This is a genomic window from Streptomyces lichenis (assembly GCF_023218175.1).
GTDB classification, from domain to species: Bacteria; Actinomycetota; Actinomycetes; order Streptomycetales; family Streptomycetaceae; genus Streptomyces; species Streptomyces lichenis.
Map to the genome: position 1 here is coordinate 1 of NZ_JALPTH010000014.1, position 115,343 is coordinate 115,343.

Genomic DNA, 115,343 nt, shown 5'->3' on the forward strand with positions numbered 1-115,343 from the left:
CGGTGTAGTCGAGTTCGGGAGTGGAGGGGCGGGGCGGGGCCGGAGTCGGGGGTGAGGGGGCCGGTGCGGGTGAGGGCGCGCCGGGGGGCATGGCCATGGCCGGGGCGGCGCTTCGAGCGCGGGCGGCGCCGGTGCGGGTGGGGGCGGCGCCCGCGAAGGGGGGTGGCGGGGGGCCGCCGTAGGCCACCGGGGCGGGCGGGGGCGCGGCGCCGCCCACCGCTTCGGCGGCCGGGGTGGGGCGGGGGCCGGCGGTCTCGTAGCCGGTGAAGAGGTCGGTGAGGCCGGCCGGGGGTTCGCGCCAGCCGGAGGGGGCGGGCGGGGGCTGGCGGCGGCCGATGCGCAGGGAGCGGAGGGTGGGCAGGTCGGTGCGGCGCCGGAGGTCGGCGGTGGCCAGGGAGAGGCGTACGCCGGTCCAGTCCTCGCCGGTCCGCTGGGCGACGGAGGCGCGCATGAGGAGTCGGCCGCCGCCGTCGCCCTGGCGGTAGGAGAGGCGGTAGGCGGGGACCCAGACGGCGCCCGGGACGCCGTACTCCAGCTCCAGTTCCGCCTCGGTGGCCTGGGTGTCGAGGGTGAGCAGGGCGGAGACCTCGGTGCGGACGCGGGTGGAGGGGGTGGCGGTGGAGGCCCGTTCCAGCCGGTCGACGGCTGTCTCGTAGCGGTGCTCGGCCTCGCGCAGTTCCCGCTCCAGGGCGGTGAGGCGGGTGTGCAGGGCGGTCAGCCGCTCCTCGGTGAAGTCGGCGAGGGCCAGCCAGGCGTCGACCGGGGTGCGGCGGTGGGGCTCGTCGCGCTTCCTGGCGGGCGGGGTAGGGCGGAGGGCGGAGACCTCGTCGATCAGGCCGCGCTGCCGGTCGCGGCGTTCCTCGGCGGCCCGGTAGGCGTCGCACAGGCGCTCGGCCTCGTGGCGGAGGTCGTCTGACGGCTCGGCGGTCTCCGCGGGCTCGGCCTGGACCTCGATGCGGGCCTCGGTGACGCGGGTGCCGTCGGGGGTGAGGGCGCGGACCCGCAGGGAGCCGGGGTCCAGGGCGCGGGGCAGCCCGGTCACCCGGACCCGGCCGTCGGGTGGGACGGCGCCCCGGGCCAGTCGGCGGCAGAGGGCGCCCCGCGCGTACACGGTGACCGCGTCGAGGGTCGAATCCCAGCTGCCGGCCTGTGTGGTGGTCATGTCGACGCCCCCCGTGGTGTCCATGGTGGGCGCAGCCTACGCGGCCCGGCGGCGCGGTCCGCACGCTGGGTCACCACACCAACGGCGTACACCACCGCGCCGCCCGTCCCCGTTCGGACCAGCCTGGGGGCAGACCGCAGGGGCACTGGTCCGTCGTCGGGATCGCCGGCTCGGCGCTCCGCGTCGGCGCCCGGCCCCGCGTACGTCAGGAGATCCGCATGGACACCGCTTCAGCCTCCCGGGCGGAACACCGCTGGGAACACGTCGTCGTGACCGGTGGCGCCGGTTTCGTCGGCTCGCACCTGTGCGCCACGCTGCTGGCCTCGGGGGCCGCCGTCACCTGTGTGGACGACTTCAGCACCGGTCGGCGGGAGAACATATCCGCGCTGCTGGGGCGGCCCGGGTTCGCGCTGGTGGAGGCGAACGTCTCGGAGCCGTTCTCGGTGGGGCGCCGGCCGGATCTGGTACTGCACTTCGCCTCGCCCGCCTCGCCGGCGGACTATCTGCGGCTTCCGCTGCACACCTTGGAGGTGGGCAGTTCGGGCACCCGGCACGCGCTGGAGCTGGCGCATGAGAGCGGGGCCCGGTTCCTGCTGGCGTCGACCTCGGAGGTGTACGGGGATCCGCAGCAGCATCCGCAGAACGAGCGGTACTGGGGCAACGTCAACCCGGTGGGGCCGCGCAGTGTGTACGACGAGGCCAAGCGGTTCGGGGAGGCGCTGACCACGGCGGAGGCGGAGGTGCACGGCACCGACGCGGGGATCGTGCGGCTGTTCAACACCTACGGTCCGGGGATGCGCGGCCATGACGGGCGGGCGGTGCCGACCTTCGTCCGGCAGGCGCTGGCCGGAGAGCCGCTGACGGTGACCGGGGACGGCACCCAGACCCGGTCGCTCTGCTACATCGACGACACCGTGGAGGGGGTGCTGAGGGCGGCCGCGGCGCGGCTGCGGGGGCCGGTGAACATCGGCAACCCGGACGAGCTGACCATGCTGGAGCTGGCGTGGCTGGTGATCGAGCTGACCGGTTCGGCGTCGGACATCCGCTTCATCGACCGGCCGGTGGACGACCCGGCGGTGCGCTGCCCGGACATCACCCTGGCGCGGGACAAGCTCCAGTGGGAGCCGCGGGTGAGCGCCGAGGAGGGGCTGCGGCGCACCATCGCCTGGTTCCGCGAGCACCCCGAGGGCCGCTGAGCCCGATCCCGTACTCCCCCATCCGCCGTCAGGCATCCGCCAGAAGGCATTCGCCGAAAGGCCAGGGACTTCATGCGCATCCTCGGAATCAACGCCCTCTTCCACGACCCCGCCGCCGCGCTGGTGATCGACGGGCACACGGTGGCCGCCGCCGAGGAGGAACGTTTCTCTCGGCGGAAGCACGGCAAGCGGCCGGTGCCGTTCTCGGCCTGGGAGCTGCCCGAGCAGGCGGCGGCCTGGTGCCTGCGGCGGGCCGGGCTGCGGCCCCAGGACCTGGACGCGGTCGCCTACTCCTTCGATCCGGCGCTGGCGCGTCCGGCCGGGGAGCTGGGGCTGGACGACCCCTGGGACCATCTGCGGCAGGAGTACGCGCGCCAGGCACCGGACTTCCTGCGCACCGCGCTGCCGGGGCTGGACCCGGCGATCGTGCGGTTCGTGCCGCACCACATGGCGCACGCCGCCTCGGGCGCGTTCGCCGCCGAGGGCGCGGACACCTCCTCCGTCCTGGTGCTGGACGGACGCGGTGAGTGCGCCTCGCATCTGGCGGCGCGCCGGGTGCACAGCCGGCTGGAGCCGCTGTACGCGCAGGAGCTGCCGCACTCCCTGGGCCTGGTCTACGAGGAGCTGACCGAGCACCTGGGGTTCCTGCGCTCCTCGGACGAGTTCAAGGTGATGGCGCTGGCCTCGCACGGGCGGCCCCGGATGCTGGCCGAGCTGCGCAGGTATGTGCATCCGACCGGGGACGGCGGCTTCCGGGCGGCCGGGGTGCCGTGGGCGGAGTTCTGCGCGCGGCGGGGGCCGGAGGAGGCCTGGACGCAGGACCACGCGGATGTGGCGGCCAGCGCCCAGGCGGTGCTGGAGGAGACCCTGCTCGACCTGGTGCGCTGGCTGCACGGCCAGACCCACGACCGGCTGCTGACCATGGCCGGCGGGGTGGCGCTGAACTGCGTGGCCAACGCCCGGATCGCCGCCGAGGGGCCGTTTCACCGGGTGTGGGTGCAGCCCGCGGCCGGGGACGCCGGGACGGCGCTGGGCGGGGCGCTGCTGCTGGCCGCGCGGGAGGGCGACGAGCCGGAGCCGATGCCGGGCGCGGACCTGGGGCGGGACTGGACCGACGCGGAGCTGGGGGCCTGGCTGAAGACGGCGGCGGTGCCGTTCGACCGGCCGCCGGACATCGCCGCCACGGTCGCCGAGACCCTGGCGGACAACGGCGTCGTCGCCTGGTTCCAGGGGCGTTCGGAGTTCGGGCCGAGGGCGCTGGGGCACCGCTCGCTGCTGGCGCACCCGGGCCACGCGGGCAACCTGGAGCGGCTGAACGACGTCAAGGGGCGCGAGCAGTTCCGGCCGGTGGCGCCCATGGTGCTGGCCGAGCGGGCGGGTGAGCTGTTCACCGGGCAGATCCCCTCGCCGTACATGCTCTTCGTGCACGGGGTGGCCCCCGAGTGGCGGGAGCGGATCCCGGCGGTGGTCCATGTCGACGGCACCGCCCGGATCCAGACCGTGGACGCGCGCACCGAGCCGCTGGTGGCGCGGATGCTCACCGAGTTCGAGCGGCGCACCGGGCTGCCGGTGGTGGTGAACACCAGCCTCAACACGGCCGGCCGGCCGATGGTGGACGACCCCCGGGACGCGCTGGAGTGCTTCGGCTCCTCGCCGGTGGACCTGCTGGCCATCGGCCCGTACGCGGTGCGGCGCGGGGACTTCTTCCGCTCCGACGACACCGATGACGCCTCGCGGCGCCGGGGGGTGTGAGCGGTGGACATCCTGCTGTGGCATGTGCACGGGTCGTGGACCACGGCGTTCGTCCAGGGGCCGCACCGCTATCTGGTGCCGGTGACCCCGGAGCGCTGCCCGGACGGGCTGGGGCGGGCCCGGACCTTCTCCTGGCCGGACTCGGTACGGGAGGTCACCCCCGAGGAGCTGCGGGACGCGCCGGTGGACCTGGTGGTCCTCCAGCGGCCGCACGAACTGGAGCTGGCCCAGCGGTGGCTGGGCGGGCGGCGGCCCGGCCGGGACGTGCCGGCGGTGTATCTGGAGCACAACGCGCCCGACGGGGACGTGCCGGAGACCCGGCATCCCTGCGTGGACCGCTCCGATCTGACGCTGGTGCACGTCACCCACTTCAACCGGTTGTTCTGGGACTGCGGGACCACCCGCACCGAGGTGGTCGAGCACGGGATCGTGGACCCCGGGCACCGCTACACCGGGACGGTGGAGCGGGCCGCGGTGGTGGTCAACGAGCCGGTGCGGCGCGGCCGTTACACCGGGACGGATCTGCTGCCCGCGCTGAGCGAGGCGGCGCCGCTGGATGTGTTCGGGATGCGCACCGAGGGGCTGGCCGCCCACCTGGGGCTGGGCGAGGACCGGGTGCGGACCGCCGACCTGCCGCAGCGGGAGCTGCACGGGGCGATGGCCGAGCGGCGGCTGTATCTGCACCCGGTGCGCTGGACCTCGCTGGGCCTGTCGCTGCTGGAGGCGATGCACCTGGGCATGCCGGTGGTGGCGCTGGCCACCACGGAGGCGGTGGAGGCGGTGCCGGCCGGTGCCGGGACGCTCTCCACCCGGCCCGAGGTGCTGGCCCGGGCCGCGCGCCGGTACCTCCACGAGCCGGAGGCGGCCGCCGAGGACGGCGCCCGGGCCCGGCAGGCGGCACTGGAACGGTACGGACTCAAGCGCTTCCTGGCCGACTGGGAGCGTGTGATGACGGAGGTGTGCTCATGACCTCGCTCGAACCGGCCTCCGCGGCCCGCCCGTTCGGGGCGGCCACGCTGGGGCTGCCCCCGGTCGGCGGCCCGGGCGGGCGGCGGCTGCGGCTGGCCCTGGTCTCCGAGCACGCCAGCCCGCTCGCGGCGCTCGGCGGGGTGGACGCGGGCGGCCAGAACGTGCATGTGGCCCGGCTGGCGAGCGCGCTCGCCGACCGCGGCCACCAGGTGGCCGTCTACACCCGCCGGGACTCCCCCGACCTGCCGGAGCGGGTGGCGCTGCGCCCCGGAGTGGAGGTCCGCCATGTGCCGGCCGGGCCCGCCGAGGCGGTGCCCAAGGACGAACTGCTGCCCCATATGGCGGAGTTCGGCGACTGGCTGGCCCGGCAGTGGCGGGAGCGCCCGCCGGACCTGGTCCACTCGCACTACTGGATGTCCGGGGTGGCCTGCCTGCGCGCGGTGCGCGCCACCGGGCTGCCGCTGGTGCACACGTACCACGCGCTCGGCACCGTGAAGCGGCGCCACCAGGGCGAGGCGGACACCAGCCCGCCGGAGCGGGTGGAGCGCGAGCGGGAGGTGGGGCTCGGCTGCGACCGGATCGTGGCCACCTGCCATGACGAGGTGTTCGAACTGACCATGATGCGGCTGCCGGTGGAGAAGACCGGGGTCGTGCCGTGCGGGGTGGACACCGAGCAGTTCCGACCGGACGGCCCCTCCGCGCCGCGCACCGGGGGCCTGCCGCACCGGCTGGTGCAGCTCGGCCGGCTGGTGCCCCGCAAGGGCGCCGGGGTCTCGCTGGCCGCCCTGGGCCGGCTGCCGGACACCGAGCTGCTGATCGTCGGCGGCCCGCCCGCCGACCGGGTGGACGCCGATCCGGAGGTCCGCCGGCTGCGGGAGGCGGCCCGGCTCGCCGGAGTGGCGGACCGGGTCCGCTTCACCGGGGGCGTGGCCCCCGACGCGGTGGCGCCGCTGCTGCGCAGCGCGGACGTGGTGCTCTGCCCGGCGGACTACGAGCCGTTCGGCATCGTCCCGCTGGAGGCGATGGCCTGCGGGCGGCCGGTGGTGGCCAGCGCGGTCGGCGGCCAGCTGGACACGGTGGCCGATCCGGCGACCGGCCGGCTGGTGCCGCCGCGCGATCCGGAGGCGCTGGCCGCGGCGGTCGCCGCGCTGCTGGCCGACCCGGCGCTGCGGGCCGCGTGCGGGGCGGCCGGCCGGCGGCGGGTGCTCAGCCGCTACGGCTGGGCGCGGGTCGCGGCGGCCACCGAGCGGGAGTACGCCGTGGTCCTGGCGGCCCGTCCCGCGGTCACCGGGGCCACCGGGGCGGCCTGAGCCCCGGGTCCCGATCCCGTCCGGCGGCCGCTGCCCGCGCGCCGCCGGCTCCCCTCCCCCGAGCCCTCTCCCCTCCCTCGACATCCCTCTGCTGGTCCCGCCCGGTTGTGCTCCGTCGACGTCCGAAGGAGGTGCGGGCCGCCTCGCCCCCAAGGCAGGCCGCGCCCGAACGCCATGACAGATCCCCACGCACCGACCGGCCCTGCCGCCGGTCCCCCGCTCGCCGCGGCGCAGGCGCACTGCCGGGCGCTGATCGACGCGCTCACCGTCTTCCGGGAGCGGCACCTCGGCACCCTCGACCGGTGGGGCGCCCATCTGGCGGCCGTCCTGCCGGTCGGCGGGCGGCTGCTGGCCGCCGGCAACGGCGGCAGCGCGGCACAGGCCCAGCATCTGACGGCCGAGCTGGTAGGCCGCTACCAGCGGGAGCGGCCGGCGTTCTCGGCCATCTCGCTGCACGCCGAGACCTCCAGTGTGACCGCGATCGGCAACGACTACGGCTTCGACCAGGTGTACGCACGGCAGGTCGCCGCGCACGGCCGCCCCGGTGACGTCCTGGTGCTGCTGTCCACCTCGGGCCGCAGCGCCAACCTCGTCCTGGCGGCGGCGACCGCCCGCCGGGCCGGGCTGCTGGTGTGGGCGGTGACCGGCCCCGGGCCCAACCCGCTGGCGGAGGCGGCCGACGAGGCGCTGTGCGTGGAGGCCGCGACGACGGCGACCGTGCAGGAGGCCCATCTGGTCGCCGTCCATCTGCTGTGCGAGAGCTTCGACGCCGCGGTGGCGGCCGGTCCGCCGGCCCGCGCGGCGGGTGCCGCCTCGCCCGTCCTGGCCCACCGGAGGATGTCATGAGCGCACGCAAGCCGCTGGTCGTCGTCGGCGACGTCCTGCTGGACGAGGACATCGAGGGTGTCTCCACCCGGCTGGCGCCGGACGCGCCCGCGCCGGTGGTGGACGTCACCGGTGACCAGAGCCGCCCCGGCGGGGCCGGGCTCGCCGCGGCGCTCGCCTCCCGCGGCGGGCGGGACGTGGTGCTGGTGACGGCGCTGGGCGACGACCCGGCGAGCGACGCGGTGCGCCGCTCGCTGCGCGGCAGGGTCCGGGTGGTGGAGCTGCCGCTGCACGGCACCCTGCCGGTGAAGACCCGGGTGCTGGCGGGCGGCCGTCCGCTGGTGCGGATCGACCGGGGCGGCGGCGACCCGGGCGAGCCGGACCAGGCGGTCCGCGACACGCTGGCCGATGCCCAGGCGATCCTGGTGGCCGACTACGGGCGGCACACCGCGCGCGCGGTACGCGGGCCGCTGGCGGAGGTGGCGCCGAGGGTGCCGGTGGTGTGGGACCCGCACCTCAAGGGCGACGCGCCGGTGGCCGGGGCCCGGCTGGTGACCCCGAACGCGGCGGAGGCCCGGGCGCTGTGCCGGGGCGGCGGCGAGTCGCTGCGGGACTACGCGGGGCGCGGCGCCCAGCTCGCCGAGCGGTGGAAGGCCGCGGCGGTGGCGGTGACGCTCGGCGAGCGCGGGGTGCTGCTGACCCGGCCGGGCACCTCCACGCCGATGCTGGTGCCCGCGCCCTACCGGGCGGACGGCGACCCGTGCGGCGCGGGGGACGCCTTCGCGGCCGCCACGGCGGCGGCGCTGGCCGACGGCGCCCTGCCGGAGGAGGCGGTGCAGCGGGCGGTGGAGGAGGCCGCGGCCTTCGTGGCGGCCGGCGGGGCGGGCAACCCGTCGCTCTGGCGGGCGACGGCCCCGTCCCGTACCGAGGCGCCGGTGTCCGATCCGTTCGTGCTGGCCGAGCGGGTCCGCGCGCGCGGCGGCACGGTGGTGGCCACCGGCGGCTGCTTCGACCTGCTGCACGCCGGCCATGTGGGGCTGCTGGAGAGCGCCCGCCGGATCGGTGACTGCCTGATCGTGTGTGTGAACTCGGACGAGTCGGTGGAGCGGCTGAAGGGCCCGGGCCGCCCGCTCAACCCGCTGAGCGACCGGGTGCGGGTGCTGGCCGGGATGGGCAGTGTGGACGCGGTCGCCGTCTTCGACGGGGACACCCCGGCGGAGCTGCTGTCCCGGCTGCGGCCGGACGTCTGGGTGAAGGGCGGCGACTACTCGGCGGAGGACCTTCCGGAGGCGGAGGTGCTGCACGGCTGGGGCGGCCAGGCGGTGGTGCTGCCGTATCTGGACGGCCGCTCGACCACCGTGCTGGCCCGCCGGGCCGCCGAGGCCGCGGCGCCGGTCCGGCCCCCGGGACGCTGAGCGGCCCCGCCGCGGGCGAGGACCACCCCGGTGCGCGCCGGGTGCGGCCGGACCTGGCCGCACCCGGCGTAGGGCTGTGCCGGGGCCTTGGCTTGGTCGGTCCCGGTCAGGCGGCCGCGCCGACATGAGCGCTCCCGCCTGATGGGGGCCGGGCTGAGGCCCGGCTTGATCCGTCCCGGTCAGGCGGCCGCGCCGACGGGCTGCCGGGTCTCGGCGGCCGGGGCGGGGCGCGGTGCGGGGACGGTCGCGGTGAGTGGTGCGGCCGGGATCGCGGGGGCTTCCGGCAGGAGTACGGGGAGGGCGGGCGCGGGGTGCGCGCGGCGGCGGTGCAGCAGGTGGCCGGCCAGGACGGAGCCGGCGATGAGCAGTCCGCCGGCCACCAGGGCGCCCCGGGCCCCGGCGTACTCCATCAGCAGGCCCAGGGCGGGCGGCCCGGCCAGGCCCCATCCGGTGCGGACGCTGCCCCACACCCCGAGGACCCGGCCGCGCAGCCGGGCCGGCGGATCGGTCTGCAGCACGGTGGTGCCCGCGGTGTCGGAGATCGACTCGACCACGGCCATCGGCAGCACCAGGACCAGCAGCATGGCCAGCGACGGGGAGACCCCGGCCACCACCTGGAGCAGGCCGCCGGCCGCGGCGAGGGTGCCCACCAGCCGTACCGAGGGCCTGCGCAGCCGGGCGCCGAGGACGGCGCCGAGGATCCCGCCGACCGCGAGCACCGTGGAGACGGTGCCGAAGGCGCCGGCGCCGCCGGCGAGCGGACCGGTGACCAGGACGGCGAGGGTGAGCCCGTAGTTGCGGCCGAAGACGGCGCTGATACCGGTGACCCCGGCGAGGGCGAGCAGCCGGGGGCTGCGGGCGAAGTAGCGCAGCCCCTCGCGCATGCCCAGGTCGTCCTCGTGCGGCGCCGAACCCTGGGCAGGGGCGGGCGCGCGGGCGGGGAGGGCGCCGGGGGCGGGGCGGAGGAACGGGATGACGGCGGTGACGAAGAGGAACGACAGCCCGTTGGCGGCGTACGCGGCGGCGGTGCCGAGCGCACCGACGGTGATCCCGGCGAGGGCGGCGCCGATCAGCCGGCCGGCGCTGTGCACCAGGGAGCCGACGCCGATGGCGGACGGCACGTCCTCGGGCGGCACCAGGTCGTTGCCGAGCAGCGAGCAGGCGGGGCCGTCCACGGTGGCGATCAGCCCGGTGACGGCGGCCAGCGCCATCAGCACGCCCACGTTCAGCTGGTCGAGGGCGACCAGCACCGCGGTGGTGAAGGCGACCGCGCCCAGCAGTGCCTGGCTGACCGCGGCGGTCAGCCTGCGGGGCCAGCGGTCCACGGCGGCGCCGCCCGCCAGGCTCATCAGCAGGCCCGGCGCGGCCTGCACGGAGAGCGAGAGCCCGGTGGCGGCGGCCGAGCCGGTGATCTGGAGGACCAGCAGGTTCTGCACGGTGAGCTGCATCCACGTCCCCGCGTTGGAGACGAGGTTCGCGGCGGACCACCACCGCATGCCCGGGTGGCGCAGGGAGCGCCAGGGCGAGTGCCCTCCGCTGGGCCGTCGGCGGGCGAAGCGCCGAGGGCGGTGGTCGGTGGCGGGCGCGGGAGGCGGAAGGGAAGAAGGCACGGTGCGAAGGTGGGTCGGACGGGCGCGGCGGTGGCCGGGGCACCCGGTTGGCGGCATCCGGGGCGCACGGCCGCGGACGCCGGCGGCGCCGCGCGGCGGGGGCCACCGGATCGGACGGACGCCGGGCCCCTTCCCGAGGGAGGGCGGCCCGGCGGCGCGGACCATCGTGGCAGAAGTGCCCCCGGGGTCCGTGCCGTCGGTCGGCCCCGCACCCGGCCGGAGGGGCCCGCGGCCCTTGCGCCGCCTGGCCTCCGCGGTCCCCGGTGGGGTTGCTCACAGGAGCCGTCCGGGGTGCCGGACGGGGTGGCCCGGGCCACAGTTGGGGGGAGGTCCGGCGGTGGGCCAGGAGCGGAGGCGCGGCGGGTATGGACAGCGGTGGGCGGGTGGATCTGCGGGGCCGGCAGGCGCTGGTGACCGGCGCGGCCCGGGGGCTGGGCGCGGCGATCGCCCGTCGGCTGGCCGGGGCGGGGGCGTCGGTGCTGGTCGCCGACGTCCGCAAGGAGCCGGCCCGGGAGCTGTGCGAGGAGCTGGCCCGGGGCGGGGCCGAGGCGCGGTTCGTGGAGCTGGACGTCACCGACGCGGCGGCGGTCGCGGGGGTGTTCCGGGAGCTGGAGGAGGCCGGGCGGGCGGTAGACGTGCTGGTCAACAACGCCGCGGTGGACGTCTCCAAGCCCATCGAGCATCTGGCGGCGGCGGAGGTGGAGCGGGTGGTAGCCACCAATCTGCTGGGGCCGGTCTATCTGTGCCTGGAGGTCTACCGGCGGATGATCGCCCGGGGCGGCGGGCACATCGTGAACATCCTCTCCACGGCGGCCCATCGGACGTGGACGGAGGCGGGGCCGTACTCGGCCGCCAAGTCGGGTCTGCGGGCGTTCACCCACACGCTGTTCAAGGAGGCCCAGCGGGACTGCCCGGGCATCGGGGTGACCGGGATCATCGCGGGCGGGATGGAGACCCCGTTCATCCTGGAGCGGTTCCCGGACGCGGACACCTCGATGCTGCAGAGTCCGGAGATCGTGGCGGACACGGTGCTCTACGCGCTGTCGGTCCCGGCGGGCAGTGCGGTGGGCGAGCTGGTGGTGGTGCCGCGCCGGGAGCCGTCCTGGCCGTGAGGCGGCCCGGGGTCACCGGATGAGGACGAAGAACATCCAGACGACGGCGATGACGAAGACCACGCCGACCGCCCGGTTCATCGCGTAGCCGCGGGCGTTGGGCTCGGTGGCGTCGTAGTCCTTCACAAAGGGCTTCTGGAGCGGGCGGTTGAGCCGCCAGAGCAGCTGCGGGCGCACCACCTGCACGATGCCCATCACCAGGAACAGGGCGAGCAGGACGTAGAGGAAGGGGTTGGTACCGCCGTTCCCGCCGGCATCGGCGAGTAGCTGTGATCTCATACCGGCCCCTCTACCCCCGAACTGCGAGGCGACGCGGGCCTGTTCAGCCCGCCGGCCGGCCGGTGCGCAGCATCCGCAGCACGGCCCGTTCGGCGGCGCCCTGGGTGGCCGGGACGCCGGGGGTGCCCTCGCCGCCGAGGCGGGGCAGCGCGGCGGCGACGGTGACGCCCTCCTCGTACAGCTCGATGACGCGCGGGTTGATGTAGGAGGCGCGGCAGACGGCAGGGGTGTTGCCGAGGTAGTGCGAGACCTCGCGGGCGGCGCGGGCGATGGCACGCTTGCGGGCGCTCTCGCTGTGCGCGGCGCCCTGGGAGACGGCCAGCGCCACAGCAGCCATCACGGTGGCGTGCCAGGTGCGGAAGTCCTTGGCGGTGATGTCCAGGCCGGCGACCTCCTTGAGGTAGGCGTTCACGTCCTCGCCGTTGACGTCGTGCCAGTCGGGCCGGTCCCAGTAGGCGAGCAGCCGGTCGCCGCCGCCGCGGCGGCGGTTGAGGGCGGTGAGGGTGCGGCAGGCCGGCGGGTCGACCACGGCGTGCACCTGCTCCTTGCCGTGCTTGCCGGTGTAGGTGAGGGTGACCTCGGCGGCGGTGCACTGGGTGTGGGCGCGGGTGAGGGTGGTCAGTCCGTAGCTGTTGTTGAGTTCGGTGTAGCGCTCGCTGCCGATCCGGAAGAAGCCGAGGTCGAGCAGGCGTACGGCGGTGGCGAGGACCCGCTGCCGGGTCAGTCCGCGGTCGGAGAGGTGCCCTTCGACGGTCTCCCGTACGGCGGGCAGGACCTCCGCCACGTCGAGGACGTGCTCGTGTTTGGCGGCTTCCTGCTCGGCGCGGAACTGCGGGTGGTAGAGGTACTGCCGTCGTCCGGCGGCGTCGGTGCCGACGGCCTGGAGGTGGCCGTTGGCCCGGGTGCAGATCCACACCTCCCGCCAGGCGGGCGGGATGACCAAAGCTTTGATCCGAGCCAGCTGTGCCTTGTCGCGCAGGGGCGTGCCGCCGGGAGTGAGGTAGCGGAAGCCCCGGCCGTGGTGCCTGCGCCCGTACCCGGGGTCGGTGGGGCGGCTGTGGTGGAGGCGCAACGCCTGCTCCTGAGGTGAGGCCACGGGCCGCCGGGGTTCCGCGTGGACGTCGCGCCGGGTGGGCACGGCGTCCGGTCCGGACGCTCTGCGGTGGTGGAAGGGGATCGGGGGTGGTGGAAGGGGATCGGGGGTGGTGGAAGGGGATCGGGGGTGGTGGGAGGGGGCGGGGAGGGTCAGGCCGGTTTCAGCGGGTCGTGGCCGATGTCCATCAGCCCGTGCCGCCAGTCGGTGCCGCCGGCCTTCGGGTCGAGGGAGGGGCCGCGCTGGGAGCGGACGATCTCCACCACCCGTTCCATGGTCTCGACGTCGCCGGAGGTGAGGTCGGTGCGGCGCTTGCCGAGGATGTCGAGGACGTGCCGTCCGGTGGGCTTGCCGGCCCGGTCGGGCACCTCTTCGCTCGTCTCGCCCGCGGACTCGGTGGCCAGCCACTCCTGGAGTTCGCGGGAGGTCATGTTGACCACGGTGTGGAACTCGTCCCAGAGCGCGTCGCTGATCTCGGACACCGCCATGACGGCCTCCTTGTCCTTGTCGCCTCGTGCGTGGGGCCGGTGGTCACGGCCCGTACGGCGGGTTGCCGCCGGTCGGTCGCGTGCCGGGTTTCCTGCCGGAGCCGGGGCAAACACGGGCCGTGGCCCGGGGCGCGGTCAGCCGCCGTCCGGGGCGGTTGCGGCCGCGGCGCCGTGGCCCGGGGCGTCCTCGTCCGGCAGTGGCTGCTCGGCCCAGATGGTCTTGCCGGTGGGGGTGTAGCGGGTGCCCCACTGCTGGGTCATCCGGGCCACCAGGAACAGTCCCCGGCCGCCCTCGTCCTCGCTGCCGGCCCGCCGCAGGTGCGGGGAGGTGTGCCCGGTGTCGGAGACCTCGCAGATCAGGGTGCGGTCGCGGATCAGCCGGAGCTCGATGGGGCCGGAGGCGTAGCGGATGGCGTTGGTGACCAGTTCGCTGACGACCAGCTCGGTGGTGAAGGCGAGCTCGCCGTCCAGGCCCCAGGCGCCGACCTGCCCGGTGGCCAGGGTGCGGGCGCGGCCGACCGCCTCCGGGTCGTCGGCCAGCTCCCAGACGGCCACCTCGTCGCGGTCCAGCACCCGGGTGCGGACCAGCAGCAGGGCGGCGTCGTCCTCGACCGGGCCGGGCAGCAGGGTGGCGACGACCCGGTCGCCGAGGGTCTCCAGCGGGCGGCGGTGGTCGGCGAGCACGGCGTGCAGCGCGGCCACCTCGGCGTCCCGGTCGCGGCCCCGGCCCTGTACCAGGCCGTCGGTGTACAGGGCGAGGACGCTGCCCTGGGGCAGGGCGAACTCGGCGCTCTGGAAGGGAAGTCCGCCCAGGCCGAGCGGAGGCCCGGCCGGGATCTCGGGGTGGAGTACGGCGCCGGTGGCCGGGTCGACCAGGGCGGGCGGCGGGTGCCCGGCGCGGGCCATGCTGCACCGTCCGGTGACCGGGTCGTAGACCGCGTAGAGGCAGGTGACGCCGAGCGCGTCGTCCTCGCCGCCGTCCGGGACGGCGGTCCGTTCGTGGGCGTCCTGGGTGACCAGCTCGTCCAGCCGGGTGAGCAACTCGTCGGGCGGCAGGTCGAGCCGGGCGAGCGCGCGGACGCTGGTGCGCAGCCGGCCCATGGTGGCGGCGGCCCGTACGCCGTGGCCGACGACGTCGCCGACGACCAGGCCGACCCGGGTGCCGGAGAGCGCGATGACGTCGTACCAGTCGCCGCCGACTCCGGCGCCGGAGTCGGCGGGCAGATAGCGGTGGGCGACCTCGGCGCCGGTGACCCGGGGCAGATGGCGTGGGAGCAGGCTGCGCTGGAGGGTGAGCGCGGCGGTGTGCTCGCGGGTGAACCGGCGGGCGTTGTCGATGCAGACGGCGGCGCGGGCGACCAGTTCGTCGGCGACCGGCAGGTCCCCGGAGCCGAAGGGGTCGGGGTGGCTCTCCCGGCAGAAGGTGACGACGCCGAGCGCGGCGCCCTCGGTGCGCAGCGGGACGGCGAGCCGGGAGCGGACGGTGTCGCCGGGGCCCGGTTCCTGGAGCAGCGGGTGGCCGGCGGCGAGGCAGCGGGCCTGGAGGCTTTCGGGTGAGAGGTCGACGGGGTCGCGGCGGCGGGCGGGCCGGGTGGTGGCCGGGCCGGGTCCGTCCCAGACCCGCACCAGCCGGCGGGCGGGCGCGGTGCCGGGGGCGGGCTGGTCGCCGGCGAGGACGGCGTCGAGCAGGTCCACGGCGACGGAGTCGGCGAACTGCGGCACGATGACGGCGGCGAGTTCCTGGGCGGTGCGGTCCATGTCGAGCGTCTTGCCGACCATGCCGCCGGCCCGCACCAGCAGGTCCAGGCGCTGCTGGGCGAGGTAGCGCTCGGTGATGTCGACGCTCTCCTCGCAGACGCCGAGGGTGGTGCCGGCCGGGTCGGCGAGGCGGTAGTAGGAGCAGGACCAGACGTGGTCGTGGGCGAGGTCGGAGGGCGGGCGTCCGCTGTAGTGCAGGTCGGTGACGGGCTCGCCGGTGGCGAGGACCCCCCGCATGGTCTCCTCCAGGGTGGGCGGGTGGCCGGGGGTGAGCACCCGGCCGTCGGCGACTTGCTCGTCGGGGCCCATCCCGGTGTACTGGCCGTCGCCGCCCTCCTCGAACAGGGCGCGGTTGGTCCATACCACCCTCAGCGCGGTGTCGTAGATGGCGAGGCCGACCGGTGACTGGGTGGCGAGGCCGCGCAGCATGGACTGCAGGGCCTCCCAGCGGTCGTTCTCGTCGGCGTCGGCGACCACCAGCAGCCGGCCGGGGCCGCCGCCTCGGGTGGAGACCAGCGGCAGGGAGGCGGTGGCCACCCGGACGATCCGCCCGTCCCGGTGGCGCATGTGGACGACCTGGCGGCGGGCCTGCGCGGCGCCGGGCAGCTCGGTCGGCATCCGGTAGTGGCCGGGGCGCTCCACCACGAAGGAGCCGACGGTGCGGCCGGCGGCCTCGTGCGAGCGGTAGCCGAGCAGCGCCTCGGCGGCCGGGCTCCAGCCGACGATGGTGCCGTCGTCGTCCAGCACGGCCGTGGCCGCGCGGGTGAGGTCGAGGGGGCCGCGGAAGTCGGCACCCTCGTCCGCGTACACCGCGCCCATGGCACCTCCCTTCCCGTGTCCCCTCCCGTGTCCCCTCATCGTCGGACCGCTGTCCGGCGGGCACAACCGCGGTCCGCGGTGGGTGAGCGGGGTCATCGCGGGTCACTCCCCCGGGGTGCGGCGGGTCGGTGCGGGGTCATCGCGGGTCACTTCCAGGGCGCCCTGTCCCGCCGGTGCGGGCGGCGAGCAGCAGGGCGATGTCGTCGGGTCGGGCGGTGGCGGTCCTGGCCTGCCGGATCAGCCGGTCGGCGGTGCCGGCGAGGGTGGTGCCGCGGATGGCGGACAGGGTGTCGCGCAGCCGTTCGATGCCCTGGTCGATGTCGGTGCCGGGCTGTTCGACCAGTCCGTCGGTGAACAGCGCGAGGACGGCGCCGGGCGCCATGGCCAGCTCGGTGACGGGGTACGGGGCGGTGGCGTCGATGCCCAGGACCATGCCGCCGGGCAGGTCGAGCACCTCGGTTCGGCCGTCCGGGTGGCGCAGCAGCGGCTGGAGGTGCCCGGCCCGTACCGCCCGGGTGGTGCCGGTGGCCGGGTCGAGGTCGATGTAGCAGCAGCTGGCGAACTGGCCGGGGTCGAGGTCGATCAGCAGCCGGTTGGTGCCGCTGATCACGGCGGCCGGGTCGTGGCCGCTGAGCGCGAAGGCCCGGACGGCGCTGCGGAGCTGGCCCATGGTGGCGGCGGCGGACACCCCGTGGCCCTGGACGTCGCCGATGACCAGGGCGATGCTGCGGCCGGTCTCGATCACGTCGTACCAGTCGCCGCCGACGTCCATGCCCTCGGTGCCGGGCAGATAGCGGCCGGTGGTGTCCACGCCGGGGAGCCTGGGCAGCCGGTGCGGCAGCAGCGCGGACTGCAGGCCCCGGGCGAGGGCGGCTTCGGAGTCGTAGCGGCGGGCGCGTTCCAGGGCCTGGCCGATGAGCCCGGCGAGCGCGGTGAGGACGGTGCGCTCCTCGGGGCTGAAGCCGCGGGGCCGGTCGAAGCCGAGGATGCAGGAGCCGACGGGCCGCCCGGAGGCGATCAGCGGCAGGAACGCCCGGGCGCCGACATGGGCGTCCATGGGGATGCCGGGATAGGCGGCGGCGAGGTGCTGCATGGACTCGAAGAAGATCGGGCGGCCGGTGGTGAGGGTCTCCACGCCGGGCAGCCGGGAGTCCAGTCCGACGCCCTCGAAGCGGTCCAGGAAGCCCTGCGGGAAGCCGGTCTCCCAGGCGAGGTGGAGCTGGCGTTCGTTGTTGAGGACGTAGATGGCGAGCTGGCGGCCGCCGAAGGCGGGCAGCAGCTCGTCGGTGACGACGGCGGAGACCTGGCGGGCGGTGACCGCCTCGGTGAGGGCGATGGCGAGGGCGACCGGCCGGTAGAGCACGGACGCCCGGTCGGCCGGGGAGCCGAGCCCGCTGCCGGGCGAGACGGCCGAGCCGGGCGCGTAGGCGGGCTTCTCGGCGGTGTCGAGGGTGACGGTGAGCCCGTCGTGGCCCGGGTAGAGCGACACCGAGAGCCAGGTGCCGGAGTCGCGGTGGGCGAGGAAGTGGACGGGCTCCCCGGAGAGCAGGGCGGCCCGGAAGCTGTCCTCGTAGGCGGGGTGCCCGAACCAGGGGAGCACGTCGAACATCCGCCGCCCGATCAGCTCCGGCCGCCCGCGGCCGAGCAGGGTCTCGGCGCTGCGGCTGACGAAGGTGACGCGGCCGAGCCGGTCGATGGAGAAGATCCCGCGCGGCAGCCGGTCGGCGACGGCCGCGACCACCGGGCCGGTCCCGGGGTCCACCAGCGCCCCCCGCACATGCCCGTCGGCGGGCGGCTCCTCCCCGGGCGCCGCGGGCCGGGTGGACAGCTCGACCAGAAACGGCCGCCCCTCCCTCCCCCGCACCCAGATCCGCCGGGACGCCGGCCGCTCGGCGTCCGTCAACTGCCGGGCCACCGTCCACAGCCCGTAGCAGTCCTCCGGCTCCAGCAACCCGGCCAACGCGGCGGCGTCGAGGGGGCCGGACGCGCCTTCTCCGCCGGACGCGCCTTCTCCGCCGGACGCGCCTTCTCCGCCGGGCGCGCCTTCTCCGCCGGGCGCGCCTTCTCCGCCGGGGATGCCTTCTCCGCCGGCGATGCCTTCTCCGCCGGCGATGTCCCGGCCATCGGGGATGCCAGGACCGTCGGGGATGCCACGGCCGTCGGGGGCGCCATCCGTCGGCAGGGCGCCGCCCTCGGCCGGGGCGCCCGCAGGGGTGGAGGCGGGGGGCCCGGGCGGGGGGCCGCCTCCGGCCAGGGTGCCGTCGTGCCCGGGAGTGAGGGGCCCAGGCCGGGTGCCGTGATGGCTGAGGGTGCCGTCCTCAGGCGGGATGGAGCTACGGGGCGAGGTGCCGTCTTCGGGCAGGGCGCCGCTCCCGGCCGGGGGGCCGTCCTCGGCCTGGCTGCCGCCACCACCGAGGGTTCCGTCCCCGGGCAGGGCGCCGCTCCCGGCCGGGGGACCGTCCTCGGCCTGGCTGCCACCACCACCGAAGGCGCCGTCCCCCGGCGGGGTGCCGCCTCCGTAGGCAGCACGGCCGTTACGCGATGGGGTGCCCTCGGGTCCCGGGGCGCCGTGGACGGGCGGTGGCTCCAGCGGCGAGGGGTTGTCCTCGGGCGCGGTGCCTCCCAGGCCAGGGGTGCGATCCTCGGGCGGGGTGCCGCCTCCACCAGGGGTGCGGCGGTCTCCGTACAGGGGGCCGTCTCCGCCGGGGATGCGGCCCTCGGGCAGGGTGCCGTCGTCGTCATGGATGCGGTCCATGGGCAGGGTGTCGTCAGGGCCCGAGCGGCCGGTACGGCCTGAGGCGTCGGGGGCGGGTCGGGTGCCCCCTTGGTGCGCGGGACCGTCCTCGGGTGGGGCGCCCGGACCGGGCGTGAAGGGGGTGCCTCCCCCGTCGCCGCTGGTGCCGTCCTCGGAGGTGATGCCCTCATGCCGTGGGGCGCCACCCCTGGGGCGTGCGCCCTCACGGCCTGGGATTCCGCCTTCGGGGCCGTTGCGGCCAAGGGCGCCGACCCCCGACGGGGTGCCGTCATCGGGTGGGTTGGTATCAGGGCCCGGGCCCTGCTCGGAGGCGTGGTCGACGGCACCTGGCTCACCCTCCTCGACGAGTGGCATGGCGGGCTCCAGGGGGTCGGTCAGCTCGACCGGATCCGTCAGTTCCACCGGTCCGGGACGCCGGAAGGGTCCGGATCCTGGCCGGGGTTCGGCTTCGCCCGGTACGCCAGGCCGGGTCGGGTCCTCCGGTGCGGACGACTCTGCCGACTCCTGGTGAGGGGGCGCCCCGGTCGACTGCGCACCGGCAACGGCCCGCTCCCCCGGTCGGGGCGACTCCCCCGGTTCGGTGCGCTCGACCCGCCCGGCCGGGCCATCGGGAGCCTCCGGGTCGGTCAGTTCGACGGGGTCGGCGAGGTCGGAGGGCTCGGCCGGGCCGACGGGTGCGGGGGAGGTGGGGTGTACGGGGGCGGGGGCCCGGTCCGCCGGGTGGGGGTGTGCCGGGAGGGGGCCGTCCCCCGCCTGCTCCCCGTCCGGGTCGGGGCCGAGCAGAGGGCGGCCCTCCGGGGCGGTGCCTTCGGTGGCCACCACCTCGGGGGCGGGCGGGGCGGGCGCGTCGGGAGGGGTGGCGCGGCCGGTGAGCATGGCGCGCAGGGCGGCGTCCGCGGTCAGGGTGCCGGTCGCCGGGGTCCAGTCCATCCGGCCGACGCGGAACGGTGGGGTGTTGCCCGCCGGGAGCTGGACGCCGAAGGGCTCGCCCTCCCAGGTCACCGCCGTGCCGTGCAGGACCAGGTCGGCGAGGGCCGCGCCGAGCCGCGCGGCGGTGCGGTGGGCCCGGCGGCGGTCGGCGGCGGCCACCGGGCGCCCCGGCGTGGGGGCGCGCAGGATCGCGAGCACGCCGTAGACGGACTGGCCGTGCACCACCGGCACGTACATCGAACCGAAGGGGTAGGGCATGCCGGCCATCAGCTGGGGGAAGCGCCGCATGGCGTCCTCGGCGTCGGCGAGGTGGACGCCCTCCCGCCCCCGGTAGGCCACGGCGACCGGGAAGGGCCGGTTGGCGTGCATCCGCCACCAGGGGCGGAACAACCGGGCCGGCAGCCCCGCGAGGACGGCCAGCCTCAGCAGCCCCGGGGTGCCGCTGCGCAGGTAGACGCCGCCCGCGAAGCCTCCGGTCGCTTCCACGGCCTCCACGGTGGCCCGTGCCAGCACCAGCGGCAGTCCGTCCGGTACCGGGCCGTCGGTGTGCGGTTTCCCTGGCATCGTCCCCCAGCCTTGCTCGGCGGCGGGTCGCGGCGCCGCGCGGTGCGGCGCCGGAGCTCATAGCCAGGATGCTCCCGGGCCGCGGGGTCACGCATTCCGGGGCCGGGGGGCGCCGGACCAGGTGGACTATGTTGAGCACGAGCGGGACGAGAAGGAGGCACACCGGTGCCATCAGGTCAGCAGGCACGCGCCCAGTCGGCGGCGATCAGACCGGGCCGGGCCGGCCCCGCGGCGAAGGCCCCGCCCCCCGCTCCGCCGGCCGACCCGCCGGCCCGGGTGCGGGCGCTGTTCGGGGAGCACCGGCTGTCCCCCGCCCGGCGCCGTATCGCGCAGTATCTGATCGACCACCTCACCGAGGCCGCGTTCCTCTCCATCACCGACCTCGCCGAGCGGGTGGGGGTGAGCCAGCCCTCGGTGACCCGGTTCGCCACGTCGCTGGGGTACAGCGGCTATCCGGCACTGCGCGAGGCGCTCCAGCCGATCGCGCTGAGCGCGGTGGCCGCCGCGCCCGACGCGGCCCGTGAGGAGCCGCGCCGCAACGAGCTGCAGGCCGCGGTGGACGCCGAGATCGAGAACCTGGAGCAGCTGCGGCGGCTGGTGGCCGACCCCGGGCCGATCGTCACGGTGGGGCGGGAGCTGGCCGCCTCGGTGCCGCTGACGGTGGTGGGGCTGCGGATCTCCGCCTCGCTCGCCGAGTACTTCGCGTACGCGGCCCGGCGCATCCACCCCGATGTGCGGCTGGTGACCCGGGGCGGGAGCGTGGCGTATGACGCCCTGCTCCAGTCGGGTGAGGCGGGGGGCGGCTGGGTGCTGGCGTTCGCGATGCCGCGGCACGCCAAGGAGACCCTGGCGGCGCTGCGGGCGGCCCGGCGCAGCGGGCAGCGAGTGGCCCTGATCACGGACCTGGCGCTGGGGCCGCTGGTGGACGAGGCCGATGTGACGCTCACCGCCGGGACCGGGTCGCGGCTGGTATTCGACTCGTACGCGGCACCGGGCCTGCTGGCGGCCTCGCTGCTCCAGGCGATGGCGGACGCCAGCCCGGAACGCACCCAGCGGCGGCTGGAGAAGTACGAGCAGGCCGCGGAGCAGCACGACTTCTTCCTGGAGGAGTAGGCCCCAGGGGGTGCTCCGGCTCCCCTGCGTCCCACGGCCCCCGTGAGGCGGAGGCGGCGCGAGGGGAAATCCATCCGGGAGGCCGTCCTCAAGAGGATTTTCGGCCATTTTCGCGCGCTTCGTCGGCATGAATTTTTTCATGCCCTTGCTTACTCGACGGTAAATATATTTACTGCTCACACACCCCGGCGCAACGCGCCGGGAACAAACCGTGCCTCTCCCCCGAGGGGCAAGGTACAGAGCACCGTGTACGGCACTCCCTCCTCGTGCCGTCCGGTGTCTGGCCGGGAGCCCGCCTTCGCGCGGGCCCCCGTGGCGGCCCCGGTCAACCCCTGGGCCGGGGCCGCCTAAAACATCCCCGTGCCGGCGGCGGCGTCAGCCCGTGGGGGCGACCACCGCGGGGGCGAGCGGAGTGGCGCTCACACAGACGTCCGGCGCGGCCACCGTGGTGGTGGCCGTGGCGGCGAGGCGGGCGCGGGCGGAGGCCAGCGCATGGTCGAGGTCCCGCGTTCCGGTGGTCACACAGAGCGTGTACGTCACATCGTCCAGCCGGCGCTGCGTGTCCGGCGCCAGGACCAGCCCCTGGGCGGCGGTGCAGAGGGATTCGTAACGGGCGACGAGCTCGCGAAGCACAGCGGGATGCGCCAACAGCATGAACGTACCTGCCTTTCCCACGCCACGGGGCTACGGATGGGGAAGCCGGGCGCCGTGGCGGGGCCGCGCGACACCGCGGGCGGCTGCCGCCACCGGACCGTCCTCCTGGAGCCGGGCGATGGGCCGGGCCCCGGACCGGGGACCGCCCTCCCGCACATGGGTGTGCCCGCGCCTTCCGGCCCTCATACGACATTGTGATGCAACCGTGACGGATCCGCTCTGCGTGGACACGCTGCGTACGGGCAGAAGCAGCCCCCCGCGCGGAGGCCTTGCTCCGTTGTCGTGACGCTGCCCGCCACCGGTATCGCGCCCGGGGGCCGGTGGTACGCATCGCACCATGGCTGTGAACCCGATCGAAATGCAGAAGGCCCTCGGAGGCGTCAACTACCCGGCATCGAAGGAGGACATCGTCGAGCAGGCGTCGAAGCACAAGGCCGGCCAGGAGGTCATGGACGCCCTGGACTCGCTGCCCGACAAGGAGTACGACTCCCCCGCCGCCGTCAACAAGGAGGTCGGCAAGGGCTGAGCCGCCGGCCGGGGCTGAGCCCCGCCGAGCGCTCCGCCCGCCGGGCGGCCACCGCCACCCGGTCCGACCCGGTGCACCCGCCCGTCCGGGCAGCCCACCGCCGTACCGACTCCCCCGCCCCGCCGCACCGGTCCTCCCGGGCGGTGGGGCGGTCCGCGTCCGGCCGCGGCGCGCTCCGCCGTGCCTCACCCGGACGGACGGCGCCGGGCGGTGGAGCGGGCCGATCAGGGCTGGACTGGAGGGGCCGCCGGGGGCACCCGGCAGGGTCGGGATGGGCCGATCCGCTCGGGAAAGTCGGGAAAGTCCGACGCCGCGGCAGGCAACCCGGCCCGGCGCGCGGCCATCCTCTTCCAGTGGCAGGCCCGGAAAGTCCTGGCCGTGGCCCCGATCCCACTCCTGGAGTGAGCCAGCCCATGGTCCAACTGTCGGTCGTCGTCCCGTGCTTCGACGAGAGCGAGGTGATAGACGCCTTCCACACCGCGCTGCTCGACGCGCTGGCACCCACCGGGGTGTCCTTCGAGGTCTGCTACGTGGACGACGGCAGCAGGGACGGCACGGTCCAGCGGTTGCGGGCGCTCGCCTCCGCGGACCCGCGGGTGCGCTTCACCTCCTTCAGCCGCAACTTCGGCAAGGAGGCGGGGCTGCTGGCCGGGATGCGGATGGCCCGGGGGGCCGCGGTGGTCCTGATGGACGCCGACCTCCAGCACCCGCCGGAGCTGGTGCCGCGCATGCTGGAGCTGCACCGGCAGGGCTACGACCAGGTGGTCGCCGTACGCGACCGGACCGGTGAGGGGGCCGTGCGCAAGGCGTTCAGCCGGGCCTACTATCGGCTGGTACGGCGCTTCATGGACGTGGAGATCGCGGACGGGGCCGGGGACTTCCGGCTGCTGTCGCGGCGCGCGGTGGACTGCCTGCTGGCGCTGCCGGAGAGCAACCGCTTCTCCAAGGGGCTGTTCTCCTGGATCGGCTTCGACACGGTGGACTTCGCCTACCGGAACGTGGAGCGGGCCGCGGGCACCTCCAAGTGGCGCGGCCGCCATCTGCTCAACTACGGCATCGACGGGCTGCTGTCCTTCAACAGCCGCCCGCTGCGCCTGGCCATCCACGCCGGGTTGTGGCTGTTCCTGTCCGCGGTGCTCTACGCGCTGTGGATCGTGGCGAATGTGCTGCTGGACGGGGTGGAGACGCCCGGCTACGCGACCCTGATCACCGCCATCGTGGCTCTCGGCGGCATCCAGATCGCGATCCTGGGGGTGATCGGCGAGTACGTGGGCCGGATCTACCACGAGGCCAAGCGCCGGCCGCACTATGTGGTCCGGGAGACCGAGGGGTCCACCGGGACGGCGCGGCGGGAGGAGCGGCGCCCGGCCCGTGCCGGCGCGGGGCGCCCCGAGGCGCGGCTGGAGGCCGCGGGACGGGCGCGGCCCAAGCCGTGAGGACCGTTCCCGCCGCCACCGTCCGCCAGTTCGCCGTCTTCGCGCTGATCGGACTGGTCAACACCGCCGTCTACTACGCGGTGTACGCCACGCTGAACATCTGGCTGCCCTACCTTGCCGCGCACGCCGTGGGCTACACGGTCAGTGTGCTCGGCTCGTTCCTGCTCAACTCGTATCTGATGGTCCGCACCCGCCCCACCTGGCGCGGGCTGGCCCGCTATCCGCTGTCCGGCGCGGTCAACCTGGTCGGCAGCGGGGTGCTGCTGCACCTGGGCGTGAGCCGGCTGGGGATGGACGAGAACATCGCCGCGCTGGCCGCCGGTGTCGCGGTCACGCCGCTGTCCTTTCTGCTGGCCCGGTGGGCCATCATCAGTGGCGCGGGCGGTGGGCGGCGCGGGGCCGGCCGTGTGCGGCCGGCCCCCTCCCCCGCCGAGCCGGTCAGGGAAGCCGCGTCCCGCGAGTGACCTTGTCCAGGTGGTAGTAGTCGGCGACGCACTGCGCCGGCCAGATCCGCTTGCCGCCCGCGGCGAAGGGCTCCAGCATCGAGCCCACCTTGGTCGGGGTGTACGGCATGACCCGCTCCCCCGCCGCCGCGCCCGCGCGCAGCACCGCGTCCTGGCGGTCCCAGCGCTCGGCGCGGACCTGCATCTTCCCGCCCAGCTCGTACAGCGGCAGGGCGAGCCCCACCACGGTCACCGCGCACAGCGCGGCGGCGAGCGCGGCGGGCAGCGCGCCGGCCGCCCCGTGCCGGCGCAGGGCCCGGCCCAGCAGGGCGCCGGCGGCGACCAGCAGCACCACCCACACGATCAGGTAGTCGTTCCAGGTCCGCTCGGTGGTGATGACCCGGGCGCCGAACACCGGGTAGGTGATCACGGTGCACAGATAGCCGCTGACCAGGAAGACCAGGGCTCCGGCGCCCAGCAGCAGCCCGGGGCGGGCGGGCTCCAGGACCCGGCGGGCGTCCGGCCGGGGGCGGGCCAGCAGGCCGACCAGCACACCGGCGGCGACGGCGCCGAGGTAGGTCCAGGTGGTCAGCACCGTACCGAGGATGTGGACGAAGGCCTTGGCCGCGTCGATCAGGGTGTCCGGGGCCAGCATCGAGGCGGAGTCGGCGCCGAAGCGGGAGCGCCGGTGCCGTGACCCGGGCGAGGTGACCAGGATGAGGGTGCCGACCGCGACTCCGGCCATCCCGGCGGCGGCCCAGAGCCGGGCGTGGCGCCGGACCGGGGCGACCAGCAGCCGGTGGGCCAGCAGGACGAGGGCGGCGAGCACCACCAGGGCGACGACCGAGGCCTCCTCGGACAGCGTGCCCATGAAGACGCCGACCGCGAAGACCACCGCGAGGGCGACCGTACGGCCGCGCCGGCCGGAGGCCCGCAGCAGCGGGATGGCCGCTGCGGCGGCGAGCACCGGGGCGAGCGTGTGCGAGACGGAGGCGGCCGGCCAGTAGAAGGTCTTGTACGTGTTGGGGGTGGCGAACAGGATGGCCGCGGTGGCCATGGCGGCGGCCAGCAGGGGGACGCCGCGCGGCACCGACTGGCCGGCCCGGCGCAGCGCCAGCGCGGTCAGCGCCCACAGCAGCCCGAGCACCAGGACGCCGCTGACCAGCCCGTACCACTGGTGGCCGGCGACCGGGAACTCGGCGTAGGCGCCGACCAGCAGCCCGTTGCCGACCCGTCCGTTGTCGGTGAAGTAGAACTTGTGGACCAGGCCGAGCATGCCCTCGTCGCGGACGACGGGCAGGAAGCACCACTCGTCGGCGCTGGGGCGGACGTACCGGCCGAGGTAGGCGGCGGCGGCGAGCAGGGCGAGCGGCAGGGCGGCCAGGGCGTACGGCCAGAGGCGGCCGGGCAGGGCGCGCGTGCCGCCGTCCTGGCCGGGCCCGGCCCCGGGGCCCTCGCCCGGGTCCTTCGGGACGGTGACACCTGATGCGCCGACGGCCATGTCTTCTCCACTGCCTTTCGCCGAAACCTCCGTTTGCGGTACCCAAGAGGGGTTTTCGGCCCTTCGCGTTGTGTGCCCGGGCTGTGATTTCGGCTCACGCCGCGTGCTCGCCCGCCGCGTCGTCCACCGGTCTCCCACTGGACCGGCCCGGGTACGGGTGCGCAACCGGTCGCCGCCCAGGCGGTGCACCGGCGGCCCCGTGGACCGGTGGCGGGGGCGGGTCAGCGGCGGTGGGCGGTGACCAGCCGGCAGCGGGGTGAGCCGTCGGGGCGGCGGCCGAGCGGCTCCAGGGCCTGGAGCTCCACGGTGAACCCGGCGGCCTGAAGATCCCGGGCCACGTCGGGGAGGCGGAAGGTGCGGTAGTACATGGTGAACGGGGGCCGCCACACCAGGTTGCGCAGCCGCATCGCGGTGTCGAAGCCCCACAGCTGCCAGTAGGGGGCGGAGCCGACCGGCGGGGGCGCGGCGACCGGGAAGGAGAACCGGCCGCCGGGCCGGAGCACCCGGTGGACCTCGGCGAACAGCCCGGGCCGCTCGGCGGGCAGGAAGTGGCCGAAGGCGCCGAAGCTGACCACCAGGTCGGCGGAGGGGCTCAGCGGCAGGGCGCGGGCGTCGCCGCGTACCCAGTGCAGCCGGGGGCCGGAGCGGGTGGGCGGGTGGTTGGCGCGGGCGCGCCGCAGCATCCCGTCGCTGAAGTCGAGCCCGGTGACCCGGTCGGTGCACAGCCCGCGCAGCACGCCGATGCCCGCGCCGGTGCCGCAGCACAGGTCCAGTCCGGTGCGGAAGGGCCCGTGCGGGCGCAGTGCCTCGGCGACGGCGTCCAGGACGGGGCCGGGGATGCGGTAGGCGGTGCGGTCGAACGTGGGGGCGAGCAGGTCGTAGCCGCGGCGGGTGGAGGACAGCGCCTGGCGGGCGCGCTGGAGGAGGAGGGTGCCGGGGAGGGTGCGGCCGGATCCGTTCGAGCGGGGCATGGCGGTCAGCCTACGGTCCGGGCCGGGTCGGCCGCGGGGGTCTTCGTCCTGCTCCTCCGGAGCCGGCCGGTCGTCAGATCATGCCGGCGTTCATGATGTCGAAGGGCAGGGTGCCGGCCGGGTCGGCGGATCCGCCGGTGCCGGGGGCGGCGAGTTCGGCCCAGATGACCTTGCCCTGGGGGGTGTAGCGGGTGCCCCAGCGGTCGGCGAGCTGGGCGACGAGGAACAGGCCGCGGCCGCCCTCGTCGGTGCTGGCGGCGTAGCGCAGGTGCGGGGAGGTGCTGGAGCGGTCGGCGACCTCCACGGTGAGGCCGCGGTCGTGCAGCAGCCGGACGCGGATGGGCGCGGCCCCGTAGCGGATGGCGTTGGTGAGCAGCTCGCTGAGGACCAGTTCGGCGGCGAAGCCGAGATCGTCCAGGCCCCATTCGGCCAACCGGGCCATGGCGGCGGCGCGGATGCGTCCGACGGCCTCCGGTTCGGCGGGCACGTCCCAGTCGGCGACCCGGTCCGGGCCGAGGACCCGGGTGCGGGCGACGAGCAGCGCCACGTCGTCCTTGGGGTGGGCGGGCAGCAGTGCGTCCAGGACGATGCGGCAGGTCTCCTCGGGGGTGGCGGCGGGGCGGCCGAGGGCCTTGGCGAGCAGGTCCAGGCCGACGTCGATGTCCCGGGTGCGGTCCTCGACCAGGCCGTCGGTGTAGAAGGCGATCCGGCTGCCCTCGGCGAGCTCCAGTTCGGTGGTCTCGAACGGTATGCCGCCCAGGCCCAGCGGCGGACCGGCGGGCAGGTCGGGGAACTCGACCTGGCCGTCCGGGTGGACCAGGGCGGGCAGCGGGTGGCCGGCCCGGGCGAGCTGGCAGCGCCGGGAGACCGGGTCGTAGACGGCGTAGAGGCAGGTGGCGCCGACCATGCCGGTGCCGCCGTCGGCGGCGTCCAGGCCGGTCGTCTCGGCGCCGTCCTGGTAGGGCTGCTCCTCGTCCTGGTCGATGCGCCCGACCAGGTCGTCCAGCCGGCCCAGCAGCTCGTCGGGCGGCAGGTCGAGGGTGGAGAAGTTGTGCACCGCGGTGCGCAGCCGGCCCATGGTGGCGGCGGCGTGCAGGCCGTGTCCGACGACGTCGCCGACGACCAGGGCGACCCGGCTGCCGGGCAGCGGGATGACGTCGAACCAGTCGCCGCCGACGCCGGACTGGGCGGGCAGATAGCGGTGGGCGACCTCCAGGGCGCTCTGCTCGGGCAGCGCGCGGGGCAGCAGGCTGCGCTGGAGGGTGACGGCCATGGCGTGCTCGCGGGTGTAGCGGCGGGCGTTGTCGATGCTGACCGCGGCGCGGGCGACCAGTTCCTCGGCGAGGACGAGGTCCTCGGCCTCGAAGGGTTCGGGGCGCTCCATGCGCCAGAAGTTGGCGACGCCGAGCACCACCCCGCGGGCCTTCAGCGGGCAGGCGATCAGCGAGTGGATGCCGAAGTCGACGATCTGGCCGGCCCGCTCGGGGTCCTGGGCGTGCCAGCCGAGGGCCTCGGAGAGGTACGGGACGAGTTCGGCGCGGCCGGTGCCGAAGCCGCGGGCCTGCGGGGTGGAGGGGACGAAGCCGATCATCTTGCCGCGCGGGTAGAGCGGGTGGTCGTCGCGGACCCCGGCGACGGCGGTGCGGCGCATGTCGGCGGCGGTGCCGGTGGGCTCCTCGCCGCGCAGCACGGGGTCGGCGAGGTCGACGGTGACGAAGTCGGCGAACCGGCCGACGGTGACATCGGCCAGTTCCTCGGCGGTGCGGACCACGTCCAGGGTGGTGCCGATGCCGACCCCGGCGTCGTACAGCAGGTTGAGCCGGCGGCGGGCGCCCTCGGCGCGGCCGGTGAGCGCGTTCAGCTCGGTGGTGTCGCGGATGGTGGCGACGGTGCCGGCGGGCCCGCCGTGCCGGTCGGTGTGGCGCTGGTTGACCGCGAGCAGCCGGTCGGCGGCGGGCACCACCTCGTCGGTGGCGACCCGGCCGGAGCCGAGCAGTTCGGCCATGCCTGGGTCGAGTCCGGGCAGTTCGCGGATGGCGCGGCCCTCGGCGTCGGCGGGCAGCCCGAGGAGGCGTTCGGCCTCGTCGTTGGCGAGCAGCAGCCGGCCGTCGCCGCCGACGATGACCACGCCCTCGCGGACGGCGTGCAGAACGGCGTCGTGGTGTTCGTACATCCGGGTCATCTCGGCGGTGCCGAGGCCGTGGGTCTGGCGGCGCAGCCGGCGGGCGACCAGGGCGCTGCCGGCGGTGGCGATGGCCATTCCGGCGGCGGCGGTGCCGAGGATGACGGGCAGCTGGCGGTTGACCACCCCGGTGACGTTGCGGACCTCCAGGCCGGCGGAGACCAGTCCGACGACGGCTCCCTTGTCCCCGCGGACCGGGACGATGGCCTGGACCTCCTCGCCGAGCGGGCCGTCGACGCTCTCCACGTGGACCTGGCCGCGGAGGGAGGGTTCGATGGTGCCGACGAACCGGCCGCCGATGCGTTCGGGCTGGGGGTGGGTGTAGCGGATCCCGCGGGTGTTCATGACGACGATGAAGTCCACCCCGGCCGCCTGGCGGGCGCTTTCGGTGAGCGGCTGGAGGATGGCGCTGGGGTCGTCGTCCTGGAGCGCTTCGCGGATGCCGGGGGCGTGCGCGAACGATTCCGCGACCGCGACGGAGCGGTTGCGTGCCTCCCGGTCGCTGTCGCTCCGGGACTGCAGGACCAGTGCCAGGACGGCACCCAGTACCAGCAGGACCACGAGGGTGACCTGCAGGAGGAAGACCTGTCCCGCGACGCTCCGCGGGCGGCGTCCGCGCCGGTCGGCCGGTGACCGAACCGAGCTGCCGCGGAGTCGGTCGAAGAAGGGGGCCACGATCCCCTTTCTAACACCGCTCGGCCCACCGCGACCATGAGTCGCCCTCGGTGCTCGGACGGGTACGGCCCGCTGTCGGCGGACGGGGCGCGGGAAACGCCCGGGGAAACGCGGGGGAATCGCCTCGGGAAACCCTGGGGCGCTCCGGGCAACGCCGTGGGAAACCGGCCGGGATCAGCGGACGCCGTGCGGGCGGAACTGGACGCTGACGCGGGGGCCCGCGCCGCGCCGGGTCTTGGGGATGGCGTGCTCGAAGGTGCGCTGGCAGGAGCCGCCCATCACGATCAGGTCGCCGTGGCCGAGCGGGACCCGGCGGGCGGGGCCGCCGCCGGCGGGGCGCAGGGCCAGGTCGCGGGGTTCGCCCACGGAGAGGATGGCGACCATGGTGTCCTCCCGGCCGCCGCGGCCGACGCGGTCGCCGTGCCAGGCCACGCTGTCCCGGCCGTCGCGGTAGTGGCAGAGCCCGGCGGTGGTGAACGGTTCGCCCAGTTCGGCGGCGTAGTGCGCGCTGAGCGCGGAGCGGGCCTCGTCGAGGACGGGGTGCGGCAGCGGGTCGGCCGCCCGGTAGAAGGCCAGCAGCCGGGGTACGGCCACCTCGGCGTCGTACATCCGGCGCCGCTCCGCCCGCCAGGGGACCTCGGCGGCGAGCCGTTCGTAGAGGGCGTCGGCGCCGCTCAGCCAGCCGGGCAGCAGATCGATCCAGGCCCCGCGGCCGAGATCGGTGCGGCGGATTTCGGCGAGGGGGCCGAGGCGGATCTCGTCGGTCTGGTCGAACAGGGAGCCCTGGAAGTGCGCCGGCATGCTCCCAGCGTACCCCCACATTCGAACGCATGAGCTAATCGATGCGTTCGCCCGGCCGGGGCCATTCGGGTGGGAGGGGGGTCTGGTGGTCCCTCAGGCGGCCCACCTCCAGGCCCCGGGCGCGGCAGTCGGCGATCAGTCCGGGCAGGGCGCCCAGCGCGGCCCGCCAGGAGCCGGGGGCGCTGGTGGCGTCCGTGTCGTGCAGCAGTACGGTGCCGCCGCCGCGCAGGGAGCGGGCCACCTCGGCGCGGACCCCGTGCGCGGTGGCCTCGGCCGTCCAGTCCCGCCCCCAGGCGGACCAGAGCACCGTGCGCAGCCCGGCGGCCCGGGCGGCGGCCCAGCGGCCGCCGGTGAGGATGCCGTAGGGCGGGCGGTACCAGAGCGGCCACCGCCCGGCCGCCTCGGCGACCAGCGCCGCGGTACGGGCCACCTCCCGCCGGTCGGCGGCCGGGCGGGGTCGCCAGGGCCGCTCGTGCCGCCAGCCGTGCACCGCGAGTTCATGGCCCTCGGCGGCGATCCGCCGGCCCAGCTCCGGGTGGCGGGCCAGCCGCTCGCCCAGCAGGAAGAAGGTGGCCCGGGCCCCGAGGCCGTCCAGGACGCGTAGGAAGTGCGCAGTGCTGTCCGGGTCCGGGCCGTCGTCGAAGGTGAGCGCCACCCGCCCGGGGTCGCCCCGGCCGTCCAGCGCGGGCCAGAGCAGTGCCCGCGGCCCCGGCAGCCAGCCCGCCGCCGGCCCGATGTGCGCGGCGGCCGCGACCAGCAGGGCCGCGCCCCCGAGGGCGATCGGGCGCCCCGGGGAGCGGCCGCCCACGGGCAGCACGTGGGGGCCCAGCACCGCCGCGGCCCGGTACGGGCGGCGGGCGGCGCTCACCAGTGGTCCTGACGGCCGGCCGGGTCGGCTCCCTTGCCGGGGTCGCCGGAGTCGCCGGAGTCCTCGGTGACCAGGGGTGAGCGGGCCAGTTGGACGCAGCCGGCCACCAGCAGGGCGAGAGCCAGCGCCTCGGGGGCCACCCGCCAGCCCAGATGGACGTCCTCGGCGAACAGGCAGACCCCGAGCACCACGCTGAGCAACGCGTCGCCCAGGGTGAGCGCCGGCTGCGAGGCGACCAGGCTGCCCGCCCGCAGGGTGACCTGGAGGAGCAGGAAACTGCCGAGGCCCACCACGATCGCCGCGTACGGCATCCAGCTGGTGAGCACGGCGTCCACCCCGTCCGGCAGACGGCCCAGCGCGTCCTTGAGCAGGGCGGCGGTGACGGCGAAGCCGGTGGCGGTGGCGGTGCCCAGCACGGCGGCCCGCGCAGAGGGCGGCAGCCGCGTCGAGACGGCCCCCAGCACGGCCGTGAGGAGGCCGGCGCCCAGGGCCGTCCACAGCCAGGCGGCCACGGGCACGGTGGCACGCCCGTCGGTGGGGTCGGCCAGCGCGAGGAAGGCGCCGAGGCCCACCGCCATCGCGGCGAACGCCCAGCGGGTGCGGGCGTCGGGCCGGCGGTGGAACACGAAGCCGCCGACGACCAGGGTGAACATCAGCTCCGTACTCATCACCGGCTGCACCACCGACAGCGGCCCGGTGGCCAGCGCCAGCGCCTGGAGCACTCCGGAGACGGCGAGCAGCGCCGCGCCCCACACCCACACCCGGCGGTGCACCAGGCCGGTCAGCCAGGAGCCGTGGGGGGCGTCGGCCGGGTCGGGGCCGAGCTCGGCGGCGGCGCGCCGCTGGAGGACGGAGGCTCCGGCGTTGCCGAGGGCGGCCAGCAGCGCCAGGCCGATGGAGAGGGCGAGCACGGTGTCAGCCGAACCGTTTGGCCATGGCCCGGAAGAAGCCCGGGACCGCCCCGTGCAACCGGGCGGGCAGACCCAGCCAGGCGGGGACGAACACATCGGCGCGGCCCCGTACGGCGGCCCGCCACACGGTGTCGGCGACCTGGGCGGCGGACACCGGGCGGGGGTGCTCGCGGTGGTAGGGGGCGCCGCGCCGGCCGAAGAACGGGGTGTCCACCGCGCCGGGCAGCACCACGGTCACCCCGACCCGGGTGCCGGCCAGTTCGCAGCGCAGGCTGTCGGCGAAGGCCAGCAGTCCGCCCTTGGTGGCGGCGTACACCGCCTCGCCCGCCACGCCGACCCGCCCGGCCATGGAGCCGATCAGCACGATCTGCCCGGTGCCGCGTTCGGCCATCGGGGGGAGCAGCAGCCGGACCAGGTGGAGTACGCCGGTGAGGTTGACGGCGACCAGCCGGTCCACCGCCTCCTCGGGCATCGCGCCGACCGGCCCGGCCCAGCCCTCCCCGGCGGCGGCCACCAGGGCGTCGACCCGGCCGGCCCGGTCGAGCGCGTCGGCGGCCAGCTTCGCCACGCCCGCGGTCTCCCCCAGGTCGCCGGGGAGCGCGGTGCCGCCGGTGCGCGCGGCCACCGCGTCGAGCCGCGCCTCGTCGCGTCCGGCGAGCAGCAGCCGGCAGCGGCCGTCGGCGGCGAACCGGTCGGCGACGGCCGCGCCGATCCCGGAGGACGCTCCCGTGACGAGCGCCACCGGCCGGATGGCGGACGGTGGGGCCGTACGGGGGTGCGTGGGCGGCATGGCGGACCTCCGGGCTGTCGACGGCCGTGCCCTTCCAGCGTCCCGGTTTCCGGCGGCTTCGCCTCCCGGCGGGGTCCGCCCGGTGCCACCGTGCCCCTCGACTGTCTCGTGGGCACGGCGGCGGAAGGCGAAAGAAGCTGCTGGCCCGAACGGATGACGTGCCCACCCGAACGGCCCGCGGCCGGCCCCTCCGGGCGGCGCCGGGCGCCGTCGGTCCCCACGCTGGCGGGTCATGCCGCGCGAAGGGCGCGCCGGCCGAGCGAAGGGGCGTTCGATGGGGCGGCGATACCTGGTCCTGACCGCCGGTATGGGCGCCGGGCACGACGCGGTGGCCGGGGAGCTGGCCCGCCGGCTGCGCGCGGCCGGGCACCAGGTGCTGGTGCGGGATGTGCTGACGCTGCTGCCGCCGGGCACAGGGCCCGCGCTGCGCGGCTTCTACCGGTGCGCGGTGCGGCGGGTGCCGTGGGTGTACGCGCTGATCCACCGCATCTTCCTGGCTCCGGCCCGGACGCCCGGTCCGCGGCGCCGGCCCGGTACCGGCCCGCTGGCGGCGCTCGCCGAGCGTCCGCTGCGCGCGTTGGTGGAGCGGTGGCGGCCGGATGTGGTGGTCTCCACCTTCCATCTGGCCGGGCAGATCACCGGGCGGCTGCGTGAGCGCGGGGCGCTGGAGGTGCCGTGCGCGGTGTATGTCACGGACTTCGCGGTGCACCGGGCCTGGCTGGCCCCGGGCAACGACCTCTTCCTCTGTGTGAGCGAGCCGGTGGCCCGGCGGGTGCGGGCGGGCACCGGGCGGCCGGCGCTGGCCACCGGTCCGGTGGTGCCGCCCTCGTTCGGCCGGTCCGGGCCGCCCGGCCCGGCGGCCCGGCTGGCCACCGCCCGGGCCGCCGGGCGCCCGGTGGTCCTGCTCTCGGCCGGTGCGTGGGGCGTAGGCCCCGGGCTGCTCCCGGCGGCGCGGGCCCTGGCGGGTGCCGGCTGCCTGCCGGTGCTGCTGTGCGGACGCGACGAGGGCCTGCGGCGGCGTGCCGGCCGACTGCCCGGGGTGCTGGCCCTGGGCTGGGCGCACGACCTGCCGGGCCTGATGGGCGCGGCGCATGTGCTGGTGGACAACGCGGCCGGGCAGACCGCGGTGCAGGCCCTCGCCGCCCGGCTCCCGGTGGTGGGCTTCCGCCCCATCGCCGGGCACGGCGCGGCCGGGGTCCGGGAGATGGCCGCGGAGGGCCTGACGGTGTACGCCCCCGACCTGCCCGCCCTGCTCACCGCCGTCGCCACCCTGTCCCCACCCGGCCCACCCTGCGACCGCCTGGTACGCGCCGGGGCGGCCCTGTTCCGGGAAGATGCGGCGGCCGCAGTGGCCCGGCTGGCGGGGGCGTCTGCTGCGGCCTGAGGGGCCGCCTCGGGCGGGCCGGGGGCCCACCGCCGGGGTCACGGGGGCCCGCTCCGGGAGCACGCGGCGTTCGTGGCGGTTCCAGCTGGCGGGGGCGGTGGGCCCGAACCCCTCGGCCCTGGCCCGCGAGCGCCTGGTGCGGGCCCGGGCGGGCCGGTTCCGGGAGCATGTGGCGGCCGTCGTGGCACGGCTGGCGGAGCGACCGTGCTCTCACCACGGCCTCAGGCCAGGGTGGGCGGCGGGCCCGGGCCCTCGGCCTGGCCTGCGACCGGCCGGCACACCCCTGGGGCGGCTCGGTCCGGGGGTGCGCGGCGGGCGTTGCGGTGCCGGACGGCACCCACCCGGGGCGGCCTTGCTCCGGGGCGCGCGGCGGGCCGCCGTGGTGCCGGGTGGCGGTGGCCACGGCGGCCTGAGGGACGGGCGCCTTGGGCGGGGCTAGGAGCCCCGGCGCGGTCGCGACGGCAGGGGGACGGGGAGGGCCGGCCCCGTACCCGTACGGCAGTCGTGCGGTCAGTCGACGGTCAGGACGATCTTGCCGGTGGTGCGGCCCTGCTCGCCCAGTTGGTGGGCCTTGGCGGCCTCGGACAGGGGGAGCACGGTGTCGACCAGCGGGCGCAGGCGGCCGTCCGCCACCAGGGCGGCGATCTCCAGCAGGCCCTGGCGGTCCGGCTCCACCAGCATCCAGCCGGTGCAGACGCCCTCGGCCTCGCCGGGTACGTCGTCCGGGCTGGGCAGGGTCACCAGGCGGCCGCCGGGGCGCAGCACCTTCAGGGAGCGGGGCCCGGTGTCGCCGCCGACGTTGTCCAGCACCACGTCCACCTCGCCGACCGCGTCCTCGAAGGCGCCGGCCCGGTAGTCGATCAGCTCGTCGGCGCCGAGGGAGCGCAGCAGCTCGTGCTTGGCGGCGCTCGCCGTGCCGATCACATACGCGCCGCGCGCCTTGGCGATCTGCACCGCCAGGTGTCCGACGCCGCCGGCCGCCGCGTGCACCAGCACCCGCTGCCCCGGGGTGACCTGGGCGGTGTCCACCAGCGCCTGCCAGGCGGTGAGCGCGGCCAGCGGCAGCGCGGCGGCCTCCTCGTGGCTCAGGGTGGCCGGCTTGGGGGCGAAGTGGCGCGCGGGGGCGGTCACGTACTCGGCGTAGGCCCCGGCCTGCTTCGGGAAGCTCGGCATGCCGAAGACCTCGTCGCCGGGGCTCAGGACCGTCACGCCGGGGCCGACCGCCTCCACGGTGCCGGAGACGTCCCAGCCCACGATCGGGGTCTCGGCCCAGTCGATCAGCGCGCCGCTCGCCCGGGTCTTCCAGTCCGCCGGGTTGACCCCGGCCGCGCGCACCCGTACCAGCACCTCGCCCAAGCCCGGTTCGGGTCGCTCGATCTCGCGCTCGACGAGCACCTCGGGGCCGCCCCACTCGCTGACGACGACGGCACGCATGGCAGGCATGGCTGCTTCCTCCTGGTATCGGGTCGCCACCGGTCCGTTCCGGCGGCGTGCCTCCAGCATCGGTGGAGCGGGGCCGGCGCGGTGCTGGCCGAACGGCCACTATGTGACAGAATTCGGCCATGCACCGTGTCGCCGTCCTCGCCCTCGAAGGCGTCCCTCCGTTCGAGCTGGGCATCCCCTCGCGCGTCCTCGGCAACGCCTGGGACGAGACGGGCCGCCGGCTGTACGAGGTGACCGTCTGCACCGCCGACGGCGCCCCCGTCACCAGCGATGCCGGCTTCACGGTGGCGGTGACGGCGGGGCCCGAGGCCCTGGAGCGGGCGGACACCGTGGTGGTGCCGCCCACCCACGCCATGGACGAGCTGACGAAGGGGGCCCCGCTGCCGGCGGCACTCACCGAGGCGCTGGCCCGCATCCGGCCCGGCACCCGGCTGGTCTCCATCTGCACCGGCTCGTACGTCCTGGCCGCGGCCGGGCTGCTGGACGGGCGGCGCGCCACCACCCACTGGTACTCGGCGCCCGAGTTCCGCCGGGCCTTCCCCCGGGTGGTCCTGGACGAGGACGTGCTGTTCGTGGAGGACGGCCAGGTGCTGACCTCCGCCGGGGTGGCCGCGGGGGTGGACCTCTGCCTGTATCTGATCCGGCGCGACCATGGCACCGCGGTCGCCAACCGGGCCGCCCGGATGTGTGTCGTACCGCCGTGGCGGGACGGCGGCCAGGCCCAGTACATCGACCGGCCGGTGCCCGAGCCCACCGTCGCCACCACCACGGCCACCCGGGCCTGGGCGATGGAGCGGCTGGACACGCCGCTGTCGGTGGACCGGCTCGCCCGGCACGCGCGGATGAGCGTGCGCACCTTCAGCCGGCGGTTCCGCGACGAGGTGGGAATGACGCCCGTGCAGTGGCTGACCGCGCAACGGCTGGACCTCGCCCGCCAGTTGCTGGAGACCAGCGACCTGGCGGTCGATCTGGTCGCCCTCCGGGCCGGGTTCGGCTCGGCGAACTCCCTGCGCCAGCACATGCGCAGCACCCTCGGCGTCTCACCGATCGCCTACCGGCGGACCTTCCGCGCCGACGGGCTGGTCCTGGCCGGGGACTGAACGCCCCCAGGGCGGCGGTGCTCAGCGGGGTGTACGGGGAGGAGAGGGCCGCGGAGCACGGCCCCGAGACGCTGTCCGCCGCCGCCCTCCTCGCCGGGGCTCAGGTCATCGACGGGTCGCCCTTGAGCAGGGCGAAGACGGCGCCGGCCGGGTCCTTGACCATGGCCAGGCGCCCGACGCCGGGCACGTCCATGGGCGGGATGAGGGTGCCGGCGCCGTGCCCGGTGGCGGCGGCGAAGGCGGCGTCGCAGTCGCGGACCCCGAAGTACGGGTGCCACTCGGAGCGTGACCCGGCGGCCAGGTGCTCCGGGCCGAGCTGGAGCATCCCGCCGTGGCTGCTGTCCTCGCCGTCGCCTCCGCCGGGCGCGGAGAGCAGGGTGTACGTCGAGCCGTCGCCGGCGTCCATCTCCTGGTACGTCCAGGAGAACACCGAGCGGTAGAACTCCCGGGCGGCGGCCAGGTCGGTGGTGTACAGCTCCGTCCAGATCAGGGCGCAGGGCTCCATGACGGTGTCCAGGCCGGTGATCCCGCCCGGCTCCCAGACGGCGAAGTCGGCGCCGGTGGGATCGGTGAAGGCGGCCAGTCGGCCGGCGCCCGGTACCTCGTCCGGCTCCGTGCGGACGGTGCCGCCGGCCTGCTCGACGGCCCGGCGGGTGGCGTCGGCGTCGGAGGTGTGGAAGTAGACCGTCCAGGAGGGGGTGGCCCCGTGCTCGCTGAGCGGACCGACGGCCGCCACGATGCCGCCGTCCCGCTGGAAGAAGCCGTAGCCACCGCCGTCGCCGCCGGGCGCGGCGGGCTGGTAGGTCCATCCGAAGACGCCCGCGTAGAAGGCGACGCTGGCGTCGATGTCGGGTGAGCCGAGGTCGATCCAGTTGGGGGTGCCGGGGACAGGGCGGGTCGTCAGCATGGCGTGAACCTCCGATGCGGATCAGCAGGGCGGTGTTCCGGGGTGGACTTCCGGTGTGGCGGGCGGGGGCCCGGCTCCGTGGGCGGGCGGAGCCGGGGCGGGGTCCGGCGGGCGCGCCCCTTCCAGTAGACCGCGCACGGTGCGGCCCCGCGAAACGGAGCGCGCCGCGGCGGTGGACGGGGTTCCCCCATCCGCGCTTCCCGGATGGCGCAATCTTCGCGGATGTCCATTAGATGGTGCAGACCGCGCGCCAGTAGAGCGCGGAACAGGCGACACGGTGTGTGCCTCACCCGAGTCCGGCGAACGGAGCCACGCCATGACCACCGAAGATCCCACAACTCCCCCGAATCCAGGACCCGGTGACCGGTCCAGGCCGCCCGACGCGGGACCGGCCCTGCCGTCGTACCCGCCGTTCACGCCGCCACCGCCCCCGACGGCCGCGCCGCCGCGGGGCGCCGCGGCGGCGGGCAGCGCGGACTTCGGTCACCGGCGGGAGGAAGGCAGGCCCGAGCGGATCGCGTACCCGAGTGCGGAGGCGCTCGTCCCGGCGGGCGCGCCGGAGCCGGCCGGTGACACACGGTCGGTCACCGGCCAGGCGTACGGCGTCATGCCGCCCGCCGAGGCTCCGTACGAGCCCGCGGGCCCCCTCCCGTACGGCCCCGCCGACCCGTTCCCGCGCGACCCGGCGGGAGGCCCCGCGCCCGGCGGACCGGTGGACCCCTTCCCGAACGACCCGGCGGGCCGGCTGCCGTGGGAGCCCGGCGGGCCGCTGCCCCAGGAGCCCGGGGCGGAGCCCCGCCTCGGGGCCGGCGACCGGTTCACCGCACGGGGCCCGAGGACGTTCGCCCTGCCGCCCGAACGCGAGGCGGGCCCGCGTACCGTCGACCCCTTCGACGCCCCCACGGCGGGCGAACAGGCGGCGTTCGAGGCCGCGTTGGGGCCGGACCCGCTGATCGATCCGCCCTCGGCGGAGGTCGCGCTGCGGCAGTCCGCGGTACGCCCCGACCGGCGCCCGCCGCTGGAGCCGGTGCCCCCGGCCGGCCGTCCCGAGTACGCGCCGCCCTCCGAGGCGGCGCCGTGGCTCGGCGGGCACCCCGGGAACGGAACGCCGGGCACCGGTCTGCCGTACCCGGACGGAGCCCCGGACACCGGGCGCGCCGCCACGGCGGGCCCGGCGTCCCCGGTAGCCGGTGCCGACACGGCGACGCACCCGGCCGGCGGAACCGACCGGGCCGAGTCTTGGTACGAGGAGCCCGCCGCCGGAATGCACGGCACGCCCGGTTCCGCCCCGCTCACGGCCGACCTGGGCGCGGTCGGCGGCGCCGCCCTCCCGGACGGACCGCGCGACGGAGCCCCGGGCACCACTCCCCCGGCCCCCGCGCCGGTGCCGAAGGGCGCCCAGGAGGGTGGTACGCGCGCGGGCGGTGCGCCTGCGGCCGGTACGGCATACGAGGCCGGTGGCGGGTACGAGGCCGCCGCGCCCGGGACCGTCGGCCACGGGCCGGAGGTGCGCGAGGCCGGTGCGTACGAGAGGAGTGCGGACGAGAGCGGCACGCGCGAAGGCGGTGCCCGCGAGCCCGGCGCGTACAGGCCTGGCGCGCACGAGAGCGGGCCGCACCAGCCCAGCCCGTACACGTCCGACGCGTACGACAGCCGTACGTGCGAGAGCGGCGCCCGCGAGCCCGGCCCGTACGAGACGGCCGCGCGCCGGGTCACCGGGAACGCGGCCGACGACGCGGCGGTCTCGGCGCCTGAGAGTGGTGCGGCGGGTGGGACGGATGACGCGGCCCGGGCGGTCGCCGACTTCGTCGGCCTCGCGGACTCCGGCGACGTGGACGAGATGAGCGACGAGCGCATAAGGACGATCATCTGGACGGCGGCCACCTACCGCCCGCTGGAGGAGGTCGCCGCGCTGGTGACCATGCTCAAGCGGACCGGGGCCGTGTCCAATCCGGGCGACGAGGCGCTGCGGGCGGCCGCGGTGGCCCGGCCGCTGGAGGAGGTCCGGCAGTTGGTGGCCATGCTCAACGAGGCCGGCCACCCGATCGACGAGTCCGACACCACGCTCCGGGCGGCCGCGGTGGGACGGCCGATCGAGGACGTGGTGCAGTTGGTGAGCATCCTGGGCACCGCGAAGGGCGGCGGGGCCGCCGGAAACCCGGCCGTCGACCAGGTGGGTCCCGGCGCAGCGGCCACGGCTCCTGAGCCGACGGCGGCCGCGCCCTCCGCACCGCCCACCGACCCGGTGGCCGCCACCTCGGCGGCTTCGGCCCCCTCGGTCCACGTACCGGAGAACCCCAACGTCCGCCCGCCGCGCTCGGTCACCGCCTCGGCGGCCCCGGCGGAGCCGAAGGTCCTCGTCCCCGAGGAGCCCGCGGACCGGGCCGGGCGGCCCGGGCACAGCGCTCTGCGCTGGCCGACCGCGGCGGCGCTGCTCGCTTGCGGGCTGATCCACCTCCCGGTGGACCTGGCGGGGGTGCGCGCGGGTGGCGGCGGCATGGTGTCGCTCGCGGTGACCGCGCTGTGCATGGTGACCGCGGTGGTGCTGGTGATGCGGGAGTCGGCGCGCGCCTGGATGGCCGCGGCGGTGACGGCGGTCGGGGTGTTCCTGGTGCACACGGTGGCCGGTGCGGACACCTTCGCGCTGCTCGAACGGAGTGTGGGCGCGGCGTTCGCCTGGTCCGGGACGGCGGCGCTGGTCGCCTCGGTGCTGGTGGTGCTGATGGCGGGCAAGGTCCTGCTGGGGCAGCGCCGGGAGCCCGATCCGGCCGAGGGAGCCTGACGGACCGCGTTCCACGGCACCGCGGGCCACCACGAGCCGCCGAAGGCATCGCCACGACGGGAGCCGCTCTGCCGAGCGGCTCCCGTCGGCATGTTCGGCGTTCTTCGCGACGGGGGTGAATTGACTTTCGGGTCGTGCGTGCAACTACCGTGCGAGCAGGCGCAGTTGACAGCCGATGCGGACGGGGGTCGCGGGGCCGGCGGCGATTGACGGGCACAAGTCCGTTTCATCCTCCGTTCAGCGGCGACCCGAAAGGACGAATCCAGTCCACCACCCCGACGAACCAGGAGAGTTCCATGAGTGACTGGCGCCACCGGGCCGTCTGCCGCGACGAGGACCCCGACCTGTTCTTCCCCATCGGGAACACGGGTCCCGCGCTGCTCCAGGCGGAGGAGGCCAAGGGCGTATGCCGGCGTTGCCCGGTGCGCGAGCCGTGTCTGGAGTGGGCGATCGAGTCGGGCCAGGAGGCCGGGGTCTGGGGCGGGATGAGCGAGGACGAACGCCGGGCCCTGAAGCGGCGCACCGCGCGGCGGCGGCAGCGCAGCCACGCCTGACCCGACCGCGGGACGGTCACCGGGTGTGACAGACGATGCCGCGATCGAGGCTGGTCAGGGCGGCTGCGGGCGTTTTACGGTGGTCTGACGGTCACCGACCCTTCCGGAGCCCCATGCCCAGACCCCGCACCGCCGCCGCGGCCGCCGCGATGAGCGCGGCCGCTCTGCTGCTCGCCGGGTGCGGCGCCGTCGGGGGCGGCGGTGCCGCCGAGCGGCTGTCCGCCGCCCCCATCGGGGCACCCTCCACCACCTCGGTCGCCTCCCCGGCCGCTTCCTCGGCCGTCGCGTCCGCCGCCGTGGAACCCTCGGCCGCTTCCTCGGCCATGGTGACCGCCACCCCGGAACCGCCGGGCACCGCCTCCGACAACCGGCCGCCCCCGGCCACCGCCGAGCCGTCGCCGGACGATCCCGCGCGTACCCGGCCCGCGGTCCTGGCCATCCCGTCGATCGGGGTCGAGGAACTGCGGGTGGTCCCCTACGAGGGCACCACCGACGACTGGCCCGGCACCAGGATCCAGGACCGCGGAGTGGCCGCCAGTCCGTACGGGGAGGCGGGCGGAGTGGGCCCGGGTGAGGTGGGGAACTACCTGGTCACCGCGCACCGCCTGTCCGCCGGGGGCCCGCTGCGCGCTCTGCCCGAGCTGCGGCCCGGCGACACCGTACGGGTCACCTCCGGCGGTACGGTCCACGAGTACCGGATCACCGAGACCCGCCAGACCTCCTTCCGTTCCGAGCGCTCCCTGGCCGAGCAGCGCGCCCCCGTCCCGGGTGAGCCCGGCGAGCGGGCCACCCGGGCGATGATCACCGTCTCCACCTGCGCCACGCCGGAGGACGACGCGGCCGGCAACCACTGGCGGGACGAGAAGGGCAATCCGGAGCACCGGATCGACAAGATCGGTGTGCTGGTCTCCTCGAAGAAGGCCTAGCCGGGGTACGCCTCACCGGCGCGGGAGCGGTCGCCGCGGACGTCAGGGGAGATCGGCGCCCTGGCCGCCCTGGTGACCTTGGTCGCCCGCGTCCTGGTCTTGACCGCCTGCCTCTTGGTCCTGACCGGCCCCTTCCTCGGAGCCCTGGCCCTGGTCGCCCGGGTCCTGATCTCCCTGACCCTGTTCACCTTGACCCTGGTCCTCCTCACCGGCACCGCCCTGGTCCTGGCCCTCCTGGCCGCCCTGGCCCGGGGGCTGCTCGGCGTCGCCGATGGTGGCGCCGACCGCGGCGAGGGCGGTGGTCACCGGCTGGAAGAAGGTCTCGCCACCGGCGTCGCAGTCGCCGCTGCCCCCGGAGGTGAGGCCGATGGCGTCCCCGTCCCGGGTGAAGAGCGAGCCGCCGCTGTCGCCGGGCTCGGCGCAGACGTCGGTCTGGATCAGGCCGGTGACCGTGCCCTCGGGGTAGTTGACGGTGGCGTTCAGCCCGGTGACCTGGCCGTCCCGGAGGCCGGTGGTGCTGCCCATCCGGAACACCTGCTGGCCGACCGCGGCCTCGGCGGTTCCCTTGATGGCCAGCCGCTGCCCGTCGCCGAGGTCCACCTCGTCGGGCGCCTCGGCGGCCGGGTCGTCGTAGGTGACCAGCCCGAAGTCGCCCTCACCCGGGAAGACGGACTCCTGGGCCGAGCCGAGGACGGCGCCGTTCCCGTCGGACCACTGCTGGGCGGCGACCGTGCAGTGCCCGGCGGTGAGGAAGCCGCGGGCGCCGTCCGAGGTGGTCACGTTGAAGCCGAGCGAGCAGCGGGCGCCGCCGCCGAAGATGGCGTCCCCGCCGTCGGCGAAGGGCCGGAACTCGCCCTTGGACCTGCGGATCTCGGCCACGCCCTCGCCGAGCCCCCGGACGGTGGACTCCAGCCGGTCCCAGCGGGCGCCGGTGACCGTGCGGTCGGCGGTGACCAGCACCTGGTTGGTGCGCGGGTCGACGGCCCAGGCGGTGCCGGGGACCCCCGCCTCGGCCGACAGGGTGCGGGTGGCGCCGGCCAGCGCGGCCACCCCGTTCCGTACCGTCTTCGCGACGGCCCCGGCCGCCTCGACGCGTTCGGCGAGGGCGCGGTCCTCACCGGCCACGTTGACCACCAGCCGGCGGGTGCCGGCGTCGTAGTAGGCGCCACCGTAGGAGTCGCCGAGGGAGCCGGCGAGCTGCTTGGCCGTCTGCGCGGCCGAGGCCGCGGTCATGGTCCGGACGGTCGGCCGGTCGTCGTCCTGGCCGGACTGGGAGGCGTTCGCCTGGGGCAGCAGGATCGCCGCCGCGGCGATTCCCACCGCTCCCGCACCCGCCAGTACCGCTTTCCGCTTGGGTATCCGCCTGTGACTCAACTCCACCGCTCCTGACGCTGGTTCGGACTCCGGTCGCCGACGGCTTCCGGGGGACGCGTCCGCTCTCAGGTACGGGCGGGGCGGGCGGCGTGTTCAGCCGGTGCGGGAGTGATCGGCTCGGTGCGCGGGCCGGCGCGTCGCCGGGGCGTATCTCGATGAGTACACATGGGTACGGAATGGTAAAAATATGTCATGAGTGGACGGAGCGGACGTTCCGGGCACGCCCTTCTCGGGGTGCGCACCGTGGCCGGTCAGGTGCTCCTGCTCCAGGTGGCGGTAGCCGTCCTGCTGATCGCCGCGGCGGTGACGGCGGTGGTGTGGCAGACCCGCGCCGACGGCGAGGACGACGCCCGCAACCGCTCGCTGGCCGCGGCCGAGGCGTTCGCGGACGCTCCCGGGACGGCGGCGGCGCTCACCTCGCCGGATCCGGGCACCGCGCTGCAGTCCTCGGTGGAGCGGGCCACCCGGGACACCGGGGTGGACTTCGTCACCGTGCACGCCCCGGACGGGGTGCGGTACGCGGACGCCGACCGCGCGCTGGTGGGGCGGCGCGCCGAGGGGCTGGACGGGGCGGTCGGGCGGCCGGCGTACACGGAGATCTTCACCGGCTCGCCGAACGACGCGGCCCGGGCGGTGGTGCCGGTCACCGGCCCGGACGGACGGGTGGTCGGCCTGGTCACCGCGGGGGTGACCATCGCCAGCGTCGGGGACGCGGTGGACCGGCACCTGCCGGTGCTGCTCGGGTCCGCGGCGGCGGCGCTCGCCCTGGCGGTGGGCAGCTCGCTGCTGGTGAGCCGGCGGCTGGGCCGGCAGACCCGGGGGCTGGGCCCGGCCGAGATGACCCGGATGTACGAGCACCATGACGCGGTGCTGCACGCGGTGCGCGAGGGGGTGCTGATCATCGGCGGGGACGGCCGGCTGACGCTGGCCAACGACGAGGCCCGCCGGCTGCTGGACCTGCCGGCCCGCCCGGAGGGCCGCAAGGTCTCCTCGCTCGGGCTGGACCAGGGCACCGCCGAACTGCTCTCCTCGGGCCGGATCGTCACCGACGAGGTGCTGCTCGCCGGTGACCGGCTGCTGGCGGTGAACACCCGGCGGACGGCGCCGTACGGCACGGCCGGCGGCACCGTCGCCACCCTGCGGGACACCACCGAGCTGCGGGCCCTGTCCGGGGTGGCCGAGGGGGCGCGGGAGCGGCTTCAGCTGCTGTACGAGGCGGGGGTGCGGATCGGGACCACGCTGGATGTGGTGCGCACCGCCGAGGAGCTGGCGGAGGTGGCGGTGGGGCGGTTCGCCGACTTCGCCACGGTGGAGCTGCTGGACCCGGTGCTGCGCGGCGAGGAGCCGGCGGGCGAGCACACCGAGATGCGGCGGGCGGCGGTGCGCGGGGTGCGCGGGGACCATCCGCTGCAGCCGGTGGGCGATCTGGTGCGGTGCGCGCTGCCGACGACGCCGATGGCGGCCGCGCTGGCGACCGGGCACGCGGTGCTGGAGCCGGACCTCTCGCTGGCCGACGGCTGGCGGGCGCAGGATCCGGCGGGCGCGGACGCGGCGCTGGCGTACGGGGTCCATTCGCTGCTCGCGGTGCCGTTGCAGGCCCGCGGGGTGGTGCTGGGGATGGCGAACTTCTGGCGGTCGGAGCAGCCGGCGCCGTTCGAGGCGGAGGATCTGGCCTTCGCCGAGGAGCTGGCGGCGCGGGCCGCGGTGGCCATCGACAACGCGCGCCGCTACACCCGTGAGCACGCGATGGCGGTCACCCTCCAGCGCAGTCTGCTGCCGCACAGCCTGCCCGAGCAGGACGCGGTGGAGGTGGCGTACCGGTATCTGCCGGCGCAGGCGGGGGTGGGCGGTGACTGGTTCGACGTGATCCCGCTGCCCGGAGCGCGGGTGGCGCTGGTGGTCGGGGATGTGGTGGGGCACGGGCTGCACGCGGCGGCCACCATGGGGCGGCTGCGGACCGCGGTGCACAACTTCTCGGCGCTGGACCTGCCGCCGGACGAGCTGCTGGGCCATCTGGACGAGCTGGTGTCCCGGATCGACCAGGAGGAGGGCGGCGCGGGGGTGGCCGCGGTGACGGGTGCGACCTGTCTGTACGCGGTGTACGACCCGGTGTCCGGGCGGGCCTCGGTGGCGACCGCGGGGCACTTCGCGCCGCTGGTGGTGGAGCCGGACGGGGCGGTGCGCAGCCCGGAGGTGCCGGTGGCCCCGCCGCTGGGGCTGGGCGGTGCGCCGTACGAGACGGTGGAGCTGGAGCTGGCGGAGGGAAGCCGGCTGGTGCTGTACACCGGCGGGCTGGTCGAGCACCGGGAGCGGGATGTGGAGACCGGTCTGTCGATGCTGCGCTCGGCGCTCGGCGGCCGTCCGGAGCGTTCGCCGGAGGAGACCTGCCGGGCGGTGGTGGAGGCGCTGGTGCCCTCGCGGCGGCGGGACGACATCGCGCTGCTGGTGGCCCGTACCCGGCTGGTGGACCGGTCCCGGGTGGCGGACTTCGACGTGCCGCCGGATCCGGCCGCGGTGGGCGAGGTGCGGGCGGCCTGCGGGCGGCAGCTGGAGGCGTGGGGGCTGGCGGAGATCGGCTTCACCACCGAGCTGATGCTGAGCGAGCTGATCACCAACGCGATCCGCTACGGCTCGGCGCCGATCCATGTGCGGATGCTGTACGAGCGGTGGCTGACCTGCGAGGTGTCCGACGGCAGCAGCACCTCCCCGCATCTGCGGCGAGCCTCGGACACGGACGAGGGCGGGCGCGGGCTGTATCTGGTGTCCCAGTTCGCCCAGCGCTGGGGCACCCGCTACACCGCGCAGGGGAAGGTCATGTGGACCGAGCAGTCCCCCGCGGACGGTGACCGGCAGCCGGTGGACACCCTGCTGGACGACCTGGCCTGGTAGCCGGGGCCCGCTTGGGATACGCGCGCCGATCTGTCCCTTTTGACAGCTGGCGCCCCTTTGAGCCTTTAGATCCCTATGGGTCAAGTTAGGGAAACTTAGGCCGACTTATCCCACCGAGGGCGGACCCGTGATGTCCATCACCGCCCGGAAATGACATGCGCATTTCCGGAATTGATCCAATGCTTGCCCGGTAAACCATTTGACGGGCCGCCAGAAAAGGCCCGGAGATCCAATTCCGGGAATTCACCGACCACCGGCCGTGCGGCGGGAGATCGGCGCTTGTTCTGCCCCGATTCCCTCGCCTACGGTCACGCTCATTCCGGGTGGAACGCCGAATCCTGCCGCCGTCCGGACACGCATCCACTCACTCACACGCTCGGCAGGAGCGGGGGACCCAGGTAAGCGCCGGACCGCACAGCCGCGGAACGGCTTGGGGTGAAGTCGCGGAATTCCGCGGCCGGGCAACTCCAGCCCGAACCCGACAGCTCACCTCGCAGGCGCCGGAGAGGAAAGCACCATGCCCGCAACGGGTAAGCACCGCCGTGTCCGCAACAGCGCCCTGGCCCGCCGCGTCCTCGCGATCGGCACCGGTGGCGCCGCGCTCGCCCTGCCGGTGATCGGCGCGGCCACCGCCCACGCCGCTCCCGCCGCCGCCCCGGCCGCGGCCGTCGTCCAGGCGAAGACCGCCGCCCCCGCCGCCGCGAAGGCCGCGCCCGCCACGTACTCCGTGGTGCTCGGCGACACCCTGTCCAAAATCGCCCGCTCGCACGAGCTGGCCGGCGGCTGGAAGAGCCTGTACGAGGCCAACCGCGCCGCCGTCGGCGCCGACCCCTCGCTGATCCGCCCGGGCCTCAAGCTCAGCGTCGCCCAGGCCGCCGCCGCGCCCAAGCCCGAGGCCGTGCCGGCCGTCGCCAAGGCCGCCCCGGCCGCCGCCACGCCCGCCGCCGCCCCGGCCGTCGCCAAGACGGCGTACGCCGACAACCTGGACGGCTGGATCCGCGAGGCCCTGGACGTCATGGCGCGAAACGGCATCCCCGGCAGCTACGAGGGCATCCACCGCAACATCATGCGCGAGTCCTCCGGCAACCCGCTGGCCATCAACAACTGGGACGTCAACGCCGTCAACGGCACCCCGTCCAAGGGCCTGCTCCAGGTGATCGACCCGACCTTCCAGGCGTACCACGTGGCCGGCACCTCGACCGACAGCTACGACCCGGTCGCCAACATCGTCGCCGCCTGCAACTACGCGGCCGACCGCTACGGCTCCATCGACAACGTCAACGGCCCCTACTAGGCCGGTGGCAGGCGGCTCCCCGTGTCAGGCGGTACGGGGAGCGGCCGCCGTGACCATGCCGGACGGCCGGCCGACCCGGTGCGGCCGGCCGTCCGGCATATCGCTGACGGGCGGGCTCACTCGGGGCGCTCGGCCGTGACCAGCCAGGCGGTGGAGCGCAGCCGCAGCGGGCCGCCGTCCCCCTTCTCGTACCGGCGCAGCGCCCCGGCCAGCCGCCGGCCCGCCTCCTCGCGCGCCTCGGGCCCCACCTGCGACAGCAGATGCCGCCCCGGCCCCATCCCCAGCATGAACGCGGCCACCTCGTCGGCGTCGGCGCCCCACTCCCCGTACGCCTCCACCCGGTGGACACCGGGGTTGGCGTAGCCGCCGGCGGCGAGCACCGACCGGATCGCGGCGGGATCGGCCAGCGAGAACATCCCGGGCTTGCCCGCGGCCCCGAAGCCGCCCATGGGCACGATGTCCTTCAGCGAGGTGAGGGCGGCCAGCCACTCGTTCGCCTCGGGCTCCGCGGGGGCGACGAAGGCCAGCCGTCCGCCGGGGCGCAGCGCCCGCCCGACGTTGCCGAAGCCGGCCGCCGGATCGGCGAAGAAGGTCAGCCCGAAGCGGCTGATCGCCCGGTCGAAGGAGCCCGGCTCGAAGGGGTGCACCTGGGCGTCGCCGCGGATGAACTCCGCGTTCCGGATCCCCTCCCGCTCGGCGGTGGCGCGGGCCCGCTCCAGCATGGGGGCCGACAGGTCCAGGCCGGTGGCGCCGCCGGTCGCGGCGCGTTCGGCGGCGAGCCGGGTGGTGCGCCCGGAGCCGCAGCCGACGTCCAGCACCCTGTCTCCCGAACCGATCGCGGCGGCGTTGAGCAGCGGCGCGCAGTACCCCTCGTTGACCGCGTCCCAGCGGCCTTGGTGGCGGGCCCAGTGCTCGCCCTCGTAGCCGTTCCAGGCCTCGGCCTGCTCGGTGTTGGCGATCGGCGGCTCGGTCGGGGTCGGGTTCACGGCGGCACTCCTCGGGAGGGGGCGGGGCGGTGCCGGGCCCCGGTGGGGACGCGGCCCGGGCGGTACGGAGCGCCCGCCCGTGACGGCGGGTGCTCCGTACCGTGGTTACCCGGTGTCCGGCGCGACGGGCTGCGCCAAAGGGGTGCCGCGCGTCCGCTCCCGCCCTCCTTCGGCTCAGCCCTGCGGCACCCGGCGGCGCCGGAGCACGGGCCGGGAGGCGGCCGGGGCGGCCCCGGAGGCGGCCAGATGGGCGGCCAGGGCGGCCGGGGTGGGGTAGCGGAAGACCTCCCGCAGGGTGAGCTCCCGGCCCAGCTCGGCGCGGACCCGGTTGAGCAGCCGCACCGCCAACAGGGAGTGCCCGCCGGACCGGAAGAAGTTGTCGTCCGGCCCGACCGGCCGGCCGCCCAGCACCTCGGTGAAGACCGCCAGCAGCAGGGGCAGCGGCCCACCGGGGTCGTGGGCCGGCCCCTGACCCGGGGCGCCGGCCTCCCGAGGCTCCCGGCCGGGGGCGCCCTCGTCCGGTGCGGCGTCGGCGGCCGGGGCGGGGGTGCGCACGGTGGCCGGGACCGCGTACTCCGGCAGCCGGTCGGCCGCCCAGGCGCGCAGCCCGTCCTCGTCCACGTCTCCGGTGACCTCGGCGACCAGCCGCTCCCCCGCTGCCCGGACCTCGGCGGCGGTCACCCGGGGGTGGGCGGCGAGGACCCGCTCGACCTGGCCGATGTCGACCCGGTAGCCGCCGATCAGGGGGCGCTCGCCCCGGTGGCCGGGACCGGCCGGCAGGGTGGAGAGGCGGGCCGAGGGATCCGCCGCGAAGGCGGCCAGCGCACCGGTGAGCGCGGCCGTGAGCCGCCGGGCCCCCTCGGCCGTCCACAGGTCGGTGGCGTACTCCAGGACCCCGGCGAGACCGTCCCCCTCCCCCGCCTCGGTGAGCTGCTCGGTGAGGGCGAAGGTCAGATCGGACTTGGCGGTGGCCGAGCCGTACGGGAGGGTCCGGCCCGCGAGCGGATGGGCGCCGTCCCGATCCGGACCCGCCGGGGCGGCCCGGTGCACCTGGAGCATGATCTGCGCCAGCGGGTGGTGGGCGGCCGAGCGGTGCGGGTTCAGCCGCTCCACCAGCAGGTCGAAGGGGGTGTCCTGATGGGCGTAGGCGGCGAGGTCGGCCTCCCGGACCCGGGCCACCAGCTCGGTGAAGCGCGGGTCGCCCGAGGTGTCGGTGCGCAGCACCAGGGTGTTGACGAAGAAGCCGACCAGCCGGTCCAGCGCCTCGTCCTCCCGGCCGGCGACCGCCGTGCCGAGAGCGAGGTCGGTGCCCGCGCCCTGGCGGGTGAGGACGGCCGCCAGGGCGGCCTGGACGACCATGAAGAGGGTGGCGCCCGCCTCCCGGGCGATCCGGGCCAGGCCCCGGTGCACCGCGGCGGGCACCGCGAAGGGCAGCAGCGCTCCACGGCCGGAGGGCTCCGGCGGGCGGGGGTGGTCGGTGGGCAGGTCGGTCAACGGCGGAAGGCCGGCCAGCGCCGTCTCCCAGTGGCCCGGTCGGTCGAAGTCGGTGTCGAGTCGGGCGCGCTGCCAGAGGGTGTAGTCGGCGTACTGGACCGGCAGCGGCTCCCACTGCGGCGCCTGACCGGCCGCGCGGGCGGCATAGGCGTGGCCGAGGTCGTCCAGCAGCCGGCCGGTGGAGTGCCCGTCGGCCGCGATGTGGTGCAGGAGCACCACCAGGGTGTGCTGACCGGTGCTGTCCGTCGGGAGGAGGAGTGAGGCACGGAAGGGCAGTTCGCGGGTGAGGTCGAAGACATGGGCGGCTGCCTCGTCCACGGCGGCGGCGGTGTCGGTGGGGAAGGCCAGCTCCAACGGGGGCCGGGCGCCGGGGCGTACCTCCTGGTACGGCTCCCCGTCGGCGACCCCGTACACGGTGCGCAGCACCTCGTGGCGGTCGGCCACATCGGTGAGGGCGGCGGCCAGCAGCGCGGGGTCGAGCGGCCGGTCGAGCCGGCGGACCAGGGCGATGTTGTAAGCGGCCGAGGGTCCGGCCAGCTGGTCGGTGAACCAGAGCCGGCGCTGGGCGTAGGAGAGCGGTGCGCGGGCGGGGCGGCCGGGCACGGGGCGGAGCGGGAGCCGTGCCGCGGCCTCGCCTCCGGCGCCCGTCCCGGCTTCGGTGAGCCGGCGGTGCAGGGCGGCGGGGGTCGGGGCGAGGAACAGGTCGCGTACCCCGGTCTCGGCGCCCAGCACCGCGCGGACGCGGTTGACCAGCCGGCTGGCGAGCAGCGAATGGCCGCCGGAGCGGAAGAAGTTGTCCTGCGGCCCGATCCGGTCCCGGCCCAGCACCTGGGCGAAGAGGGCGCAGAGGATCTCCTCGCGGGGTGAGGGGGCCGTGAGGGGTGGTGCGGTGGGCCGCTCGGCGGGAGGCGCGGCAGCCGCCCGAAGCGCGTCGTGTCTGCGCCGGAGCTCGGCGGCCTCCTCCGCCGTCACCAGGTCCAGCGCGGCCAGCCGGGTGTCCGGCCGGGTGGCGAAGGCCTCCAGGGTCCGCAGATAGACGGTGAGCAGCAGCCGGGCGGTCCCGGCGTCGAACAGGTCCTCGGCGTAGGTGAGGTGGAGGTCCAGCCCGTCGGCGGTGGGGGCGCAGTGGAAGGAGAGGTCGAACTTGGCGGCGGCCAGGTCGGTGGAGGAGGCGGTGGCGGTGAGCGGTCCGAGGCGGACGGGGCCCGGGTCCGGTGCGCCGCCCACGGTCAGCATGGTCTGGAAGAACGGGTGTTCGCTGAGGCTTCTGCCGCCGTCCGGGTCGCCCAGCTGCTCCACCAGGGTGGCGAAGGGCAGGTCCTGGTGGTCGAAGGCGGCGAGGTCGGCGTCCCGGACCCGTTCGACCAGCTCGGCGGCGGTCGGGGCGCCGGAGAGGTCGGTGCGCAGGGCGAGGGAGTTGACGAAGCAGCCGACCAGGTCGTGCAGTGCCTGGTCGGGGCGGCCGGCGACCGGGGTGCCGATGGCGAGGTCGGTCCCGGCCCCGGTGGCACAGAGGGCCGCGGCGAGGGCCGCGTGGGCCACCATGAAGAGGGTGGCGCGGTGTTCGCGGGCCAGCGCGGTGAGCGCCCGCCGGGTGGTGGCGCCGGTGGTGGCGGTGACGGTGGCTCCCCGGCCGCTGGGCTCGGCCGGGCGGGGCCGGTCGAGGGGCAGCGCGGTCCGCGGCGGAAGTCCGGCGAGTGCGGTCCGCCAGTGGTCGAGCAGGGCGGTCGGGTCGGCGAGGAGTGTCCGCTGCCAGAGGGCGTAGTCGGCGTAGGAGACCGGGAGGGGGCCGGCGTCGGGCGCCCGGCCGGCGAGCCGGGCGGTGTAGGCGGCGCCCAGGTCCCTCAGCAGCGGGGCCAGCGACCAGCCGTCCACCGCGATGTGGTGGATCAGCAGCAGCAGGGTGGCGGTGCCGTCCCCCGGGAGGAAGAGGGTGGTGCGCAGGGGCGGTTCACCGGCCAGGGGCAGCGGGCGGCGGGTGCGGGCGGTCAGTTCGGCGTCCAGCCCGGCGGGGGTGGTGCGGACGGTCTCCAGGGTGGGCGTGAAGCCGGGGGCGATCCGCTGGTGCGGCTCGCCGTCCACCGACTCGTAGCAGGTACGCAGCACCGGGTGGCGGGCCGTGGTGTCGGCGAGCGCGGCGGTGAGCGCGTCCCGGTCGGGTATGCCGTCCAGCCGGAGCACGATCGGCGCGTGGTACGTGGCGGAGGGGCCGTCGATCCGGTCCTGGAGCCACAGGGCGCGCTGGGCCGCCGAGAGCGGCAGCCGTTCGGGGCGCTGTGCCGGCGGTACGGGGGCCAGCGGCGGCCGTGCGGGGGTGGCGGCGGCCGGCTCCCGGGTGGTGAGCCGGTGGTGCAGGGCGGCCGGGGTGGGGGCGAGGAACAGGTCGCGGATGGCCGCGTCCAGCCCGAGGGCGCCCCGGATGCGGTTGACCAGCCGCCCGGCGAGCAGCGAGTGCCCGCCGCTCTTGAAGAAGTTGCCGTCCGGGGCGAACTCCTCGCGGCCCAGCACCTCGGCGAAGAGTCCGCACAGGATCTCCCGGCGGGGGTCGGCCACATCCGCGCGGCCCCCGTCGTCCGGGGCGGGGGCGGCACGGGTCGCGGCACGTCGCGGCAGGGCGGCGGCCTCGGCGGGCGTGAGCAGTTCCAGTGAGCCGATCGGCCGCTCGGGTGCGGTGGCGAAGGCGCCCAGCGCCCGTACGTAGGCGGTCAGCAGCAGCCCGGCCGTCTCGGCGTCGAAGAGGTCCCGGGCGTAGCCGAGGGTGAGGTCCAGTCCGCCGGGTGCGCCGTCCTCGGTGGGGCGCTGGGCGCAGTACCAGGTCAGGTCGAACTTGGCGGCCGCCAGGTCGGCGTCGGCGAGGCGGGCGGTGAGGCCCCCGCCGAGGGCGATCGGGCCCGCCGGGGTGCCGGCGTCCACGGTCAGCATGGTCTGGAAGAAGGGGTGGTGGCCGAGGGCGCGTTCCGGGGCCAACCGCTCCACCAGCAGGTCGAAGGGGAGGTCCTGGTGCTCCAGGGCGGCGAGGTCGGCGTCCCGGACCCGTTCCAGCAGCGCGGCGGCCGTCGGGTCGCCGGAGGTGTCGGTGCGCAGGGGCAGGGAGTTGACGAAGAAGCCGACCAGGTCGTGCAGTTCGTCCTCGGGACGGCCGGCGACCGGGGTGCCGATCACCAGGTCGGTGCCCGCGCCGAGGGCGGTCAGGGTGGCGGCCAGCGCGGCGCGGGCGGCCATCGGCAGGGTGGCCCGGTGGGCGCGGGCCAGGGCGAGCAGTCCCCGGTGCTCCTCGGCGCCGAGGCGGGCGGTGAGGGTGCCGCCCCGGCCGGTGGGTTCGGCGGGGCGGGGCCGGTCGGTGGGCAGCGGCAGCAGCTCCGGAGCACCGGCCAACAGCTTTCGCCAGTACCCGAGTTGTTCGGCGGCCAGGCTCTCGGCGTCGTCGGGGTCGCCGAGCAGTTCCTGCTGCCAGAGCGCGTAGTCGGCGTAGGAGACCGGCAGCGGCTCGAACGCGGGCGCCCGGCCGTCCAGCCGGGCCCGGTAGGCGTGGGCGAGGTCGGCGAGCAGGGGGCGCAGCGACCCGCCGTCGGTGGCCGCGTGGTGGATCAGCAGCACCAGGGTGGCGGCGGAGCGGCCGTCGGTGAACAGGGCGGTATGGAAAGGCGGTTCGGTGGTGAGGTCGATCGGCCGGCGGGCCAGCTCGGTGACCCGCCGCTCGCGTTCGGCACGGTCGGCGCACTCGACCACGTCCAGTGCGGGCAGGGCGCCGGCCGGCAGCACCCGGCGCAGTGGTTCGGCGTCCGGACCGGCCGGCAGCACGGTGCGCAGCACCTCGTGCCGTTCGGCCACGTCGGTGAGGGCGGCCGCCAGTGCCGCGCGGTCCGGCACCCCGTCGAGGTGCAGCACCAGGGGCGCGTTGTAGGTGGCGGAGGGCCCGTGCAGGCGGCCCAGGAACCACAGGCGCCGCTGGGCGTACGACAACGGGGTGGTGGGTGCCATGGGATTCTCGTCCTCAGCGGTCCTGGGCCGCGATGAGCCCGTCGATGTGGATGGCGAGGTCACGCAGCCGGGGGTGGGCGTAGACGGCCTTGACCGGCAGGGCGACGCCCAGTTCGGCGCGGACCCGGGAGACCAGCTTGATCGCCAGCAGCGAGTGGCCGCCCAGCTTGAAGAAGTTGTCCTCCGGTCCGATGCGCGGGGCGTTCAGCACGGCCGCCCAGACACCGGCGATCAGCTGCTCGGAGCGGGTCAGCCCGCCTGCCGGGCCGTCGGCCGTGCCCGGCTCGGCCGGGGCGGGCCCAGGGGCGGGCAGGGCGGGCCCGGGGGCGGGCAGGGCGGCCCGGTCCAGCTTGCCGCCGACGGTGACCGGGAAGCGGTCCAGGGCGACCAGGGCGGCCGGGACCATATACGCGGGGAGAGCAGCGGCAAGCCGGGCGCGCAGGGCCTCGGGGGTGGCGTCACCGGCCCCCGGGGCGGGCCGGTAGTAGGCGACGATCCCGGGCGCCCCGTGGACGTCCTCCCGAAGTACGGCGACGGCCTCGGCGACCGGGGGCAGGGCGGCCAACGCGGCTTCGATCTCCGGCAGTTCGATGCGGTGGCCGCGCAGCTTGACCTGCCCGTCGGCCCGGCCGAGGTAGCCGAGCCGCCCGTCCGGCAGGGCCCGTACCAGATCGCCGGTGCGGTACATCCGGTCGCCGGGGACCGCGTCGGCGGCGCTGTCGGCGGTGAACCGCTCGGCGGTGAGGGCGGGCCGGTTGCGGTAGCCGCGCCCCACCCGGGGGCCCGCGAGATACAGCTCGCCGCTCTCGCCGGGCGGCACCGGGTTCAGCTTGTCGTCCAGCACCCGGGCCCGCAGCCCGGGCAGCGGGGTGCCGATATGCGGGGTGCCGGTGCCGTCGATCCAGCCGGCGGTGGCGTCGACCGTGCACTCGGTGGGCCCGTAGAGGTTGACCGCGCGGACCGTGCCGTCGGCGGTGCGCTCCCCGATCCGCCGCCAGAGGGCCGGGCTGATCGCCTCGCCGCCGACCAGCAGGGTGAGCGGGCGCGGCCCGGCCCCGGGAGACCCGGGGGCGCCGAGCAGGTCCAGCAGCGGGTCCGCGTGCGAGGGGGTCAGATCGAGGTCGGTCAGCCCCTGCTCGTCCACGAACCGGGCGAGCAGCGCGGGGTCGGCCCGGGTCTCCTCGTCGATCATCACCAGGGTGTCGCCGCGGCAGATCCGTACCCACTGCTGCACGGAGGCGTCGAAGGAGGGCGAGGCGTTCCAGCCCACCCGGCCACCGACCCCCGTCCCGTCCTCGCCTGCCACTATCCCGGTCCGCTCCAGCTCGGCCAGCAGGGCGGCGGCGGCCCCTCGGCCGATCTCCACGCCCTTGGGGCGGCCGGTGGAGCCGGAGGTGTAGAGGACATAGGCGAGGGTTCCGGGAGCCACCGGGACCGGGGCGTACGCGGCCGCCTCCGGCTCGCCGGCGGTCAGTTCGGCCACGGTGACCTGGTGGGCGGCGGTGACCGGTCCGGCGGTGACCACCAGGTCGGCTCCGGCGTCCTCCACCAGATAGCGGCGGCGCTCGGCGGGCAGCTTGGGGTCGACCGGGAGGTAGGCGGCACCGGCGGTGAGGGTGCCGATCAGGGCGGCCACCAGATCGGCGCCGCGCGGCAGGCAGAGGGCCACCACGCTCTCCGGCCCGATGCCGCGGGCGGTCAGCCGGGCCGCGATCCGCATGGCCTCGGCCCGCAGGGCGTCGAAGCTCAGCGTACGGTCCCGGGCGACCACGGCCCGGCGGTCGCCCGGGACGGCGGCCAGCCGCTCCAGCAGATCGGCGGCGGAGACGGGAGCGGGGGCGGAGGGGATGGCAGTGTCGGCGGCGGGGCGCTCGGGGAGGACGGCGGTCATCGGGCTCACGCTCCGAACGGGGTGGTAGACGGCCGGGTGGCGGGCGAGCAGTCGGCGAGCGCGACCGGCTCGCCCATGGCGACGAGGATCTTCCGGTCCCCGCGGAACGCCTCGCGGCCGTGCGCGCAGAGGATGTTGTCGACCAGCATCAGATCGCCCACCTGCCAGGTCTCCCGGACGGTGACCCGGTCGTAGACGGCGTTGATGGTGTCCACCTCGGCGTCGGTGAGGCGGCTGCCGTCACCCAGGTAGGTGTTGAACGGCAGTCCGTCCTCGCCGTAGGTGTCCACCAGCACCTCGCGGACGTCCGGGTCCAGGGTGCGGCTGTTCCAGAAGGCGAAGTGGTTGAACCAGGTCCGCTCCCCGGTCACCGGGTGGGTGACGACCGCCGAGCGGCGCTGGCGGGTGACCAGGGAGTCGTCGTCCGTCCACTCGTAACCCACGGTGTTCTCGTCGCAGTAGGCCTCGGCGACCGCCCGGTCCTCGGTGGCGAAAGTCTTCTGCCAGGGCAGCCCGGCCAGTTCGGAGTAGTTGCGCACCAGCAGCCAGCCGGCCCGCTCGAACCGGGCGACCAGCTCCGGCGGCAGCAGCCGCAGCGCCTCGCGCATATCGCCGGTGGTGGTGGCGCCGCCCTCCTCGGGCGCGGTGACGCAGCCGAAGAGCAGCACCCCGGGGAAGTCCAGGGTGTAGCTGTTCTCGTTGTGGAGTCTGATCGGCTGGACGGCGGGCAGGTCGGTGGAGGAGAACACGCCCTCGCCGAAGTCGGTACGCGGGGTGGCCTTCTCCTTGTAGCCGGCCCGCCGCTGGATCAGGGCGTCCCGGGCCCGGGCGAAGGCGGCGGCGTCCCGGACCGGCAGACCGCGCAGCAGCACCGCGCCGGAGCGGTGCAACTCGGCCTGGACGGCGGCCCGGTGCTCCTCCAGCCAGGCGACGGCGGTGTCCAGGTCGGCACCGGCCGGGGTGTGCACGACGACGGGCTTTCCGGGCTCGCGCACCGGGACGACACCGGTGGTGGCGGGAGAGGCGGCGAAGGTGGTCATGGTGGGTCCTCGCTTCGACGGAGGGGGAAGAACGGGGGGTGTACGGGAGGGGAGGGCCGGGGGCCCGGCCCGGTCGGTCAGGCAGGTGGGGCCGAGGCGCGGCAGCCGCGTCAGGCGGGTGCGGCGGTCCGGTGGGCGGCGCCCAGGACGGGCCGCAGCAGCGCGAAGAACTCGGGCAGCCGCTGCTGGAAGTAGAAGTGGCCCCCGGTCAGGACATGGCGGGCGAAGCCGTGCTCGGTGATCTCGGCCCAGCGGGCCAGGGCGTCCACCGGCACCACCGGGTCGGCGTCACCGCCGATCACGGTGACCGGGCAGTCCACCCGGGCGGCCGCCACCGGGCAGCGGTAGACGTCGTCGATGGCGAAGTCCGCCCGGATGGACGGGATGATGATCTCCCGCAGCTCGGGCTCGTCCAGGATGCCGTCATCGGTCCCGCCGCGCTCCTTGATGGCCGCGACCAGCTGGTCGTCGTCCAGCCGCTCCGGGTACACGGCGCTGGGGTTGGGCAGGAACGGCGCCCGGCAGGCGGAGGCGACCAGGGCGCGCGGGGACCGGCCGGCCGCCTGGAGCAGGCGTACCACCTCAAAGGCGACCAGCGAGCCCATGCTGTGGCCGAGCACCACCAGGTCGTCCACCGCACCGGCGGGCAGCGCGGCGGCGACCGGGCCGGCCAGATCGGCGATGTCCCGGGGCAGGTCCTCGGCGAACCGGGCGCCCCGGCCGGGGTACTGGCCCACCAGCAGCCGTACGTCGTCCGGCAGGTGCCCGCGCCACTCGGCGTAGGCGTGGGCGTTGCCACCCGCGTGCGGCAGCACCAGCAGCGCGGTGCGCTGGGGGCCCTCGCCGGGGAGGTCCCAGACGATGTCCTCCGGGTCGGCGGAAGAGGGCGTCGCGGTGTAGGAGTTCATGAGGGGATCCGTTCCTGTTCGGGCTGCGCGGGCTGGGAGGACGGCGGGGCGGCCGGGGCGGCGGCCTCGGGAGCGGCGCGGCGGCGCAGGGCGGGCCTGGCCCGTCGCGGCTTCGCGGTGGCCGAGCGGAGCCGGCCGTCGAGGAGTGCGGTGAGCGCGGCGGGCGTGGGGTGCCGGAACACATCGCGCAGCGAGAGCGCGGCGCCCACGGCCGGGGCCAGCCGGTTCGCCAGCCGGGCGGCGAGCAGCGAGTGCCCGCCGTGCTCGAAGAAGTCGTCGTCGAGGGTGAGCGGCGCGGGCGTGCCGAGGACGGCGGTGAAGTGCGCGCACACGGTCTCTTCCAGCGGGGTACGCGGCCGGCGGGCGGCGGTAGACGCGGTCGGTACGGGGACGGGCAGAGCACGCCGGTCGATCTTGCCGTTGGGGGTGAGTGGCAGCCGGTCCAGCACCATCAGACGGGCCGGGACCAGATGCTCGGGCAGCCGCTCGGCCAGCCAGGCGCGTACCTCCGGCGGGGCGGTCGTGGCGGCGGCCGGGGCAAGGACGATATGAGCGACCAGCCGGTCGCCGTACACCCCTACCGTGGCCTGAATGACAGCCGGGTGAGTGGTGAGGACGGTCTCGACCTCGGTGGGCTCGACCCGGAAGCCACGCACCTTGACCTGGCTGTCGGAGCGCCCGGTGTAGTGCAGACGGCCCTGGTGGTCCCAGTGGGCGAGGTCGCCCGTCCGGTACAGCCGAGCGCCGGGCGGACCGAAGGGGTGCGGGACGAAGCGGGTGGCGGTGGTGCCGGGCTGCCCCAGATAGCCGTACGCCAGACCATCCCCGCTGAGATACAGCTCCCCGGTCACCCCTGGCGGCACCGGCCGCAGCCCGCCGTCCAGGACATAGGCGTGCTTGTTGGTCAGCGGGATACCGATGGGGAGGGTGGCGAGCGCCTGGGTGGAGCGCGGGACGGTGTGGGTGGTGGTGAAGCCCATGGACTCGGCGGGGCCGTAGCCGTTGGCCACCGTGAGGTGCGGATGGAGCCGCTGAAGGGTGTGCACATGGGTGGGCGAGGCGGGCTCACCACCGGTGAAGACGGTCCGGACGGTACCGAAGGCCTCCGGGTGCTCATCGGTCAGATAGTTGAAGAGGCTGGAGGAGACCTGGAGCATGGTCACCCCGTGCGCCCGCGCCAAATCCGCCACCAGCGCCGGCTCCGGACGCTGTCCCGGCTGGAGGACGGTCGCCCCGCCGTGCAGCAGCGCGCCCCAGAACTCCAGGCTGAACGCGTCCCAGGACACGGGCGAGCACTGGAGGAACACCTCACCGGGCCCGAAGGAGGCGTAGGTCTGGGCGGTGAGGGTGGAGACCAGATTGCGGTGGGAGGACAGAATCCCCTTGGGCCGCCCGGTCGAGCCGGAGGTGAACATCACACAGGCGGGGTCATCGAGGCGGGGGCGGATGGGGAGAGCGGTGCTCGGGTACGCGGCGATGGTGGCGGCCTCGTCGTCCATGCGCACGGTCGTCGCCCCGGGCCCGCCGGGCAGTCGGTCGCCGTGGCGAGCGTCGGTGACCAGCAGCCGTACCGCCGCGTCCCGGACCGTCGCCGACAACCGCTCATCCGGGAAGTCCGGGTCCAGCAGGGCGTATCCCGCGCCCGACTTCACCACCGCCAGCACGGCTACGGCGAACTCCACACCACGGTCCAGCAGCACCCCGGTGAGACCCCCCGGACCCAGCCCCCGGGCCACCAGATGACGGGCCAGCCGGTTCGACCGTGCGTCCAACTCCCCGTACGAGACGGTCTCCTGCCCGCTGATCAGCGCGGGCGCGTCGGGTGTGAGCCGCGCCTGCCGCTCGAACCGCTCCACCAGCGAACCGGTCCCGATCTCCGCCCGGTGCCCGGCCCACTCCCCCAGTACCCGGCGCCGCTCCTCCTCGTCCAGCAACTCCAGAGCGGAGAGCCGGGTTTCGGGTGCGGTGACGGCCTGTTCCAGGGTGCGGCGCAGGGCGGCGGCCAGCCGTTCGGCGGTGTGCCGCTCGTAGAGGTCCGAGCTGAACAGCAGATGCCCGGTGAGCCCGCGCTCCTGGTCGGCGCGGAGCAGGAACTCCAGGTCGAACTTGACCGCCCCGGTGGCCACCGGTTCGACGGCGCCGACTCGCAGCCCGGGCAGTTCAGGCCGGTCGGCCGGGCCGCTCTCCAGGGCCAGGCACACCTGGAACAGCGGGTGTCTGGCGAGTGAGCGGGCCGGGTTGACGGCCTCCAGCACCCGGTCGAAGGGGACGTCCTGGTGGGCGAAGGCATCGAGGTCGGCGGTGCGCACCCGTTCCAGCAGGGTGCGGAAGTCGGGGTCAGCCGAGGTGTCGGTGCGGAGCACCAGGGTGTTGACGAAGAACCCGACCAGCCCGTCCAGGGTCTCGTCCGACCGGCCGGCCACCGGGGAGCCGAGGGGGATGTCCGTGCCCGCGCCCAGCCGGGTGAGGGTGGCCGCCAGCGCTGCCTGGAGCACCATGAACGGGGTGCAGCGCTCGGCCCGCGCCAGTGCGGTGACCCGCTGGTACAGCTCGGGCCCGAAGTCCAACTCCACCGCCCCGCCCCGGTGTCCCGCCACCGGTGGGCGCGGCCGGTCCGGGACGAGCCCCAGTTCCTCGGGCAGGTCGGCGAGTGCGGTACGCCAGAAGGCGAGTTGGTCCGGGTCTTCGGGGAGCGCGTGCTGCCAGTGGGCGTAGTCGCCGTAGCTGATCGGGAGGGCGGCCCAGTCGGGTGCGCGGCCGGAGCGGCGGGCGGTGTAGGCGAGGGACAGATCGGCGAGGAGCGGTGCCAGCGAGCGGCCGTCGGTGGCGATGTGATGGAGCAGGATCAGCAGGGTTGAGAAACGGGTGGCGGTCTGGAACAGGGTGATCCGCAGGGGGTGTTCGGTGGTCAGGTCGAAGGGGTGGCTCGCGGCGGTGCGCAGCTCCTCGTCCAGCTCGTGGAGGGACGTACGCCGATGCTCGAAGCAGAGGGCGGGCGGGTCGATCAGCTGGTACGGCTCGCCGTCCGGTCCGGTGCCGATCCTGGTCCGCAGCGGGGCGTGCCGGTCGGTGAGGTCCGTGAACGCGGCGCGTAGCGCGTCGATGTCCAGTTCGCCGTCGAGGGTGACGGTCAGCGGCACGTTGTACGCGGTGCCTCCGGCGCCCTCCAGTCCGGCCACCAGCCACAGCCGGGCCTGGGCGGCGGACAGCGGGGGCGGTTCGGGCCGGTCGCCGGTGGGGACCAGCGGGGGCAGTGCGCGGCGCCGGCCGTCCACGGTGGTGAGGTGCGCAGCGAGGGCGGCGGGCGTGGGGTGGGCGAAGACGTCCCGAAGGGTGAGCGAGGTGCCGAGGGTGGCGGCGATCCGGTTGGTGAGCCGGGCGGCGCGCAGGGAGTGTCCGCCATGCTGGAAGAAGTCGTCGTCGATGGTGAGCGGGTGGGGCGCGTCCAGCACCTCGGTCACCAGGGTGCGGACGATCTCCTCCAGCTCGGTGCGCGGAGCCCGGCCGGCGGCGACCGGTGGGGCCTCGATCGGCGGCAGAGCACGCCGGTCGATCTTGCCGTTGGGGGTGAGTGGCAGCCGGTCCAGCACCATCAGATGGGCCGGGACCAGGTGCTCGGGCAGCCGCTCGGCCAGCCAGGCGCGTATCTCCGGCGGGGCGGTCGTGGCGGCGGCCGGGCCGAGGACGATGTGAGCGGCCAGCCGGTCGCCGTACACCCCTACCGTGGCCTGGACGACAGCCGGGTGAGTGGTCAGCGCGGTCTCGATCTCGGTGGGCTCCACCCGGAACCCGCGCACCTTGACCTGGCTGTCGGAGCGCCCGGTGTAATGCAGCTGACCCGCGCGGTCCCAGTGGGCGAGGTCCCCGGTCCGGTACAGCCGGGCGCCGGAGGGGTCGTAGGGGTGCGGGATGAAGCGGGTGGCGGTGGTGCCGGACTGCCCCAGATAGCCGTAGGCCAGACCATCCCCGCTCAGATACAGCTCGCCCGTCACCCCTGGCGGCACCGGCCGCAGCCCGCCGTCCAGGACATAGGCGTGCTTGTTGGTCAGCGGGGAGCCGATGGGGAGGGTGGCGGGCGCCTGGGTGGAGCGGGGGACGGTGTAGGTGGTGGTGAAGCCCATGGACTCGGCGGGGCCATAGCCGTTGGCCACGGTGAGGTGCGGATGGAGCCGCTGAAGGGTGTGGACGTGGGTGGGCGAGGCGGGTTCGCCACCGGTGAAGACGGTCCGGACGGTGTCAAAGGCCTCCGGGTGCTCATCGGTCAGATAGTTGAAGAGGCTGGAAGAGACCTGGAGCATGGTCACCCCGCGCGCCCGCGCCAGCTCCGCCACCAGCGCCGGCTCCGGACGCTGCCCGGGTTGCAACACCGTCGCCCCGCCGTGGAGCAGCGCGCCCCAGAACTCCAGGCTGAACGCGTCCCAGGACACCGGCGAGCACTGGAGGAACACCTCACCGGGCCCGAAGGTCGCGTAGGTCTGGGCGGTGAGGGTGGAGACCAGATTGCGGTGGGAGGACAGGATCCCCTTGGGCCGCCCGGTCGAGCCGGACGTGAACATCACACAGGCGGGGTGCTCCGGGGTGAGCGGTATGCCGAGGGGGGTGCTCGGATACGCGGCGGTGGTGGCGGCTTCGCCGTCCGCGCGTACGGTCGTCCAGGGGCCGTCGGCCAGGCGGTCGGCGTGGCGGGTGTCGGTGACCAGCAGCCGTACGGCCGCGTCCCGGGCCGTCGCGAACAACCGCTCATCCGGGAAGTCCGGGTCCAGCAGGGCGTATCCCGCGCCTGACTTCACCACCGCCAGTACGGCGACGGCGAACTCCACACCGCGGTCCAGCAGTACCCCCGCGAGATCACCCGGACCCAGGCCCCGGGTCACCAGGTGGCGGGCCAGCCGGTTCGATTCCGCGTCCAACTCGCCGTACGAGACGGTGCGTTCGCCTGCGATCAGGGCGGGCGCCTCGGGTGTCCGCCGCGCCTGCCGCTCGAATCGCTGCCCCAGCGAGCTGAGTTCGGCCTCCGTGCGCCGCCCGGACCACTCCCCCAGCACCTGGTGCCGTTCCTCCGCGTCCAGCAGCTCGATGGAGCGCAGCGCGGACGATCGGATGCCGTCCAGGGCGCTGGTCACAAAGCGCCGGAAGCGGTCCTGGTGGTCGGCGACCGCGGCGAGGTCGCAGACGTCCGGCGCGGCGTCGAAGTCGATGCGGAGGCCGCCGGCCGGTCCGAGGTCGTAGACGCCCACGGCGAGGTCGTCCACCGGGCCGTTGGACAGGTTGTGCTGGACGGTCGGCTGGCCGCAGAAGCTCATCCCGGGGGCGAACGCCATGATGTTGACCAGGGGTGAGGCGATACGGGCCTCGGCCCCGGCGGACCCCAGCTCGCGTCGGAGGTCCTCGTAGCGGGTGCGCTGGTGGCGCAGGGCCCGCTTGGTCTCGCGCACCACGCCCGTCAGCAGCTCGGCGAGGCTTTCGCCACCCCGTACCTCGATCCGCAGGGGCACGATGTTGGACACCATGCCGGGTGTGGAGCGTGCCAGGTCCGTGGTGCGGCCCGTCACCGGAAGTCCGAGGACGAGCTCACGGCTTCCGCTGATCCGGTGCAGATAGGCGGCGACCAGGGTGATCACCAGCATCGACCAGGTCGAGCGATGGCCGCGGGCGGTGTCACGGAGCCGGTCCGCCTCGGCGGGCGGCAGCAGTACGGTGCGCCGGACGAAGGGGGGCGCGCTGTCCTTGCCGACATGGGCGTCGAGGGCGTCGAGAGTGGTACGGCCCTCGGCCAGGCGCGGGGGGTCGGGCAGTCCGGCGAGATGGGTGAGCCAGTGGGCGCGCTCCTCGGCAGCCGCCGGGGACTGGCGGTACGCGGCGTCCTCGGCCAGCAGGTCGGGCAGCGCGCCGAAGGGGCTGGGTCCCCAGGGCTCTCCGGCGGCTGACCGGTCGTACAGCTCGACCAGTCGGCGGTCCAGCAGGGCGATGCCCATGCCGTCGATGGCGAGGTGGTGGAAGGTGTGCAGATAGAACCAGTGGTCCGGGGCGGCCTTGAGCAGCACATGCCGGGTGAGCCAGTCCTCGGCCAGGTCGAAGGGCCGGGCCATCTCCTCGGCCATCCAGCTCCGTGCGGCCGCCGCGGGGTCGGGCTCATCGCTCAGGTCCACCAGCCGCACGGCCCGGTCACCGGGTGCGGAGTGCAGCAGCTGCCACGGCCCGTGTTCGTCGGCCCCGATGCCCCGGATGCGCAGCACGTCCGCCTCGCGGGCGAGTTGGTACCAGCAGCGGGCGAAGAGCTCCGGGTCCAGGGTGCCCAGGATCTCCCGGTACTCGCCGATGCCGTAGCGGCGGCCGGAGGGGTCAAGGCCGTGGGCCAGCCAGATGTCGCGCTGGGCCGCGGACAGCGGCAGCCGCCGGGCCGCGGACGCGGGGCCGGGATCGGTGCCGGTCACCGTGCCGGGCACGGGACCGGACGCTGAACCGGGCACGGAACCGGGCGCGGAGGCGTTCGGGGGCATGCGGGGGCTCCTCCTGCTGGTGGGCGGCTGGCGGTCGGCCGGGGCGGGGCGGACCCCACGGCGCTGGCGAGGGGCGGGGCGGTGGGCGGTGCTTGGCCTGTCGGCGCCGGCCGGGGTGCGGCTCCGCCGTCGCTGTCGGTGCCGGCGCCGGCCGGGGTGCGGGACCTTGGCGGCGTCGCCATCCAAGCCCGGGCGCGAGGGCGCGGGCGGCAGTTGCCTGCGGCACTCGGGCAGCAGTTCAGCGGGCAGCGGCGGCCTTCCGCGCCCGGCAGTGCGCGCGGACGATGCCCAGGACCCGGAAGCGGGAGCCGTCGACCTCGTGGGCGGCCCGGACGACCCCGCTGAGCAGCAGCTCGCGCAGCAGCCGGCCGCTGTCCGGCAGGCCGCGTCCGGTCAGCGACAGCAGGTCGGCCAGGGCGAAGGACTCCGCGGGGTGGTCGCAGAGGAGGTCCAGCAGCTCGCGCGGCCCGGCGGGCAGCCGGTCGAGCCGGTCGTCCAGTGCGTCCCGGATCCGGCCCGAGCTGTGGCCGCCGAGGTGGTCCAGGAGGGCCGCGGGATCGGCGTCGAGGGTGCCGCACAGCGCGGCCAGGTCGCAGACCACCAGCCAGGACGCGGCGGCGGCCAGCGCGGCCGGGTGGCCGTCCAGGCCGCGGCAGACGGCGGCGGCCCGTGCCAGGTCGGCGCGGTCCGGGGTGAACTCGGGGCGCACCCGGCGGACCTGGTGCAGGAACATCCGTACCGCGGCCTGCTGGGGGTCCCCGGGCTCCGTCGCGGCGGGCACCTCCAGCGGGCCGAGCAGGAAGACGCGCTCGCCGGGCACCTCCCACGGGTCCTCTCCGGTGGCCAGGACCCGCAGTCCGGGGTAGTCGCGCAGCAGCCGGGCCAGCCGGTCGAGGCGGCCGGGGGCGGCGGGCACCCCGTCGAGCACCAGCAGGGCGGGGCCGTCGCCGACGAGTGCCGCGAGGTCCGCCGCCGGGGCCCAGCCGTCGGCGGACGCGACGCCCGTGCCTCCGGCGCCCTCCCGGTGGTCCCGGTGGTCGGGGTAGAGCCCGGCGGTGAGCGCGGAGAGCCGCAGGCGTACGGGCTCCGGTGCCGTCGCCAGATGCTCGCTCGGCGCTCCCGAACCGTCCCACCACAGCACCGGCATCCCCGCCGTGTGCAGCCGCGCCGCGACCTCCAGGGCGAGTCGGGTCTTGCCGACTCCGGTCAGTCCCACCACATTGACCAGGCGTTCCGCTCTCGGGGCGGACAGCTCCTCGACCAGGACGCCGACCTCGGTGTCCCGGCCGACGGCCGGGTGGAGCGCGGTGGGCGGGGCCGGGAGCTCGGCCGGGGCCGCTCCGAGTCCGTTGCCGCGGCTGCGCCGGCCGGCCTCCTCCAGCACGGCCCTGGCCCGCGGGCCGAGCCGCAGCGCCTCGGCCATCAGCCGCACGGTGTCCGTGCGGGGCCGTCTCGCCCGGCCCTGCTCCAGGTCGCGGATGGCCCGGACGCTGATCGTGGAGAGGTCCGCCAACTGCCGCTGGGTCATGCCGATGCGCAACCGGTGGGCACGTATGAGGGCTCCCACCTCGGGGGTCTCGGACGACGAGCTGACAGCGACGGCCGTGTTCATACGGGCTCCCGACGACGTTGGGGGACGGTGTGCGGTACGTCTCCCATCGTCGGCAGCGGGCTATCGCCGGAGCATCCCCCGACCGCCCCGCCCACCGGGCCCCACGGCCCCCGCTATCGCGTCCCCAGATCGCGCTGTTCCGCCCTCCGACGCGCGCTATCGCCCTCCGCTCCGGGGCGTCCGGGCCGTGATAGCGCGGGGATAGAGGCGGGAACGGCGCGGGGATTCCGGCCGCCCGCACTGTGGTGACCACGAAGAACGCGGCGCTCCGGACCTCCGGGGCGCGGCTCGCCGAACTCCTCGGAAGGAAGCCCGACATGGCTGTCACCACCGCCCTGCGCGCCGCCGTCGTCACCGTCGCCCTCGCCGGCGCCACCCTGTTCGGTGCGCAGGCCGCCCTCGCCGACGACGCCACCCCGGGGACCGGCACCGGGACCGGCAGCAGCCAGACGGGCACCCCCGCTCCGGGGACCACCACCCCCGCCCCGGGCACGACCAACGGCAACAACCCCTGGGACTGACGCCGCGCGGTCCGCGTGACGCCGGCTACCGGCCGGCGAGTCCCGGCAGCGCCGCGTCCGCGCCGCCCTCCCCCTCCGCGCCCACCGCCAAGGCCTCCGTCCCGGCTCCGGCCTGGGCGAGCAGGCTCTCCGCCTCCGCGAGTTCCGGCTCCATCCGCCGGTCCCGGAAGGCCCGGACCGCGCCCCGCAGCAGCTCCCGCGCCCGTGACCGCTCCGCCGCCCCGCCCTCGCGGGTCAGCAGCCGCGCCAGGTCCAGGCGCACCAGCGCGGCCCCGCCGTGGTCCATGATCTGCTCGCGGACCGTCAGCGCCTGGTCGTAGCAGCCGCGGGCCTGCTCCCCCGCTCCCCTCACGGCGTGGGCGTTGCCCAGGTCGCGCAGGAGATGGCCCTCGCCGATCACGTCGCCGCCGTCCCGGCACAGCTCCAGCACCTCCGTGAAGGTGCGCACCGCCCGCTCGTGCTCGCCCTGCTGCTGGAGGAGTTGGCCGGCCCGGCGCAGAGTGCGGGCCTGACCGCCGAGATAGCCGACCGAGCGGTAGATGCCCAGGGCCTCGTCCAGTCGGCTCTGCGCCGCCGCGCTCTGCCCGCGGGCCATCCAGATCTGGGCGCTCTGGGTGAGCACGATGGCCCGGCCCACCACATCGCCCGCGAGGTCGAAGTCGCGCAGCGCCCGCTCGTACAGCGCCAGCGCGCGGTCCTCCTGTCCGCGGAAACGTTCCAGCAGGGCAAGGTCGCGGTGGCAGAGGGCGAGGCCCTGCCGGTCGCCCAGCTCCTCGAACTGCCCGAGCGCCGTGGTCAGCGCCGCCTTGGACTCCTCGTGCTGGCCACGGGTGAGGTAGAGCGAGCCCAGTGAGCTGAGCACGGCGGCGCTGCCCCGCCGGTTGCCCGCCGAGCGGGCGGCGTCCAGGGCGAGCCGGTGGGTGCGCTCCCAGTCGTCCAGATAGCCGCGCACCTCGAACAGGGTGACCAGGGTGGTGGCCAGGTCCCAGCAGAGCTCGTCCAGCTGCTCGGCGGCGGCGTGCTCGACCGCCTGCACCAGGTTGGCGTGCTCGCTGTCCAGCCATTCCAGCGGCTGGACCAGCAGCTCGTCCCGGTACGCGGCGGGTGGTGTCCAGCGCGGGGCGGAGCCGTGCAGCACGGTGAAGTCGCCTCCGTAGACCCGGCGGTGGGCCTCCTCGGCGAGCGCCATCCAGCCGCCCATCATCCGGCGCAGCGCCGCCGTCTGGACGGCCGGTTCGTCGTGGGCGGCGAGCTGCTCACGGGCGAAGACGCGGATGATCTCGTGGAAGCGATAGCGGAAGCCCCCGGTGGACTCCACCCCCACCACATCCAGCATCTGCACGTCGACCAGCGGTTCCAGCAGGTCGGAGGGGAAGGGCCGGTCGTCGTCGAGCAGTGCCCCGGCCAGCCAGCCGGGCAGCGAGGGCCCCTGCGCGAGGCTGAGCAGGCGCAGCAGCCGCCGGTCGTCCGGGCGCAGCCCGTCGTGGGTGAGCGAGAGACTGGCCCGCATGGTCATCTCGCCGTGGGTCAGCTCGTCCAGCCGGTGCCGCTCGTTGGCGAGCCGGTGCACCATGGAGGCAAGCGTCCAGTGCGGGCGGGCGGCCAGCCGGGCGGCCACGATCCGCAGCGCCAGCGGCAGCCCGCCGACGGTGCCGACCAGGGCCTCGGCGGCGACCGCCTCGCGCTCCACCCGCTCGGCGCCGATGACCCGGCCCAGCAGTTCCAGGGCGTGCCCGGTGCCCAGGACGTCGAGCTCCACCCGGTGCGCGCCGGGCAATCCGGTGAGCCGGACCCGGCTGGTGACCAGCACCGCGCAGCGGCTGCCGCCGGGCAGCAGCGGCCGGACCTGGCTCTCGGAGGCGGCGTCGTCCAGGACCACGAGGACTCGGCGGGCGGCGAGCAGGGTGCGGTACATCTCGGCGCGCTCGTCCAGCGACTCGGGGATCACCGGGCCGGGGATGCCGAGGGCGCGCAGGAAGCGCCCGAGCACCTCGGAGGCGGTGGCGGGGGTGCCGGTGCCGCGCAGATCGCAGTAGAGCTGACCGTCGGGGAAGCGGGTGTCGGCCAGCCGGTGGGCGATATGGGTGGCGAGGGTGGACTTGCCGGTTCCCGGCTTCCCGACGATCACGGCGAGCCCGACGGCGCGGCGCTCCGCGGCCCCGAGCAGGATCTGCTCGATACCCTCGATGCGCTGCTCGTCTCCGACGAAGTCGGCGGTGTCGGCGGGGAGTTGCCGGGGGACCTCGGGTGCGGTGGCCGGGAGCGGGGCGCCGCCGGTCCGGCGCGGCGGCTCCTCGGTGGCGGCGCCGGGCATCGGGTGACGGGCATCGCCACCGCCACCGCTCTCGCCATCGCCGCCGGCTTCGGGCCACGCGTCCGCGTCCGCGCTCCCGGCCGACCGTCCGGCGGCTCCGGGATCGGCCTCGACCCCGGCCCCGGGCAGCCGCTCGGGCTCGCCCGCCACCACCCCGATGACCCGATCGGCGACGAGGGTGCTCGGGGCCACCGGCCGCCCCGCACCCCCCACCCCGCCCGGCGGCGGGGGGATGACGGCCCGGTCCGGGGCACCTCCCGGGGGCCCGGGGGCGGCGGAAGCGCCGGCGCCGTCCATGGCAGCCTCGGAGCCGGTGCCGCCGGGTGCGCTTCCGGTCGGAGGCGGCACCTCGCCGGCCAGGATCGCGGACTCCAGCCGCCGCAGCTCGGTGCCGGGCTCCAGGCCCAGCTCCTCCACCAGCAGTTCGCGGCCCACCCGGTAGGCCTCCAGCGCTTCGGCCTGGCGGCCCGAGCGGTAGAGGGCCAGCATCAACTGGCCGCGCAGCCGCTCCCGTAGCGGATGCTGGTGCACCAGGAGCTGGATCGCGCCGACCAGATGGTGGTGGCGCCCCAGGTCGAGTTCCAGCCCGATCCGGGTCTCGGTCGCGGTCAGCCGCTCCTCGTCCAGCTGGCGCGCCTTGCTGCGCAGGGTGTGGCCGGATATCCCGCCCAGGCAGTCACCGAGCCACAACTCCTCGGCGGAGCGCAGCAGTTCGACGGCCTCGCCGACCGCTCCCCGGCGCTCCGACGCCCGGGCGCCGGCGACCCGGCGGCCGAACACGGCGGCGTCCACCGCACCCTCGTCGGTCTTCAGCACATAGCCGGGCGGCCGGGTGGTGATGGCGGCGTCGATCCGCACGGCCGTGAAGAGCTTGCGCAGCCGGGAGACGCAGATCTGCACCTGGGTGCGGGCGGTGTCCGGGGGGTCGTCGTCCCAGATCAGGTCCACCAGGTGGTCCGTGCTGACGACCCGGTTCGCCTCCAGCAGCAGGGCGGCGAGGATGACCTCCTGGCGCCCGGGCGGCACGCGCACGGGGCCGCCGTACCCGATGACCTGCAAGGGTCCGAGGATACGGAAGACGACGGTGTCCGCGGTCTCGGGTGCCCCGCCGGGCGAACCAGTCAATGAGTCTCCCAGCCGGTGGCGCACGGGAACAGGGGTGAGGAGCGGAGCGGCCGAGCAGCGGAGCGGTGGGCGTGCGCTGGCTCATTTTCACGGACGATTCCGCACTTGTCCATGGTGTGTGGATTCGGTGATGGTGAACGCTTTCGGCCTGCTCGCAGGTTCGCGGCCGACGGGGGATAGGGCGGGGATAGCGGGGGGTTGCGGCTCCGGCGCACCGTGGAGGTGCCTCCGCCTGGCCGGGCGGGGGGTGTACGGAAAGGACTGCCCCATGCAGAGCCGGCAAGCCGGGCCCCTGCCGCCCAGCCGTGTCGTCACGGACTCCGGCGTCGACCATGTGCGACTGGCCTACCACTACCTGGACACCGGCGATCTGGACGGCCTCGGTTCGCTGCTGCACGAGGGGGCCCGGGGCGCCGTCCCGGAGCCCGCCCCGTACGGCGGGCGGCACCATATCCAGCGGATCGTCGCCGAGGGGGACTGCGTGGTGGTGATGGGCCGGCTGGTGCCGGGGCTGGGCGAGTTCGTGGACGTGTTCACCTTGTCGGCGGAGGGCATGCTGCGGGGCTGCCGCCGCTACCACGCCGGGCTGCGGTAGGGGCGGGGCCTCCCCCGGTGCACCCGGTCCACCGACATCGCCGGAGTGGTCCAGCTCACTTTCCGAATCGTGGACGCGGTCGGACGGGCGGTCCACCGGACCCGTAGGGTGGCCGGTGCAGCTGGTTCGCCCCGTCCGCCAGACGGGAGGCGTCGTAAGAGGGAACCCGGTGGGAATCCGGAACTGCCCCGCAGCGGTGAGCGGGAACGACCGCCGTCATACGCACTGGGCCCACCGGGCCTGGGAAGCGACGGCCAGTAGGTGTCCTCCGGCCAGGAGGGCGGGCCCGCGAGTCCGAAGACCTGCCCGTTGCCCGTACGCGAAACGACCGCGTACGGCTGTCCCGGTGACCCCGAGGGAGGGTCGGCCCCCATACCAGGCGGAGGACCGCGCTGTGCCGCGCGTTCCGGTCCCCGTCCGGTCGGTCGAACCTTCGCCGTCCTCGTCCCCGTCTCCGGGACCTCAGGGATCCGTCTCGCGAAGGAGATCTCCGTGACCACGAAGTCCGCAGCCGCGGCAGCACGGGCCACCGTGTACGGCTACCCCCGGCAGGGGGAGAACCGTGAACTCAAGAAGGCGATCGAGGGGTACTGGAAGGGCCGGGTCACCGCCGACGCCCTCCGGGCCACCGCCGCCGAACTGCGCGCCGGGAACTGGCGGCAGCTCGCCGAGGCCGGGGTGCACGAGGTGCCCACCGGCGACTTCTCGTACTACGACCAGGTGCTCGACACCACGGTGATGGTCGGTGCCGTGCCCGCCCGCCACCGGGAGGCCGTCGCCGCCGACGCCCTGGACGGCTACTTCGCCATGGCCCGCGGCACCCAGGAGGTCGCGCCCCTGGAGATGACCAAGTGGTTCGACACCAACTACCACTATCTGGTGCCCGAGTTGGGCCCGGACACGGTCTTCACCGCCGACTCCGCCAAGCAGGTGGCGGAGCTGACGGAGGCGCTGGCACTGGGGCTGACCGCCCGTCCGGTGCTGGTCGGCCCGATCACCTATCTGCTGCTGGCCAAGCCCGCGCCCGGGGTGGCCGCCGACTTCGACCCGCTCACCCTGCTGGACCGGCTGCTGCCGGTGTACGCGGAGGTGCTGGGCGATCTGCGGGCCGCGGGCGCCGAGTGGGTACAGCTGGACGAGCCCGCCCTGGTGCAGGACCGCAGCCCGGCCGAGCTGAACGCGGCCGAGCGCGCCTACCGCGACCTCGGCGCCCTCACCGACCGGCCGCGGCTGCTGGTCGCCTCCTACTTCGACCGGCTCGGCAAGGCGCTGCCGGTGCTCGCCAAGGCGCCGGTGGAGGGCCTGGCCCTGGACTTCACCGAGGCCGCCGCCGCCAACCTGGAGGCCCTGGCCGCGGTCGGCGGACTGCCCGGCAAGCGGCTGGTCGCCGGTGTGGTCAACGGCCGCAACATCTGGGTCAACGACCTGGAGAAGTCCCTCGCCACCCTGGGGACCCTGCTGGGTCTGGCCGAGCGGGTGGACGTCTCCGCCTCCTGCTCGCTGCTCCATGTGCCGATCGACGCGGCCGCCGAGCGGGACATCGACCCGCACATCCTGCGCTGGCTCGCCTTCGCCCGGCAGAAGACCGCCGAGATCGCCACTCTCGCCAGGGGCCTGGCCCAGGGCACCGACACCATCGCGGGCGAACTGGCCGCCAACCGCGCCGCCCTCGCCTCCCGAGCCGGCTCCCCGATCACCCGGGACCCGGCGGTACGGGACCGGGCGGCCGCGGTCACCGACGCCGACGCGCGCCGCTCCCAGCCGTACGCCGAGCGGAGCGCCGCCCAGCGCGCCCACCTCGGCCTGCCGCAGCTGCCGACCACCACCATCGGCTCGTTCCCGCAGACCGGCGAGCTGCGCACGGCCCGTGCCGACCTGCGGGCCGGGCGGATCGACGCGGCCGGCTACGAGGAGCGGATCAAGGCCGAGATCCAGGAGGTGCTGTCCTTCCAGGAGAAGGCCGGGCTGGACGTGCTGGTGCACGGCGAGCCCGAGCGCAACGACATGGTGCAGTACTTCGCCGAGCAGCTGACCGGCTATCTGGCGACCCAGCACGGCTGGGTGCAGTCGTACGGCACCCGCTATGTCCGGCCGCCGATCCTGGCCGGTGACATCTCCCGCCCCGAACCGATGACGGTGCGCTGGACCTCGTACGCCCAGTCGCTCACCGCCCGCCCGGTCAAGGGCATGCTGACCGGCCCGGTCACCATGCTGGCCTGGTCCTTCGTCCGCGACGACCAGCCGCTCGGGGACACCGCCCGGCAGGTGGCCCTCGCGCTGCGCGACGAGGTCGCCGACCTGGAGGCCGCCGGCACCTCGGTGATCCAGGTGGACGAGCCGGCGCTGCGGGAGACCCTGCCGCTGCGGGCCGCCGACCACGCGGCCTACCTGGCCTGGGCGACCGAGGCGTTCCGGCTGACCACCGCCGGGGTGCGGCCGGACACCCAGGTCCACACCCATATGTGCTACGCCGAGTTCGGCGACATCGTGCGGGCCATCGACGACCTGGACGCCGATGTGATCAGCCTGGAGGCCGCCCGCTCGCATATGCAGGTGGCCCGGGAGCTGGCCGCGCACGGCTATCCGCGCGAGGCCGGGCCCGGGGTGTACGACATCCACTCCCCGCGGGTGCCGAGCGCCGAGGAGGCGGCGGCCCTGCTGCGTACGGGACTGGAGGCGATCCCGGCCGAGCGCCTGTGGGTCAACCCCGACTGCGGGCTGAAGACCCGCGGCTGGCCGGAGACGCGCGCCTCCCTGGAGAACCTGGTGGCGGCGGCCCGGACGGTCCGCGGGGAGCTGGCCGGCTCCTGACCCCGCGGTACCGGCAACGGGGCCGGGAGAGCCGTAGCGCGGTTCTCCCGGCCTGCGCCACCCGGTCCGTTCAGAGCGGGTCGGTCGCCTTGGCGGTGGCGAGGCCGTACGCCCGCTCGCACTCCTCGTACCGCTCGATCAGCAGCGGGTCCATCAGCGCGGTGCCGGGCCCGTAGAACTTGCCGAACTTCTCCCGGTACTTGGCGAACCAGTGCGGATGCTCGGCCAGGAAGAAGACGTCGTGCAGGGCGATGGAGCGGATCGCGAGCACCGGGACCGGGGCGCGGCTGACGGCGAAGGCGGGGTTGCGGGCCGCCGTCACCTCGCAGTCCGGGTGGAACTGGCCGATCATCAGGCCCTGCGCCACATACTCGTCCTTCACCCGCTCCTGGGCCCGGTCGAGCAGGGGGGTGTCCTCGGGGCTCAGGTCGGGCAGCACCACCACCATGGCCTGGAGCATGGGGTTGCGGCCCTGCCAGGTGGTGAGCATGTACTCGCGCAGGCTGCTGCGGGCGATCTCCTCGACCAGCTCGGGGGTCGGCGCATGGCCCACCAGCCGGATGCGGACCTCCATGGTCCGGTTCTTCCGGGAGGGGGCGACGAACGGGCAGATCGGGCCGGTGCGGCCGATCTCCGGATGGCTCTGCGCGATATAGCCGGTCAGCCAGGAGTCGACCGCCGCCAGGGTGGACGCGTAGTCGACGCCGACCGCGGTGGGGCTCACGGCGCACCCGTCAGATCGGCGACCCGGCCGACCGCGACGGCGGCGAGCCGGTGCACCTCGGCCGGGTCGGGGATGCGGGCGTTGACGAAGGTCAGCACGGAGTCCTTGGCCACCACCACCCAGGCGGTCTCGATCCGGAAGTGGTCGACGGTGGAGACCCAGCGCACCGCGAATCCCCCGTCGCCCAGGTCGACCGGCTCCAACGCGGTCCGGGTGATGTCCAGTTGGACGCCGTCGTTGAGTTCCATCCGGTAGTGCCCGCAGCGGCCGGCCGCGTCATGGAACCGCTCGTACACCTCCCGGCAGGCCCCCTGGCCGAACTGCGCGACATGGTGGAACACCACCGAGCCGACGATGTTGGTGAACAGCGCGGAGGCGTGGTGGGTGGTGTCGGGGTGCGAGCCGTGGGTGAGCATGTTGGTGAGGTCCACCAGGGTGCGCCCCGACTCGTCGCCGGAGACGAACACCGGGTCGTAGGCGGCGCTCGGCTCCTCGCCGAAGAACGACTCGTCGAGGTCCTCCTCGTCCAGCAGCAGCTGCCGGAACGCGGCGTCGTCCATCGCGGTCTCCTATCGGCGTACGAGGCTGAGCGGGCGGATGTCGGTCCAGTTCTCCTCGACGTAGGCGACGCAGGAGGCCCGGTCGGTCTCGGCGAGCGCCACCGTCCAGCCGGCCGGCACCTCGGCGAAGGCGGGCCACAGCGAGTGCTGGCCCTCGTCGTTGACGAGCACCAGGAAGGTGCCCTCGGGGTTGTCGAAGGGGTTGCCGCTCATGGTGTCTCCCTGTGCGGGGCGGAAGGGACGGGGCTCAGCACGCTGGTCAGATAGCGGTGCACGCCGCTGATCGAGGTGAACAGCGCCATGTCCTCGAACTGCGGGTCGATGACCACTCCGTGCCGCTCCTCCAGGCCGTGCTGGAGGACGAGCAGGGTGAAGGAGTCGACGACCAGCTCGGCGTCGTCCGGGAACTCCTCCGGAGGTCCCAGCCCCGCCTCCTCGGTGAGGATCGCCCGGATGTCGTCCTTGGTGACCACGAGTCCCCCTGTCGGTTCGGTTCTTCGTCGGATGTACGGGTCAGCGGTGCCGCTCGGACGGCGCGGCCGCCCCGCCGAGCATCCCGGGGTCGCGCAGCAGCTTGCCCATGGAGTTCCTCGGCAGCCGGTCGGTGACGTGGAAGCGCCGGGGGATCTTGACCGGGCTGAGCCGGCTGCGGCACCAGGCGGTGAGCTGGTCCGCGGTGAGCCCGGCGCCGCCGTCGCCCACCAGCGCCTCCACCGCCCCGGTGTGCACCACCACCGCCTCGGTGACCGAGGGGTGGGCCAGCAGGGCGGCCTCCACCTCGGCGAGGTCGATCTTCAGCCCGCCGACCACGGCCAGCGAGTCGGCCCGGCCGAGCAGGCTCAGTGCCCCGGTGGCCGGGTCCTGGGCGACCCGGTCGTAGGTGCGCAGCCAGCCGTCGGTGAACCGGTCGGCGTGCTCCCCGTACAGGTACGGCGAGCGGTCCAGCCGGAGGTACAGCTCCTCGCCGACCACCTTGACCTCGGCTCCCGGCACCGGCGGCCCGACGCACGGCGGCGGTGGGGCACCGACGAGGTCGCCAGCGATCAAGCCGAACTCGGTGAGCCCGTACACCGGGCTGACCGGCAGTCCGAACCCGGCGCGGAACCGCTCGCCGGTGTCCTGCGGCACCCGTTCGCCGCCGGACACCGCCAGCCGCAGTGCGGGGAGTTCGGGCCGGTCGCCGATCCGGGACAGCAGGGCGTAGTGGACGGGGGTGCCGAACACGGCGGCCACCTCGGTGCGGGCCATCAGCCGCACCACCTCGGCCGGGCGGAGGGTCGGCGGGACGACCAGCGGCGCCCCTGCGGCGAGCGCGTGCAGCACCCCGGTGACCAGGCCCATGTTGTGCATGACCGAGTTGAGCAGCAGCACCGGTTCGCCCTGGCCGGGCATGCCAGGGAGGGCGGCGTGCCGTTCGAGTTCGGCCAGTACGGAGTCGGGCGGCCGGCCGATCACCTTGGGGCGCCCGGTCGAGCCGGAGCTGAACTGCACCAGCCGGACCCCGTCGGCGGCGGGCCGGCCGTCCGGCAGCGCCTCGACCGAGAAGCCGGACTCCTGGCGGAAACCGGTCACCGGCCCGTCCGTGCCGGCCGCCGCGACCTGGTACTGCGGGCGCACCAGCCGCACCAGGGGCTCGTACTCGGCCGGTTGCAGCCGGAAGTCGACCAGCACCACCTGCGCCCCACGGCTCCACAGGGCCAGCAGCACCTGGAGGTAGGTGAAGCTCGGCTTCATCCGCAGCACGACGGAGGTGCCCTCCGCTATCCCCCGCCGCCGGAACCGCTCGGCGATACCGGCGACCGCTTCGCGTAACGCGCCCCGGGTGACGGGCGCGCTGGAGAAGGCCCATGGCTCGTCATCGGCGCCATGGTCCAGAAGATGGCTTCCCCACCAGGTGTTCGCCATACGCGCTTCCTTCGGGAACAGGTTCGCGGATGAAACCGATCACAATGAACGGACCAAAAGAACGAGCCGAATAGGACGAGCCGAACAGATCTCATGGGACGGGCCGTGCGAGCGATAAGCCGTGGGAGTTCGGCCGGGCATTCGGCGACTGCGAAGCTAACACTGGCGCGAAACGGCGGGCAAGCGCACCGGAGATCACTGGGATGGTGCCGGGGGTGCGGGCGGGGAGCACGACCGGGTGGTCGGCGGCGGGCGCGGGCCGACCCGGACAGGGCAGGTCTTCGAGGTATTCCCGCAGCTCGGCGGCGCTTTGCTGACGGCCCCTCACGGTGTGCCGTGTCCCGCCGGCGGGACACCGGGGCAACCGGCGAATCCGGGAGAAGCGCCCGGGAAGTGCGCGGGGCATAGCCGGCCGGGCATAGACCGGTGGGCATGGACGTTTGATCTCCTTGACCCTCCGAGAAGGGCCGGGATACGTTGCCGAAGGCTTTGACGCGGTCCGGTATTCCGAAATCCGAATACGGTCGGCGACCTCTTGTCCGGCTGCCCGAAGGTCGCCCCACCCTCGCCACCCCGGAGAAGTCCCTCTTCCTTCTCCGCTCTTTTCCGGGCGTTTCCCGGACGGTGGCGATCCGTTCATTCTTGCCTCTCTCCGGGCCTCTGTGCGCGGAGAACTCCCCGGAGGTGGAAGACGTGTCCGTCAGTGTCGGCACCGAGCTGCCCGTCACCGCCGCGCAACGCGAGATCTGGATGGCCGAGCAGCGCCTGCCGGCGCGGAACCGGGTATTCCGGGTGGGCGAGTACCTGGAGATCCACGGGCGGCTGGACCCGGTGCTCTGCGAGCGGGCGCTGCGGCTGGTGGTGGCCGAGGCCCAGGCCCTGCATGTGCGGTTCGCCGAACGCGGAGGCGAGGTGCGGCAGACCCTCCGGGAGCCCGGCGACTGGCCGCTGCCGGTGGTGGACCTCTCCGGGCACCCCGACCCCGGCCGGGCGGCCCGGGAGTGGCTGGACGAAGCGGTGGCCCGGCCGATGGACCCGGCCGGGGACCGGCTCTTCGCCTACGCGCTGCTCCGGTTGGGCGCCGACCGCTGGTACTGGTACCAGGGCTACCACCACGCGGCGATGGACGCCTTCGGGTCGCTGCTGGTCAACCGCCGGGTCGCCGAGGTGTACGGCGCCCTGGTGGCCGGCCGGCCGGTGGGCCCGAGCCCGTTCGGGCCGCTCTCCGCCCTGGTGGAGGCCGACCGGGCCTATCGTGCGTCCGCCCGGCTGGACGCGGACCGGGCGTACTGGCTGGCGCGGCTCGCCGACCGGCCCGAGCCCGTCGGGATCGTCGGCCGCCCCACCACCGTTCCGGACCACTACCTCCGACGGAGCGGCCGGCTGAGCGCCGAGGAGCTGGCGGGGCTGCGCGCGCTGGCCGCCCGCTGCCGGGCCCCCTGGTCGCATCTGGTCATCGCGGCCACCGCGCTCCGGCTGCACCGGACCACCGGCAACCCGACGGTGGTGCTGGGCCTGCCGGTGACGGCCCGGCTGGACCAGGTCCAGCGCCGGACACCCGGGACGGCGTCCAATGTGCTGCCGCTGCGGCTCACCCTCCGGCCGGAGTCGACGCTCGGCGAGCTGACCGCCCAGGTGGGCCGGGCGGTGCTCGAACTGGGCCGCCACCAGCGCTACCGGGCCGAGGACCTCCAGCGGGAGCTGGGGCTGCCCGGAGGGATCGGCGGCGGATACGCCCCGGTGGTCAATGTGATGTCCTTCGACCACGCCCTCTCCTTCGGCGGTCTGCCCACCACCGCGCACCCCCTCTCCTCGGGCCTGGTCGGCGATCTGGCGCTCGCGGTGTGGGACCGGCGGGACGGCGCCGGACCGGTGGTCGACCTCAACGCCCATCCCGAGCTCTGCTCCCAGCGTGAACTGGGCTTCCACCACCAGGGGTTGCTGACCGCGCTGCGGGCCGTGGCGCGGAGCGCGCCCAGCGAGCCGATCGGCCGGATCGACCTGGTCACCGGCGCCCAGCGGGCCGCACTGCTCGCCGTACCGGAGGTTGCGGAGCCGGGCGCGGAGGCGACCCTGCCGGAGCTGTTCGAGGCCCGGGTCAGGGCGACCCCGGACGCGGTGGCCGTGGTCGGCGGCGGGACCTCACGCACGTCCCCGGAGCCGACGTACCAGGAGCTGACGTACCGGGAGCTGAACGCCCGCGCCGATCGGCTCGCCCGGCGGCTGGCCGCGCACGGCGCGGGTCCCGAGCGGATCGTGGCGCTCGCCCTGCCGCGCTCGGTGGAGCTGGTGGTGGCCGTGCTGGCGGTCCTCAAGGCGGGCGCCGCCTATCTGCCGCTCGACCCGGCCTATCCGGCCGCCCGACTGGCCCATATGGTCACCGACGCCCGGCCGGCCCTGCTGGTCACCACCGGCGAGGCCGCCACCCGGCTGCCGCCCACCCCCGACCTGCCCGTCCTGCTGCTGGACGCCCCCGACACGGACACGGACACGGACAACGCTCCCGTGGCCACCGCACTCAGCCCGGACCACCCGGCCTATGTCATCTACACCTCCGGCTCCACCGGGCTGCCGAAGGGCGTGATCACCACCCACCGCAATGTGGTGCGGCTCTTCGAGGCGACCCGCAAGCAGTTCGGCTTCGGCGCGGACGACGTGTGGACGCTGTTCCACTCCTACGCCTTCGACTTCTCGGTGTGGGAGCTGTGGGGGGCCCTGCTGCACGGCGGGCGGCTGGTGGTGGTCGACCACGAGACCAGCCGGACACCCGGCGCTTTCCTCAAGCTGCTGGCCGACCAGCGGGTCACCGTCCTCAACCAGACGCCCTCCGCCTTCCACCAGCTGGCCCAGGCCGAGGCCGAGGCGCCCGACCCGGCGCGGCGGCTCGCGCTGCGCACCGTGGTCTTCGGCGGCGAGGCGCTGCGGCCCGCCCTGCTGGCCGACTGGTACCACCGCCACCCCGACGATGCCCCGGCGCTGGTGAACATGTACGGCATCACCGAGACCACGGTGCATGTCACCCACCACCCGCTCACCCGGGAGCGGGCGGAGTCCGGGACGGCGAGCGTGATCGGCACCGGGCTGCCGGACCTGCGCACCCATGTGCTGGACTCCGCCCTGCGGTTGCTTCCGCCGGGCGCGGTGGGCGAGTTGTATGTCGCCGGGCCCGGGCTGGCGCGCGGCTATCTGGGACGCCCGGCGCTGACCTCCGAGCGGTTCGTGGCCGACCCCTATGCGGCGGAGCCGGGGGCCCGGATGTACCGCACCGGGGATCTGGTGCGGTGGAACGAGGACGGTGAGCTGGAGTATCTGGGCCGCGCCGACCAGCAGGTCAAGGTGCGCGGTTTCCGGATCGAGCCGGGCGAGGTCGAGGCCGCGCTGACCGCCCATCCGGAGGTGGCCGAGGCGGCGGTGGTGGTGGTCCGGGGCGAGGGGCCCGGTGACATACGGCTGGTGGGCTACGCGGTGCCCAGGGGCGGCGAGTTACCGGCGGGAGAGCTGCGGGCGTTCCTCCGGGAGCGGCTGCCCGAGCATATGGTGCCGGCCGCCGTGGTGCTGCTGGAGCGGCTGCCGCTGACCGCCAACGGCAAGGTGGATCGTGCGGCGCTTCCGGAGCCCGACTTCGCGGCCGCAGCGGGCGGCGGTCGGGCGGCGCACGGTGAGCGGGAGCGGCGGATATGCGCGCTGTTCGCCGAGGTGCTGGGGCTGGAGCGGGTGGGGGTGGAGGACGGCTTCTTCGACCTGGGCGGGCACTCGCTGCTGGCCACCCGGCTGATCGCCCGGATCCGGGCCGTGTTCGGGGTGGAGCTGGAGCTGCGGACGCTCTTCGACGGTCCCACACCGGCGGCGGTGGCGGCCCATGTGGACGGCGCGGCCACCGGGCGGCCGGCGCTGACCGCACGGCCGCGCCCCGCAGTGCTCCCGCTCTCCTCGGCGCAGCGGCGGCTGTGGTTCCTGCACCGGATGGAGGGGCCGAGCGCCACCTACAACATCCCCCTGGTGGTCCGGCTGACCGGCGCGCTGGACCGGGAGGCACTGGGAGGCGCGCTGGCGGATGTGGCGGCGCGGCACGAGAGCCTGCGGACGGTGTACCCGGAGGACGGCGGCACGCCGTACCAGCGGGTGTTACCGCCCGAGGAAGCCGTCCCGCGCCTGGCGGTCATCCCGAGCACGGCGGCCGGTCTGCCGGCCGCGCTGGCGGCGGGCGCCCGGCACCCCTTCGACCTGGCCGGCCAACCGCCCCTGCGGGCCGAGCTGTTCGCCCTGTCCCCGACGGAGCACGCGCTGCTGGTGGTGGTGCACCACATCGCGGCGGACGGCTGGTCGATGGGCCCGCTTTCCGCAGAGCTGACTCAGGGGTACACCGCCCGTACGGAGGGCCGGGCGCCGCGGTGGGACCCGCTGCCGGTGCAGTACGCCGACTACACCCTCTGGCAGCACGAGCTGCTGGGCGACCAGAGCGACCCGGAGACGCCCTACGGCAGGCAGATCGCCTACTGGCGGCAGCGGTTGGCCGGGCTGCCCGACCACCTGCCCCTCCCCACGGACCGGCCGCGTCCGGCGGTGGCCACCTATCGGGGCGACTATCTGAACGTCGAGATCGCCCCCGAGCTCCACCAGCGGCTGGACGGTCTGGCCCGCGCCCATGGCGCCAGCCTCTTCATGGTGCTGCAAGCCGGGCTGGCCGCCCTCCACACCCGGCTCGGCGCCGGCCATGACATCCCCCTGGGCAGCCCCATCGCCGGACGGACCGACCAGCATCTCGACCGGCTCATCGGCTTCTTCGTCAACACGCTCGTCCTCCGCACCGACACCTCCGGGGATCCGTCCTTCGGCGAACTCCTGGACCGGGTACGGGAGTCGTCCCTCGGCGCCTACGCCCATCAGGATGTCCCCTTCGAGCATCTGGTGGATGTGCTCGACCCCGTCCGCACCCTCGCCCACCACCCCCTCTTCCAGACCATGCTGGCCCTCCAGAACGCCCCGGAGAGCACCTTCGACCTGCCGGGGGTGCGGGCCACCGTCGAGCTGGGCCGGACGGGGACGGCCAAGTTCGACCTGTTCTTCAGCCTCAGCGAGCGGCGGGGCCCGGACGGCGGGCTCCAGGGGCTGACGGGCCAGGTCGAGTACGCGAGCGATCTCTACGACGGTTGCACGGTTCGTACGCTCTTCGAGCGCTGGGTACGGCTGCTGGAGGCCGCGACCGCCGACCCGGATCGCCCGTTCAGCCGGATGGACATCCTCTCGGCCGAGGAGCGGCGCTCGCTGCTGGTCGAGTCGAACGACACGGAATTGCCCTTGCCGGACATGTCGTTGGGGCAGCTCTTCGCCCGCCAGGCCGCCCGGACCCCCGAGGCGGTGGCCGTACGCGACGGGGGCACCGGCTGGACGTACGCCGAGCTGGACGCCCGCGCCGACCGGATCGCCCGAGGCCTGGCGGACCGGGGCGTCCGCCCGGGTGACGCGGTGGCCGTACAGCTCCGGCGGTCGGCCGACGCGGTCGCCACCGTACTGGCGCTGGCGAAGGCCGGGGCGGTGTACGTGCCGCTGGACGAGCGCTACCCGGCCGAGCGCGTCCGCCATGTCCTCGCGGAGACGGGCGCCCGGCTGGTGGTCGCCGACGGGGGCGATCCCGGGCCCGTCGGCGCGGTACGGGTGGGTGACCTGGCGGCGGGCGATCCGGCCGCGCCGCCGCCGGCCTCCGTCCCACCCGAGGCGCCGGCCTATGTGATGTACACCTCCGGCTCCACCGGCACCCCCAAGGGCGTCCTGGTCAGCCACCGCAACGTCACCGCCCTCGCCCTCGACCCCCGCTTCGACCCCCGCGCCCACACCCGCGTACTCCTCCACTCCCCCGCCGCCTTCGACGCCGCCACCTACGAACTATGGGTGCCCCTCCTCAACGGCGGAACGGTCGTCATCGCGCCTCCGGGCGACCTCGATGTGCCGCTCCTTCAGCGGGTGATCGCCGAGCAGCGGGTGACCGCGCTCTGGCTGACCAGCTCCCTCTTCAACGTCGTCGCCGAACACACACCCGAGGCCCTGGCCACCGTCCGGCAGGTCTGGACCGGCGGCGAGGCGGTCTCCGCCACCTCCGTCCACCGCGTCCAGGCCACCTGCCCGGACACCCTCCTCATCGACGGCTACGGACCCACCGAGACGACCACCTTCGCCGCCCACCACCCCATCCCCCACCCCTATACCGGACCGCCCACCGTCCCCATCGGCCGCCCCATGGCCACCATGCGCACCTACGTACTCGATGACCACCTCCAACCCGTACCCCCCGGGGTGACGGGTGAGCTGTACCTCGGCGGTCAGGGACTCGCCCACGGCTATCTGCGGCAGTCCGCGCGCACCGCCGAGCGGTTCACCGCCGACCCCCACGCCACCACCCCCGGCACCAGGATGTACCGCACCGGAGACCTGGTCCGATGGAACCCCGACGGCGACCTGGAATACCAGGGCCGCGCCGATCAGCAGGTCAAGATCCGCGGCTTCCGCATCGAGCCCGGCGAGATCGAGAACGTGCTGACCGGCCATCCCGGCGTCGCCCAAGCGGCCGTCATCGTCCGCCAGGACCCGGCGGCCAAGGCAGCCGGCCGCCTGGTGGCCTATGTGGTCGGCGAGGTCTCCACGGGCGAGCTGGGGGCCTGGGTGCGCGGGCGGTTGCCGGAGTACATGGTGCCCTCGGTGTTCCTGGCGCTGGAGCGGTTGCCGCTGACGGCCAACGGCAAGCTGGACCTGGCAGCGCTGCCCGAGCCCGATACCAAGGCGGATGAGCCGGGCGGCCGGGCGCCGCGTTCGGAGCGCGAGCGGCTGCTCGCCGAGCTGCTGGCGCAGGCGCTGGGCGTGGAACGGGCCGGTGTGGAGGAGGACTTCTTCGCGCTGGGCGGGGACAGCATCGGCTCGATCCGGCTGGTGAGCCTTGCCCGTGCGGCGGGGCTCGGCTTCACCGTACGGGAGGTGTTCGAGCAGCGGACGGCGGCCGGACTGGCTGCTGTCGCCGAGGAGTTGGCGGATTCCGGGCCGGGGCGGCAAGAGGAAGGTTCGGGGATCGGCCGGGTGGAGCCGACGCCGATCATGCGCTGGTACCAGGCCCGTGGTGGCGACCTCGACCGCTTCCACCAGGGGATGCTGCTGCGGGTCCCGGCCGGGCTGGGCGTCGAGAGGCTCACCTCGGCCGTCCAGGCGCTGCTGGACCACCATGACGCCCTTCGGATGGCCCGTACCCAGGAGGATGGCGCGCTGGAGGTGCTGCCGGTGGGCGCCGTGGCGGCGGCCGGGCTGGTGCGCCGGGTGGAGGTGGACGGTGCCGGGGTGGACGAGGCGCTGCTGCGGGCCGAAGTGGCGGCGGCGGCCGGGCGATTGTCGGCCGCGCGGGGTGTGCTGCTCCAGGCGGTGTGGTTCGACGCCGGGGCGGACCGCCCGGGCCGCCTGCTGCTCCTGGTCAACCATCTGGTGGTGGACGGGGTGTCCTGGCGGATCCTGCTGCCGGACCTGGTCGCCGCCTGGCAGGCGGTGGCGGAGGACCGGCCGCCCCGGCTGGAACCGGTGGGCACCTCGCTGCGGCGCTGGTCGGAGCTGCTGGCGGCGGAGGCCGGCCGCCCGGACCGGGTGGCGGAGGCCGCGCTGTGGAACGGGGTGCTGGGCCCGGAGGATCCGCCGCTGACCGCCGACCGGCTCGACCCGGCGCGGGACACCGTCGGCGGGTCCCGCTCGCTCACCGTGTCGCTGCCGCCGGAGGTGACCGAGCCGCTGCTGACCTCGGTACCGGCCGCCTTCCACGCCGGGGTGGGCGATGTGCTGCTGGCCGCGCTGGGGCTGGCGGTCGCCCGGTGGCGCCGGGGCCATGGCCGGGGGCCGCACACCGCGCTGCTGGTCGATGTGGAGGGGCACGGCCGGGAGGAGATCGCCGAGGGGGTGGAGCTGACCCGCACCGTGGGCTGGTTCACCTCGCTCTATCCGGTGCGGATCGATCCGGGGCCGCTGGCCTGGGACGAGGTGACCGACGGCGGCCCGGGGCTGGGGCAGGCCCTGAAACGGGTCAAGGAGCAGGTGCGCGCGCTGCCGGACCGGGGCATCGGCTTCGGGCTGCTGCGCCATCTGCACCCGGAGCACCCGGTGGGCGGCGGGGCGGTACCGCAGCTGGGCTTCAACTATCTGGGCCGCTTCCCGGCCGCCGGGGCACCCGTGGCGCCCGGTTCCGAAGCGTCCGGGTGGACGGTGGCGCCGGAGGCCGGGCTGCTGAGCGGGGCCGACCCGGCGACGGCCCTGGCGCACGGCCTGGAGGTGAACTCCATGGTCCGCGACACCCCGGGCGGGCCGTCGCTGGAGGCCGTCTGGAGCTGGGCGCCCCGGCTGTGGGATGAGGAGCCGGTACGGGCGCTGGCCGAGCAGTGGTTCCAGGCGGTGCGCGGCCTGGTCCGGCACGGCGAGCGGTCCGGCACCGGCGGCCACACCCCGTCCGACTTCCCCCTGACCGAACTGAGCCAGCACGACATCGAGCAGCTCGAAGCCGCCTGGAGGATCAAGTGACGACCGCGTCCGGTCTGGAAGACATCCTGCCGCTCTCCCCGATGCAGGAGGGTTTGCTGTTCCACTCCCGCTATGAGCAGGACGGCGCGGACGTCTACGCGGTGCAGCATGTGTTCGAGGTGCGGGGCGCCCTGGACGGGGCGCGGCTGCGGGCGGCGGTGGAGGCGCTGGTGCGCCGACACCCGAATCTGCGGGCCGCCTTCCGGCAGGTGGACTCCGGGCAGACCGTGCAGCTGGTGGCCCGTGAGGTGGAGCTGCCCTGGGAGGAGTACGACCTGTCCGCGCTGCCGGGCGGCGCGGCGGAGGCCGAGGCGGAGCGGATCGCGGCCAAGGAGCACGGCCGCCGGTTCGACCTGGCCGAGCCGCCGCTGCTGCGGTTCTCGCTGCTGCGGCTGGCCGGGGAGCACCACCGGCTGGTGCTGACCACCCACCATGTGCTGCTGGACGGCTGGTCGACACCGATCCTGGTACGGGAGCTGGAGGCGCTGTACGCCGCCGGCGGCGACCCGTCGGCGCTGCCCCGCCCCACCCCGTACCGCGGCTATCTGCGCTGGCTGGCCGAGCAGGACCGGCCGGGCGCGGAGGCGGCCTGGCGGGAGGCGCTGGCCGGTCTGGAGCAGCCCACGCTGCTGGCCCCGGTGGACCCGGCGCGCGCCGGGCTGATGCCGGAGCGGATCACCCGGGAGCTGGACGAGGACCGCACGGCGGCGCTCACCGCCTGGGCGCGGCGGGAGGGGGTCACCCTCAACACGGTGCTCCAGGCGGCCTGGGGGCTGGTGCTCAGCCGACGCACCGGGCAGGACGATGTGGTGTTCGGGGCGGTGGTGTCGGGGCGCGACCCTCGGCTGCCGGGGGTCGAGTCGATGGTGGGGCTGCTGATCGGCATGGTGCCGGTACGGGTCGGGCTGGACCCGGCCACGCCGCTGCGGGAGGCGGTGGCCCGGCTCCAGCGGGAGCAGTCGGCGCTGACCGGCCACCAGCACCTCGGGCTGGCCCGGATCCAGCAACTGGCCGGGCAGGGCGATCTGTTCGACACCTCGCTGGTGTTCGAGAACTACCCGTGGGACGGCCCGGCGGCGGAGCCGGGCGCCGGTCCGCGGATCGCCCCGGATCTGGCCCGGGGCCGGGACGCCACGCACTATCCGCTCACCCTGATCGCCGCTCCGGGGCGCCGGCTGTATCTGCGGCTGGACTACCGGGGCGACCTGTTCGACCGGGCCGAGGCGCAGGGGTTCGTGGACCGGCTGGTGCGGGCGCTGGACACGGTGGTCGACGGCGCGGAGCAGCCGGTCGGCCGGATCGATCTGCTCGGTGAGGAGGAGCGGCGGGCGCTCCCGGCCGCAGGGGAGGCGTCCGCGCTGCCGCCCGGTTCCTCCCTGCCCGGCCTGTTCGAGGCGCGGGCGGCCGGGGCACCGGAGGCGCCGGCCGTGGTGTGCGGCGGGGCCACGGTGGCGTACGGGGAGCTGAACGCCCGGGCCAACCGGCTGGCCCGGCTGCTGGCGGCGCGCGGGCTCGGCCCGGAGGACGTGGTGGCGCTGGCCCTGCCCCGCTCGGTGGAGCTGGTGGTGGCCCTGCTGGCGGTGCTGAAGACGGGCGCGGCCTATCTGCCGCTGGACCCGGCCTATCCGGCGGCCCGGCTGGCCCGGATGGCGGGCGACGCCCGGCCCGCGCTGCTGCTGACCCGTACGGCGGATGTGGTGGAGGCGCCGCCCGGGGTGCCGGTGCTGCTCCTCGACGGTGCGGAGACCACCGCCGAGCTGGCCGCCCGGCCCGTACACGACCTCACCGACGCGGACCGCACCGCCCCACTGGACCCACGCCACCCGGCGTATGTCATCTACACCTCGGGATCGACCGGGCTGCCCAAGGGCGTGGTGATGCCGGCCGGGGCGCTGCTGAACCTGCTGCGCTGGCACCAGGGGGCGGTGGGAGGTGAACCGGGCGAGCGGGTGGCGCAGTTCACCGCGGTCGGCTTCGACGTCTCGGCGCAGGAGGTGCTGTCGGCGCTGACCTCCGGCAAGACGCTGGTGGTGCCGGACGAGGAGGTACGGCGGGACGCGGCGCGATTGGCCGTGTGGCTGGGCGAGGAGCGGGTGGCGGAGCTGTTCGCGCCCAATCTGGTGCTGGAGGCGCTGGCCGAGGCGGCCGGTGAGCGGGGTCTGGCACTGCCGGAGCTGCGCACGGTGGCGCAGGCGGGTGAGGCGCTGACCCTGGGCGGCCCGGTCCGGGCCTTCGCCCGCTCGGCGCCGGGCCGGACGCTGCACAACCACTACGGCCCGACGGAAACGCATGTGGTGACCGCGCACACCCTCGGCGGCGACCCGGACGGCTGGCGGCTGCCCGCGCCGATCGGCCGGCCCATCGCGGGCGTGCGCGCCTATGTGCTGGGCAGCGGGCTGCGGTTGGCCGCCCCCGGGGTGGTGGGCGAGCTGTACATCGCGGGCGCCGGGCTGGCGCGCGGCTATCTGGGGCGGCCCGGGCTGACCGCCGAGCGGTTCGTGGCCGACCCCTACGCGGTCGAGCCTGGGGGCAGGATGTACCGCACCGGGGACCTGGTGCGGTGGAACGCGGACGGCGAGCTGGAGTACGTGGGCCGTGCCGACCAGCAGGTCAAGATCCGGGGTTTCCGGATCGAGCCCGGCGAGGTGGAGAAGGTCCTCACCGACCACCCCGGGGTCGCCGGAGCGGCGGTCCTTCCCCGGACGGACCAGCCCGGCCGGACCCGGTTGGTGGCCTATGCGGTGGCCAGGGACGCCGGACTGCGGGCGGAGGAGCTGACCGCGTACGCCCGGGAGCAGCTGCCCGAGCACATGGTCCCGGCCGCCGTGGTGCTGCTGGAGCGGCTGCCGCTGACCGCCAACGGCAAGCTGGACCGGGCCGCGCTGCCCGCGCCCGAACTCACCTCGCCCGGCTTCGGCCGGGAGGCCCGTACCCCGCAGGAGCAGATCGTCTCCGACCTCTTCGCCCAGGTGCTGGGGCTGCCCCGGGTCGGGGTGGAGGACGACTTCTTCGAGCTGGGCGGCCACTCGCTGCTGGCCACCCGGCTGATCGCCCGCATTCGGGCCGCGCTGGGCGTGGAGGTCGGGCTGCGGACGCTGTTCGAGGCGAGGACGGCCGCCGCGGTGGCGGCCCGGCTGGACACCGCGGGCCCGGCCCGGCCCGCGCTGACCCGGCAGCGGCTGCCGGAGCGGGTGCCGCTCTCCTTCGCCCAGCGCCGGCTGTGGTTCCTGCACCGGATGGAGGGCCCCAGCGCCACCTACAACATCCCGCTGGCACTGCGGCTGACCGGTGGGCTGGACCGGGAGGCCCTGCGGGGCGCGCTGGCGGATGTGACGGACCGGCACGAGAGCCTGCGGACGGTGTTCCCGGAGGTGGAGGACACCCCGTACCAGCGGGTGCTGCGGCAGGTGGGGCTGGAGCTTCCGGCCCGGGACACCGGCGAGGAGCAGGTGGAGGGGGCGCTGCGGGCGGCGGCCCGGTACCCCTTCGACCTGGCGACCGAACCCCCGCTGCGGGCCGAGCTGTTCCGGCTGGCACCGGACCGGCACGTCCTGCTCCTCGTGCTGCACCACATCGCGGGGGACGGCTGGTCGCTGGGCCCGCTCGCCGCCGACCTGGCCACCGCCTACACCGCCCGCGCGGAGGGCCAGGCACCCGAGTGGGCGCCGCTGCCGGTGCAGTACGCCGACTACACCCTCTGGCAGAACGAACTCCTCGGCGACCACGACGACCCCGACAGCCTCTTCACCACCCAGGTCGACTACTGGACCCGGCAACTGGCCGGACTCCCCGACCAGTTGATCCTGCCCGCCGACCGGCCCCGCCCGGCAGTGACCAGCTACCGCGGCGACTACCTCACCGTGGACATCGACCCCGAACTCCACCAGCGGCTCGCCGACCTGGCCCGCGCCCATGGCGCCAGCCTCTTCATGGTGCTGCAAGCCGGACTGGCCGCCCTCTACACCCGGCTCGGCGCGGGTACGGACATCCCCCTCGGCAGCCCGATCGCCGGACGCACCGACCACCATCTCGACCATCTGGTCGGCTTCTTCGTCAACACGCTCGTGCTCCGCACCGACACCACCGGAGACCCCAGCTTCACCGAACTCCTGGGCCGGGTAAGGGAAACGAGTCTCGCCGCCTACGCCCACCAGGACGTCCCCTTCGAGCACCTGGTGGATGTGCTCAACCCCGCCCGCACCCTCGCCCACCACCCGCTCTTCCAGACCATGCTGGCCCTGCAGAACGCCCCCGAGGGCGTCTTCCGGCTCCCCGGCCTCCGGGTGGACATCGAACCCGGCCGCACCGGCACCGCCAAGTTCGACCTCTTCTTCAGCCTGGTCGAACAGCGCGGGACGACGGGCCGGCCCGAGGGCATCACCGGAGCCGTCGAGTATTCCAGCGACCTCTACGACCCGGGCAGTGTCCGTGCACTTTTCGACCGCTGGGTGCGGCTGCTGGACGCGGCCACCGCCCACCCGGACCAGCCGCTCAGCCGGATCAGCCTGCTGACCGCCGCCGAGTACGGGCAGGTGCTCGGCGACTGGCAGCGGACGGAGACCGTACTCGGGGCCGGACTGCTGCCGGACCGGTTCGCCGCACGGGCGGCACAGACCCCCGAGGCGGTGGCGCTGATCGCCGGGGAGCGGGAATGGTCGTACGGGGAGCTGAACGGCCGCGCCAACCGGCTGGCGCACGCCCTGCTGCAGCGGGGCGCCGGACCGGACCAGGTGATCGCCCTGGCCCTGCCCCGCTCGGCCGAGCTGGTGGTCGCCCTGCTGGCGGTGCTGAAGACCGGGGCCGCCTATCTGCCGCTGGACCCGGACCATCCGGCCGGGCGGCTGGCGTACGTCCTGGCGGACGCCCGGCCCGCGCTGCTGCTCACCACCACCGGCACCGACGCGCGGATCCCGGACCAGGACGGCGTACCGCCCCGGCTGGTACTGGACACCCCGGAGGCGGAGGCACTGCTCGACCGGGGCCCGGACACCGACCCGTCCGACGCCGACCGGGCCGCCCCGCTGCGGGCCGAGGACGCCGCCTATGTCATCTACACCTCCGGTTCCACCGGCCGCCCCAAGGGGGTGGTGGTGCCGCACGGGGCGCTGGTCAACTTCCTGGTGGGCATGGGCCGGATGGTGCCGCTGCGACCGGAGGAGCGGCTGCTGGCGGTGACCACGGTCGCCTTCGACATCGCCGCGCTGGAGCTCTACCACCCGCTGCTGTCCGGGGCCGCCGTGGTGCTCGCCCCCAAGGAGGCGGTGCCGCAGCCCTCGGCCGTACTCGACCTGATCACCCGGCACGGCGTCACCGCCGTGCAGGGCACCCCCTCGCTCTGGCAGCTGCTGGTCGGGCACGAGCCGGAGGCGCTGCGGGGCCTGCGGATCCTGGTCGGCGGTGAGGCCTGCCCGCCGGTGCTCGCCGAGTCGCTGCGCGCGCTCACCGACGATCTCACCAATCTCTACGGGCCGACCGAGACGACGATCTGGTCCACCGCCGCACGGCTCTCCGAGGGCCCGGGCGGGACTCCGCCGATCGGGCGGCCGATCGCCAACACCCGGGTGTACGTCCTGGACGAGGGGCTCGCTCCGGTGGCACCCGGGGTGGTGGGCGAGCTGTACATCGCGGGCGCCGGGCTGGCGCGCGGCTATCTGGGGCGGCCGGGTCTCACCGCCGAGCGGTTCACGGCCGACCCGTTCGGGACGGTGCCCGGGGGCCGGATGTACCGGACCGGGGACCTGGTGCGGTGGAAGGCCGACGGTCAGCTGGAATACCTCGGCCGGGTGGACCACCAGGTGAAGGTGCGGGGCTTCCGAATCGAGCCCGGCGAGATCGAGAGCGTCCTCACCGACCACCCGGGCATCGCCCAGGCCGCCGTCACCGTCCGCGAGGACCAGCCCGGTGACGCCCGGCTGGTCGCCTATGTGGTGGCCGACACCTCGGCGGGGGCCCAGGAGGAGCAGGGGGCGGAGCAGGAGCAGCTCAGCGAGTGGCTGGACCTGTACGACGCGGTCTACACCTCGGCGCAGGAGACCGCCTTCGGCGAGAACTTCGCCAGTTGGAACAGCAGTTACGACGGGCAGCCGATCCCGCTGCCGGAGATGCGGGAGTGGCGGGACCGGACGGTCGCACGGATCCGGGAGCTGGGCCCCCGCCGGGTGCTGGAGATCGGCGTCGGCACCGGACTCCTCCTCGCCCGACTGGCACCGCACTGCGCGGAGTACACCGGCACCGACTTCTCCCCCACCGTCATCGCCGAGTTGCAACGCCATGTGACGGCAGACCCGGTACTCGCAGCCCGGGTCACCCTGCACACCCGGCCCGCGCATGACTTCGACGCCCTCCCGGCCGACCACTACGACACCGTGGTGATCAACTCGGTGGCGCAGTACTTTCCCAGCGCCGGCTATCTGGAGCAGGTCCTCCACAACGCCCTGCGGGTGCTGGCGCCCGGTGGATCGGTCTTCGTCGGCGATCTGCGGAACCCCCGGCTGCTGCGCACCTTCACCAGCGCCGTCCAGACCGCCCGCGCCGCCGACCCCGCCGACACCCCCGCCATCCGCCGCGCCGTCGAACAGAGCCTGGTCCTGGAGAAGGAACTCCTGGTCGACCCCGAATACTTCACCGCCCTCACCCACCACCTCCCCGACCTCGCCGGCACCGACATCCGCGTCAAGGACGGCACCGCGCGGAACGAACTCACCCGCTACCGCTACGACGCCGTCCTGCACAAGACCGGAGCCGGTGCCCCGCTCCACTCGCTCACCGACGCGCCAGTGGAGGCCTGGACCGGGGATATCTCCGCCCTGGCTCATCGGTTGCGCACCGAGCGGCCCGCCGAGCTGCGGGTCACCGGGGTGCCCAACCCCCGGCTCCTCGGTGAACTAGCCCTCCAGCGGGCGTTGGAGGGCGATGTCACCCCGCCGCCCGCCTCCGAGGCCGGTACCGAACTCGCGGAGTTCACCGCCCTCGGCGCGGAGCACGGCTACTGGACGGCCGCCACCTGGAACACCCAGGAGGCCGGGGCGGTCGATGTGGTCCTGGTCGACCGGGACCGGCTCGGGGACCGGGTCCCGGTCGGCGTCTACGCGCCCCTCGCCACCGGCGGCTCCGCCGTGCCGCTCGCCACCTGGACCACGCATCCGGCGACCCGGCGCGGCACCGGGGCACTGGTCGCCGCGGTGCGCGAGCATGCCCGCCACCAACTGCCGGAGTACATGCGGCCCTCGGCCGTCGTCCCGCTCGACCGGCTGCCGCTGACCGCCAACGGCAAGCTGGACCGGGCCGCGCTGCCCGCGCCCGAGTTCACCTCCGCCGGGCTCGGCCGGGAGCCGCGCACCCCGCAGGAGCAGATCGTCCGCGATCTCTTCGCCCAGGTGCTGGGGCTGCCCCGGGTCGGGGTGGAGGACGACTTCTTCGAGCTGGGCGGCCACTCGCTGCTGGCCACCCGGCTGATCGCCCGGATCCGCGCCGCGTTCGGGGTGGAGCTGGAGCTGCGCGCGCTGTTCGAGGGTCCGACTCCGGCGGCGGTGGCCGCGCTGCTGGACACCGCGGGCCCCGGGCGGCTGGCGCTCACCGTCCGGGAGCGCCCCGAGGTGCTGCCGCTCTCCTTCGCCCAGCGCAGGCTGTGGTTCATCCACCAGATGGAGGGCCCCAGCGCCACCTACAACATCCCGCTCGCTCTGCGGCTGACCGGTGCGCTGGACCGGGACGCGCTACGGGCCGCCCTGGGCGACCTGGTGGCGCGGCACGAGAGCCTGCGGACGGTGTTCCCGGAGGCCGACGGCACCCCGTGGCAGCGGCTGCTGGCACCGGAGGCGGCGGCGCCCCGGGTGACGCTCACCCCGACGGACGAGGCCGGGTTGGCCGAGCTGCTGCGGTCGGCCGCCTGCCATCCCTTCGACCTGGCCGGTGAACCACCGCTGCGGGCCGAGCTGTTCGAGCTGTCGGCGGAGGAGCACGTCCTGCTGCTGGTGGTGCACCACATCGCGGGGGACGGCTGGTCGCTGGGCCCGCTCGCCGCCGACCTGGCCACCGCCTACACCGCCCGCGCGGAGGGCCAGGCACCCGAATGGGCCCCGCTGCCGGTGCAGTACGCCGACTACACCCTCTGGCAGAACGAACTCCTCGGCGACCACGACGACCCCGACAGCCTCTTCACCACCCAGGTCGACTACTGGACCCGGCAACTGGCCGGACTGCCGGACCAGCTGGTCCTGCCGACCGACCGGCCCCGCCCGGCGGTGACCAGCTACCGGGGCGACTACCTCACCGTGGACATCGACCCCGAGCTCCACCAGCGGCTGGCGGACACCGCCCGTGCGCACGGTGCCAGCCTCTTCATGGTGCTCCAGGCCGGGCTGGCCGCCCTCTACACCCGCCTGGGTGCCGGCCATGACATCCCCCTCGGCAGCCCGATCGCCGGACGCACCGACCACCATCTCGACCAGCTCATCGGCTTCTTCGTCAACACCCTGGTGCTCCGCACCGACACCAGCGGTGACCCCAGCTTCACCGAGCTGCTGGGCCGGGTCAGGGAGACCTCGCTCGCCGCCTACGCCCACCAGGACGTCCCCTTCGAGTATCTGGTCGAGCACCTCAACCCCACCCGTACTCTCGCCCACCACCCGCTCTTCCAGACCATGCTGGCGCTCCAGAACGCCCCCGAGGGGGTCTTCCACCTGCCCGGCGTCCGGGTGGACATCGCCCCCGGCCGCACCGGCACCGCCAAGTTCGACCTCTTCTTCAGCCTCGCCGAGCAGCGCGGCCCCGACGGCCGGCCCCAGGGCATCGGCGGTGCCGTCGAATACTCCAGCGATGTCTACGACCCGCCCTCGGTCCGTGCCCTGTTCGCTCGCTGGGTGCGGCTGCTGGACGCGGCCACCGCCCACCCGGACCGCCCGCTCAGCGGTATCGATCTGCTGACCGCCGAGGAGCAGCACCGGGCGCTCGCCGAGCGGAACGCCACCGCGCTCGATCTCCCCGAGGCCTCACTCGGGGAGCTGTTCGGGCGCCAGGCGGCCAGGACCCCGCAGGCTGCGGCGGTCGTGGACGGCGGCACCGAGTGGACCTACGCCGAGTTGGCGGGCCGGGTGGGCGCTCTGGCGCACCGGCTGGTGGAGCGGGGGGTGCGGCCCGGTGACGCGGTGGCCGTGCTGCTCCAGCGGTCGGCCGAGTCGGTCGCCACGGTGCTGGCCCTGGCGATGGCGGGAGCGGTGTACGTACCCCTGGACACCCGCTATCCGGCCGAGCGCATCCGCCATGTACTGGCCGAGACCGGGGCCGAACTGATCGTCACCGACGAGGTGTCGCGGGCCGAGCTGCCCCCGTCCGACGCGGATGTGCTGCTGGTCTCGACGGAGGGGACGGTGGAGTTCTCCGCCGTGGAGGTGCCGGTGGAGGCGCCGGTCTATGTGATGTACACCTCCGGCTCCACCGGCACCCCCAAGGGCGTGCTGGTCAGCCACCGCAACGTCACCGCCCTCGCCCTCGACCCCCGCTTCGACCCCGACGCCCACAGCCGCGTACTGCTCCACTCCCCCGCCGCCTTCGACGCCGCCACCTATGAACTGTGGGTGCCCCTCCTCAACGGCGGAACAGTCGTCATCGCGCCCCCTGGCGACCTCGATGTGCTCGACTACCAGCGGGTGATCGCCGAACAGCGGGTCACCGCCTGCTGGCTGACCAGCTCCCTCTTCAACGTCATCGCCGAACACACACCCGAGGCCCTGGCCACCGTCCGGCAGGTCTGGACCGGCGGCGAGGCGGTCTCCGCCACCGCCGTCCACCGCGTCCAGGCCACCTGCCCCCACACCCTTCTCATCGACGGCTACGGACCCACCGAGACCACCACCTTCGCCGCCCACCACCCCATCCCCCACCCCTACACCGGACCCCCGACCGTCCCCATCGGCCGCCCCATGGCCACCATGCGCACCTATGTCCTGGACGACCGCCTCCAACCCGTACCCCCCGGGGTCATCGGTGAGCTCTATCTGGGCGGCCACGGTCTCGCCCACGGCTATCTCCACCAGACCGGGCTGACCGCCGAGCGGTTCACCGCCGACCCCCATGCCACCACACCCGGCGCCCGGATGTACCGCACCGGAGACCTGGTCCGATGGAACACCGACGGCGACCTGGAATACCAGGGCCGCATCGACCAGCAGGTCAAGATCCGCGGCTTCCGCATCGAGCCCGGTGAGATCGAGAAGGTCCTCACCGGCCATCCCGGTATCGCCCAGGCGGCCGTCACCGTCCGCGAGGACCAGTCGGGGGGTGCCCGGCTGGTCGCCTATGTGGTCGCCGACAGCTCGGCCCCGTCGGGCGAGGAGGAGGAGCAGGACCAGATCGCCGAGTGGCAGGACCTGTACGACTCCCTCTACGCCCAACCGGACGCGGAGTTCGGCGAGGACTTCTCCGGGTGGAACAGCAGCTACGACGGACAGCCGATCCCGCTGACGGAGATGCGGGAGTGGCGCGAGGCGACCGTGCGGCGTATCCGCGAGCTGGGCCCCCGCCGGGTGCTGGAGATCGGCGTCGGCACCGGTCTGCTCCTCGCCCATCTGGCGCCGCACTGCGCGGAGTACACCGGCACCGACTTCTCCCCCACTGTCATCGCCGAGTTGCAACGCCATGTGACCGCCGACCCCGATCTGGCCGCCCGGGTCACCCTGCGCACCCAGGCGGCCCATGAGCACGGCGGGTTGCCGGCCGGCCACTTCGACACGGTCGTGATCAACTCGGTGGTGCAGTACTTCCCCGACGCGGGCTATCTGGCCCAGGTCATCGAGCACGCCTTTCATCTGCTCGCTCCCGGCGGCGCGGTGTTCCTCGGCGATCTGCGTCACCCCCGGCTGCTCCGTACCTTCACCAGCGCCGTCCAGACCGCCCGCGCCGCCGACCCCACCGACACCCCCGCCATCCGCCGCGCCGTCGAACAGAGCCTGGTCCTGGAGAAGGAACTCCTGGTCGACCCCCAATACTTCACCGCCCTCACCCACCACCTCCCCGACCTCGCCGGCACCGACATCCAGCTCAAGCGGGGCACCGCGCAGAACGAACTCACCCGCTACCGCTACGACGCCGTCCTGCACAAGACCGGCCCCGGTGCCCCCCTCCACCCACTCACCGACGCACCCGCCCTGGTGTGGGACCGGGACCTCGGCGGCCTGGCCCGGTGGCTGGGCACCGAGCGGCCGGACGCGCTGCGGGTGGTCCGGGTGCCCAATCCCAGGATCGCGCCGGACCTGGCGGCCCAGCGGGCCCTGGAGTCGGCCGCCGTCCCGTCCGCCGCCCACCCGGGCCCGGATCTCGGGGAGTTCACCGCCCTCGGGGAGGAGCACGGCTACCGTACGGCGATCAGCTGGAACGCCCAGGACCCGGCCGCCGTGGACGTGGTCTATGTGCGGCGGGAGCTGCTGGACGGGGCGGCGCCCACCGGGACGTACGCCTCGGGCGGGGCGGGGAGCGCCGGTGCCCCGCCGGCGGCCTGGACCAGCAGTCCGGCCACCGCCCGGGGCACCGCCGCACTGCTCGGCTCGGTACGGGACCACGCGCGGAGCCATCTGCCGGAGTACATGCGGCCCTCGGCGGTCGTGCCGCTGGTCCGGCTGCCGCTGACCGCCAACGGCAAGCTCGACCGGGCGGCACTGCCCGCGCCGGACGGGGAGCGCGCCGACATCGGCCGGGCGCCCGCCACCCCGCAGGAGCAGGTGGTGTGCGAGCTGTTCGCCGAGGTGCTGGGCCGGCCGGTGGTCGGGGTGGACCAGGACTTCTTCGAGCTGGGCGGGCACTCGCTGCTGGCCACCCGGCTGATCGCCCGCCTCCGCGCCGCCTTCGGGGCCGAGCTGGGGTTGCGCAGCCTGTTCGAGGCGCCGACGCCCGGGGGGATCGCCGCCCGGCTGGACATGGACGACCCGGACGGCTCCTACGAGGTGCTGCTGCCGCTGCGGACCGGGGGCAGCCGGCCGCCGCTGTTCTGCGTCCACCCGGGCGGCGGTATCAGCTGGTCGTACAGCGCGCTGATCAAGCACCTCGGGCCGGAGTACCCGCTGTACGGCATCCAGGCCCGCAGCCTGGCCCGGCCGGAGCCGCGGCCGAGCAGCGTGGAGGAGATGGCGGTGGACTACGCCGACCAGATCCAGACGGTGCAGCCGCACGGCCCGTACCACCTGGCCGGCTGGTCCTTCGGCGGGCTCTGCGCGCACGCGCTGGCCGCGGAGTTCCAGCGGCGCGGCGAACCGGTGGGGCTGGTCGCGGTGCTGGACGTGATCCCGGACTGGCAGGGCCTGACCCACGCCGACGTCCCCGCCCCGGACGACCGGGTGATGCTGCTGTACCACGTGGGGCTGGTGGACGACGGCAGCCACCGCCACGAGGACGGGCCGATGACCTTCGCCAAGGCGCGGGACATCCTGCGCCGGCAGGGCAGTGTGCTGGCCAACCTGGACGAGGACCGGCTCGGCACCATCACCGAGATCTCGGCCAACAACACCCATCTCACGGTCGACTACCGGCCCGGGCCGATCGACGGCGACCTGCTGCTGATCGCCTGCGAGGAGCAGCAGGACCCGCCGGTCACCGCCGAGGCCTGGGCGCCGTATGTACGCGGCTCCGTCGAGGCCCATGTGGTGCCCGGGGAGCACGGCACCATGCTCAACCGTCCGGCCACCCTGTCCGAGCTCGGCCGGATCCTGTCCACCAAGCTCCACGAAGTCCACGAGCAGCGCGTACTCAACGAATCGCAGGAACCGACACCCGAGGACCGGGACCGATGCTGACCGATGTGTTCTCCGTCGACCTGGCCAAGTCCCTCCAGGCCGTCGACGGCTGGCTGAGCGACTACATCCGCCGCCCGCACCCCGACTTGGGCCGCTCGGGCCCGGTGTGCCCGTTCGTCGCGCCCGCCCAGAAGGCCGGGGCGCTGGAGATCCGGGTGCGGCTGGTGGGCCCGACCCCGAGCCTGACCCTGGTGGAGGAGATCATCCGCTGCGCCCTGGACGAGTTCGGCGAGTTGGACTGGAAGTCGGGAAACCCCCATCTGCGTTCGCTGCTGCTGGTGCTGCCGGACCTGTCGTACGCACAGCTCGGGCTGCTGGACGCGGCGCATACCGCGCTGAAGCCGGAGAGTGTGCGGCGCGGGCTGATGATCGGCCAGTTCCACGAACGGTGCACCGAACGGGGGGCGCACAACCCGGAGTTCGAGGTGAGCTGGGCCCCGGTGCCGATGGTGGCGGTGCGGTCGATGGCCATCCACGATGTGCTGTTCCTGGCGGACCGGCGGGAGTGGTTCGAGGAGTACGCGAGCCGCTTCGGGGTCCGCTACCGCGAGTCGGGGCACGGGGTGGACCCGGTGCTGACCCGGGTGTACGAGCGGGCCCGCGCCGCCTATGGGACGGAGGGCACCCCATGACCCGGGAGGCTGTTTCTCCTGAGGCCGTGTATCGGGGGATGGACCAGGCGACGCTGGACCGGCAGTACTCGCCCAGCTCGCGGGTGCCCAGCCTGGCGGCGTATCTCACGCTGTACGAGCGGCGCAGCGAGGCCGCCCGGCGCGACCATCCGGTACGGGCCGGGCTGCGGTACGGGCCGCACCCCGCCGAGCTGCTCGACTACTTCCCCGGCCGCCAGGACCCCGGGCCGGGCCGGGGCCGGCCACCGCTGCTGGTCTTCGTGCACGGCGGCAACTGGCAGGCGCTGGGCCGGGCCGAGTCGGCGTTCCCGGCGCCGCCGCTGCTGCGGGCGGGTGCGGCGGTCGCCGTGGTCGAGTACGGGCTGGCGCCGGGCACCGGTCTGAACGCGATGGCGGGGATGGTGCGGCGGGCCGTGGGCCGGCTGCTGGACCGGGCGGAGGAGCTGGGGTTCGCCCCGGACCGGCTGTATCTCTGCGGCACCTCGGCCGGGGCGCAACTGGCGGCGATGGCGCTGCTGCCCGGCCCGTACGAGGAGCCTGACGGCGGCCCGGACGTGTCCGGGCGGATCGCCGGGGCGGTGCTGCTCAGCGGGATGTACGACCTGGAGCCGGTGCGGCTGAGCTATGTCAACGAGGCCCTGCGGCTGGACGAGGCCGCCGCTCGCCGCAACAGCCCGCTGCACCGGCTGCCGGAACGGCTGCCACCGGTGGTGATGGCACGCGGCGGCAACGAGACCGAGGAGTACGTCCGCCAGCACGAGCGGATGGTGGCCGCGCTGCGCGGCAGGGCGGAGGTGGCGGAGGTCGTCGCCGAGCGGCGCGACCACTTCGACCTCCCCGGTGACCTGGGCGTCCGGGGCACCGAACTGGGCGACACCGTCCTCGGCCTGCTGGGGCTGGGACCGGAGCGGGGAGGGACGAACGGATGACCGTGGATGAGGGTGCTGGCGAGGTGGGCGGCGGGCGGCCGACCGGAGGGTGCCCGTTCGGGGGCGGCTCCGCGCCGGGGACCACCCCGTACGCCTCCTACGCCCGGATGGACGAGCTGCTGGCACTCCAGCATCCGCTCAGCACGGCCGACACCGAGCCGGGCTTCATCATCATGAGCCAGGTCAAGGAGCTGCTGTTCAAGCTGCTCCATACGGAACTGAGCACGGCTCGGGACCAGTTGGCCAAGGACCTGGTGGACGAGGCGCTGTGGACGCTGCGCCGCTCGGCCCGGGTGCAGCAGGTGCTGCTGGTCTCCTGGGACACCTTCTCGGTGCTGTCGCCGGTGGAGTTCGCCGAGTTCCGGGATGTGCTGGGCTCGGCCTCCGGGTTCCAGTCGGTGGGCTACCGGCGGCTGGAGTTCCTGCTGGGCAACAAGAACCCGGCGATGGCGAGCCCGCATCGGGGCACCGCCGGATATGACGCGGTGGTGGGGCAGTTGGGTGAGCCGAGCCTGTATGACGCGGCGCTGGAGCTGCTGGTGCGGCGCGGTCTGCTGGCGGCCCCCGAGGACGGTCGCAGCGAGAAGGGCGCCGCCGAGCCGTACCGGGTGGGGGCGGAGGTGGAGGAGGCCTGGCGGGCGGTGTACCGGGATCCGGTGCGCCACCGGGACCTGCATCTGCTCGCCGAGGCGCTGATGGACACCGCCGAGCAGTTCGCCCGCTGGCGCTACACCCATCTGCTGACCGTGCAGCGGGTCCTCGGTGCCAAGCCCGGCACGGGCGGCACCGAGGGGGTGGCCTGGCTGGCCGGGATCAGCGGGCACCGCTTCTTCCCGGAGCTGTGGTCGGTGCGCGCCGCGCTCTGAACCGCTCACCGAAGCCGTAGGAGGGAAGGGGAACCATGGAGGGCGGGATCTCGCGCGCGGTGGCCGAGGAGCTGGACGCGGCCGATCCGCTGGCGGCGTTCCGGGAGCGGTTCGTCATCACCGACCCGGAGACGATCTATCTGGACGGCAACTCGCTGGGCCGGCTGCCGGCCGCCACCCCGGAGCTGCTGCGGGAGGTGGTGGAGGAGGGCTGGGGCGGCGGGCTGGTGCGGTCCTGGGGTGACTGGATCGACTGGGGCGCGCGGCTCGGGGACCGCCTCGCCGAGGGAGTGCTGGGCGCCCGTCCCGGTGAGGTGGTGGTGTCCGACTCGACCTCGGTGAACCTCTACAAGCTGGCCGCCGCCGCGCTGGACGCGGCCCCGGGGCGCGGCACGGTGCTGATGGACGCCGAGGACTTCCCGACCAACCGCTATGTGCTCCAGGGGCTGGCCGAGCAGCGCGGGCTGCGGTTGCGCCGGCTCGCCTCGGATCTGGACGGCGGCCTGGACCCTGAGGTGCTGCGGGCGGCGCTGGACGGGGATGTGGCGCTGGTGGTGCTGTCGCTGGTGTCGTACCGCAGTGGGGCGCTGGCGGACATGGCGGCGGTGAACGCGCTGGCCCGCGCGGCCGGGGCGCGGGTGCTGTGGGACCTGTCGCACGCGGCCGGGGCGGTGCCGGTGGAGCTGGCGGCGACGGGCGCGGAGCTGGCGGTCGGCTGCACCTACAAGTATCTGAACGGTGGCCCCGGTTCGCCCGCCTTCCTCTATGTGCGGCGGGAGCTGCACGAGGTGCTGCGGCAGCCGGTGTGGGGGTGGTTCGGGCAGCGGGAGCAGTTCGCGATGGGGCCGGAGTACGACCCGGTGGCGTCGATCGGGCGGTTCCTGGTGAGCACCCCGCCGCTGTTGTCGCTGGCGGCGATCGATCCGGCGCTGGCGGTGGTGGAGGAGGCCGGGGTGGCGCGCATCCGGGCCAAGGGCCTGTTGCTGGGCCGGCTGGCGGACGCCCTGGCGGACGACTGGCTCGCCCCGCTGGGGTTCCGGCCGGCCTCGCCGCGCCCGCCGGAGCTGCGGGGTTCGCATCTGTCGCTGCACCATCCGGAGGCCTGGCGGATCTGCCAGACGCTCGCCGCGGAGGCCAAGGTGGTGTGCGACTACCGGACCCCGGACCGGCTGCGGATCGGCCCCTCCCCGTTGTACACCCGGTTCACCGAGGTGTGGGACGCGCTGGACCGGCTGCGCGAGGTCGCCGCCCGGGGCGCCTACCTCTCCCGCCCGCCCGGACTGGCCCGGGTGACCTGATCGCGACCCCTCACCCCCGTACCTCTCACCCGTTCAAGGTCTCGCCTATCTCAATTGTCTTACTTGTCTCGCTTGGGAGCCCTGATGGCAGACGTGTCCCCGCTCACCACCGACGGCCTGGTCCGGATCCTGTTCGGCTCCTCGGCCTTCCAGATGCTCAACGCGGGCCGGAACCTCGGCCTGTTCCGGCTGCTGCGGAGCAGTCCCGGGCTGACCGCGCGGGAGGTCGAACAGGAACTGGGGCTGGCGGAGCGGCCGGTGCAGATCCTGCTGCTGGGCACCACCGCGCTGGGCCTGACGGTCCGCGAGGGCGAGCACTACCGCAACGCCGGTCTGCTGGACGGGCTGTTCGCCGACGGCACCTGGGAGATCATCGACGATCTGATCGACTACGAGGAGCGGATCGTCCGCCCCGCCGAGGTGGACTTCACCGAGTCGCTGCGCGCCGACACCAATGTGGGTCTGCGACGGATCAAGGGCAGCGGACCGGACCTGTACCACCGGCTGTCCGCCGACCCGGAGCTTGAGCAGTTGTTCTACCGCTGTATGCGGTCCTGGTCGCGACTGTCCAACCCGGTGCTGGTGGAGAAGGCGGATCTGACCGGGGTGCGCCGGGTGCTGGACGTCGGCGGCGGCGACGGGGTGAACGCCATCGCGCTGGCCGAGGCGAACCCGGGGGTCTCCTTCACCGTGCTGGACCTGCCGGGCACGGTGGAGATCGCCCGGCGCAGGATCGCCGAGCGCGGCCTCGCCGACCGGATCGAGGTGCGGGCCGCGGACATCTTCGCCGACGACTATCCGCCGGGCCATGACTGCGTCCTCTTCGCCAACCAGCTGGTGATCTGGTCGCCGGAGGAGAACACCCGGCTGCTGGGCAAGGCGTACGCGGCCCTGCCGGAGGGCGGCCGGGTGCTGGTGTTCAGCGCGATGTCCGACGACAGCGGCGACGGCCCGCTGTACGCGGCGCTGGACAACGTCTACTTCGCGACCCTGCCCGCCGGGAGCAGCACCATCTACCGGTGGGGCCAGTACGAGGAGTGGTTCGCCGCCGCCGGTTTCGTCAAGCCGGAGCGGCTGCCGGGCGGCCGGTGGACGCCGCACGGCGTGATCAGCGCGGTCAAGTGACCGCCGTACGGGACGACCAGTGCCCTGAAGTGACCGCCCCGCGCCGTGGCGGTGCGGTCGAGTGACGCCCCCGCGGCCTTCCCGCGGGGCACCTGCGAGCCAATCGGAGCCCGAACCATGTCCCTGACTGCCCCCGGCGCCGCCGAGACCGGCCCGGGCACCTGCCCCCACATGATGGACCCGCCGCTGCTGGCGGACCCGTTCGGCGGATACGGCCGGCTGCGCGAGCAGGCGCCGGTGGTCCGCGGCCGGTTCGTCGACGGCACCCCGGTGTGGTTCGTCACCCGCTACGAGGACGTCCGGCGGGTGCTGCGCGACCCCCGGTTCGTCAACACGCCCTCGCACGTCCCCGGCCAGCAGGGCGCGGACCCGCGGACCAGCATGATGGACCTGCTCAACGTCCCCCACCAGCTGCGGGTGTATCTGCTGGGCTCGATCCTGGACAGCGACCCGCCGGACCATCCCCGGCTGCGCCGGCTGGTGACCCGGGCGTTCGCCGCCCGCCGGATCCTGGATCTGCGGCCGGACATCGAGCGGATCGCCGAGGAGCTGCTGGCCGGGCTGCCGGAGCGGGCGGAGCCGGACGGCGCGGTCGACCTGCTGGAGCACTTCGCCTATCCGCTCTCCATCCGGGTGATCTGCGAGCTGGTCGGCATCCCGGCGGCCGATCTGGACTCCTGGCGGGAGTGGGGCGGTGACCTGGTCTCAATGCGGCCCGAGCGGCTGGAGCAGTCCTTCCCGGTGATGATCCGCTACTGCCATGAGCTGATCGGCGAACGGCGGGCCGCGCTCCGCGAGGACCTGCTGAGCGCGCTGATCCGGGCGCAGGACGACGACGGCAGCCGGCTCAGCGACACCGAGATGGTCACCATGATCCTGACCTTGGTGCTGGCCGGCCACGAGACGAGCGCGCATCTGATCGGCAACGGCACCGCCGCACTGCTCACCCATCCCGAGCAGTTGGCGCTGCTGCGCAAGGACCCCGCGCTGCTGCCGCGCACGGTCCATGAGCTGATGCGCTGGTGCGGTTCGGTGCAGGTGGCCAGGCTGCGGTACGCGACCGAGGACCTGGAGCTGGCCGGGGTGCCGGTCGCCCGGGGTGACGCGGTCCAGCTGGTGCTGGTGTCGGCCAACTTCGACCCGCGCCACTACGCCGAGCCGGACCGGCTGGACATCCTGCGCCACCAGGAGGGGCAGGCGGAGAACCATGTCGGTTTCGGCCACGGCATCCACTACTGCCTGGGCGCGACCCTGGCCCGGCAGGAGGGCGAGGTGGCGTTCGGCACGCTGCTGGAGCACTACCCGGAGCTGGCGCTGGCCGATCCGGAGGGCGAGCTGGACCGGGCCCGGCTGCCCGGGAGCTGGCGGCTGAACTCGCTGCGGCTGCGGCTGACGCCCTGAGCGACCGGGCCGGGACAGAGGTGAGGGGCCGCCCGTGGTGGGCGGCCCCTCGGGGAGGCGGCCGGTGCGGCGGCCTCGGGGAGGCGGCCGGAGCGTGGGCCCGCCCAGCGGCGCGGGCGCGGGTCAGGGGCCGATCTCGTGGGCGGCGGCCCGGTCGAGGGCGACCAGGATCCACTCCTCGAAGTCCCGCTCCATCCGGGAGGCCGCCTCCCGCCAGCGCTCCACCCGGTCCGAGGGGGCCGAGATACGGGGCAGGCTGGCGCGTTCGGGTGCGCTCACCGCCCGGTTGCCCTGGCGGCTCTGGCGCAGCTGGGCACGGAGCTGGTTCCTGGACCAGCCGTGCTGCTCCGCGCGGTCGAGCCAGGCGTCTGCCTCGGCGGGTGGCAGCGAGGTGACCTCGGCGTGGTGGCCGAAGCTCAGCTCCTCGCGGCGCCGCCAGAGCTCGAAGTGCCGGGCCACCCAGGCGTAGTTGCGCAGGGTCTGGTAGTCCAGCCCGGCGGCCTGCACCCCAGTCTGGTAGCGGTCGGCGTAACGTTCCTGCCCGTAGACCATCCAGTCCCCCAGACACCAGGCCGAGGAGTCGGCGATCTGGAAGATGTGCGCTCCCGCCTTCTGCCACCGGTCGTACGGCAGGCCCACCGGGATCTTCAGCCCGACCCGGGTGGTCAGGATGCGCTCCTGGCCGGGATCCCTGCGCGGCGCGGACCTGGCGGCCCCCCGCCGGCTGACGGGTAGCCGCCGGTCGTCCTGGTCGTCTCTGGCGATTTGCTGCACGCATCCCCCTGCCATCGAGGCACCGACACATCTCGCACCAGCCGTTTTCGGCCCACGGTTTGCCCAGTCGAGGACGTAAGCCCGAAAAACCGTAGAACAGCTTTTGAGATCGAGTCAATGTGCGTTTCCGGTCAGTGCGCGGCAGTTCGGCGGGAGGTCCGGAAATCGTACTTCCGAATAGGTAACTTCATTCTGTGGTAATGGGTTCGCGGGCGGGCACGGGGGCGGGCCGCCGGAGCCTCAGCCCTCCTCGCCCGCGGACCGCACGGCCGCCTCGACACCGTCGAGGATGACCTGGAGTCCGGCCAGGAAGGCCTGGCGGGCCTCGCGTTCGGCGGGCGACCCCTCGGCCTCGCCGGCCTCCTCGGGCTGCCCGGCTCCGGCGGGCCGCTCGGCGGCGGGGGTGGCCCGCGCCTCCAGGGCCGCCAGGGCGGGGAAGCGCTCGGCGAAGTCGGGGGCGACCTCGGCCAGCAGCGCCGAGCGGACCGACCACCACTCGTCGTCGGACACCCCGGTGGCCGCCGCCGCCTGCCGCTGCTCGGCCGCCACCCGGGCCATCCCCCGGACGAACTGGAACAGCAGGGCGATCACCCGGCGGACCCGCAGCGGCTCCAGGCCGATGCCGCCGAGGATCCGGACCACCGTCTCCAGCTGCGCGTACTCGCCGGGGCCGAGCACCGGCCTGGCCTGGGAGACCGAGAGCACCCACGGGTGGCGCAGATAGAAGTCCCAGGTGTCGTCGGCCCAGCCGGTGATCGCCGGGCGCCAGCCCGCAGCGGTGCCGTAGACGGTCGGCAGCTCGGCCAGCACCCGGTCGTGCATGAGGTCGACCAGCTCGCTCTTGCTGGGCACGTAGGTGTAGAGCGCCATGGCGGTGCGCCCCAGCCGGCTGCCCACCGCGCGCATCGAGAGGGCGTCCATGCCCTGCTCGTCGGCGAGTGCGATACCCGCGGCCACGATCGTGTCGACATCCAGCCCCGGCTTGGGCCCGGGCGCCGCCCGGGTGGCCGCGGAATCGGCCGAGCGCCAGAGCAGAGCCATCGAGCGACGGGCGTCGCCCTGTCCGGCAAAAACGACCACCTTGCAACTCCTTACCGCATAAAGTAACCTCCACCGGGCAACTCTTTACGGTGTAAGCATATCAGGTGAGCGGCGTACGCGGCCCTCGCCCGTGCCGGGACGGCCTGCCGGCGTCGGACCGCCGTCGCCCGGTGGGCGCGGCGGGCACCGCGGGCAAGAGAGAAGGACTCATGATCACAGTGCGAGGTCTGGCCCGGCAGTTCGCCGTGCGCGGGCGGACCGTCGACGCGGTGAAGGGCATCGACTTCGACGTGTCGGCCGGCGAGCTCGTCGGCTTCCTCGGCCCGAACGGGGCCGGCAAGACCACCACCCTGCGGATGCTGACCACCCTGCTCCGCCCCACCGGCGGCACCGGCACCGTGGCCGGCTGCGACCTGCTGGCCGACCCGCAGGGCGTCCGGCGCCGGATCGGCTATGTCGCCCAGGGCGGGTCCTCCTGGCCGGAGGCCCGGGTGGCGGAGGAGATCGAGACCCAGGCGCGGCTGTACGGGCTGTCCCGGGCCGAGGCCAGGCGGCGCGGGGCGCTGCTGGCCGACGAGCTGGACCTGGCCGACCTCGGCCAGCGTCCCACCAAGACGCTCTCCGGCGGCCAGCGCCGCCGGCTGGACATCGCCCTGGGGCTGGTCCACGGGCCGGAGCTGGTCTTCCTGGACGAGCCGACCACCGGGCTCGACCCGCAGAGCCGGGCCAACCTCTGGGACCATGTGCGGCGGATGCGAGCCGAGCAGGGCATGACCGTCTTCCTCACCACCCACTACCTGGACGAGGCCGACGCCCTGTGCGACCGGATCCTGGTGACCGACCACGGCACGATCGTCGCCGAGGGCACCCCCGACGAGCTCAAGTCACGGGTGGCCGGCGACGCCGTCACCGTGGAGGTCGCCGACCGGGCCGAGGAGGCCGCCGAGCTGGCGCACCGGCTACCCGGCGCGCACGAGGTCACCGTCAACGAGACGACCGTGCGGTTCCGGGTGGCCCGCGGTGACACGGCGCTGCCGGAGCTGCTGCGCACCCTGGACGCCCAGGACATCACCATGACCTCGGTGAAGGTCAACCGGCCCACCCTGGACGATGTGTTCCTCAGTCTGACCGGCCGTTCGCTGCGCGACGGCGAGCGCCCCGACCCGGCCGTGGAGGCCACCCATGCTGCGTGACACCTGGCTGATCTTCACCCGCGACATGACGCTGTCGCTGCGCAGCCCCACCTGGCTGCTGATCGGCATCATGCAGCCGCTGCTGTACCTGTTCCTGTTCGGTCCGCTGATGGTGACGGTGGCCGAGCACACCCCCGGCTTCCCCTCGGGTGACGCCTGGAAGGTGCTGACCCCGGCCCTCATCGTGCAGACCGCGCTGTTCAGCGGGGCGTTCGCCGGGGTCGGGCTGCTCACCGAGTACCGGGTGGGTGTGGTGGACCGCTTCCGCACCACCGCCGCCAGCCGGTCCGCCCTGCTCTTCGGCAAGGTCCTGGCCCAGGCCGTGCAGGCCGCCGCGCAGTCGGTGCTGATCGTGCTGGTCACCCTGCTGGTCTTCGACCTGGACGCGCCGCTGTCCGGGATGCTGCTCAGCCTGGCCATCGCCGCGGTGCTGGCCATCGCGCTGTCCTCGGGGTCGTACGCGCTGGCGCTGATACTCAAGAGCGAGGCGGCGTTCCCGTCCCTGATGAACGCGGTGCTGCTGCCCCTGCTGCTGCTGTCCGGCGTGCTGCTGCCGGTCACCGAGGAGATGGCCCCGAGCTGGCTGTACAACCTGGCCCGGATCAACCCGCTGACCCATGTGGTGGACGCCGAGCGGGCCGCGTTCCGGGGCGACTGGGACTCGTCCACCCTGCTGACCGGTTCGGTGGTGCTGCTCCTGCTGGCCGCCCTGGCGCTGCTGTGGGGCACCCGGACCTTCCGCAAGGAGAACGCCTGACCCTCGCCGGGCCGCGCCCGCCGCTCAGCGGCCGGTCCTGAGCCCGCGCCAGTCCCGGGGGACATCCCGTACGCGGCCTTGCAGGCGCGGCTGACACGGGACGCGGAGGTGAAGCCCCGGCGGCGGGCCACCGACTCGATGGTCCGGTGGCCCGCCGGCACCGGGACAGCGCCCGGCGGCACTCCTCCAGCCGCCGGGCACCCGCCCAGTCCCTGAAGCCGACCCCGGACCGGGCCGGCACGGCGTGGAGGTGGGTAGGACCTGTTCCGCGGTCCGGCGGAGGCCTCCGGCTTCGGCCCATTGTGGGAATCTACGAAGAGCCGGGCCCGGCCCCCAGTCCCTTTCATGCCTTCCTTTCCTGGCTGAATCCACTCGGTTGGCTGTGTACTCCTTAGCGGTGGAGCACCCGCGCACGCCCCCACCACCGTTACCGACAAGGAGTCACCGTGACCGCACACATCCAGGAAGCCGGCGTCCAGGACCTGGAGCACGCCTGGCTGAACGAGGCGATCGACCTCGCCACCCGCAGTGTGGCGGGCGGCGGCGGTCCGTTCGGCGCGCTGGTCGTCAAGGACGGCCTGGTGGTGGCCAGCGGGAACAACCAGGTCACCGCGACCCTGGACCCGACGGCGCACGCCGAGGTCAGCGTGATGCGGGCCGCCTGCAAGCAGCTGGGCGACTTCTCGCTGGAGGGCTGCGTTCTGGTCACCTCGTGCGAGCCCTGTCCGATGTGCCTCTCCTCCGCGCTGTGGGCGCGGATCGACCGGATCGTCTACGCCGCCGACCGGCACGACGCCGCGGTGGCCGGTTTCGACGACCGCCGCTTCTACGAGCTGTTCGACAAGAAGCCCGCCTCGCTGTGGCCGATGCCGGTCGAACAGCTGGACCTGCCGAACCGCACGGCGCCGTTCGACGCCTGGCTGGCCAAGTCGGACCGCGTCGACTACTGACCCGGCCCCCTTTACTCTCCCCCAACGGCGACCGGCGGCCGGTCTACCGCCGGTACACCCGTCGGGGTCGGCCGGAGCGCGGGCGGGGACGGGGACGGCGACCGCCGGGAGGATACCGGGCGGTCGCCGTGTCGCACTCGCGGGGCGGCGGGGGCTCAGCCTGCCGCGTGGGCTCCGATGAAGTGCTTGGCGTAGACGACGCCCAGTCCGTACGCGCCGGCGTGCGCCTTGACGATGTCCATCACCCCGTCGTAGGTCTCGGTGCGCGCCCAGTCCCGCTGGAGCTCCAGCAGCACCTGCACCCAGGTGACGGTGACCGCACCGGCCCGGCTCATGCGCTCCAGGGCGTGCTCGTGCGCCTCGGGGGTGACGCCGCCGGAGGCGTCGGCGACCACATACACCTCGTACCCCTGGCTGAGCGCCGACAGCACCGGCATGACCAGGCACACCTCGGTCCACAGCCCGGCTATGACGATCTTGCGGCGGCCGGTGGCGCGGACCGCCTCGACCAGGTTCGGGTCCTCCCAGGCGTTCATCGAGGTCCTGTCGATGAGCTTGTGGTCCGGGAAGACCTCGGTGAGCTGCGGCAGCGCCGGTCCGGAGAAGGACTCGGCGGCCACCGTGGTGATGACGGCCGGGACCTCGAAGAGTCTGGCCGCCTTGGCCAGTCCCATGGTGCTGTTGACGACGGAGGTGCGGTCGCCGCTGCCGGTGCCGAAGAACATCTGGGGCTGGTGGTCGACGAAGAGGAAGACGGCGTTGTCGGGGGTGAGCAGGTCGGGGCTGGGGGCGGCGGTGACCTGGTCGAGGTCGAGCTCGGGCATGGGTGCTCCTGGTGTGGGTGGTGTCAGGGGGTCGGATCCGGCGCGGGTCAGAGCTGGTAGAGGGCCTTGCGGAGGGCGCTGACGGCCAGGGTGATCGCGGCCTCGGCGCCCTCGGTGGAGCGCAGGGCGTCCAGCATCACGAAGTCGTGGATGACGCCCTTGACCCGTACCGCGGTCACCGGCACACCGGCGGCCCGCAGCCGGTCGGCGTACGCCTCGCCCTCGTCCCGCAGGACGTCGGCCTCCGCGGTGATGACCACCGCGGGCGGCAGACCGGTCAGCTGCTCGGTGGTGGCCCGCAGCGGGGAGGCGGTGATCCGGGCGCGCTCGGACTCATCGGTCGTGTACTGGTCCCAGAACCACTTCATGGCGTCGCGGCGCAGGAAGTAGCCCTCGGCGAACTCCCGGTAGGACGGGGTGTCGAAGGAGGCGTCGGTGACCGGGTAGAAGAGGACCTGGAGGGCGAGTTCCAGATCGCCGCGCTCCTTGGCCATCAGGGTGAGCGCCGCCGACATGTTGCCGCCGACCGAGTCGCCGGCCACCGCGACACGGGTGGCGTCGAGCCCCTTGGCGGCGCCCTCCCGCGCGACCCACCGGGCCACCGTGTAGCTCTGCTCGATCGCCACCGGGTAGCGGGCCTCGGGCGAGCGGCTGTACTCGGGGAAGACGACCGCCGCGCGGGCCCCCACGGCGAGCTCCCGCACCAGGCGGTCATGGGTGTGCGCGTTACCGAACACCCAGCCCGCGCCGTGGATGTAGAGGATCACCGGCAGCGGCCCCTGGTGCCCGGCGGGGCGCACGATCCGGGTCGGCACCGAGCCGGTGGGCCCGCCCTCGACGGTCACCCACTCCTCGTCGACCTCCGGCTTGGCGACGGCGCCGGACTGGACCTCGTCCACCGCCTTGCGGCCGTCCTCCACGGGGATCTCGTAGAGGTAGGGAGGGTGGGCCGTGGCGGCGGCGAACTCCGCGGCAGCGGTCTCCAGCACCGGCGGGCGGCTGGGCTGATCGCTCGTCTCGGACATCGGTTGTCACCTTTCATCGGTCGTGATGGGTCGTCATCGCTCGTCACGGGAACGCCGGAGGGCGTGGGTACGAGGGGGGTACGGGGGGTACGGGGGTGGGGCGCGCCGGCCGGGCCTCAGAGGGTGCGCCGCACCCCTGCCTGCCGTTCCAGGTTGCGCAGTTGTACGGAGAGGTCGCCGTCCACGGCCTCGCCGGCCGGGCCCTTGCGTCCGACGAAGAGGACCTCCTCGCCGGCCATGTCCTCCAGCATCAGCGCGAACGCCGCGAACATCGCCACGGCCGCGAGGAGGAGGCCCAGGGCCCCGGAGACGAGGCCGGCCCAGTGCGCCCCGGTGAGGTTGGCCAGCGCCGCCGCGGTGAACCGCGGTACCGCCGCGCACAGCACGAACCACATCACCCGCTTGCGGTGCGCCACGGTCGCCATCAGCAGGGCGAACAGCGCGAAGACCAGGTTGAGCGCGCCGAGCACCCGGGTGCCCTGGGGCGGGTCCACGGCCAGCACCAGGGCGCTGGCCAGCCAGGTGCCGGAGAAGCAGGACATCAGCGAGGCGGCGAGCACATCGCGCGCCCCGAAGGCCAGGACGGCGACGACCAGTTGGAGAACGAAGGCGGGGAGGATGGCCAGCGCCACCGCCCGGTGGGCGCCCTCGCCGAACAGTCCCAGCTGCATGCTGCCGACCAGGACCGAGGCGATGGCCACGGCGAAGAAGCCGACCGGCATCGGGGAGGCGATGGGACGCAGGGTGATCCGGGTCATCCGCCGCAGATCGGGCTCGAAGTGCCGTCCGGAGGAGCGGGATTGCTCCAGGTGGCCGGAGTCTCCGGGGTGTCCGGGGGCGGTGGCGGGATCGTCGCTCATGGTGGCCTCTCTGGTGTGCCGTGGGTCGCGGTGGCGGGCGGGTGCGTCACCGGGGCACCGGCGGCGGGTCGGCCGGCCGGTGGAGCACCGCCCGGGTCAGCAGCCCGCTGCCCACCCCGGCGGCCGTGGCGAGTACGGCCCACCAGGGCGCCCAGGGCGCCAGCCCGAGGGCGGCGTCCAGGGACCAGGCGCCGGGGCCGGTGGCCGACAGGGCGGCCGCCGCCACCACCAGGACCAGGGGGTACTCGTAGCCGTCGTTCTGCACCCACAGCCCGTGCCGCCACTTGACGGTGAGGGCCACGGTCATCACGCCCATGGCGACCATGGCCGCCAGCGGGGTGAGCAGGCCGGCGGCGAGGAACAGGCCCGAGCCGATCTGGCCGGCACCGGCGGCCAGCGCGGTGAGGGCGCCACCGCGGAAGCCGTCGCCGCGGAACTCCTCCATCCCTCCCCGCAGTCCGTGTCCGCCGAGGTGGAAGCTGATCTTCTGCACCCCGTGCCCGGCGATCAGCACGCCGATGACCAGGCGGAGCACCAGCAGTCCGGCGTTCATGAGCCGAAGCAGGGGTCGAAGCCGCCGGGCCGCGGCTCGGGGTCCAGCCCCCGGGCCACCCGCCACTCGTGGTGCCGGGCCGACTCGGCGACGGCCTCCGCCATCATCGCGGCCTGCCGGGCGCCGCTCGCACCGGGCACGCTGCCGCGCGTGCCGGACCGGGGGCCGGACTGGTAGCCGCCGAAGTGCGCGACCGGGCTCCAGGCGGGGGTGACCGGTTCGCGGGGCTCGTCCAACCCTTCGTACTCGGCGGTCGCGTGCACCACCCGGCCGCCGACCACGGTCAGCACCGACTCGATGTGCGGGATGTCCTCGTCCGGGACGGTGAAGTAGTCGTCGGACAGGACGGCGAGGTCGCCGTAGTACCCCTCGCGCAGGATGCCCTTGACGCCGTCCTCGCCGGTGAGCCGGGCCCCGCCGCGGGTGTACAGCTCCAGTGCCCGCTCCCGGCTGAGCAGATTTCCCGGCGGGTACAGGGCGAGGCCGCCGACGGTCCGGCCGGTGACCAGCCAGTGCAGCGCCACCCAGGGGTTGTAGGAGGAGACCCGGGTGGCGTCGGTTCCCGCGCCCACCGTGATCCCCTGGTCCAGCATCCGGCGGACCGGCGGGGTGCGGGTGGCGGCCGCCGCCCCGTAGCGGTCGATGAAGGCGCGGCCCTGGAAGGACATCCGGTTCTGCACCGAGATCCCGCCGCCCAGTGCGGCGATCCGCTCCAGACTGGCGTCGCTCACCGTCTCGGCGTGGTCGAACAGCCAGCGGTTGCCGGCCGGGAACAGCCCGTCGGCGGCGAGCCGTTCGAAGACGGCGAGATCGCGGCGGATGGTCTCGTCATAGGTGGCGTGGAGCCGGAAGCCCCAGCCGTTCTCCATCAGCAGCCGTACCGCCTTCTCGAACTCGCCCTCGTATCCCGCGGCGAGTTCCGGGCGCGGTTCGGTGAAGTTCTCGAAGTCGGCGGCGGCCCAGGTCAGGTTCTCCCCCGCTCCGTTGAGCCGCAGCCAGCCGTCCCCGTCCTCGGGGCGGACCGTCTCGATCCAGCGGGTGAGGTCGGCCAGCTCCTGCCCGGCGGTCTGCGGGAACAGGTGGTACGCGATCCGCAGGGTCAGCTCGCCGTCCCGGGCCAGGTCGGTCACCGTACGGTAGTTGTCGGGGAAGTTCTGGAAGCCGCCGGCCGCGTCCACCGCGGAGGTCAGCCCGAACCGGTTCAGCTCGCGCAGGAAGTGCCGGGTGGAGGACCGCTGTTCGGCCGGGTCAAGGGTCGGGGCCTTGGCCAGGGTGGAGTAGAGGACCAGCGCGGAGGGCGCGGCCAGCAGGACGCCGTTGGGGGTGCCGTCCCGGCCGCGGACGATCTGCCCGCCCGGCGGATCGGGGGTCTCCCGGGTGAAGCCCGCCGCCCGCACGGCAGCCCGGTTCAGCAGGGCCGACTGGTACAGGTGCAGGACGAAGACCGGGGTGTCCGGGGCGGCCGCGTTCAGCTCGGCGACCGTGGGCATGCGCCGCTCGGCGAACTGCTCGGCGGTCCAGCCGCCCACCACCCGTATCCACTGCCCCTTGGGGGTGCGGCCGGCCTGCTCGCGGAGCATGGCCAGCGCCTGCCGCAGCGAGCGGACACCGTCCCAGCGCAGCTCCAGCACGTAGTTGAGGCCGCCGCGGATCACATGGAGGTGCGAGTCGTTGAGGCCGGGCACCACCCGCCGGCCGAGGGCGTCCACCACGGTGGTGGACGGCCCGGCCAGCGGGGCCAGTTCGCGGTCGTCGCCGAGTGCGACGATGCTGCCGCCGCGGATGGCCACACCGCGCGCCTCGGGCCGGGCCGGGTCGCCGGTGTGGCACCGGGCGTTGCGAATCAGCAGATCGGCGGGTTCCTCGGCGCCCGCGGACGGCACCAGGCCGGCAACCGGCATGCTGGTCACGTCGCTCACCTCCGGTGAAGTCGTCGGGGCTCCGGCCGATTCGCCGGGCCCGGAGTGGTGAGTTCACCGTAGGAGCGCAGGTCGGGAGGGGTCTGTGCCCACCGCGCAGAGGACTTGACCAGGGGCGAACAGCCCCGCCGCGGCAGCGGTACGCCCGGCGGAGTCGGGTACGCGCGGCCGGACGCCCGCCCAGCCGGCGGCCCGGGCCCGGCGTCCCCGGAGGCCCTTACATGTACGCGCCCCGGACGCCCGCTCAGCCGGCGGCGCGGGCCCGGCGTGCCTCGCGGCCGGTACGTATACGTGCCCCGGGCGCCCGCCCAGCCGGCGGTCCGGGCCTGCACGCGCCCCCGGGCGCCCGCTCAGTCAGCGGCCCGGGCCCGGCGTGCCTCGCGGCCGGTACGTATACGTGCCCCGGGCGCCCGCCCAGCCACCGGTCCGGGCGCGGTGAGCGCTCAGCCACCGGTCCGTTCGCGGGGGACGGACTCGGCCACCGCCAGCCGCCGCCATGCGCGGGGAGGGGTGAGTCCGTAGGCCGCCCGGAAGCGGCGGCCGAAGTGGCTGGCGCTGCCGAACCCGGTGCCCGCCGTCTGCACGGTGGCGGAGACCACCGAGGGCTTCCGGAGGCCGCGCGGGTGCTTCGGTGCGGCGCACCTCGAAGCCGGTGGTGCCCTGCGACCGGAACAGCACCCAGGCAACCCCGGGGTGGTTTTCCCCGTCTCCGAGCCCGAGAGCACGTTCGAACCCCGAATCTGCTCGCCCATCACGGGGGTTGAGGAGGAGCCTTGATAGCTGGCCGGAACGCATGGGCCACCGCGGCGGCGGTGCTCACGGTGGCGGGGGTGATGGCGCCCGCGGTGGCGCACGCCGACCCGGTGCCGCCCGACACCCGCGCGACCACCACGGCGCGCGGCACCACCGGGAACGACCTGCCACCCGGCTGGCGGGTCACCGGCGCGGACGGGGGCAACCAGCTGGAGTGGCGCTCGCCCCGGCCGGTGCCGCACGGTGATGCCCGGGTGGAGTTCCACGCGAACGGCCGACTGGTGGGCGTGCCCGAGGCCGCGAACGACGGGCGGACCTTCCGGCTCCCGCTCGAAGCCACCGGTGGCGCCGACCTGAGCGCCCTGGAGGTCCAGGCGGCCGGACGCCGGCTGGACGAGGGGCCCGGCGGCGAGAAGCGCGGGCGCCGCGCCGCCAAGCCGCCCAAGGTGACGCTGCCGCCCCAGCTGCCCGCCGGGGCCGTGGACCCGGGCAAGCCGGGCTCGTACGCCACCACCACCGGCGAGTACGCGCTGCCCTCGGTCAGGTTCCCCGGCCTGCCCGCGGCCGTGGAGATGCGCGGGGTGGTCGTGGCGCC

The 115,343-nt window shown here is 74.8% G+C and carries 72 protein-coding genes and 2 riboswitches (1 of these 74 running past the window's edge); of the genes, 33 read left to right on the top strand and 39 right to left on the bottom strand.

Annotated features, from left to right (window positions below; translation table 11 throughout):
- The coding region (locus M1O15_RS15685) for a DUF4139 domain-containing protein (RefSeq protein ID WP_248634462.1) at positions 1 to 1,162 on the bottom strand (1,162 nt) is incomplete at its 3' end.
- 218 nt (positions 1,163 to 1,380) lie between these two features.
- Between M1O15_RS15685 and M1O15_RS15690 the strand changes: the two genes are divergently transcribed.
- The 6 genes from M1O15_RS15690 to rfaE2 all read left to right on the top strand — a co-directional run bounded on the left by M1O15_RS15690 (position 1,381) and on the right by rfaE2 (position 8,629).
- A complete protein-coding gene (locus M1O15_RS15690) occupies positions 1,381 to 2,358 on the top strand; it encodes a UDP-glucuronic acid decarboxylase family protein (RefSeq protein WP_248634463.1) in 978 nt (325 codons plus the stop codon).
- A 72-nt stretch (positions 2,359 to 2,430) separates the two neighbouring features.
- Complete coding sequence (locus M1O15_RS15695; RefSeq protein WP_248634464.1) at positions 2,431 to 4,110, top strand: carbamoyltransferase family protein; 1,680 nt, start codon at positions 2,431 to 2,433, stop codon at positions 4,108 to 4,110.
- Positions 4,111 to 4,113: 3 nt separating this feature from the next.
- Positions 4,114 to 5,079 (top strand): glycosyltransferase, encoded by a 966-nt coding sequence (locus M1O15_RS15700; RefSeq protein WP_248634465.1) that lies wholly within the window; start codon positions 4,114 to 4,116, stop codon positions 5,077 to 5,079.
- Positions 5,076 to 6,389, top strand: a complete 1,314-nt coding sequence (locus M1O15_RS15705) for a glycosyltransferase (protein WP_248634466.1) — start codon at positions 5,076 to 5,078, stop codon at positions 6,387 to 6,389. Before M1O15_RS15700 ends, M1O15_RS15705 begins: the two co-directional genes overlap by 4 nt.
- A 174-nt stretch (positions 6,390 to 6,563) precedes the next feature.
- Positions 6,564 to 7,235: a D-sedoheptulose-7-phosphate isomerase gene (locus tag M1O15_RS15710; RefSeq protein WP_248634467.1), complete on the top strand. Its 672-nt coding sequence runs from the start codon at positions 6,564 to 6,566 to the stop codon at positions 7,233 to 7,235.
- Entirely contained in the window at positions 7,232 to 8,629 is a 1,398-nt protein-coding gene (rfaE2, locus tag M1O15_RS15715; RefSeq protein ID WP_248634468.1) for a D-glycero-beta-D-manno-heptose 1-phosphate adenylyltransferase, read from the top strand. Before M1O15_RS15710 ends, rfaE2 begins: the two co-directional genes overlap by 4 nt.
- A 179-nt stretch (positions 8,630 to 8,808) precedes the next feature.
- On the opposite strand, the gene M1O15_RS15720 is transcribed toward rfaE2, so the two are convergent.
- On the bottom strand, positions 8,809 to 10,125 hold the full coding sequence (locus M1O15_RS15720) for an MFS transporter (RefSeq protein ID WP_248634575.1): 1,317 nt from the start codon (positions 10,123 to 10,125) through the stop codon (positions 8,809 to 8,811).
- A gap of 479 nt (positions 10,126 to 10,604) precedes the next feature.
- On the opposite strand from M1O15_RS15720, the gene M1O15_RS15725 reads away from it, so the two are divergent.
- On the top strand, positions 10,605 to 11,351 hold the full coding sequence (locus tag M1O15_RS15725; protein ID WP_248634469.1) for an SDR family oxidoreductase: 747 nt from the start codon (positions 10,605 to 10,607) through the stop codon (positions 11,349 to 11,351).
- A 12-nt stretch (positions 11,352 to 11,363) separates the two neighbouring features.
- On the opposite strand, the gene M1O15_RS15730 is transcribed toward M1O15_RS15725, so the two are convergent.
- The 5 genes from M1O15_RS15730 to M1O15_RS15750 form a co-directional block, all read right to left on the bottom strand.
- Positions 11,364 to 11,630 carry a DUF6199 family natural product biosynthesis protein gene (locus M1O15_RS15730; protein WP_248634470.1) on the bottom strand — a complete coding sequence of 89 codons (267 nt, stop codon included), beginning with the start codon at positions 11,628 to 11,630 and terminating at the stop codon, positions 11,364 to 11,366.
- Between the two features lie 43 nt (positions 11,631 to 11,673).
- A complete protein-coding gene (locus tag M1O15_RS15735; protein ID WP_248634471.1) occupies positions 11,674 to 12,702 on the bottom strand; it encodes a DNA topoisomerase IB in 1,029 nt (342 codons plus the stop codon).
- Between the two features lie 173 nt (positions 12,703 to 12,875).
- On the bottom strand, positions 12,876 to 13,211 hold the full coding sequence (locus M1O15_RS15740; RefSeq protein ID WP_248634472.1) for a DUF3140 domain-containing protein: 336 nt from the start codon (positions 13,209 to 13,211) through the stop codon (positions 12,876 to 12,878).
- 135 nt (positions 13,212 to 13,346) lie between these two features.
- Positions 13,347 to 15,788, bottom strand: coding sequence for a SpoIIE family protein phosphatase (locus tag M1O15_RS15745; protein ID WP_248634473.1), 2,442 nt, complete (start codon positions 15,786 to 15,788; stop codon positions 13,347 to 13,349).
- 136 nt (positions 15,789 to 15,924) lie between these two features.
- On the bottom strand, positions 15,925 to 20,037 hold the full coding sequence (locus M1O15_RS15750; protein ID WP_248634474.1) for a SpoIIE family protein phosphatase: 4,113 nt from the start codon (positions 20,035 to 20,037) through the stop codon (positions 15,925 to 15,927).
- Between the two features lie 165 nt (positions 20,038 to 20,202).
- Between M1O15_RS15750 and M1O15_RS15755 the strand changes: the two genes are divergently transcribed.
- A complete protein-coding gene (locus M1O15_RS15755) occupies positions 20,203 to 21,150 on the top strand; it encodes a MurR/RpiR family transcriptional regulator (RefSeq protein WP_248634475.1) in 948 nt (315 codons plus the stop codon).
- Between the two features lie 375 nt (positions 21,151 to 21,525).
- On the opposite strand, the gene M1O15_RS15760 is transcribed toward M1O15_RS15755, so the two are convergent.
- Complete coding sequence (locus M1O15_RS15760; protein WP_248634476.1) at positions 21,526 to 21,804, bottom strand: DUF5133 domain-containing protein; 279 nt, start codon at positions 21,802 to 21,804, stop codon at positions 21,526 to 21,528.
- 337 nt (positions 21,805 to 22,141) lie between these two features.
- Here M1O15_RS15760 and M1O15_RS15765 point away from each other — a divergent pair, with 337 nt between their 5' ends.
- From M1O15_RS15765 to M1O15_RS15775, 3 genes are all read left to right on the top strand, one after another.
- Positions 22,142 to 22,330 carry a DUF2795 domain-containing protein gene (locus tag M1O15_RS15765; protein WP_248634477.1) on the top strand — a complete coding sequence of 63 codons (189 nt, stop codon included), beginning with the start codon at positions 22,142 to 22,144 and terminating at the stop codon, positions 22,328 to 22,330.
- A 413-nt stretch (positions 22,331 to 22,743) separates the two neighbouring features.
- Entirely contained in the window at positions 22,744 to 23,766 is a 1,023-nt protein-coding gene (locus M1O15_RS15770) for a glycosyltransferase family 2 protein (protein WP_248634478.1), read from the top strand.
- Positions 23,763 to 24,230: a GtrA family protein gene (locus M1O15_RS15775; protein WP_248634479.1), complete on the top strand. Its 468-nt coding sequence runs from the start codon at positions 23,763 to 23,765 to the stop codon at positions 24,228 to 24,230. Before M1O15_RS15770 ends, M1O15_RS15775 begins: the two co-directional genes overlap by 4 nt.
- On the opposite strand, the gene M1O15_RS15780 is transcribed toward M1O15_RS15775, so the two are convergent.
- The 7 genes from M1O15_RS15780 to M1O15_RS15810 all read right to left on the bottom strand — a co-directional run bounded on the left by M1O15_RS15780 (position 24,205) and on the right by M1O15_RS15810 (position 32,908).
- Positions 24,205 to 25,710: a DUF6056 family protein gene (locus M1O15_RS15780; protein ID WP_248634480.1), complete on the bottom strand. Its 1,506-nt coding sequence runs from the start codon at positions 25,708 to 25,710 to the stop codon at positions 24,205 to 24,207. The genes M1O15_RS15775 and M1O15_RS15780 overlap by 26 nt on opposite strands.
- A 221-nt stretch (positions 25,711 to 25,931) precedes the next feature.
- Positions 25,932 to 26,681: a class I SAM-dependent methyltransferase gene (locus M1O15_RS15785; protein ID WP_248634481.1), complete on the bottom strand. Its 750-nt coding sequence runs from the start codon at positions 26,679 to 26,681 to the stop codon at positions 25,932 to 25,934.
- A 73-nt stretch (positions 26,682 to 26,754) separates the two neighbouring features.
- Entirely contained in the window at positions 26,755 to 29,538 is a 2,784-nt protein-coding gene (locus tag M1O15_RS15790; protein ID WP_372499481.1) for a SpoIIE family protein phosphatase, read from the bottom strand.
- 174 nt (positions 29,539 to 29,712) lie between these two features.
- Positions 29,713 to 30,339, bottom strand: a complete 627-nt coding sequence (locus M1O15_RS15795) for an alpha-ketoglutarate-dependent dioxygenase AlkB (protein WP_248634482.1) — start codon at positions 30,337 to 30,339, stop codon at positions 29,713 to 29,715.
- Between the two features lie 34 nt (positions 30,340 to 30,373).
- The gene (locus M1O15_RS15800; protein ID WP_372499483.1) at positions 30,374 to 31,147 is read right to left on the bottom strand and encodes a polysaccharide deacetylase family protein; all 774 of its coding nucleotides are present in this window, start codon (positions 31,145 to 31,147) and stop codon (positions 30,374 to 30,376) included.
- Positions 31,148 to 31,203: 56 nt separating this feature from the next.
- Positions 31,204 to 32,118, bottom strand: coding sequence for a DMT family transporter (locus M1O15_RS15805; RefSeq protein ID WP_248634483.1), 915 nt, complete (start codon positions 32,116 to 32,118; stop codon positions 31,204 to 31,206).
- Positions 32,119 to 32,122: 4 nt separating this feature from the next.
- Positions 32,123 to 32,908, bottom strand: coding sequence for an SDR family NAD(P)-dependent oxidoreductase (locus M1O15_RS15810; protein WP_248634484.1), 786 nt, complete (start codon positions 32,906 to 32,908; stop codon positions 32,123 to 32,125).
- Positions 32,909 to 33,182: 274 nt separating this feature from the next.
- Between M1O15_RS15810 and M1O15_RS15815 the strand changes: the two genes are divergently transcribed.
- A complete protein-coding gene (locus tag M1O15_RS15815) occupies positions 33,183 to 34,292 on the top strand; it encodes an MGDG synthase family glycosyltransferase (RefSeq protein WP_248634485.1) in 1,110 nt (369 codons plus the stop codon).
- Between the two features lie 510 nt (positions 34,293 to 34,802).
- On the opposite strand, the gene M1O15_RS15820 is transcribed toward M1O15_RS15815, so the two are convergent.
- Complete coding sequence (locus M1O15_RS15820) at positions 34,803 to 35,726, bottom strand: NADP-dependent oxidoreductase (RefSeq protein ID WP_248634580.1); 924 nt, start codon at positions 35,724 to 35,726, stop codon at positions 34,803 to 34,805.
- Positions 35,727 to 35,854: 128 nt separating this feature from the next.
- Between M1O15_RS15820 and M1O15_RS15825 the strand changes: the two genes are divergently transcribed.
- Positions 35,855 to 36,835, top strand: a complete 981-nt coding sequence (locus M1O15_RS15825; RefSeq protein WP_248634486.1) for a GlxA family transcriptional regulator — start codon at positions 35,855 to 35,857, stop codon at positions 36,833 to 36,835.
- A 100-nt stretch (positions 36,836 to 36,935) separates the two neighbouring features.
- Here the strand turns inward: M1O15_RS15825 and M1O15_RS15830 are convergent, their stop codons facing one another.
- A complete protein-coding gene (locus tag M1O15_RS15830; RefSeq protein ID WP_248634487.1) occupies positions 36,936 to 37,742 on the bottom strand; it encodes a VOC family protein in 807 nt (268 codons plus the stop codon).
- 607 nt (positions 37,743 to 38,349) lie between these two features.
- On the opposite strand from M1O15_RS15830, the gene M1O15_RS15835 reads away from it, so the two are divergent.
- The 3 genes from M1O15_RS15835 (at position 38,350) to M1O15_RS15845 (ending at position 42,004) form a co-directional block, all read left to right on the top strand.
- Positions 38,350 to 40,524, top strand: a complete 2,175-nt coding sequence (locus M1O15_RS15835; RefSeq protein WP_248634488.1) for a hypothetical protein — start codon at positions 38,350 to 38,352, stop codon at positions 40,522 to 40,524.
- Positions 40,525 to 40,820: 296 nt separating this feature from the next.
- Positions 40,821 to 41,078: a WhiB family transcriptional regulator gene (locus tag M1O15_RS15840; protein WP_248634489.1), complete on the top strand. Its 258-nt coding sequence runs from the start codon at positions 40,821 to 40,823 to the stop codon at positions 41,076 to 41,078.
- Positions 41,079 to 41,191: 113 nt separating this feature from the next.
- Positions 41,192 to 42,004 (top strand): class E sortase, encoded by an 813-nt coding sequence (locus M1O15_RS15845; RefSeq protein WP_248634490.1) that lies wholly within the window; start codon positions 41,192 to 41,194, stop codon positions 42,002 to 42,004.
- A 42-nt stretch (positions 42,005 to 42,046) separates the two neighbouring features.
- Here M1O15_RS15845 and M1O15_RS15850 read toward each other — a convergent pair whose 3' ends face one another.
- Positions 42,047 to 43,378 carry a S1 family peptidase gene (locus tag M1O15_RS15850; RefSeq protein WP_248634491.1) on the bottom strand — a complete coding sequence of 444 codons (1,332 nt, stop codon included), beginning with the start codon at positions 43,376 to 43,378 and terminating at the stop codon, positions 42,047 to 42,049.
- Between the two features lie 192 nt (positions 43,379 to 43,570).
- Here M1O15_RS15850 and M1O15_RS15855 point away from each other — a divergent pair, with 192 nt between their 5' ends.
- Together M1O15_RS15855 and M1O15_RS15860 are read left to right on the top strand one after the other, a co-directional pair.
- Complete coding sequence (locus tag M1O15_RS15855) at positions 43,571 to 46,267, top strand: SpoIIE family protein phosphatase (RefSeq protein ID WP_248634492.1); 2,697 nt, start codon at positions 43,571 to 43,573, stop codon at positions 46,265 to 46,267.
- A gap of 351 nt (positions 46,268 to 46,618) precedes the next feature.
- Positions 46,619 to 46,782, top strand: a riboswitch (cyclic di-AMP (ydaO/yuaA leader).
- A gap of 2 nt (positions 46,783 to 46,784) precedes the next feature.
- Entirely contained in the window at positions 46,785 to 47,561 is a 777-nt protein-coding gene (locus M1O15_RS15860) for a transglycosylase SLT domain-containing protein (RefSeq protein WP_248634493.1), read from the top strand.
- 116 nt (positions 47,562 to 47,677) lie between these two features.
- On the opposite strand, the gene M1O15_RS15865 is transcribed toward M1O15_RS15860, so the two are convergent.
- The 7 genes from M1O15_RS15865 to M1O15_RS31430 form a co-directional block, all read right to left on the bottom strand.
- Entirely contained in the window at positions 47,678 to 48,547 is an 870-nt protein-coding gene (locus M1O15_RS15865; protein WP_248634494.1) for a class I SAM-dependent methyltransferase, read from the bottom strand.
- Between the two features lie 174 nt (positions 48,548 to 48,721).
- Positions 48,722 to 54,022 (bottom strand): condensation domain-containing protein, encoded by a 5,301-nt coding sequence (locus tag M1O15_RS15870; protein WP_248634495.1) that lies wholly within the window; start codon positions 54,020 to 54,022, stop codon positions 48,722 to 48,724.
- A gap of 13 nt (positions 54,023 to 54,035) precedes the next feature.
- On the bottom strand, positions 54,036 to 55,913 hold the full coding sequence (locus M1O15_RS15875) for a non-ribosomal peptide synthetase (RefSeq protein WP_248634496.1): 1,878 nt from the start codon (positions 55,911 to 55,913) through the stop codon (positions 54,036 to 54,038).
- A 5-nt stretch (positions 55,914 to 55,918) separates the two neighbouring features.
- Entirely contained in the window at positions 55,919 to 56,953 is a 1,035-nt protein-coding gene (locus M1O15_RS15880; protein WP_248634497.1) for a TauD/TfdA family dioxygenase, read from the bottom strand.
- Positions 56,954 to 57,063: 110 nt separating this feature from the next.
- Positions 57,064 to 57,861, bottom strand: coding sequence for a thioesterase II family protein (locus tag M1O15_RS15885; RefSeq protein WP_248634498.1), 798 nt, complete (start codon positions 57,859 to 57,861; stop codon positions 57,064 to 57,066).
- The gene (locus M1O15_RS15890) at positions 57,858 to 64,361 is read right to left on the bottom strand and encodes a non-ribosomal peptide synthetase (protein WP_248634499.1); all 6,504 of its coding nucleotides are present in this window, start codon (positions 64,359 to 64,361) and stop codon (positions 57,858 to 57,860) included. Before M1O15_RS15890 ends, M1O15_RS15885 begins: the two co-directional genes overlap by 4 nt.
- Positions 64,362 to 64,599: 238 nt before the next feature.
- Positions 64,600 to 65,973, bottom strand: a complete 1,374-nt coding sequence (locus M1O15_RS31430; protein WP_282576804.1) for a helix-turn-helix domain-containing protein — start codon at positions 65,971 to 65,973, stop codon at positions 64,600 to 64,602.
- Between the two features lie 317 nt (positions 65,974 to 66,290).
- Here M1O15_RS31430 and M1O15_RS15900 point away from each other — a divergent pair, with 317 nt between their 5' ends.
- Entirely contained in the window at positions 66,291 to 66,494 is a 204-nt protein-coding gene (locus M1O15_RS15900) for a hypothetical protein (protein ID WP_248634500.1), read from the top strand.
- Positions 66,495 to 66,519: 25 nt separating this feature from the next.
- Here the strand turns inward: M1O15_RS15900 and M1O15_RS15905 are convergent, their stop codons facing one another.
- A complete protein-coding gene (locus M1O15_RS15905; RefSeq protein WP_248634501.1) occupies positions 66,520 to 69,867 on the bottom strand; it encodes an AfsR/SARP family transcriptional regulator in 3,348 nt (1,115 codons plus the stop codon).
- A gap of 334 nt (positions 69,868 to 70,201) precedes the next feature.
- On the opposite strand from M1O15_RS15905, the gene M1O15_RS15910 reads away from it, so the two are divergent.
- Positions 70,202 to 70,528, top strand: a complete 327-nt coding sequence (locus M1O15_RS15910; protein ID WP_248634502.1) for a nuclear transport factor 2-like protein — start codon at positions 70,202 to 70,204, stop codon at positions 70,526 to 70,528.
- A 105-nt stretch (positions 70,529 to 70,633) separates the two neighbouring features.
- A riboswitch (cobalamin riboswitch) is annotated at positions 70,634 to 70,852 on the top strand.
- A 168-nt stretch (positions 70,853 to 71,020) separates the two neighbouring features.
- Entirely contained in the window at positions 71,021 to 73,339 is a 2,319-nt protein-coding gene (metE, locus tag M1O15_RS15915) for a 5-methyltetrahydropteroyltriglutamate--homocysteine S-methyltransferase (RefSeq protein WP_248634503.1), read from the top strand.
- Between the two features lie 70 nt (positions 73,340 to 73,409).
- On the opposite strand, the gene M1O15_RS15920 is transcribed toward metE, so the two are convergent.
- From M1O15_RS15920 to M1O15_RS15940, 5 genes are read right to left on the bottom strand one after another with little or no spacing between them, the layout of a single operon-like run.
- Positions 73,410 to 74,063, bottom strand: coding sequence for a DUF6875 domain-containing protein (locus M1O15_RS15920; RefSeq protein WP_248634504.1), 654 nt, complete (start codon positions 74,061 to 74,063; stop codon positions 73,410 to 73,412).
- Positions 74,060 to 74,623 (bottom strand): hypothetical protein, encoded by a 564-nt coding sequence (locus M1O15_RS15925; RefSeq protein ID WP_248634505.1) that lies wholly within the window; start codon positions 74,621 to 74,623, stop codon positions 74,060 to 74,062. The genes M1O15_RS15920 and M1O15_RS15925 overlap by 4 nt, the downstream gene beginning before the upstream one ends.
- Before the next feature lie 9 nt (positions 74,624 to 74,632).
- Complete coding sequence (locus M1O15_RS15930) at positions 74,633 to 74,836, bottom strand: MbtH family protein (RefSeq protein WP_248634506.1); 204 nt, start codon at positions 74,834 to 74,836, stop codon at positions 74,633 to 74,635.
- Entirely contained in the window at positions 74,833 to 75,096 is a 264-nt protein-coding gene (locus M1O15_RS15935; protein WP_248634507.1) for an acyl carrier protein, read from the bottom strand. Before M1O15_RS15935 ends, M1O15_RS15930 begins: the two co-directional genes overlap by 4 nt.
- Positions 75,097 to 75,136: 40 nt before the next feature.
- Positions 75,137 to 76,528, bottom strand: a complete 1,392-nt coding sequence (locus M1O15_RS15940; protein ID WP_282576808.1) for a class I adenylate-forming enzyme family protein — start codon at positions 76,526 to 76,528, stop codon at positions 75,137 to 75,139.
- 693 nt (positions 76,529 to 77,221) lie between these two features.
- Between M1O15_RS15940 and M1O15_RS15945 the strand changes: the two genes are divergently transcribed.
- The 8 genes from M1O15_RS15945 (at position 77,222) to M1O15_RS15980 (ending at position 104,099) form a co-directional block, all read left to right on the top strand.
- A complete protein-coding gene (locus tag M1O15_RS15945) occupies positions 77,222 to 85,066 on the top strand; it encodes a non-ribosomal peptide synthetase (RefSeq protein ID WP_308282349.1) in 7,845 nt (2,614 codons plus the stop codon).
- The gene (locus M1O15_RS15950) at positions 85,063 to 97,848 is read left to right on the top strand and encodes a non-ribosomal peptide synthetase (protein WP_308282350.1); all 12,786 of its coding nucleotides are present in this window, start codon (positions 85,063 to 85,065) and stop codon (positions 97,846 to 97,848) included. Before M1O15_RS15945 ends, M1O15_RS15950 begins: the two co-directional genes overlap by 4 nt.
- Positions 97,842 to 98,480: a DUF6875 domain-containing protein gene (locus M1O15_RS15955; protein WP_248634508.1), complete on the top strand. Its 639-nt coding sequence runs from the start codon at positions 97,842 to 97,844 to the stop codon at positions 98,478 to 98,480. Before M1O15_RS15950 ends, M1O15_RS15955 begins: the two co-directional genes overlap by 7 nt.
- A gap of 38 nt (positions 98,481 to 98,518) precedes the next feature.
- Positions 98,519 to 99,409: an alpha/beta hydrolase gene (locus tag M1O15_RS15960; protein WP_248634509.1), complete on the top strand. Its 891-nt coding sequence runs from the start codon at positions 98,519 to 98,521 to the stop codon at positions 99,407 to 99,409.
- The gene (locus M1O15_RS15965) at positions 99,406 to 100,275 is read left to right on the top strand and encodes a tryptophan 2,3-dioxygenase (protein ID WP_248634510.1); all 870 of its coding nucleotides are present in this window, start codon (positions 99,406 to 99,408) and stop codon (positions 100,273 to 100,275) included. The genes M1O15_RS15960 and M1O15_RS15965 overlap by 4 nt, the downstream gene beginning before the upstream one ends.
- 35 nt (positions 100,276 to 100,310) lie before the next feature.
- Positions 100,311 to 101,573 carry a kynureninase gene (gene kynU / locus M1O15_RS15970; protein ID WP_248634511.1) on the top strand — a complete coding sequence of 421 codons (1,263 nt, stop codon included), beginning with the start codon at positions 100,311 to 100,313 and terminating at the stop codon, positions 101,571 to 101,573.
- Between the two features lie 84 nt (positions 101,574 to 101,657).
- Positions 101,658 to 102,698 carry a methyltransferase gene (locus M1O15_RS15975; RefSeq protein WP_248634512.1) on the top strand — a complete coding sequence of 347 codons (1,041 nt, stop codon included), beginning with the start codon at positions 101,658 to 101,660 and terminating at the stop codon, positions 102,696 to 102,698.
- A 117-nt stretch (positions 102,699 to 102,815) separates the two neighbouring features.
- Entirely contained in the window at positions 102,816 to 104,099 is a 1,284-nt protein-coding gene (locus tag M1O15_RS15980; RefSeq protein WP_248634513.1) for a cytochrome P450 family protein, read from the top strand.
- A 123-nt stretch (positions 104,100 to 104,222) separates the two neighbouring features.
- Here M1O15_RS15980 and M1O15_RS15985 read toward each other — a convergent pair whose 3' ends face one another.
- Positions 104,223 to 104,873 carry an LmbU family transcriptional regulator gene (locus M1O15_RS15985; RefSeq protein ID WP_308282351.1) on the bottom strand — a complete coding sequence of 217 codons (651 nt, stop codon included), beginning with the start codon at positions 104,871 to 104,873 and terminating at the stop codon, positions 104,223 to 104,225.
- 240 nt (positions 104,874 to 105,113) lie between these two features.
- Positions 105,114 to 105,953 carry a TetR/AcrR family transcriptional regulator gene (locus tag M1O15_RS15990; protein WP_248634515.1) on the bottom strand — a complete coding sequence of 280 codons (840 nt, stop codon included), beginning with the start codon at positions 105,951 to 105,953 and terminating at the stop codon, positions 105,114 to 105,116.
- A gap of 170 nt (positions 105,954 to 106,123) precedes the next feature.
- Here M1O15_RS15990 and M1O15_RS15995 point away from each other — a divergent pair, with 170 nt between their 5' ends.
- From M1O15_RS15995 to M1O15_RS16005, 3 genes are all read left to right on the top strand, one after another.
- Positions 106,124 to 107,107, top strand: coding sequence for an ATP-binding cassette domain-containing protein (locus tag M1O15_RS15995; RefSeq protein ID WP_248634516.1), 984 nt, complete (start codon positions 106,124 to 106,126; stop codon positions 107,105 to 107,107).
- Positions 107,097 to 107,864, top strand: a complete 768-nt coding sequence (locus M1O15_RS16000; RefSeq protein ID WP_248634517.1) for an ABC transporter permease — start codon at positions 107,097 to 107,099, stop codon at positions 107,862 to 107,864. Before M1O15_RS15995 ends, M1O15_RS16000 begins: the two co-directional genes overlap by 11 nt.
- Positions 107,865 to 108,310: 446 nt before the next feature.
- On the top strand, positions 108,311 to 108,814 hold the full coding sequence (locus tag M1O15_RS16005; RefSeq protein WP_248634518.1) for a nucleoside deaminase: 504 nt from the start codon (positions 108,311 to 108,313) through the stop codon (positions 108,812 to 108,814).
- Positions 108,815 to 108,969: 155 nt separating this feature from the next.
- Here M1O15_RS16005 and M1O15_RS16010 read toward each other — a convergent pair whose 3' ends face one another.
- The 6 genes from M1O15_RS16010 to M1O15_RS16035 form a co-directional block, all read right to left on the bottom strand.
- Positions 108,970 to 109,638: a hydrolase gene (locus tag M1O15_RS16010; RefSeq protein WP_248634519.1), complete on the bottom strand. Its 669-nt coding sequence runs from the start codon at positions 109,636 to 109,638 to the stop codon at positions 108,970 to 108,972.
- Between the two features lie 47 nt (positions 109,639 to 109,685).
- Complete coding sequence (locus M1O15_RS16015) at positions 109,686 to 110,663, bottom strand: alpha/beta hydrolase (protein WP_248634520.1); 978 nt, start codon at positions 110,661 to 110,663, stop codon at positions 109,686 to 109,688.
- Between the two features lie 116 nt (positions 110,664 to 110,779).
- A complete protein-coding gene (locus M1O15_RS16020) occupies positions 110,780 to 111,523 on the bottom strand; it encodes a GPR1/FUN34/YaaH family transporter (protein WP_248634521.1) in 744 nt (247 codons plus the stop codon).
- A gap of 46 nt (positions 111,524 to 111,569) precedes the next feature.
- The gene (locus tag M1O15_RS16025; RefSeq protein WP_248634522.1) at positions 111,570 to 112,076 is read right to left on the bottom strand and encodes a DoxX family protein; all 507 of its coding nucleotides are present in this window, start codon (positions 112,074 to 112,076) and stop codon (positions 111,570 to 111,572) included.
- Entirely contained in the window at positions 112,073 to 113,977 is a 1,905-nt protein-coding gene (locus tag M1O15_RS16030; RefSeq protein ID WP_248634584.1) for an amidohydrolase, read from the bottom strand. Before M1O15_RS16030 ends, M1O15_RS16025 begins: the two co-directional genes overlap by 4 nt.
- A gap of 461 nt (positions 113,978 to 114,438) precedes the next feature.
- The gene (locus M1O15_RS16035; protein WP_248634523.1) at positions 114,439 to 114,594 is read right to left on the bottom strand and encodes a hypothetical protein; all 156 of its coding nucleotides are present in this window, start codon (positions 114,592 to 114,594) and stop codon (positions 114,439 to 114,441) included.
- Positions 114,595 to 114,768: 174 nt separating this feature from the next.
- On the opposite strand from M1O15_RS16035, the gene M1O15_RS16040 reads away from it, so the two are divergent.
- On the top strand, positions 114,769 to 115,343 hold the beginning of the coding sequence (locus M1O15_RS16040) for a dienelactone hydrolase family protein (RefSeq protein ID WP_443735618.1). It continues 2,218 nt past the right edge of the window; only the first 575 of its 2,793 coding nucleotides appear in the window; the start codon lies at positions 114,769 to 114,771; its stop codon lies off the right edge, out of view.

Excerpts from the sequence above, each read along its gene's own strand:
- M1O15_RS15870 (WP_248634495.1), bottom strand. The coding sequence starts at position 54,022 with ATGGCACCCACCACCCCGTTGTCGTACGCCCAGCGGCGCCTGTGGTTC.
- M1O15_RS15885 (WP_248634498.1), bottom strand. The coding sequence starts at position 57,861 with ATGAACTCCTACACCGCGACGCCCTCTTCCGCCGACCCGGAGGACATC.
- M1O15_RS15730 (WP_248634470.1), bottom strand. The coding sequence starts at position 11,630 with ATGAGATCACAGCTACTCGCCGATGCCGGCGGGAACGGCGGTACCAAC.
- M1O15_RS15890 (WP_248634499.1), bottom strand. The coding sequence starts at position 64,361 with ATGCCCCCGAACGCCTCCGCGCCCGGTTCCGTGCCCGGTTCAGCGTCC.
- M1O15_RS16010 (WP_248634519.1), bottom strand. The coding sequence starts at position 109,638 with ATGCCCGAGCTCGACCTCGACCAGGTCACCGCCGCCCCCAGCCCCGAC.
- M1O15_RS15955 (WP_248634508.1), top strand. The coding sequence starts at position 97,842 with ATGCTGACCGATGTGTTCTCCGTCGACCTGGCCAAGTCCCTCCAGGCC.
- M1O15_RS15710 (WP_248634467.1), top strand. The coding sequence starts at position 6,564 with ATGACAGATCCCCACGCACCGACCGGCCCTGCCGCCGGTCCCCCGCTC.
- kynU (WP_248634511.1), top strand. The coding sequence starts at position 100,311 with ATGGAGGGCGGGATCTCGCGCGCGGTGGCCGAGGAGCTGGACGCGGCC.
- M1O15_RS15770 (WP_248634478.1), top strand. The coding sequence starts at position 22,744 with ATGGTCCAACTGTCGGTCGTCGTCCCGTGCTTCGACGAGAGCGAGGTG.
- M1O15_RS16015 (WP_248634520.1), bottom strand. The coding sequence starts at position 110,663 with ATGTCCGAGACGAGCGATCAGCCCAGCCGCCCGCCGGTGCTGGAGACC.
- M1O15_RS15995 (WP_248634516.1), top strand. The coding sequence starts at position 106,124 with ATGATCACAGTGCGAGGTCTGGCCCGGCAGTTCGCCGTGCGCGGGCGG.
- M1O15_RS15835 (WP_248634488.1), top strand. The coding sequence starts at position 38,350 with ATGCCGCCCGCCGAGGCTCCGTACGAGCCCGCGGGCCCCCTCCCGTAC.
- M1O15_RS31430 (WP_282576804.1), bottom strand. The coding sequence starts at position 65,973 with ATGAACACGGCCGTCGCTGTCAGCTCGTCGTCCGAGACCCCCGAGGTG.
- M1O15_RS15830 (WP_248634487.1), bottom strand. The coding sequence starts at position 37,742 with ATGCTGACGACCCGCCCTGTCCCCGGCACCCCCAACTGGATCGACCTC.
- M1O15_RS15980 (WP_248634513.1), top strand. The coding sequence starts at position 102,816 with ATGTCCCTGACTGCCCCCGGCGCCGCCGAGACCGGCCCGGGCACCTGC.
- M1O15_RS16030 (WP_248634584.1), bottom strand. The coding sequence starts at position 113,977 with ATGCCGGTTGCCGGCCTGGTGCCGTCCGCGGGCGCCGAGGAACCCGCC.
- M1O15_RS15965 (WP_248634510.1), top strand. The coding sequence starts at position 99,406 with ATGACCGTGGATGAGGGTGCTGGCGAGGTGGGCGGCGGGCGGCCGACC.
- M1O15_RS15795 (WP_248634482.1), bottom strand. The coding sequence starts at position 30,339 with ATGCCGGCGCACTTCCAGGGCTCCCTGTTCGACCAGACCGACGAGATC.
- M1O15_RS16000 (WP_248634517.1), top strand. The coding sequence starts at position 107,097 with ATGCTGCGTGACACCTGGCTGATCTTCACCCGCGACATGACGCTGTCG.
- rfaE2 (WP_248634468.1), top strand. The coding sequence starts at position 7,232 with ATGAGCGCACGCAAGCCGCTGGTCGTCGTCGGCGACGTCCTGCTGGAC.
- M1O15_RS15810 (WP_248634484.1), bottom strand. The coding sequence starts at position 32,908 with ATGCCGCCCACGCACCCCCGTACGGCCCCACCGTCCGCCATCCGGCCG.
- M1O15_RS15910 (WP_248634502.1), top strand. The coding sequence starts at position 70,202 with ATGCAGAGCCGGCAAGCCGGGCCCCTGCCGCCCAGCCGTGTCGTCACG.
- M1O15_RS15785 (WP_248634481.1), bottom strand. The coding sequence starts at position 26,681 with ATGCCCCGCTCGAACGGATCCGGCCGCACCCTCCCCGGCACCCTCCTC.
- M1O15_RS15860 (WP_248634493.1), top strand. The coding sequence starts at position 46,785 with ATGCCCGCAACGGGTAAGCACCGCCGTGTCCGCAACAGCGCCCTGGCC.
- M1O15_RS15690 (WP_248634463.1), top strand. The coding sequence starts at position 1,381 with ATGGACACCGCTTCAGCCTCCCGGGCGGAACACCGCTGGGAACACGTC.
- M1O15_RS15765 (WP_248634477.1), top strand. The coding sequence starts at position 22,142 with ATGGCTGTGAACCCGATCGAAATGCAGAAGGCCCTCGGAGGCGTCAAC.
- M1O15_RS15820 (WP_248634580.1), bottom strand. The coding sequence starts at position 35,726 with ATGCGTGCCGTCGTCGTCAGCGAGTGGGGCGGCCCCGAGGTGCTCGTC.
- M1O15_RS15930 (WP_248634506.1), bottom strand. The coding sequence starts at position 74,836 with ATGAGCGGCAACCCCTTCGACAACCCCGAGGGCACCTTCCTGGTGCTC.
- M1O15_RS15840 (WP_248634489.1), top strand. The coding sequence starts at position 40,821 with ATGAGTGACTGGCGCCACCGGGCCGTCTGCCGCGACGAGGACCCCGAC.
- M1O15_RS15875 (WP_248634496.1), bottom strand. The coding sequence starts at position 55,913 with ATGACCGCCGTCCTCCCCGAGCGCCCCGCCGCCGACACTGCCATCCCC.
- M1O15_RS15780 (WP_248634480.1), bottom strand. The coding sequence starts at position 25,710 with ATGGCCGTCGGCGCATCAGGTGTCACCGTCCCGAAGGACCCGGGCGAG.
- M1O15_RS15745 (WP_248634473.1), bottom strand. The coding sequence starts at position 15,788 with ATGGGCGCGGTGTACGCGGACGAGGGTGCCGACTTCCGCGGCCCCCTC.
- M1O15_RS15975 (WP_248634512.1), top strand. The coding sequence starts at position 101,658 with ATGGCAGACGTGTCCCCGCTCACCACCGACGGCCTGGTCCGGATCCTG.
- M1O15_RS15815 (WP_248634485.1), top strand. The coding sequence starts at position 33,183 with ATGGGGCGGCGATACCTGGTCCTGACCGCCGGTATGGGCGCCGGGCAC.
- M1O15_RS16020 (WP_248634521.1), bottom strand. The coding sequence starts at position 111,523 with ATGAGCGACGATCCCGCCACCGCCCCCGGACACCCCGGAGACTCCGGC.
- M1O15_RS15940 (WP_282576808.1), bottom strand. The coding sequence starts at position 76,528 with ATGGCGAACACCTGGTGGGGAAGCCATCTTCTGGACCATGGCGCCGAT.
- M1O15_RS15705 (WP_248634466.1), top strand. The coding sequence starts at position 5,076 with ATGACCTCGCTCGAACCGGCCTCCGCGGCCCGCCCGTTCGGGGCGGCC.
- M1O15_RS15695 (WP_248634464.1), top strand. The coding sequence starts at position 2,431 with ATGCGCATCCTCGGAATCAACGCCCTCTTCCACGACCCCGCCGCCGCG.
- M1O15_RS15720 (WP_248634575.1), bottom strand. The coding sequence starts at position 10,125 with ATGCGGTGGTGGTCCGCCGCGAACCTCGTCTCCAACGCGGGGACGTGG.
- M1O15_RS15880 (WP_248634497.1), bottom strand. The coding sequence starts at position 56,953 with ATGACCACCTTCGCCGCCTCTCCCGCCACCACCGGTGTCGTCCCGGTG.
- M1O15_RS15750 (WP_248634474.1), bottom strand. The coding sequence starts at position 20,037 with ATGCCAGGGAAACCGCACACCGACGGCCCGGTACCGGACGGACTGCCG.
- M1O15_RS15825 (WP_248634486.1), top strand. The coding sequence starts at position 35,855 with ATGCACCGTGTCGCCGTCCTCGCCCTCGAAGGCGTCCCTCCGTTCGAG.
- M1O15_RS15855 (WP_248634492.1), top strand. The coding sequence starts at position 43,571 with ATGAGTGGACGGAGCGGACGTTCCGGGCACGCCCTTCTCGGGGTGCGC.
- M1O15_RS15725 (WP_248634469.1), top strand. The coding sequence starts at position 10,605 with ATGGACAGCGGTGGGCGGGTGGATCTGCGGGGCCGGCAGGCGCTGGTG.
- M1O15_RS15900 (WP_248634500.1), top strand. The coding sequence starts at position 66,291 with ATGGCTGTCACCACCGCCCTGCGCGCCGCCGTCGTCACCGTCGCCCTC.
- M1O15_RS15740 (WP_248634472.1), bottom strand. The coding sequence starts at position 13,211 with ATGGCGGTGTCCGAGATCAGCGACGCGCTCTGGGACGAGTTCCACACC.
- M1O15_RS15845 (WP_248634490.1), top strand. The coding sequence starts at position 41,192 with ATGCCCAGACCCCGCACCGCCGCCGCGGCCGCCGCGATGAGCGCGGCC.
- M1O15_RS15925 (WP_248634505.1), bottom strand. The coding sequence starts at position 74,623 with ATGGACGACGCCGCGTTCCGGCAGCTGCTGCTGGACGAGGAGGACCTC.
- M1O15_RS15960 (WP_248634509.1), top strand. The coding sequence starts at position 98,519 with ATGGACCAGGCGACGCTGGACCGGCAGTACTCGCCCAGCTCGCGGGTG.
- M1O15_RS16025 (WP_248634522.1), bottom strand. The coding sequence starts at position 112,076 with ATGAACGCCGGACTGCTGGTGCTCCGCCTGGTCATCGGCGTGCTGATC.
- M1O15_RS15760 (WP_248634476.1), bottom strand. The coding sequence starts at position 21,804 with ATGCTGTTGGCGCATCCCGCTGTGCTTCGCGAGCTCGTCGCCCGTTAC.